Here is a 110,283-nt window from a genome sequence, read left to right as displayed (position 1 = left end):
CGTCGAGGTCGAGGCGCAGGACGGCGGTCGCGGCGAGCTCCTTGGCGTTGCCGGGGCGGGAGTCGGCGGCGCGGCCGGGGACGACCTGGTCGACGAGGGCGTCCAGGGCGGCGCGCAGCTCCTCCGGGTCGGTGACCTGGTGCGCGGTGCCGTGCACGACGACGGAGCGGTAGTTCATCGAGTGGTGGAACGCGGACTTGGCGAGCACCAGGCCGTCCACGTGGGTCACGGTGAGGCAGACCGGCAGGCCGGGGGCGGACTCGCCGCGCCCGGCCGTGCGCAGCGGGCGGGAGCCGGTCGAGCCGTGCACGTACAGGCGCTCGCCTATCCGGCCGTACAGGGTCGGCAGGACGACGGGGGCGCCGTCGCGGACGAAGCCGAGGTGGCAGACGTAGGCCTCGTCGAGGATCGAGTGCACCAGCGCGCGGTCGTAGGAGGCGCGCTGCGCGGAGCGTGTGGGGACGGTGCGGTCGGTGGGGGTGTAGGTGTCCGTCTCCTGCATTGCGCTCTCCATTGCATTAGTGCATAGTTGGGTTTGTGCTAGGAGAGTATCGGATCGAAGGCCGTCGCGCATCGGAGATCGCCGCCAGCGTCGAGCGGGGTGTGGGCGAAGGGGCCCTCGCGCCCGGACAACTGCTGCCTCCCATGCGGGAGTTGGCGGCTTCCCTGGGGGTGAATCCCAATACCGTCGCCGCCGCGTACCGGACGCTGCGCGAGCGCGGGGTGATCGAGACCGACGGGCGACGGGGCAGTCGGGTGCGGTCCGCGCCCGCGACGACCGCCCGCGGCTCGATCCGGGTCGAGGCCCCCGAGGGGGTGCGGGACGTGAGCGAGGGCAGCCCGGACCCGGCGCTGCTGCCCCGTCTCGACGAGGCCTTCGCCGCGGTCGCCCGGGGCTACGCCGAGCGGCCGCCGATGTACGGGGAGGCCCCGGTCGACGCCGGGTTCGCGCGGCTCGCGCGGGCCGCCTTCGACGCGGACGGGGTGCCCGCCGGGCCCGTCGGCGTGGCTTCCGGCTCCCTCGACGCGATCGAGCGGGTGCTCGCCGCGCACCTCCGGCCGGGCGACGCCGTCGCCGTGGAGGACCCCGGCTGGGGCAGCCTCCTCGACCTCGTACCGGCGCTCGGGCTGCGGCCCGTACCGGTCGCCGTGGACGACGAGGGGCCGCTGCCCGACGCCGTGGCCCGGGCGCTGCGCGGCGGCGCGCGGGCGGTCATCGTCACCGACCGGGCGCAGAACCCGACGGGCGGCTGCGTCAGCGAGGAGCGGGCCGCCGCACTGCGCGCCGTCCTCGCCGCCCACCCGGACGTGCTGCTGATCGAGGACGACCACGGGCACGGCATCGTCGCGGAGCCGCCGTCCCCGCTCGCCACCGGCGCCGGGCGCTGGGCCTTCGTCCGGTCGGTCGCCAAGGCCTACGGGCCGGACCTGCGGATCGCCGCGTTCACCGGGGACCCGGAGACCGTCGACCGGGTGCTCGGGCGGCAGCGGCTCGGCCCCGGCTGGGTCAGCAGGCTGCTCCAGCGCACGGTCGCGCACCTGTGGACCACGGGGGCCGTGGACCCCGTGGCCGTCTCGGCGGCGTACGGGGAGCGGCGCGACGGCCTCGTCCGCGCGCTCACCCGGCGCGGGATCGAGGCGCACGGGCGCGGCGGCATGAACGTCTGGGTGCCGGTCGCCGACGAGACCTGGGCCGTCTCCCGCATGCTCGCCGCGGGCTGGGCGGTCGCCCCCGGCGCCCGCTTCCGCATGGACACGGGCCCGGCCATCCGGCTGACCGTCTCCCGGCTCACCTCGGCCGACATCGAACCCCTCGCCGACGCCGTCGCGTACGCGGCGGGACCGGCGCCGGCCCGGAGTTACGGGTGAGCGGTGGGCGGTGGGGCCGGGGCCAGGGGCTGCGGTGACCGTGGCTCAGCCGGGGGCGGTCGGTGGCCGGGGATGACGGCCGGCCGGCCGGCGGCCGGACCGTGCCGGGAGCAGAGCTTCGGCCGACCGTCAGCCGCGGGCGACGGTGGCCCGGGCCTGGGGAGCCTCGGTCGGGGGAGCCGTGGCCGAGGGGGTTTCGGCCGGGGGCGCTGCGGCCCGGCCGCCCACAGCCCGGGCGCCGGCGACCACAGAAGTCGTGGCCGGGCCCGGGGTGCCCGCGGCCGTCGGACTCGTGGCCGGGCCCGAGGCTCGGGCGGCGCGGCGGCGGGGGCCCCGGGTCTGGGTGAGGGCCGCGCCCGCGAGGACTATCACCGCGCCCACCGGGGTGTTCCAGGTGAGGTGCTCGCCGAGCACGGCGACGCCGGCGGCCGTCGCGATGACCGGGATGAAGTACGTGACCATGGACGCCGTCGTCGGGCCGACCTCCGCCACCACGCCGTACTGGAGCAGCATCGCGCACCCCGTGCCCAGGGCGCCCAGCGCGATCACCGAGAGCAGCGGCAGGAGCTCGACGTGGGTCGGCAGGCTGGTGAACAGCGGGGTGACCACCGCGAGCTGGAGGGTGGCGAGGCCCACCTGGGAGCCCGCGAGGGCGAGGTTCGAGGCGCCGGTGCCGGACAGGGTGCGGCGGACGTAGATCCAGCCCACCGCGTAGCTGAACGAGGCCAGCAGGGCCAGCGCCGTGCCCGTGACGTCCAGGCCCGAGAAGCCCTGCCAGGCGCCGAGGACCGTCAGGACGCCGACGAAGCCTATGCCCAGGCCCGCCGCGCGGACGCGGGTCGGCCGGTCCTCGGAGAGCGCGACGAGCGACAGGAGCATGCCCCACAGCGGGGTCGTCGCGTTGCAGATGCCCGCGAGGGTCGACGGGATGGTCAGCTCGGCGTACGAGAAGAGCGAGAACGGCAGGGCGTTCAGGAGGAACGCCGCCACCGTGAGATGGCCCCACGTGCGGGCGCCGCGCGGCAGCCGGTCCCGCTTCACGACGAAGGCGACGGCCAGCACCGCCGTACCGAACAAGAGGCGGCCGAAGGTCACCTGGAAGGGGGCGAAGCCCTCCGTGCCGACCTTGATGAAGAGGAAGCTGAAACCCCAGATCAGGGCCAGCACGCCGAAACGGACGCGCCAGTCGAGGGAGGTCCGGGGGCGGGACGGGGACGGGAGGGCGGGGCTGCTCATGCCGTTCAGGGTGACCGACCCCATCTCTTAGTACAAGCGAGAATTCCTGGAGTCGTCGTCTTAGTATTGCTTACATGTTGAACCTGGAGCGCCTGCGCACCCTGGACGCCGTCGCCCGGCACGGCTCCGTCAGCGGTGCCGCCGAAGGGCTGCACGTCACCACGTCGGCCGTCTCGCAGCAGCTGTCGAAACTGGAGCGGGAGGTCGGCCAGCAGCTCCTCGCCAAGAACGGGCGCGGAGTGCGGCTCACCGACGCGGGGCTGCTGCTCGCCGAGCACGCCGGACGCATCCTCTCCCAGGTCCAGCTCGCCCAGGCGGACATCGAGGCGCAGCGGGGGCAGGCGGTCGGGGAGGTGCGCATCGCGGCCTTCCCGACGGCGATGCGCGGGCTGTTCCCCTCCGCGATCCGCGCCCTGCGCGCCGCCCACCCCGAACTGCGCGTCCACACCGCCGAGCTGGAGCCCGACCTCGGGGTGCGCGAGGTGCTGCGCGGGGACAGCGATCTCGCCGTGGTCCTGGACTGGAACAACAAGCGGGCCCCCGTCCCGGCCGGTCTCGAACGGGCCAGGCTCCTCGACGACTCCGCCGACGTGGCCCTGCCCGCCGACCACCCGCTCGCCGGGCGGGCGGCGGTGGACCTCGAGGACTTCGCCGACGAGGACTGGGTGTCCTGGCCCGCCGGTGAGTTCTGCCACGACTGGCTGATGTTCACGCTCCGCTCCAAGGGCGTCGAGCCCCGGATCGCCCACGTCGCCGGGGACCACCACACCCAGCTCGCCCTGGTCGCCGCCGGACTCGGCGTCTGCGTCGCGCCCCGGCTCGGCCGGCCCTCGGTCATGGACGGGGTCGCCTTCGTGCCGGTGCGCCAGCCCGTGCGGCGGCACATCTACGCGACCTGGCGCACCGACGCGGGGCGCCGGCCGTCCATCCGCGCGGTGGTCGAGGCGCTGCGGGAGGCGGCCGCCCCGCTGGGCGACTGAGCGTCCAAGCGTCGAGCTTCCCGGCGTCGAACTTCCCGGCGTCGGCCTTCCCGGCGGCGCCGGGGCTAGCCCATCTTGCGGAAGTCCCAGGACGCGATCGCCTCCGGCGTCAGCCGCATCCAGGCGTGCCGGCCGTCGTGCGGCATGGCGTCCAGGCCGAAGTTCTTCGCCGCGAAGAGGCGTTCCACGGCATCGAGCTCCGGGCACGGCTCACCCGTGCGCGGGGCCTCGCCCACGAACTCCACGGCGCCCGACAGCTCCACCCCGCGCAGCTCCCCGTACTCCTCGCCGTCGTCCACCACCACCGCGATCCGGGGCCGGGCGCGCAGCTCGGCCCAACGGCGGCTGCGGGTCAGGGAGTACAGCCACAGCGAGCTGCCGTCCCAGGCGAACCAGAGGGCGCTGACGTGCGGCCTCCCGTCGGCCGACACGGTCGCCACCCGGCAGGTGCGCTGTGCGGTGAGGAAGGTGTCGAGCTCGTCCGGGGTCATCATGATCCGGCGTCCACGGCGCTGTGCGACGGTCATCGTCCGCACCCTTCTGGATTTCTGATGGAGTGTCAGAAATCATGGGGGGTCCGTCGCCCGCTGGCAAGGAGTACGCGGGGGCGGGCGGACCGGAACGGCATCGGCAACCGAGGAGGAGACCGTGGGGCACGCGGAACAACTCAGGGAACAGCTGGCACCCGACGGCGCCGTGCTGCTCACCGTCGAATGCCAGCAGGGCGTCGTCGGCCGCGACAGCGCGCTGCCCGAACTCGCCGCCGTCGCACGCTCGTCGGGCGCCCTGCACAACGTGGCCCGGCTGGTCGCCGCCGCGCACGGGGCCGACGTCCAGGTGCTGCACGCCGTCGCCGAGCGGCGGCCCGACGGGCGCGGCGCCAACCACAACGCCCGGCTCTTCCGCGCCGCCGCCCGGCTCCCCGTACAGCAGCACTCTGGAAGCACCGCCGTACGGATCGCCGAACCGATCGAGGTCGCCGAACAGGACCTCGTCGTAAGCCGGTTGCACGGGCTCTCGCCCCTCGCCGGCACCGACGTCGACGCCCTGTTGCGCAACCTCGGCTGCCGCACCCTGGTCGTCACCGGCGTCTCCGCCAACGTGGCCATCCCCAACGCCGTGTTCGACGCCGTCAACCTCGGCTACACCGTCGTCGTGCCCGGCGACGCCATCGCGGGGGTGCCGGCCGACTACACCCCCGCGATGATCCGCAACACCCTCGCCCTGGTCGCCACCCTCGCGACCACCGACGAGGTGCTCGGCTGCTGGAAGGTCCCGCGCCGGGCCCCCGCGCCGCGCTGCTGACCGGGCGCGGCCGGCCGAGCCCGATCGCGTCGCGGTCAGCCGAGCCTGATCGCGTCGCCCGTCACCTCGATCGGGGTCGGCTCCAGCGGGCTGGGCGCGGGGCCCTGCTTGACGCTGCCGTCCGAGACGTCGAAACGGCTCTGGTGGCAGGGGCAGACGATGACCCCGTCGGCGACCCCGCCCACCGTGCAGCCCGCGTGGGTGCAGCGCGAGGAGAAGGCCTTGAACTCGCCCTTCTTGGGCTGCGTGACGACCACGCCCCGGTCGGCGATCACCTTCCCGCCGCCGACCGGGATGTCGCCGGTCCGCGCGAGCGGCGGGGTCTGCGAGGCGCCGCCCGATGCGTCCGTGCCGCCCGACGCGTCGGCGCCGCCGGACCCCGTGCCGCCGGCCCCCTCCGTGCCGCCGGTGGCACCGGAGTCGCCCTTGCCGCCCGTCGCGCCGTCGCCGTCCGCCGAGCCGCCGCCGCAGGCCGCGAGGGCCGCGACGAGACCCGCGCCGCCCGCCGCCGCGACGACTGTCCTGCGTCCCACACCGCTCATGCCAACACCCCTTGTGATCCGCTTCCGATCCGCCGCGACCCGGATTTCCCGGACGACCCGCGCCATGTTTCCCGAAGAACACCGCCACCCGCCACGGTCCGTGGTGTGTTCACAGGAGAACCGGCGAGACCGCACGCCGCGACCGGCAGCCCGCACGGGTCCGGCGCGCTCCTCACAGCAGGCCCGCGCACGCCTCCCGGGTCGCCCGGTGCACCGCGCGGGCCAGCCGGGCGCCCCAGAGCGAGCGGGGGCCGGCGAACGGCTCGGCCGCCGCGCCGGGTCCGGCGGCGGGGCAGGCGACGCAGACCGCGTCCGTGGGCGTGCCGGAGGCGTCGGCGCCCAGCTCCACCAGCGCCTGGACCTTCGCCTCGGTGGCCGTCGCGACGGCGTTGACCAGCGCCGCGTCCGTGAGCGGCACCGGGAGCGACACGATGATGTTGATGGTGCCGGGGCGCGGCGCGCCGATGGCCCCGGTCTCCGGGACGGCCGCCCAGCCCCGTACCCCGATGCCCGCCGTCACGACGGCCTCGGCGCCGCCGTCCGCCGCGAACCGGCGGTCCTCGACCGAGGCGGCCGTCATCAGCCCCACCCCGGCGCCGTCGAGCCCGGCCCGCGCGGCAAGCGAGCTCAGGTGGGCGACCGGGTCGCGGCGCGCGTACCCCGGTGGCACCTGGGCGTTGACCACCCAGTCGCGGGCGCCGATCCCGCCGCCGAGGACGGCGCTCGACACCATCCGGGTGCCCGGCCCGGGCGCCCACACCAGCAGGGGCCAGCGGCGCCCGTCCTCCTCGTGGCCGAGTAGGACGGCGTCGGCGAGCGCGGGCGTGGCGGGAGGGTTTCGCAGGAGCACCCCGCACCTTAACGCGGGGGCCCTGGGCGCGCCCTAGGCTGGGGGCGGAAGCCCCCAAGGGCTCCTGAAGAGATGGGACAGCCTCGGAACATGCTTACAGAGGTGACCGCGACCCGCTATGTCACGCCCTTGCGTGAGGGCGGGTCGCTCCCCGGGATCGTCGAGGCCGACGATCTCGGCACGTACGTCATGAAATTCACCGGCGCCGGACAGGGCCGCAAGACCCTGGTCGCCGAAGTGATCTGCGGGCAGCTCGCCCGGCGGCTCGGACTGCGGGTGCCGGAGCTGGCCGCCATCCAGCTCGACCCGGTCATCGGCCTCTCCGAGCCCGACCAGGAGGTGCAGGAGCTGCTCAAGGCGAGCGGCGGACTCAACCTCGGCATGGACTTCCTGCCCGGCTCGCTCGGCTTCGATCCGCTCGCCTACGAGGTGGATCCGAAGGAGGCCGGCAAGGTCGTCTGGTTCGACGCCGTGATCAACAACGTCGACCGGTCCTGGCGCAACCCCAACATGCTGGTCTGGCACGGCGACCTGTGGCTCATCGACCACGGCGCCACCATGATCTGGCACCACAACTGGCCCGGCGCGCAGGCTTCCGCCGCCAAGCCCTACGACGCCTCGGACCACGCCCTCGCCCCCTTCGGGCCCGACATCGCGGCCGCCGCGGCCGAGCTGGCGCCCCTGGTGACCCGCGAACTCCTCGACGAGGTCGCCGCCGACGTGCCCGACGAGTGGCTGGTCGACGAGCCCGGCTTCGCGAGCACCGACGCGCTGCGCGCGGCCTACGTGGAGGCGCTGCTGCCGCGGGCCGCGACGATCCACGAGCGCATCACCCTCGGCCCCCGCACCGAACGGCGGCCCCAGCAGGCCCCCGGCTGGCTCGCCGAACGCCTCGCCCCGCGCCCCACCCAGAAGGACAGCACCACGTGACCGATCGCGATGTATTCGAGTACGCGCTGCTGCGCGTCGTGCCCCGGGTGGAGCGCGGCGAGTGCTTCAACGCCGGCGTGGTCGTCTACTGCCGGGCCCGCTCCTTCGTGGCCGCCCGCACCCACCTGGACACGGCCAAGCTGTCCGTGCTCGACCCGGCCGCCGACGTCCCCGGCGTACGGGCCGCGCTGCGCGCGGTCGAGGGCGTCTGCCTCGGTGGCGCCGACGCCGGCCAGGCCGCCGGGGACGACGCGGGGCGGCGCTTCCGCTGGCTGATCGCGCCCCGCTCGACGGTGGTCCAGCCGGGGCCGGTGCACACCGGTCTGACGGCCGATCCCGAGGCCGAGGTGGAACGCCTGCTCGAACTGCTGGTGCGTTAGCGCGCGGCGGGCTCGAACGGGTCTCGAACGGGGCTGGTGCGAAGCTCCCACACGAGTGAGCCGGTGCACCCGGCGGGCCGTTGACACCGGGTGCCAGGGCTTCTAGCGTCTCGTCTGCGGACGATACTAAGCGGTCGCTCATGTGCGGGAGAGCGGGCGGCCGTCGGTACGGACCGTATCCAGGGATGATCCAAGGGCGAGGAGAACCAAGCATGTCCACCACCGAGCAGCGCGTAGCCGTCGTCACCGGAGCGGCTCGCGGCATCGGAGCCGCCACCGCCGTCCGGCTCGCCGCCGAGGGCCGCGCCGTCGCCGTACTCGACCTCGACGAGGCGGCCTGCAAGGACACCGTCGAGAAGATCACCGCCGCGGGCGGCACCGCGCTCGCCGTCGGCTGCGACGTCTCCGACAGCGCCCAGGTGGAGGCCGCCGTCGCGCGCGTCGCCGCCGAGCTCGGCGCGCCGACCATCCTCGTCAACAACGCGGGCGTGCTCCGCGACAACCTGCTCTTCAAGATGTCCGAGTCGGACTGGGACCTCGTGATGAACGTGCACCTCAAGGGCGCGTTCCTGATGGCCAAGGCCTGCCAGAAGCACATGGTGGACGCGGGCTTCGGCCGGATCGTCTCGCTCTCCTCCTCCTCGGCGCTGGGCAACCGCGGCCAGGCCAACTACTCCGCCGTCAAGGCCGGTCTCCAGGGCCTGACCAAGACGCTCGCCAAGGAGCTCGGCAAGTTCGGCGTCACCGCCAACGCCGTCGCCCCCGGCTTCATCGTCACCGAGATGACCGCGCAGACCGCCGAGCGGGTCGGCATGGGCTTCGAGGAGTTCCAGGCCGCGGCCGCCTCGATGATCCCGGTCCAGCGGGTCGGCCGCCCCGAGGACGTCGCCAACGCCATCGCCTTCTTCACGGGCGACGACGCCGGCTTCGTCTCCGGCCAGGTCATGTACGTGGCCGGCGGCCCGCTCAACTGACGTCCGGGCGCGGGAGGAGAACACGATGAGCGCGCAGGAACCGCCCGAGCTCTCGGGCAAGGTCGCCCTGGTCACCGGCGCGAGCCGGGGCATCGGCTACGGCGTCGCCGAGGCCCTGGTCGCCCGCGGCGACCGGGTCTGCATCACCGGGCGGGGCGAGGAGGCCCTCAAGGAGGCCGTGGAGCGGCTCGGCGCAGACCGGGTGATCGCCGTGCCCGGCAAGGCGCACGACGAGGCCCACCAGGCCGCCGCGGTCGCCGCCACCATGGAGGCCTTCGGCCGGGTGGACTTCCTGGTCAACAACGCCGGCACCAACCCGGTCTTCGGGCCGATCGCCGAGCTGGACCTGAACGTGGCCCGCAAGGTCTTCGAGACCAACGTGGTGTCCGCCCTCGGCTTCGCCCAGCAGACCTACCGGGCGTGGCAGAAGGAGCACGGCGGGGCGATCGTGAACATCGCCTCCATCGCCGGCCTCGCCCCGTCGCCGTTCATCGGCGCGTACGGGATGAGCAAGGCGGCCATGATCAACCTGACCCTCCAGCTGGCGCACGAGTTCGCGCCCTCGGTCCGGGTCAACGCCATCGCCCCGGCCGTCGTGAAGACGAAGTTCGCCGCGGCCCTCTACGAGGGACGGGAGGCCGAGGCGGCCGCCCCGTACCTCCTCGGCCGGCTCGGCGAGCCGCAGGACATCGGCGGCGCGGCGGCCTTCCTGACCTCGGCCCAGTCGGACTGGATCACCGGCCAGACGCTCGTCGTCGACGGCGGCCTTTTCCTGAACGCCGGTGTCGGGTGACCGATATCCGGACACTTTCCTGAATTCCTGACCGGTTTGGCCCCGGTTATACGCGGAATGCCTCAAGTGCCCCGCCAGGGTCGAACGTTGACCTGGTGGGGCGCTGCGGTATCGTTCGCCGACCCCAGGCTGAACGAGGAGCGTGCACGTGTTCAACCGGACCAGTCTGCAGGCCGCTGCAGCCCTTGCGTCCATATCCCTCCTGTCCGGATGCAGTGTGTTTTCGGACGGTGAATCCGCAGGGGATCAGAGAATCGTCATCGGTACGACGAGTTCTCCGTCCACGCTTGATCCGGCGGCCGCCTGGGACAATTCCTGGGAGCTTTTCCGGAATGTCTTCCAGACGCTCGTGAGTTACCCGACCGGCAGCACCACCCCGCAGTCGGACGCGGCGGACTGCAAGTTCAAGGAGGGGAGCTCGAGCCGGGTCTTCGAGTGCGTCCTCCATGACGGTCTGACCTTCTCCAACGGGCACAAGCTGGACGCCAAGGCCGTCCAGTACTCGATCGAGCGCATCCGCACGATCGACGTCCAGGGCGGCCCCAACGGCATGCTGGGCTCGCTCGACAAGGTCGAGGCGACCGACGACCGCACGGTGGTCTTCCGGCTGAACAAGTCGGACGCGACCTTCCCGTTCATCCTCGCCACCCCGGCCATGTCCCTCGTCGACCCGGCCGAGTACCCGGCGGACCAGCTCCGCAAGGACGGCAAGCTGGTCGGCTCCGGCCCGTACGTCCTCGACTCGTACACCGAGGGCCAGAAGGCCGAGCTGACCCGCAACCCCAGCTACAAGGGCTTCGCCGACCGCAAGAACGGCGGCGTGACCATTCGGTACTTCAAGGAGTCCGAGCCGATGGTCGCCGCCCTGAAGAAGAAGGAGATCGACGCAACCTACCGCGGCCTCACCGCCGAGGAGGTCGTCGCGCTCCAGGCCGACAAGCCGGAGAACAAGGGGCTCCAGCTCGTCGAGTCGACCGGCGCGGACATCCGCTACCTGGTCTTCAACACCCGTGACGACTCCGTCGCCCGGCTGCCCGTCCGCAAGGCCATCGCGCAGCTCGTCGACCGCGACGAGCTGGTGAACAAGGTCTACCAGGGCACCGCCGAGCCGCTGTACTCGATGGTCCCCAAGGGCATCTCGGGCCACACGACCAAGTTCTACGACCGCTTCGGCGGCCCGGACGCGTCCAAGGCCAAGTCCATCCTGCGCGACGCCGGCATCACCAAGCCGGTCAAGCTGGACTTCTGGTACACCACCGACCGGTACGGCTCCGCGACCATCGCCGAGTTCGCCGAGCTCAAGCGGCAGCTGGAGGAGAACGGCCTCTTCGAGGTCACCCTGCACGGCAAGCCGTGGAAGGAGTTCCAGGCGGGCTACCAGAAGGGCCAGTACCCCGTCTTCGGCCGCGGCTGGTTCCCCGACTTCCCGGACCCGGACAACTTCGTCGCCCCCTTCATGGGCAAGGAGAACGTCCTCGGCACCCCGTACGTCAGCCCGAAGATCACCGACGAGCTGATCCCGAAGTCCCGGCGCGAGAGCGACCGCGGAGCCGTCACGGACGAGTTCGCGCAGGCCCAGGAGATCATGGTCCAGGACGTCCGGCTGCTCCCGCTGTGGCAGGGCAAGCTGTACATCGCGGCCAGCGAGGACATCGGCGGCGGCGAGCGGGCCCTCGACCCGCAGACCGTCATGCAGCTGTGGGAGCTCAGCCGCCGCACCAGCTGGTAGCCGTCGGAGACCCCCGAACCGCCGTCCGCCGTCCGTTCCCCTGGGGAAGCGGACGGCGGACGGCGTTGGCGGCGTTGGCGGCGTTGGCGGTGTTGGCGGTGTTGTCAGTGGCTCCCGGTAGGTTTTCCTGAGTAAAGGCGAAACACCCACCGGAGGTTGTGGACGTGACCGACACCGACATGCTGCCCGAGTCCTGGCGCGGCGTCCTCGGCGACGAGCTGCAGAAGCCGTACTTCAAGCAGCTCACCGAGTTCGTCGAGGAGGAGCGGGCCAACGGGCCGGTCTACCCGCCGCGCGAGGAGGTCTTCGCGGCCCTCGCCGCGACCCCCTTCGACCAGGTGAAGGTCCTGGTCCTCGGCCAGGACCCGTACCACGGCGAGGGCCAGGGCCACGGGCTCTGCTTCTCCGTCCGCCCCGGCGTGAAGACCCCGCCCTCGCTGCGCAACATCTACAAGGAGATGCAGGCCGAGCTCGGGCACCCGGTCCCCGACAACGGCTATCTGATGCCGTGGGCCGAGCAGGGTGTCCTGCTGCTCAACGCGGTGCTCACCGTCCGGGCCGGCGAGGCGAACTCGCACAAGGGCAAGGGCTGGGAGAAGTTCACCGACGCGGTGATCACGGCGGTGGCCTCCCGGCCCGACCCGGCGGTCTTCGTGCTCTGGGGGAACTACGCGCAGAAGAAGCTGCCGCTCATCGACGAGGAGCGGCACGTCGTGGTGAAGGGCGCCCACCCCTCGCCTCTCTCGGCGAAGAAGTTCTTCGGCTCCCGCCCCTTCACCCAGATCGACGAGGCCGTCGCCGCCCAGGGGCACGAGCCGATCGACTGGCGCGTCCCCGACCTCGGCTGAGCCTCGGCCGGATCCGGCGCGGCTGCGGCTAGCGTCGGATCCGGCCCGTTACGTACCGGGGGCCGGATCGACAGCGTGTGGAGGTCGCAGTGACCGGGCAGCAGGTGTCGGACGACGGTGTCATGACCAGGATCGGGCAGGCCATGATGCTCCTCCACGGCGGGGACAGGGAAGAGGCCCGCAACCGCTTCGTCGAGATCTGGGCGCAGCTCGGACCGGACGGCGACCCGCTGCACCGCTGCACCCTCGCCCACTACATGGCCGACGCGCAGGACGACCCCGACACCGAGCTGGCCTGGGACCTGCGGGCCCTGACGGCCGCCGAGGGGCTCGACGAGGACCGGCTGGCCCGCCACGACTCGGCGGTGGCGCTGCGGGCCCTCTACCCCTCACTCCACCTCAACCTGGCCGCCGACTACGTGAAGCTGGCCCGCCCGGACGCGGCCCGCGTCCACCTGGACCGGGCCCGCGCCGCCTCCGTGGTCCTGGACGACGACGGGTACGGCAACGGGGTGCGGGCCGCGATCGAGCGCCTGGAGGTACGGCTGCGGGGTCAGTGCCCGTAGGTACGGCTGTGAGACCAGTGCCCGTAGGTACGGCAGCGGGGTCAGTGCCCGTAGGTGCCACGGCAGATCCTCGCCTGCGCGCTGTCCGGGCTCCAGCCGCCGTACCGCGAGCCCAGCGCGCAGAGCTCGGCGGCGGAGCGGGGCGGCCCGAGGAGTCCGGGCAGGTCGACGTCCGGGTGGCGGTGCCGCTGCCCTGGCGCGGGGGACGGGTGCGGCTGCTTCGCGTAGTGCCGCGGGGAGCCGGACGTGCCGCCGGGGCTTGCGCCCCGCTCGCCGCGCCCGTCGTCCGTGCCGCGCTGCCGCGCGACGGTCGCGCGGGGTTCGGGGGTCGGGGGATCGGGCATCGCCGCCTCCAGCGCCTCCCGGGCGGGGCCCTGGACGATCTGCGGCGCGACGTCCTGGCCGGGCCGCTCGCCCGCCGGACTCGGGACCGGCACGGGAGTCGCGGGCGGCGCTTCCACCGCGACACAGCCCGAAAGGGCGGCCATCGCGACCCCGGCCAGGATCCTCACTGTGGTTCTGGTTCCATGCACGCGCGCAACTCTGCTGGTCGGACCGGGTTTCTCACACCCCTACTCACGGGGAATGCCCCGCATGGGTGATCACCCCCACGCGGGCTGACCCGGATCGCCCGGGCGGGTCTCAGTCCCCGGTGACGCCGTCGATCCGCTCCCGGAGGAGGTCGGCGTGGCCGTTGTGGCGCGCGTACTCCTCGATCATGTGGAGGTAGATCCAGCGCAGGTTGAAGGTCCTGCCGGTGCGGTGGGTCCCGCTGCCCACGTCGTCGAGGTCACGGCCGGCGGCGTTGGCCCTGGCGACGGCGATCTCGCCCTGCCAGGTCGCGTAGGCCTCCTCCCAGGTGTCCTCGGCGCGGACGTGGAGGTCGGCGTCGTGGTCCTGGTGGGTGTAGATCCGGCCGGCCTCCTTCTCGCCGGCGAGGACGCGCCGGAACCAGCCGCGCTCGACCTCGGCCATGTGGCGGACCAGGCCCATCAGGCTGAGGTCCGAGGGCGGGGCGGAGGCGGTGCGCAGCTGGGCGTCGTCGAGGTCCTCGCACTTCGTCGCGAGGGTCGCGCGATGGAAGTCGAGCCACTGCTCCAGGGCTTCGCGTTCGCCGGTGAGGGTGTCGGGGTCGACACGGGCGCCGGTGTCGGTCTGTTCGGTGCTCATGCCCGGCATCGTCGCTCATGATCGCCCGGCTGGCCAGGGTTTTCCGGGTCTTCACGCGGTGCGGGCGTACCGGCCGTTCACCGGCCGAGCAGACCGCGCAGCAACTCGGCGAAGCCGGTGCGGAGTTCCGCGAGGCCGGGCACGGCGGCGTGGAAGGAGCCGGCGGCGCAGGAGAACATCAGCCCCTCGCACCAGGCGATGAGCGACAGCGCGTGCCGCTCGGGCGCGGGCGATCCGGCCTCGGCCATCATCGCGGTCACCGGAGCGTGGAAGACCGAGCCGGCGGTGTCGAAGAAGGTGCGCAGCTCGGGGCGGCGGGTGGCCTCCAGGGCCAGCTCGTAGCGGGAGACGAGCAGCGCCCGGTGGTCGGTGAGGTAGCGGTGCAGGGCGAGCGCGAGCGCGTCCACGAGCGCCTCGGGTCCGGCGTCGGCCGAGGGCAGCTCGTCGGGGGTGAGCACCGCCGCCTCACGCTGCACCTGGCGGCGGACGGCGGTCTCCAGGAGGGCCTGGCGGGTGCGCGCGTGGTTGGAGGTGGACCCCTGGGGGAGCCCGGCCCGCTCGTCGACGGCGCGGTGGGTGAGCCCGCGCATGCCGCGCTCGACGAGCAGGTCGAGGGCGGCGTCGCCGATGCGTTCGGCGCGGGTGGGCGGGGTGTCGGGGGTCCGTGCGGCGGTCATGGGGACAACTTAGCGAGCGCCCGGGGCAGTCCGGAACTACGTGTGTAGTGAAGGTGGGGCGAGGGGGTGTCGCGGCAACTACGGCTGTAGTAAGGTCCCTCGCGTCACTACATCTGTAGTCCCCCTGGCCGGTCCGGCGACGGGGGAGCCTCGGAGGGGGAGCCATGGAACAGCACCGGCACCGAGCCGTCGTCGTCGGAGCGGGCATCGGCGGCCTCACCGCCGCCCTCGCCCTGCGCGCCCGCGGCTGGGACGTCACCGTCCTGGAGCGCGCCGCCGGACTCACCCCGGTCGGCGCCGGGATCGGCCTCGCCCCCAACGCCCTGCGCGCCCTCGACGTGATCGGCCTGGGCGACCCGGTCCGCGACCTCGCCGCCTGGCAGGGCGACGGCGGGATGCGCCGCCCGGACGGCCGCTGGCTCGCCCGTACCGACGCCAGGGCCGCCGCCGCACGCTTCGGCGGACCGCTCGTCCTGCTGCACCGGTCCACCCTCGTCGACCTGCTCCTGTCCGCCCTGCCCGCGGACACCGTGCGTACCGGAACCGCCGCCGTCCTCGCCGACCCGGGCGGCGCCCACCGCCCCGCCCTCGTCACCACCCCGGACGGTCCGCACGAGGCCGAGCTCGTCGTCGCCGCCGACGGCATCCGCTCCGCGATCCGCGGCACCCTCTTCCCCGCCCACCCCGGCCCCCGCTACTCCGGCTTCACCACCTGGCGGGTCGTCGTCCCCGCCCCCGCCGCGCCCTTCGCCCCGCACGAGACCTGGGGCCCCGGACGCCTGTGGGGCAGCCAGCCCCTCAAGGACGGGCGGGTCTACGCGTACGCCATGGCCGCCGCACCCGCCGGGGCCCACGCGCCCGACGGCGAGAGGGCCGCGCTCCGGCGCCTGTTCGGTGACTGGCACCACCCCGTCCCCGCGATCCTGGCCGCCGCCGACGAGTCCGCCGTCCTGCGCCACGACGTCCACCACCTCATCGACCCGCTGCCCGCGTTCCACCGCGGGCGTACGGCCCTGCTGGGCGACGCCGCCCACGCCATGCAGCCCACCCTCGGGCAGGGCGGCAACCAGGCCATCGAGGACGCGATCGTCCTCGCCCACCACGCGGGACACGGCCGGCCCGTGCCGACCGCGCTCGCCGGCTACACCGCCGACCGGCTGCCGCGCACCAGCGCCCTCGTCCGCAAGGCCGCCCGCACCGGCCGCCTCGCGCTGCTCTCCGCCCGCCCCGCCGTCGCCCTGCGGAACACGGCCGTCAGCGCCGTCTCCCGCTTCGGCCCCGGACTCGTCCTGCGCGGCTTCGACGGCATCGCGGACTGGAGGCCGCCCGTCGACGCCGTACCGCCGCGCGTAAGCTGACCGGCGCGTACGGCCCTCCGGGCGCCGGAAGCGGACAAGCGCACAGCGACAGAGCGACACAGCGGCACAGCGACAAGGAGCACCCGTGAAGGTTGGCTGCATCGGACTCGGCGACATCGCGCAGAAGGCCTATCTGCCCGTCCTGTCCACCCTTCCCGGGGTCGAACTCCACGTGCAGACCCGGACCCCCGCCACCCTCGAACGGGTCGCCGACAGCTACCACCTGCCCGCCGCGCGCCGGCACACCGACCTCGACTCGCTCCTCTCCGCCGGCCTCGACGCCGCCTTCGTGCACGCCTCGACCGCCGTGCACGCCGAGATCGCCACCCGCCTCCTGGACGCCGGGGTGCCGACCTACGTCGACAAGCCCCTCGCCTACGAGTACGCCGACTCCGAGCGGCTCGTGGAACTCGCCGAGAAGCAGGCCGTCAGCCTCGCCGTCGGCTTCAACCGCCGGCTCGCCCCCGGCTACGCCCAGTGCGTGGAGCACCCGCGCGAGCTGATCCTGCTCCAGAAGAACCGCATCGGACTGCCCGAGGACCCGCGCACCTTCGTCCTCGACGACTTCATCCACGTCGTCGACACCCTTCGCTTCCTCGTACCCGGCGAGATCGACCACGTCGACGTGCGCGCCCGCGTCCGAGACGGGCTCATGCACCACGTCGTGCTCCAGCTCTCCGGCGACGGCTTCACCGCCATCGGCATGATGAACCGCCTGAACGGCTCCACCGAGGAGATCCTGGAGGTGTCCGGGCAGGACTCCAAGCGCCAGGTCCTCAACCTCGCCGAGATCGTCGACCACAAGGGGCAGCCGAGCCTGCGCCGCCGCGGCGACTGGGTGCCGGTGGCCCGGCAGCGCGGCATCGAGCAGGCGGTCCTGGCCTTCCTCGACTCCGTACGCGAAGGGCGGCTGCTCAGCGCACGGGACGCCCTGCTGACCCACGAGCTGTGCGAGCGGGTGGTACGGGAGTCCCTCGCCCAGGCCTCCTGAGCGTCCGCGTCCCCTCCGCCGCGCACAGCGCGCCGATCGCCAGGATCGCGGCGTACACCGGCCAGTCGCCGAACCGGTCGTAGACGGTGACCTTCCGCGCGAGGGGCAGCGTGTAGACGGCGGCGGCGCTGCGGTCGGTACCGAGCTCGGTACCCGCCCGCCGCCCGTCGGCGGCGTACGCGGCGCTGATCCCGGTCAGCGTCGCGTGCACCACCGGACGCCCCGACTCCGCGGCCCGCAGCGCCGCCAGCGAGGCGTGCTGCGCGGGCGCCCAGCTGTCCTGGAACGTGGAGGTCGCCGACTGCACGACCACCACGTCCGCGCCGTCCCTGACCAGGCGCCGGCTCATGTCGGGGAAGGCGGACTCGAAGCAGACCAGCGGCCCGATCCGCAGCGGCCGGCCGCCCTCGCGCGGGGCGGGGAGCGTCATCACGACCGGCTGGGTGCCCCGCCTTCGGTCCTCGCCCGCGGCCCCCTTGCCGACGGAGGTCGCCCAGCCGAGCAGGGCGCGCGCCGGGACGTACTCGCCGAACGGCACGAGGCGCATCTTGTCGTAGCGCTCGCCCGTCGGCCCCCGCGGACCGATCAGGACCGCGCTCTTGTAGATGCCCGGCCGGTCGGAGCGGCGCGCGTCCACGTTCACCAGGAGCGGCGCGCCGACGGTCCGGGACAGCGTGGCGAGCCGGGCCGCGAGGTCCGGCCGGGCCCCCAGGTCCGCGCCGACGCTGCTCTCGCCCCACACCACCAGGTCCGGCCGCTGCCCGGCGAGCGCCCTGGTCAGCGCCTCGGCGCGGGCGAAGCGCCGGTCCACGCCGCCCGCCCCGTCGAACACGCCCGGCTGGACCACCGCGACCCGCACCGTGCCGGTGGTACGGGGCGGGGACGTGCCCCACCAGGCCAGCCCCAGGACGAGCCCGCAGCCCACCAGCCCCACCAGCGCGGTACGGCGCACCGGCCGCACCGCCACCAGCAGGGCGACGGCCGTGTTCACCGCGACCACGAGCAGGCTCACCAGCCAGACCCCGCCGAGCGAGGCGAGCCGCAGCGCGGGCGGCACCTGCCACTGGCTCGCCCCGAGCAGCCCCCACGGCCCGCCCAGCCCCTCCCAGGAACGGGCCAGTTCGACCAGGAGCCAGCCGGACGGGACGACGACCAGGGCCGCGGCGGCCCGCCCGCCGGACGGCTCGCCGCCCAGCATCGCCCGCACCAGCCAGCCCCACGGCAGCCACAACAGGCCCAGGAGCGCGGCCAGGACGAGCAGGAAGACATGCAGGCTCGGCAGCAGCCACTGGTGCACGCCCAGCATGAAGCCGATGCCGCCGCACCAGCCGTCCAGGCCGGCCCGGCGCGCGCTCGGCGCCGTACGGATCAGCAGCATCCAGGGGACGAGGGCGAGGTACGCGAACCACCACAGCGACGGCGCGGGGAACGCGAGCGCGGGCAGGGCGCCCAGGAGCACGGCGAGCGCGGACCGGCCGAGCCCGGACCGGGGCCCCTGACCCGCGAACGGATTGCGCATGCCGTGCCTCCCGGTGTCGCTCCCCCGGACTTCGTCCGGGGGCACCCCCACCAGTGTGCGCGCGGCCCGGCCGCCGGACCTCACACGCGGCGCCACTTCTCCTCGACGACGACCGAACGCAGCAACCAGCCGCCGCCCGCCCGGCGCAGCGTGAACGTGTAGCGCCCGCCGCACACGAAGTCCTCGCCCGACGCGAAGCGCATGGGGTTCAGGTAGTCGGCGCGCACCGTCGCGGTGTCGCCCGGGTAGCCGCCCAGATCCTGGATGCGTACCCGCCGGTTGACGATGAGGTGCTGGCGTACGGGAAACAGGAGCATCGTTTCCGCGAGCCAGTCGGCGACCTCGGCGGCGGGGCCCTCGATCCCGCCGGAGCCGCTGTAGTCGGCGCGCCCGTCCGGGGTGAACAGGGCGCGGTACGCCGCCCAGTCGGAGTCGTCCACCGCCACCGCGTAGCCGGTGATCAGGTCGTCCACGGCGAGCCGGTCCATCACGGTCGCGAGATCCACGCGCTGCGTCATCGGTTCAGTGTCGGGCAGAGCGGGCCAGGGGCCAAGGGGCGTGCGGGCGGGGCTTGGTACGAGACACGTCATACTTTCGGCCATGCGCATGAACATCGATCCGGAGCGGACCGACCGGAACTCCTTCTACCGGCTGCTCACCGCCACCGTCGTGCCCCGGCCCATCGCCTGGGTGTCGACGACCGCCCCCGACGGGACGGACAACCTCGCCCCGCACTCCTTCTTCACCATCTCCTCGGTCGTGCCGCCCGTCGTGCAGTTCACCTCGGTGGGCCGCAAGGACTCGCTGCGCAACGTGGAGGAGACGGGGGAGTTCGTCGTGAACCTCGCCCCCGAGGGGCTCTTCGGCGCGATCAACGCGACGGCGACGAACTTCCCGCGCGGGACGAGCGAGTTCGACGTGTGCGACGTCGAGCGGGAACCGAGCCTGCGGGTGCGCCCGCCGCGGGTCGCCCAGTCGCCGGTGGCGCTGGAGTGCGAACTGCACAGCACGCTGCGGATCGGCGACTCGACGGTGGTCTTCGGCCGGGTCGTGCACGCGGCCGTGGACGAGTCGGTGCTCGTCGACGGACACCCGGAGATGACGCTGATGCGGCCGCTGTCCCGGCTCGGCAAGAACGAGTGGGGCACCCTCGGCGGCATCACGGAGCTGGCGCGCGTCCCGTACGAGGGCTGAGATACGAGAGCCGGCGGCCGGTCCGGCCGAGGCGGGTGCGGGGCGCGGTCCGGCCGGGCCCCGCACCGGGGGTCAGCCGGCGGACTCGCCCGCGTGGGGGCTGAGGACGTCCGAGCCGACCAGGAAGAAGAGCAGGATGCCGAGGGCGATCCGGTAGATCACGAACGGCATGAAGGACTTCGTGGTGATGAACTTCATGAACCACGCGATCACCGCGTAGCCCACACCGAAGGCGATGATCGTGGCGAAGATCGTCGGGCCCCAGGAGACGTGCCCCTCGCCCGCGTCCTTCAGCTCGAACACTCCGGAGGCGAGCACCGCCGGGATGGCGAGGAGGAACGAGTAGCGGGCGGCCGCTTCGCGGGTGTAGCCCATGAACAGGCCGCCGGAGATGGTGGCGCCGGAGCGGGAGACGCCCGGGATCAGGGCCATCGCCTGGCAGAAGCCGAAGATGAGGCCGTCCCGCACGCCGAGTTCCTTCAGCGACTTGCGCTCGCGTATCGCCCGGTGCCGCCCGCCGATCTCGTCGCGGGCCGCGAGCCGGTCTGCGATGCCGAGCACGATGCCCATCACGATGAGCGTGGTGGCGATCAGCCGCAGATCACGGAACGGGCCCTCGATCTGGTCCTTGAACGTGACGCCGAGGATGCCGATCGGGAGCGAGCCGACGATGACGAGCCAGCCCATCTGCGCGTCGTGGTCGGAGCGCATCGACTTGTCGAGGAGCGAGCGGAACCAGGCCGAGACGATCCGCGCGATGTCCTTGCGGAAGTAGATGAGCACGGCGGTCTCGGTGCCGATCTGGGTGATCGCCGTGAACGCGGCACCGGGGTCCTCCCAGCCGGCGAACGCGGCGGTGAGCCGCAGATGCGCGCTGGAGGAGATGGGAAGGAACTCCGTCAGCCCCTGGACGAGTCCGAGGATGAATGATTCGAACCAACTCATGGGGGCAGGGCCGTCCCGTTTGTACGCGTGCGGTCAGAAGGTCGCTGCGCAGCGTACCGTCCCAAGATGACGGGCCCGTTCGCAGGGCGGCCCCGTGCTCGCGGGGGGAGCGGCTCAGCTCTCCACGGGGCCCGCGGTCGTCCATCCCGGGGCCTGGACGAGGGCCTTGAGGCTCGCGGTGTCCGCCTCGTCGCCGCAGCTCGCGCAGATCACGCGCGGGCTCAGCACCTCGCCGCAGCTGTGCTCCAGGAGCGTCGGCCGCCGCTCCGGATTGAGGTGGCGGTCGCCCCAGGCCATCAGCGTGACCAGGACCGGTTGCAGCTCGTCCCCGGCCGGTGTCGCCCGGTACTCGTAGCGCTTGGGGCGCTCGCTGTACTCGACCTTCTCCAGGATCCCCGCTTCGACGAGCCGCTTGAGGCGGGCGGTGAGGATGTCGCGCGGCGCGCCCGTGTTGCGTGCGATCCGGTCGAAGCGATGGACGCCGAGCGAGACCTCGCGCAGGACGAGGAGGGAGTACTTCTCGCCGACGAGCGCCAGGGTGTCGGCGATGGAGCAGGGGCGGGGGGCGGCCTTCATGGGCCCAAGACTAAGGCAGACGCACGGGTAAGGGTTTGAAAATCAAACTCATGGGGTTATGTTACCGGCAGGTGTTGGTCCAGTTCTCCAACTCACACTCCTGGAGCCGTGTCATGCGCGACGCCGTCATCGTCGAAGCCGTCCGTACGCCGATAGGGAAGGGCAAGCCCGGCGGAGCCCTCGCCGACGTCCATCCCGTCGCCCTGCTCTCCCACACCCTGCGGGCCCTGATCGACCGCACCGGGATCGACCCCGCCCTCGTCGACGACGTCATCGGCGGAACCGTCGACCAGGTCGGCGAGCAGGCCATGAACACCACCCGTTACGCCTGGCTCGGCGCCGGACTGCCGGAGACCGTGCCCGCCACCACCGTCGACCGGCAGTGCGGCTCCTCGCAGCAGGCCGTGCACTTCGCCGCCCAGGGCGTACAGTCCGGCGCCTACGACATCGCGATCGCCTGCGGGGTCGAGTCCATGAGCCGGGTCCCCATGTGGTCCAACGTGCCGCCCGGCGCCGACCCCTTCGGGCCAGGAGTCGCCGAGCGCTACCCGGAGGGCCTGGTCCCGCAGGGGATCAGCGCGGAGCTCATCGCCGCCAAGTGGTCCCTCGGTCGCGCGGCCATGGACGAGTTCGCCGCCGCCTCGCACGCGAAGGCCGCCCGGAGCTGGGCGGCCGGACTGTTCGACGCCGAGGTCGTCCCGTACGGGGAGGTGCGCCGCGACGAGTCCGTGCGGCCCGCGACCACCCCCGAGATCCTCGCCGGCCTCCGGCCCGCCTTCGAGGACCCGGGCTTCGCGGAGCGCTTCCCACAGATCGACTGGTCGGTCACCGCGGGCAACAGCAGCCCGGTCAACGACGGCGCCTCCGCCGTCCTCGTCATGGAGGCCGGGACCGCGCGCCGCCTGGGCCTGCGCCCGCTCGCCCGGCTCCACTCCTTCGCCGTGACCGGCTCCGACCCGCTGCTCATGCTGACCGGGGTGATCCCGGCCACCGAGAAGGTGCTGCGCCGGGCCGGTCTCGGCCTCGCCGACATCGACCTCTTCGAGATCAACGAGGCCTTCGCGAGCGTCGTCCTCGCCTGGCGGCAGGAGACCGGCGCCGACCTGGACCGGGTCAACGTCCACGGCGGCGCCATCGCCCTCGGCCACCCCCTGGGCGCGAGCGGCACCCGCCTGACCACCACCCTGGTGCACGCCCTGCGGGCGCGGGGCGGCCGGTACGGGCTCCAGGCGATGTGCGAGGCGGGCGGACTGGCCAACGCGATGATCGTCGAAGCGATGTGAGGGGGAGAGGAGGGAGCGGGGAGGGCTGAGGGTGTGTGGGGGACGGGCTCCCGGTGGCCGAGGCGGAGGTCGGGGCGGTCAGGCCGAGACCGACTCCAGCTGGGGCTCCGTCTCCGCCGGCTTCTCCATGGGCGCGCGGAGCCCGTGCCGTTTGCGCCAGGCGACCACGGCGGCGCCCGCCACCGACAGGACGATGAAGCCCATGGAGATCAGGAAGGCGGGGGAGGTCGGCGAGGTGGCCTCGCTGCCCGCGACCACGTAGGCGGCCGTGTTCGGGATGGAGCCGAGGCCCGTCGCCAGGAGGAACGGCAGGTACTTCATACGGGAGATCGCGGCGCCGTAGTTGGCCACCGCGAACGGCATCCCAGGGAAGAGCCGGATCGCCAGCATCGACCGGAACCCGTGCCGGCTCAGCTGCCCGTCCGCCGCCAGCAGCCAGCGCCCGCGCACGTACGGGCGCAGGGCGTCCTGGCCCAGGGCCCTGCCCAGCGCGAACGAGACGCCCGCTCCCAGGACCGTGCCCCCGAGGGACGCGGCGAAGCCCGCCGAGGCGCCGAAGAGGGCACCGGCCGCCAGGTTCAGCAGCGGCCGCGGCACGAGGGCCGCCGTGCACACCCCGTACAGCAGGCCGAAGACCACGACCGCGCCCGCGCCGCTCAACTGGGGCGGCCAGCCCGCCGAGAGCAGCCGCTGCGGCTCGAAGAGCAGCGCCGACGACCCCGCGGCGAGCAGGATCACGGCGAGATACGCCAGCCGGGCCTTGGGCGCGAGCAGCACCCTGGAGCGGCGGACGGACACGGGCTCGAACATCCGGGGAGAGTAACCGAAGACCCCATGTGATCGCCGTAATGAGCGTCCTGTCCGGCGCCGTTCCCGGACCCGCCCTACAGTGAGGCGGTGACCTCCGCCGCCACCCCCGCCGTCCCCGACAGCGCCCTTGCCGACACCCTGCTCGCCCGGCTCACGGAGGCCTACCCCACGGGCGGCGACCCCTTCCGGGCGCAGGAGATGATCGCGTACATGAAGGGCGTCGCGCCCTTCCTCGGGCTGCGGACCCCGGAGCGCCGCGCCCTGTCCCGTACCGTCCTGGCCGGCACGCCCGTCCCCGACGAGGCCGACTGCACGGCCCTCGCGCTGCGCTGCTTCGCCCTGCCCGAGCGGGAGTACCACTACTTCGCCGTCGACTACCTGCGCCGCCACGTGAAGCGCTGCTCGTCCGGCTTCCTGCCGGTCGCCCACGCCCTCGTCACCACCGTCTCGTGGTGGGACACCGTCGACCACCTCGCCGCCCACGTCGTCGGCCCGCTCGTCGCCGCCGACCCCGCGCTCGCCGCCCGCATGGACGTCTGGGCCGCCGACGACGACCTGTGGGTGGCGCGCACCGCGATCCTGCACCAGCTGCGCTTCAAGGACGCCACCGACACCGAGCGCCTCTTCTCCTACTGCCTGCTCCGCTCCGGCCACCCGGACTTCTTCATCCGCAAGGCGATCGGCTGGAGCCTGCGCGAGTACGCCAAGACCGATCCGGCCGAGGTGCGCGCCTTCGTCGCCCACAACACCTCCCGGCTCTCCCCGCTCTCCGTGCGCGAGGCCCTCAAGAACCTCTGAGCACGCCGAAATTCGGTCGACCCGGACGCGCCGGGCGGCCATGATCGTGGCATGTCCCGGTACGCCTTCCCCGCAGCGCCGTCCGCAGTCGCGGACGCGCCGAAGGCTGCCGTGCCCGTCTCCGTGCGCGTCTCCGTTCTCGCACCGGTCCGTGTTCCCGCACCGGCCTGCGTCTCCGCACCCGTCGGCGTCTGCGTGCCGGCGCTCGGCGGCGACCGAAGCTGACCCTCCCCGGATCGTCCGGCGGACCCCACAGGGGGAGGGTCGGTCCGGCCCCGGGGTCCCCACACACGCTTCGAGCACCGAAACGAGCGATCCAGCCATGCCCAAGCAGGCCTACGCGCGCACCAAGCCCCACCTCAACATCGGCACCATGGGCCACGTCGACCACGGCAAGACCACCCTGACCGCCGCCCTCACCAAGGTCCTCAGCGAGCGGGCCACCGGCGACCCCACCTCGTACGTCCCCTTCGAGCGGATCGACCGCGCCCCCGAGGAGGCGCGCCGCGGCATCACGATCAACGTGGCGCACGTCGAGTACGAGACCGAGACCCGTCACTACGCCCATGTCGACATGCCCGGGCACGCCGACTACATCAAGAACATGGTCACGGGCGCGGCCCAGCTCGACGGGGCGATCCTCGTCGTCTCCGCGCTCGACGGGATCATGCCGCAGACCGCCGAGCACGTCCTGCTCGCCCGGCAGGTCGGCGTCGACCACATCGTCGTCGCGCTCAACAAGGCCGACGGCGCGGACGACGAACTGACCGACCTGGTCGAGCTGGAGGTGCGGGAGCTGCTGACCGCGCACGGCTACGGCGGCGACGGCGTGCCCGTGATCCGGGTCTCCGGCCTGCGGGCCCTGGAGGGCGACCCGCGCTGGACCGCGTCCATCGAGGCCCTGCTCGACGCCGTCGACACGTATGTGCCGGTACCGGTGCGGTACGTGGACGCGCCGTTCCTGCTGCCCGTCGAGAACGTGCTCACCATCACCGGCCGCGGCACCGTCGTCACCGGGGCCGTCGAGCGCGGCAGCGTCCGGGTCGGCGACCGCGTCCAGGTGCCCGGCACGGACACCGAGACCGTGGTGACCGGCGTCGAGACCTTCGGCAAGCCGATGGAGTCGGCCCAGGCGGGCGACAACGTGGCGCTCCTGCTGCGCGGTGTGCCGCGCGGCGCGGTGCGACGCGGCCAGGTCGTGGCGGAGCCCGGCAGTCTCGTGCCACGCCGTCGCTTCACGGCGCGGGTGTACGTGCTCGCCGCCCGCGAAGGCGGCCGCAGCACGCCCGTCACGACCGGCTACCGGCCCCAGTTCTACCTGCGCACGGCCGATGTCGTCGGCGCCGTCGACCTCGGCGAGCGGACCACCGCCCGACCCGGCGAGACGGTCACCATGACCGTCGAGCTCGGCCGTGACGTGCCCCTGGAGCCGGGGCTCGGCTTCGCGATCCGCGAGGGCGGACGGACGGTCGGCGCGGGGACGGTGACCGAGGTGCTCTGAGGCGCGGGCGCGGGGCACGGCCGTCCCTCGGGCGTCCCCGCGTTCCGCCCCCTGCGGGACGCGGGCCTCCGTTCCGCGTACGCGCCCGTCGGCGTCCGGGCGACTCCGCTCCGCGTACGCCCCCGTAGGCGTCCGGCTCGCCTCCGGAAGTCCCGTCGGGCGAGCCGTACGCGCGCGTCGGCGGGCCGCCCGGACGGCGAGCTTCCCGCCCACGCGCGGGCCGTCGCCGCCGGACCGGCACAATGAGGGCGTGAACGAGCAGATTCCCGTGATCCGAGATGTCGACTGGGGCACCGCGCGGCTCATGCCCGACGTGGACACCGAGCGGGGCTGGCTGCTCACGGTCGACGGCGCGCCCCAGTCGTACGTCGACCTCGACGACCCGACGCATCTTGAGTTCGAGTACGTGCAGCGGCTCGCCCACGTCGTCGACCACGCCGCCGAGGAGGGCGCCCCGCTCGACGTGCTGCACCTGGGCGGCGGGGCCCTCACCCTGCCCCGCTACGTCGCCGCCACCCGGCCCGGCTCCCGGCAGGACGTCGCCGAGGCGGACCGGGGGCTGCTCGCGCTGGTGGCCGAGCACCTGCCGCTGCCCGAGGGGGCGGGGATCGCGGTGCACGGGGCGGACGCCCGGGAGTGGCTGGAGGCCGCTCCCGACGCTTCGGCGGACCTGCTGGTCGCGGACGTGTTCGGTGGCTCGCGGGTGCCCGCCCACCTCACCTCGCTGGAGTACGCGCGGCAGGCCCGGCGGGTGCTGCGGCCCGGCGGGACCTACGTGGCGAACCTCGCGGACGGGGCGCCGTTCGCCTTCCTCCGCTCCCAGTTGGGCACCTTCGCGGCCGTCTTCCCCGAACTCGCGCTGATCGCCGAACCGGCGGTGCTGCGCGGCCGGCGCTTCGGCAACGCGGTGCTCGTCGCCTCCGACGGCCCGATCGACACCGCGCGCCTGGCCCGGCGCACGGCGGCCGACGCCTTCCCGGCGCGCGTGGAGTGGGGCGAGCCGCTGGCCCGCCTCACCGGCGACGCGCGACCGGTGCGGGACGCGGAGGCCGTGCCGTCACCCGTGCCCCCGGAGGGAGCCTTCGGCATCGGCTGAGGCCCCGGCGGCCTCGTGCGCCTCCGGCGTCGCGCCCGACACCCGCTTCGTACGCCGGGTCAGATGGCGTACGTCGGGCACGAGCAGCACCAGCGCGGTGACCACGACGATCAGCGCGGCCGAGCCCCACAGGGCGTTGCCCCGGCCGAAGACGCCCTCGGCCGGTCCGGCCAGCGCGGTGGAGAGCGGCAGCATCGCCGTCGAGCCGAACCAGTCGTAGGCGGAGACCCGGGACAGCTTGTCCTCGGGGATCTCCTGGTGCAGCGCCGTCATCCAGGAGACGCCGAACACCTCGATGGCCACGCCGCTGACGAACATCGCGGCCGACAGGCCGACCACGTCCAGCGGCACCGCGAGCGCCGCCGACGGCAGCGCGATGGGGAAGACGCACAGGGTGCCCACGAGCAGCATCCGGCGCGGTTTCCAGCGGATCATCAGGAGCGCGCCGGCCAGCGTGCCCACGCCGAACGCGGCGAGCGCGAGCCCCCACGGCCGGGCGCCGCCCAGCTCGTCCCGGGCGACCAGCGGCCCGTACACCGACTCGGCCGCCCCGACCAGCGCCACCACGATGGAGAACTGGGCGACGATCGCCCAGAGCCAGGGGCGGCTCGCGAACTCGTCCCAGCCCTCGCGCAGATCGGAGAGGAGTCCGCCGCCCGCCCCGCGCTCGGGGATGTGCTTGACGTCGAGGAAGGCGCGCAGCGCTCCGGCGAGGGCGAAGGCGACCGCGTCGACGGCGAGCACCCAGCCGGGACCGACGGCGGCGATCAGGGCGCCGCCGAGCGCGGCCCCGCCGATGCCGGCGCCGTGCATCGCCATCCGGAAGAGGGCGAAGGCGCGGCTGACCTGCTCGCCGCTGACGCTGGACATCAGCATGCCCTCGGCGGCGGGGTTGAAGAAGGCCTGTCCGGTGCCGCACAGGGCGGTCAGCAGCATCATGTGCCACAGCCGGGCCTCGCCGCTGAGGACGAGGACGGCGAACACGGCCTGGGAGACGCAGTTGAGGGCGTTGGCGGCGACCATCACCCGGTGCCGGGGGACCCGGTCGGCGACGGCGCCGCCGATGAGCAGGAAGAGCACCAGGGGCAGCGTGCGGGCCATCGCCACCAGGCCGACGTCCCCGCCGTCGCCGCCGGACTGGATGACGGCGAACGCCGCCGCGATCAGGGCACCATGGGTGCCCAGGTTGGTGATGATCGCGGCGGCGGTCAGCAGCAGGTAGTTCCGCCCGGCCCAGCCGGGCATGCGTGCGCGGTTCAGGACGACTCCGGGGACTCCGGGGCGAGGCGGACCGTGGCGAGGATCTGCTGCGCGGTCGCGTCCGGCAGCTCTTCCTTCACGCCGGCGGCGGCGTAGAGCACGAAGGACGAGAAGTCGCCCTTGGCGTTCTTGAAGGAGAAGGCGAGCGACTTGCCGTCCGACTCGCACTTGTTGCGCTTCTTGATGCCGGGGGCGGTGGCGGTGGACATGCTGCCCTTGAGGCCGGACTTGGTGGTGTACGGAACGGCCTTGGTGATCTTGATGGTGCCCTTGGGCATGTGCTGGGCGTAGCCGGCCCACACCCAGTTGCCGGCCTCGTTGTAGGCGGCCTCGTCGGTGTTCTTGGCGCCCTGGCCGCCCTTGGTGCCGGCGGTGCTCAGGCCCCAGGTCTCCTGGGTGCCGTTCTTGTCGGTGTCGTAGGCGCACCAGTTGCTCTTGAAGTGCGCGGGCGAGGACATGGTGACGACGGGGGAGCCGTCGCCCTTCTTCTCGTCCTCGAAGTAGGTGATCACGCCCTGCTTCGACACCTCCCACTCGGGCGGTACGTCGAACAGCGTGCCGTACTTGGGGTTGTAGACGACCTTCCAGCCGGGGATCACGGGCTGGTGGTCGGCGCCGTCGCGCGGGTTGTCGATCGGCGGTGCCGAGGAGGTGGCGGGCGCCGAGGACGACGTGACCGGCTTCGGGTCGTCCGCCTGGTTCTTCTTGTCGTCGTCCTTGCCGAGCACGAGGTAGCCGGCGACCCCGGCCGCGGCCAGCACGGCGACGGCGGCGACGATCGCCACGAGGGTGGTCTGTTTCTTCTTGCCGCCGTCGCCGCCGCCCGGCTGGACCGGGCCCGGCACGGTGTACTGCGGCACGGTCGGCTGCTGGTACGGGTTGGCCTGCGGCTGTTGCCCGTACGGCGGGTTCTGCTGCCCGTAACCGGGCTGCGTCGGCTGCTGACCGTACGGGCTGGGCTGCTGGTACCCCGGCTGGGCATAGGGGTTCGGCTGCCCGTAGCCGGGCTGGCCCGGTTGCGCGTACGGGTTCTGGTTCGGGTCCTGCGGGTTCTGCTCGCCCCCGGGCGGCTGCTGTCCTGGCCACATGGCGAGTAACGATAGAGGTGCGGCGGTGGCCAGGCTACGGCCGCCCCCGTGCGGGGATGGCGAAGACTGCTACCCGTGGGTAACATCACGGGTCATGAGCGCAGACCAGATGACCGTCGGCGAGATGCTCGCCGCCACGGTGCCCATGGCCAGGACCCTCAAGCTGGAGTTCCTGGAGACCACCGCCGAGCGCGCCGTCGTGCGCCTGCCGGACCAGGCCGACTACCACAACCACGTCGGCGGCCCGCACGCCGGCGCCATGTTCACGCTGGCCGAGTCGGCCAGCGGCGCGATCGTCATCGCCGCCTTCGGCGACCAGCTCGGCCGCGCCGTGCCGCTCGCCGTCAAGGCCGAGATCGGCTACAAGAAGCTGGCCATGGGCGTCGTCACCGCCACCGCCACCCTCGGCCGCCCGATCGCCGAGGTCGTCGCCGCACTCGACGCGGGGGAGCGCCCCGAGTTCCCCGTCCGCATCGACATCACGCGCGAGGACGGCGCCGTCACCGGCGAGATGACCGTCGTGTGGACGCTCCGGCCCAACTCCTGACGTTCCCAGGGCCCCTGGCGTCCTAGGGCCAGGGTCCCCCGGGGAGCCGCTCGTCCCAGGGCTCCCCGGCACGGCGGCGCGGAATCGGACGAACCGTCACGCATAGTGCGATCAGCGCATGATCGCAGGAATCATGCCGGTCCGAAGGAGCGCCGCCGTGCCCCACACTCCCCGTCAGGAACAGGGCGAGCCCGACTCCGCCCCGGCACCCCGTCACCTCTCCCGGCGCCGGCTCCTGCTCGCCCTCGCCGGAGCGGCGGCCCTCTCCGCCGTCACCGCCGGCGCGGGCCGCGCCCTCGCCGCACCGCCCCCGCCGGGCGCGCGGACCGGGCGCCCGGAGCCCGCGCGGCTGAGCGAGCGCGTCCGCACCCTCGTCGCGCAGCTCACCCTCGACGAGAAGACCACCCTCCTGCACGGCGCCACCGACCCCATGGGCCTCGGCCAGGCCGGATACGTGCCAGGCGTCCCCCGCCTCGGCATCCCGCCGCTCCGGCTCGCCGACGGACCCGCCGGCGTCCGGGTCGCCCGCCGCGCCACCGCGCTGCCCGCGCCCGTGATGCTCGCCGCCGCCTTCGATCCCGCGCTCGCCCGCGCGTACGGGCAGGTCATCGGCCACGAGGGCCGCGCACTCGGCCAGGACGTCCTGCTGTCGCCGATGGTCAACCTCATCCGCACCCCCTACGCGGGCCGCAACTTCGAGACCTTCTCCGAGGACCCGCTGCTCTCCGCCGACCTCGTCGCCGAGGAGATCCGCGGCATCCAGGCCGAGGGCCTCGTCGCCACCGTCAAGCACCTCGCGCTCAACAACCAGGAGCGCGACCGGATGTCCGTCGACGTCCGGGCCGGCGAACAGACCCTCCACGAGACCGAACTCCGCGGCTTCGAGGCCGCCGTCGCCGCCGGGGCGGGCGCCGTCATGGCCGCGTACAACAAGATCGACGGCGTCCACGCCACCGAGAACAGCACCCTGCTCACCGAGATCCTGCGCGAACGGTGGGGCTTCGAGGGCTGGGTCATGAGCGACTGGGGAGCCGTCCACTCCACCGTCGCCGCCTTCACCGCCGGCTGCGACATGGAGATGCCCGGCGGCGGCTACTACGGCGCCGCCCTGCGCCGGGCCGTCGACGACGGGCGGATCGCACGCGAGGCCGTCGACACCGCCGTCGCCCGGTTCCTCGCCGTACGCGAGCGCTTCGGCCTCCTCGACGAGGGCGCCGCCCGCCCCACGCGCGACGCCGCCGCCGGGGCCCGCCTGGCGTTCCGCGTCGCGACCGCCGGGGCCACCCTGCTGCGCAACGAGGCCGGGGCGCTGCCGCTGACCGGCCGGGCCGCCCGCTCCATCGCCGTCATCGGCCCCACCGGCGCCGTGCCCTTCGTCAGCGGCGGCGGCAGCGCCCACGTCGTCCCCGACACCGCCACCAGCCCGCTCGACGCCCTGCGCGCCCGCGCAGGGGACGGCGCCACCGTCACGTACGCCCTCGGCGAGGACCTCTACGGCAAGCCGCTGCCCCCCACCGTGCCCGCCCGGGACCTGGACGCCGTCGTCGTCGCCGCCGACGAGACCTGGCACCACGAGGGGACCCTCACGACCACCGAGGACGACGACTGGAGCTTCTTCGTCCACTACGGCGGCCGACGCCCGAGCGTCACCCTCGACGGCGTCGAGCTCTTCCCCCTCAAGCCGGGCGTCGCCGAGTTCTTCGCCGGCGGAATTGGCGGGCGCGCCGCCGACGGACTGAACCTGCGCCGCGCCGACCGCCGCCTCGCCGCCGGCCCCCACACGCTCACCGTCACCGCGCAGGGCGGCGCCAAGGGGCAGCTGTTCCGGCTGCGCGCCGCCACCGGCGCCACCCGGGCCGCCGACCGCGCCGAGGCCGTCGCCGCCGCCCGCGCCGCGCACAGCGTGGTGCTGTTCGCCTACGAGGACGCCACCGAGGGCCGCGACCGCACCGGGCTCGCCCTGCCGGGCCGCCAGGAGGACCTGATCACCGCGGTCACCGCCGCCAACCCCCGTACCACCGTGGTCCTCAACACCTCCTCCGCCGTCACCATGCCGTGGCTGGACGGCACGGCCGCGGTGCTCCAGATGTACTACCCGGGCCAGGAGGGCGCCGCCGCCACCGCCGCCGTGCTCTTCGGCGACGCCGACCCCGGCGGCCGGCTCACCCAGACCTTCCCCGCCTCCGAGGACCGCCACCCCACCGCGGGCGATCCCGTCCGCTACCCCGGGAAGGACGGGATCGAGGAGTACGGGGAGGGCGTCCACGTCGGACACCGCTGGTACGACGTCAACGACGTGACCCCGCTCTTCCCCTTCGGCCACGGCCTCTCGTACACCCGCTTCACCTACGCCGGCCTGCGGGTCACCCCCGTCGACGACGGCCTCGACGTCGGCTTCACCGTGATCAACACCGGCACCCGCAGCGGCGTCGAGGTCGCCCAGGTCTACCTCGGCCCCTCGCCGGACCTCGCCGCCCTCGGCGTCGACCAGCCCCGCCGCCTCCTCGCCGGATACCGGCGGCTGGAGCTCGCGCCCGGCGAGCCGCGCCGCGTCACCGTCCGGATCGCCGCCCGCACCCTCTCCTCCTGGGACCCGGCCCGGCACGGCTGGACCCTCGGCACCGGCCGCCGCGAACTGCGGGTCGGATCCTCCTCCCGGGCCTTCCGCCTGCGGACCGAGGCCCCGGTCGGCACACCGTGACCGGGTAGGCTGCCGGGGTTCGGTCGCCGATACGGAAGAGGAACCCGCGTGCACGTCCAGGAGTGGCTGGAGACGATCCCCGCGGTCGCCGTCTACGTGCTGGTCGGGGTGGTGATCGGGGTCGAGAGCCTGGGCATCCCGCTGCCCGGCGAGATCGTCCTCGTCAGCTCGGCGCTGCTCGCGTCGCAGCACGGCGAGATCGACGTGTACGTCCTCGGTGCCTGCGCCAGCGCCGGCGCCATCATCGGCGACTCGATCGGCTACGCGATCGGGCGCAAGGGCGGCCGGCCGCTGCTCGCCACGCTGGGCCGGAAGTTCCCCAAGCACTTCAGCGAGGCCAACATCGGCCTCGCGGAGCGCTCCTTCGAGAAGTGGGGCATGTGGGCGGTCTTCTTCGGCCGCTTCGTCGCCCTGCTGCGGATCTTCGCCGGGCCGCTCGCGGGCGTCCTGCGCATGCCGTACTGGAAGTTCCTCACCGCCAACGTCCTCGGCGGCATCCTCTGGGCCGGCGGCACCACCGCCGTCATCTACTCGGTGGGCGTCGTCGCCGAGGCCTGGCTCAAGCGCTTCTCCTGGCTCGGCCTGGTCCTCGCGGTCCTCATCGGCCTCGCCTCGATGCTCATCCTGAAGAACCGGGCCAAGAAGGCCGCGGCCGAGGCGACCGCCCGCGCCGAGGCGACGGCCGCCGCCGCGGAGTAGGCGGCGGGGAGCTTCCCCGAAGCCCCTCTCTTCACGTGAGCGCTTCGCTACCCTGAGTCAGGGTGATCCGCTCGGTTAGCTCGGTTAGCTCGGTTAGCTCGGTTAGCTCGGAAAGTCGGAAGTCGGAAGTCGGAAAGGAGCGTCGTGCTCGAGAACCTCGGCCGGTACGACGGCGCGCACGGCGACCACTGCCGGTCGCACCTGTGCTGCCGCTGCCAGCAGCGCTCCTGGTCGACGCGGATCGGCGACGAGCGCCTGTGCGGGATGTGCGCCGCGTGCTGCGTGAGCTGCGGACGGGCGCCCGCGCCCCACCTCGACGGGCTGGACAACGGGCTGTGCGCCGACTGCCGCGGCCTGTGCGGCCGCTGCGGCGGCCCCGTCCCGGCCGAGGGCACCTGCCGGTGCCGCACCTGGAAGCGGGGCCCGGGCACCGACCCGATCGGCTTCGTCATGCAGGGCTTCCCCCAGCCGCTGCTCCAGGCGCTCGGCCACCGGCTCCCGAGGAGCCTGCCCGACATCCTCGCCGACGAGCTCACCCACCGGACGCCCGCCCAGCTCCTCGACCGGGTCGAACGGCGCTGGCACACCCGCTGGTCGCACGCCATCCACGAGCGCGACGAGGACAACCGGCGCCGCTGGGCCCCGCAGGAGATCGCCGAGTTCCTCGTCGGTCGCGGACCCTGCCCGAACCCGGCCTGCGAGGACGGGCGGCTCATCCACGACGGTGGCCCCTGCCCGTACTGCAAGCAGCCGGAGCACCGCTTCGTCCCCGGCACCGCCGAGACGACCGCCACCAGCGAGTACGCGATCCGGACCGCCGCCGAGATCCGCCAGGCCCTCGTCGCGGGCCGGACCGACCGGAAGAAGCGCCCCGGGCGGGTGTGAGCGGGGGCGGGGGCAGCGCCCATCCGTCCGCCGCCCCCGCCCCCGCCGCCCGTTTGGCGGTCCTCAGCCCTCGAAGGCCTCGGCGTGGCCCTTGGCGAGGTGCAGGTACATCTCGGCGTTCAGGCGGATGCCCGCCTGCTCCTCCTCGGTCAGCGGGCGCCGCACCTTCGCCGGGACGCCCGCCACGAGCGAGCCGGGCGGCACCTCCATGCCCTGCGGGACCAGCGCCTGCGCGGCGACCAGCGAACCGGCGCCGATCCTGGCCCCGTTGAGGATCGTGGCACCCATGCCGACCAGCACGTCGTCCTCGATGACGCAGCCGTGGACGGTCGCGTTGTGGCCGATCGTCACCCGCGCGCCGATCGACACCGGGTAGCCCGGGTCGACGTGGACCGTGCAGTTGTCCTGCACGTTCGCGTCCTCGCCGATCTCGATGGGCCCGCAGTCCGCGCGCAGCACCGCGTGGTACCAGACGCTGGCCCGGGGCCCGAGGGTGACCTCGCCGAGGACCACCGAGGTCGGCGCGGTGAACGCCGTCGGGTCCACCTTCGGCTCCTTGCCGCCCACGGCCCTGATCAACGCCTCTGTCATGTCTCGCTCCTGCTCGTTCGCTCCGTCGGTCGCGCCTTGCGGCGAAGCGTAGCCGCGGCCCATGACGGACATCACAGCGCACCGCACTGATCAGCCACGATGCCGCCGACTACGGTGTCCGGGTGTCCCGGAACAGAAACACGTTCTCCTCGCTCAGCGCCTGGCGGCGCCGGGTCGTCGCCCGTGCCCTGCAAGGCGGTTGGCGCCGGATCCAGCAGGCGGGCGCCGTCACCGCCGAGCACCCCGGGCGGCTCCGGTTCCGCCGCATCGGCGAGGGCACCCGGCTGGCGTTCCCGCAGGGCACGGTCTTCGGCGAGCGGTGGATCGAGGTCGGGGCCTGCTGCATCATCGCCGAGCAGGTCACGCTGACCGCCGGGATGCTGCCGGACCTGGACCTCGGCGAGGACACCGTGCTGACCCTCGGCGACGGTGTCGTCCTCGGCCGGGGCAGCCATGTGATCGCCGAGGCGCCGATCAGCATCGGCTCCGACACCTACTGCGGCCCGTACGTCTACATCACCTCGACCAACCACAGTTACGACGACCCGGACGTGCCCGTCGGGCGCCAGTGGCCCCGCTCCGAGCCGGTCGTCATAGGACCCGGCTGCTGGCTGGGCACGGGCGCGGTGATCCTGCCCGGCGCCCGGATCGGCCGCAACGTCGTGGTGGCCGCCGGTGCGGTCGTACGGGGCGAGGTGCCCGACCACGCGGTGGTGGCGGGCGCGCCCGCGAAGGTCGTCCGCTCCTACGACCCGCAGAAGGGCTGGCAGCCACCGCTGCGCACGCCCGCCCCGCGCGCGATCCCGGCCGGCATGACGGCGGACCAACTGGCGGCCCTGGCCGCGCTCGACCCGGACGAGCTGAAGGACCTGGCGGACCTGGAGGGCTGAGGGCCCGGGCGGGAGCCGGGGCCCCTGGGGGTGCCCTGTCGGTCTGGCCGGGCGCGCGGTGTCTTCGACAGATACCCCCTAGCCCGTCGCGAGCAGCACCGTGCCCACCAGGGCGAGCCCCGCGCCCGCCGCCTGCACCGCCCGCAGGCGCTCCTTGAGGACCCCGCGCGCCGCGAGCGCCGTCACCACCGGGTAGAGGCTGGCGAGGACCGCGGCGACGGTGACCGGGCCGCGCTGCGCGGCCAGCGCGTACGTGCCGTTGGCGGCGACGTCGGCGAGGCCCACGAAGGCCAGTGCCGGGAGGACCGCCCACGCCGCCCGCAGTCCGCCGCCGCCTTCGGGGAGCGCCCGTCCGCCGCGCCGGACGGAGAGCCACAGGGCGCCGCCGCCGACGGCCACGTTGGTGACGCGCTGGACGAAGAGGGCGAGGAAGAGGCCGGTCAGGGTGGTGGACGCCTCGGAGATGAGGGCCATCACCGCGCCGAAGCCGAAGGCCGCGACGAGGGTCAGCAGCACCGCCTGCCGCTGGACCGGCGCCCCGCGCAGCTCGGGGCCGCCCGCGAGGACGACGCCGAGCACGGCCACCCCGATCCCGGCGAACTGCGCGAGCCCCGGCCGGTCGCCGACGAGCAGCCCGACGGAGACGGGGACGACGACGCCGAGCGAGCCGAGCGGGGAGACCACGCCCATCGGGCCGAGGGCGAGGGCCTTGTAGAAGGCGAGCATGGCCGCGGGGCCGACCACGCCGGCCCCGACCGCGTACCAGAGCAGGGGTCCGGCCTCGTGCCAGGCGCCGGTGGCGAGGACGACGGAGCCGAGCACGAGGACGGCGAGGCTCTGCGAGACCACCACGACCGTCAGGGCGGGGAAGCGGCGGGTGAGCAGTCCGCCGCCGAAGTCGGCGAGGCCCCAGAGTAGGCTGGTGGCCAGGGCGAAGACGGCCGTCAGGGCGGTCATGAGGGGTTCCTCGCAGTACAGTGCAGTGAACAATCGGGTGCATCACACGCTAGTGCAGTGTATTGAACTCTGTCATTCAAAATATTGGACGGAATGTGTCGGACCTCGACCAGCTCACGCAGTCGCTCGCCCGGAACCTGAAGCGCTGGCGCAACGAGCGCGGCTTCACCCTGGACGCGCTCGCCGCCCGGGCGGGGGTCAGTCGGGGCATGATCATCCAGATCGAGCAGGCCCGCACCAACCCCAGCGTCGGCACCACCGTGAAGCTGGCCGACGCCCTCGGCGTCTCCATCACGACGCTCCTCGACTACGAGCAGGGCCCTCAGGTCCGCCTCGTCCCGCCCGGCCAGGCCGTCCGCATGTGGTCGACCTCCACCGGCAGCCAGACCACCCTCCTGGTCGGCACCGAGGCCCGCGGCCCCCTGGAGCTGTGGTCCTACACCCTGATGCCGGGCGACGGCACCGCCTCCGACCCGCACCCCGACGGCACCACCGAGCTCCTGCACGTCACGGAGGGGACGCTCACCCTCGTCGTCGAGGGCGAGGAGCACACCCTCCCGGCCGGCACCTCCGCCACCTTCGAGGGCAACGTGCCGCACGCCTACCGCAACGACGGCGAGCAGACCGTCCAGATGACCCTGGCCGTGTCCATCCCGCCCGTACGCTGAGACGAACACGCCTCCAGACGCGCGGACTTGTTAGCGTGCCCGGCATGCGCGCACCCCTCGGAGACTTCGACGACGCCCGGCCCGCCCCCGACTGCCTGGAGCAGCTGACCGCGCCGGTCGCCGCCGCCGTACGCGCCTGGCAGGGCAGCGTCCCCGCGGGCCAGATCCTCTACGTCGACACCGACCCGGCCATCGCCGACACCGCCGCCTTCGTCGAGCACCACGGGCCCGAGCTCCTCGACGCCTCCGCCAACTGCGTGATCGTCGCCGGCAAGCGCGGCGAGACGACGACCCTGGCCGCGTGCGTGGTGCGCTCGGCGACCCGGGTCGACGTCAACGGCGTCGTGCGCCGACAGCTCGGCTCCCGCAAGGTCAGATTCGCGCCGATGGACACGGCGACCGGCGAGACCGGCATGGAGTACGGCGGGATCACCCCCGTCGGCCTGCCCGCCGCCTGGCCGGTCCTGGTCGACGCCGCCGTCGTGGACCTCCCCTGGGTGCTGGTCGGCAGCGGCCGGCGCCGCGGCAAGCTGCTCGTGCCGGGCAAGGCCTTCGCGGAGCTGCCCGGCGCGGTCGTCCTGGAGGGCCTCGGCCTGGAGGCCTGAGGCTCGGGGGGACTCGGGGTCTGGGGCCTCGGGAGTCCGAGGCCCGCAGGCCTGAGAAGCGGCGGTCAGCCGAGGCGGGGGATCTCGATGGCGGGGCAGCGGTCCATGACCATCTCCAGGCCCGCCTCCCGCGTCCGGTCGTACGCCTCGACGTCGACGACGTCGAGCTGGAACCACACCGCCTTGGCGCCGACCGCGACCGCCTGGTCCGCCACCGCGCCCGCCAGCTCGCTGTTCACGAAGACGTCCACCACGTCCACCGGGAACGGGATGTCGGCCAGTGACGCGTACCCCTGCTCCCCGTGGACCGTCTCCGCCTTCGGGTGGACCGGCACGACCCGCTTGCCGAAGCGCTGCAGCGTCTGGGCCACTCCGTAGGCGGCCCGCCCCCGGTTGCTGGACAGGCCGACGACCGCCCAGGTGTCGCCGCTCTCCGTGAGGATCCTGCGGATGGTCTCCGGGCTGCCGTACATGCTCCGCCTCCTGGCGCGTCGGGTCTGCTGCGTCTTCCACAGCCTGCAACCGAGGCGGCCGGGACGGTGTTCCCGGGCCGGGCGCTTAGGCTGGCGGGATGCAGGAGCAGTACCGCACGCTCGCCGGCGAGGGCGTCCACGAGTCCGAGATCAACCGATCGCGCTTCATCTGCGCGCTCGCGCCCGTCGCCACCGAGGGGGAGGCGCAGGAGTTCGTCGCGCGCATCCGCCGCGAGCACCCCACCGCCACCCACAACTGCTTCGCGTACGTCGTCGGCGCCGACGCCTCCGTCCAGAAGGCGTCCGACGACGGCGAACCCGGCGGCACCGCGGGCGTGCCCATGCTGCAGATGCTGCTGCGCCGCGAGATGCGGTACGTCGCCGCCGTCGTCACCCGCTACTACGGGGGCGTGAAGCTCGGCGCGGGCGGCCTCATCCGCGCGTACGGAGGGGTCGTCGGCGAGGCCCTGGACGAGCTCGGCACCGTCACCCGGCACCGCTACCGGCTCGCCACCGTCACCGTCGACCACCAGCGCGCGGGCAAGCTGCAGAACGACCTGCGCGCCACCGGGCGGTCCGTCCGCGAGGTGAGCTACGGCGCCGAGGTCACCATCGAGATCGGGCTGCCCGACGCCGATGTGACGCAGTTCACGGCCTGGCTCGCCGACGCGACGGCGGGCACCGCCGGGTTCGAGCTCGGGGGAGAGGCGTACGGCGATGCGTGAGACCCTGCCGCCGTCCGCGCGGGAGCGCCCCGCCGCCGGCGGTCCTGTCGTTGCCGCCGCCGCTGTCGTACCCCACCGATACGCTCAGGGATCATGAGGCTTCTGCACACGTCGGACTGGCACCTGGGGCGGTCGTTCCACCGGGTGGCCCTGCTCGACGCCCAGGCCGCGTTCCTCGACCACCTGGTGGCGACGGTGCGCGAGCGGGCCGTGGACGCCGTCCTGGTCGCGGGGGACGTCTACGACCGGGCCGTGCCCCCGCTCACCGCCGTCGAGCTCTTCGACACCGCGCTGCACCGGCTCGCCGACGCCGGGGTGCCCACCGTCATGATCTCCGGCAACCACGACTCGGCCCGCCGCCTCGGCGTCGGCGCCGGACTCATCGAGCGCGCCGGCATCCACCTGCGCACGGACCCGGCCGGCGCCGGCACCCCCGTCGTCCTCGCCGACGCCCACGGCGACGTCGCCCTCTACGGACTTCCCTACCTCGAACCGGCCCTGGTCCGCGAGCGGTTCGGCGCCGAGAAGGCCGGTCACGAGGCCGTGCTCTCCGCCGCCATGGACCGGGTCCGCGCCGACCTCGCGACCCGCCCCGAAGGCACCCGCTCGGTCGTCCTCGCGCACGCCTTCGTCGCGGGCGGGGAGGCCAGCGACAGCGAGCGCGACATCACCGTCGGCGGCGTCGACTCCGTCCCCGCCGGAGTCTTCGACGGCGTCGACTACGTGGCCCTCGGACACCTCCACGGCAGCCAGACCCTCACCCCCCGGGTCCGCTACTCCGGCTCGCCGCTCGCCTACTCCTTCTCCGAGGCCGACCACCGCAAGACCATGTGGCTGATCGACCTCGGCGCCGACGGCTCCGTCGAGACCGCCGAGCGCGTCGACTGCCCCGTGCCCCGGCCGCTCGCCCGGATCCGGGGACGGCTCGACGACCTGCTCGCCGACCCCGGACTCACCCGCCACGAGGAGTCCTGGGTCGAGGCCACCCTCACCGACCCGGTGCGCCCCGCCGAGCCCATGGCCCGGCTCGCCGAGCGCTTCCCGCACGCCCTCCACCTGGTCTTCGACCCCGAGCGCGCCGAAGGCGACCCGCTCGTCTCCTACGCCCGACGGCTCCAGGGCCGCGACGACCGGCAGATCGCGGAGGACTTCGTGGCCCACGTACGCGGCGGCACCGGCCCCGACGGCGCCGAACGAGCGGTCCTGTACGGCGCCTTCGACACCGTCCGGGTGGACGCGGCCGAGCGCGAGGTGAGCGACCGGTGAGACTGCACCGCCTGGCCATCACCGCCTTCGGGCCCTTCGGCACCACCCAGGAGATCGACTTCGACGCCCTGTCGACGGCCGGGCTCTTCCTCCTCCACGGGCCCACCGGCGCGGGCAAGACCTCCGTCCTCGACGCCGTGTGCTTCGCCCTGTACGGGGCCGTCCCCGGCGCCCGCCAGGCCCCCGGCACCAGCCTCCGCAGCGACCACGCCCCCCTCGGCACGTCCACCGAGGTCACCCTCGAACTCACCGTGGGCGAGCGGCGCCTGGAGATCACCCGGCGGCCCGCCCAGCAGCGCCCCAAGAAGCGCGGCGACGGCTTCACCACGGAGAAGGCCCAGAGCCGGCTCCGTCACTACGACGCCGAGACCGGCACCTGGGTGGGCCTCAGCCGCTCCCACCAGGAGATCGGCGAGGAGATCACCCAGCTCCTCGGCATGAGCCGCGAACAGTTCTGCCAGGTCGTCCTGCTGCCCCAGGGCGACTTCGCCCGCTTCCTGCGCTCCGACGCCGAGGCCCGCGGCCGGCTCCTCGGACGCCTCTTCGACACCCGCCGCTTCGCCGCCGTCGAGGAACGCCTCGCCGAGCTGCGCCGGTCCGCCGAGCACGAGGTGCGCGAGGGCGACGAGCGGCTGCTGGCCCTCGCCCACCGGATGGCCCAGGCCGCCGGCGACGGGGGCGCCGCCGTCGCCGAACGCCCCGGCGAACCCGGCCTCGCCGAGGCCGTCAGGACCCGGGCCGCCCTCGCCCGCACCGAGGCCCGCGAGCACCTCGACATCGCGACCCTGCGCCTCCACACCGCCGAGCGGCGCGAGACCAGCGCCCGCGCGGCGCTCGACGCGGCCCGGGAGCTCGCCGAGCGCCAGACCCGGTACGCCGACGCGGTCCGCCGCCGCGAGGAGCTGGCCGACCGGCGGCCCCGGCGCGACGCCTGGCAGGAGGACCTGGACCGCTCCCTCAAGGCCGACCGGGTCGCCCCCGCGCTCGACCTGCGCGACGACGCCGAGCGGGCGCACCGCGCGGCGAGCGCCGCCCTCGGCCGGGTCCGCTCCGGCCTCCCGGCGGAGCTCGCCGAGGCCGGCGCCGAGGAGCTGTCCGCCCGGGAGCGGCGGCTCCGCGAGGAGCGCGGCGGCCTGGAGTCCGCCCGCCGGGCCGAGCTCCGCAGCGCCGAGCTCGCCGCCGAGCGCGCCACCCTGGACCGGGAGGCCCGCGCCGACGAGGAGTTCCTCCAGGACGCCGCCGACTGGCTGGCCGGCTGGGAGCCGCACCGCGCCGCGCTCCAGCGGCGCGTGGAGGCCGCCCAGGACGCGACGGCCCGCGCCGAGCACCTCGCGGGCCGCCTCGACCCCGCCCGCCGCCGGCTCGCCGCGGCCCGCCGCCGCGACGACCTGACCCGCGAGCTCGCCGCCGCCCGCGACCGGCTCGCCACCGCCCGGGAGCGGCGCAACGAGGCCCACGAGAGCTGGCTGGACATCAAGTCCCGGCGCCTGCGCGGCATCGCGGCCGAGCTCGCCGCCGCCCTCGAACCCGGCGCCCCCTGCCAGGTCTGCGGCTCCGCCGCCCACCCGGACCCCGCCCGCACCACCGCCGACCACGTGGACCGCGCCGCCGAGGACGCCGCCTACGCCGTCTACACCCGCGCCGACGAGACCCGCACCACGGCCGAGACCGCCGTCGCCGCCACCGCCGAGGCCCGGGAGGCGGCGGCCCGGGAAGCCCTCGCCCCGGACACCGGTCCGGCCACCGGTCAGGACACCGACCCGGCGGCCGGTCAGGAGGCCGGGCCGAGCGTCGCCGAACTCGCCCAGCAGGTCGAGGCGTTGACCCGCGAGCACGCCCAGGCGCACGCCCTCGCCGCGCAGACCCACGCCGCCCGCGAGGCGCTGGCCCGCGCCGAGCGGGAGTACGAGGAGCGGGGCGCCGCCCAGCGCGAGGCCGAGCGCCGGGTCGCCGCCCGCACCTCGCGCCGCGAGGCGCTGGAGCAGCAGCACAGCGCCCTGGAGGCCGAACTCGACCGCACCAGGGGCGAGTCCGGCAGCGTCGCCGCGTACGCCACCGTCCTGGAGCGGCGCATCGCCCTGCTGATCGAGGCCACCGAGGCCGTACGGGCCGCGGAGCAGACCGCGAGCGCGCTGAAGCAGGCCGACGCCCGGCTCGCGGACGCCGCCTTCCGCAACGGCTTCGACACCCCGGCCGAGGCCGCCGCCGCGCTGCTCGACGAGACCGCCCGCCGCGGCCTCCAGCAGCGGGTCGACGCCTGGGACGCCGAGGCCGCCGCCGTCGCCGACCGGCTCGCCGAGCCCGCCACCGCGGCCGCCGCCGGACTCCCGCCCGCCGACCCGGGCACCGCCGGGACCGCACACGCCGCCGCCGAACGCGCCCTGCGCGAGGCCTCCGCCGCCCTCGCTGCCGTACGCGACCGGGACGCCGAACTGACCAGGCTCTCCCGGCAGGCCGACACCGAGTCCCGCCGCCTCGGGCCGCTGCGCGAGGAGTACGAGCGGGTGGCCGGGCTCGCCGCCCTCACCGCCGGCACCTCCGCCGACAACGAGCGCAAGATGCGCCTGGAGTCGTACGTGCTGGCCGCCCGCCTCGAACAGGTCGCCGCCGCGGCCACCGCCCGCCTCCAGCGCATGTCCTCCGGCCGCTACACCCTGGTCCACTCCGACGCCCGCAGCGGCGGCCGGCGCGCCGGGCTCGGCCTGCACGTCGTCGACGCCTGGACGGGCAACGAGCGCGACACCGCCACCCTCTCCGGCGGCGAGACCTTCTTCGCCTCCCTCGCGCTCGCCCTCGGCCTCGCCGACGTCGTGACCGACGAGGCGGGCGGGATCCGGCTCGACACCCTCTTCATCGACGAGGGCTTCGGCAGCCTCGACGACCAGACCCTCGACGAGGTCCTGGACGTCCTGGACTCGCTGCGCGAGCGGGACCGCAGCGTCGGCATCGTCAGCCACGTCGGCGACCTGCGCCGCCGGATCCCGGCCCAGCTGGAGGTCGTCAAGGACCGGCACGGCTCCGCGGTGCGGCTCCGTACCGGAGGGGACGCGCTCAGCGGCTGATCGCGCGCCGGGGGAGCGGCGAGGAGTACACCACGCTGGTGGTGACCGAGCCGAGCGTGCCCACCTTCCCGGAGATCTCCTCCAGGTGCTTCATGGACCGGGCGGCGACCTTGAGGACGAAGCAGTCGTCCCCCGTCACGTGGTGCGCCTCCAGGATCTCGGGCGTGGCCGCGACGAGGTCGTGGAAGGGCTTGTAGTTCCCGTTCGGGCAGCCGCACGAAGGCGAGGATCGGCAGGCCGAGCCGTTCCTGGTCGACGACCGCCGTGTACCCGGCGATCACCCCGGCCTCCTCCAGGCGCCGCACCCGCTCGGTCACCGCCGAGGCCGACATGGACACCGCGCGGGCGAGCTCGGCGAAGCTGGCCCGGCCCTGCTCCTGGAGGGCGTCGAGAATCCGCCAGTCCGTGGCGTCCGGGATGTATCCGCTGGTCATGGGCGTGACCTTGCAGGGAAATCCCCGGGAGCGCAAGCGAACCCCGGGGACTTCCCATGCTTCGGACCGCCCGGCCGGCGCATGCCGGTCAGAGCCGGGACAGCTCGTCCACCAGGTCGTCCAGGCCGAGCGGCCCCTGCGACAGGGCGGCCATGTGCCAGGCCTTCGCGTCGAAGGCGTCACCGTGCGCCGCCTGCGCGTTGGCCCGGCCCAGCAGCCAGGCCCGCTCGCCCAGCTTGTAGCCGATGGCCTGGCCCGGCATCGACAGGTAGCGGGTCATCTCGCTCTCCACGAAGGCCGGCGGGCGGCTGCTGTGCCGCTGGAAGAACTCCTGCGCCAGCTCCGGCGTCCAGCGCTCGCCCGGGTGGAACGGCGAGTCCGCCGGGATCTCCAGCTCCAGGTGCATGCCGATGTCGACGATCACCCGACAGGCCCGCATCATCTGCCCGTCCAGGTAGCCGAGCCGCCGCTCCGCGTCGCCGAGGAAGCCGAGCTCGTCCATCAGGCGCTCGGCGTACAGCGCCCAGCCCTCGGTGTTGGCGCTCACCTTGCCGATGGTGGCCTGGTAGCGGGAGAGCCGGTCGGCCACGTGCGCCCACTGCGCGATCTGCAGGTGGTGTCCGGGCACGCCCTCGTGGTACCAGGTCGACACCAGGTCGTACACGGGGAAGCGGGTCTGCCCGTCGACCGGCAGCCAGGTGCGGCCGGGGCGGGTGAAGTCCTCGGACGGGCCGGTGTAGTACGGGGCGGCGGCACCGCCGGGCGGGGCGATCCGGGACTCCACGCGGCGGACCCGCTCGGCGAGTTCGAAGTGGGTGCCGTCCAGCGACTTGATCGCCTCGTCCATGAGCTGCTGCAGCCAGGCCCGCACCTCGTCGACGCCCTCGATGTGGGTGCCGTGCTCGTCGAGGTGGGCGAGCGCCTCCCAGGGGCCCGCGCCGGGCAGGATCCGCTCGGCCTCGCCGCGCATCTCGCCGAGCAGCCGGTGGTACTCGGACCAGCCGTACGCGTAGGCCTGGTCGAGGTCCAGCTCGGTGCCGTTGAAGAAGCGCGACCAGCGGCGGTAGCGCTCGCGGCCCACGGTGTCCGGGGCGCCGGCCACGGCCGGGGAGTACACGTCGCGCATCCAGTCGCGCAGCTCCACGACGGCCCGGTCGGCGCCCGCGCCCGCCTCCACCAGCTCGGTCCGCAGCTCCTTGCCGACCGGCTCGTCGGCGGCCGAGGCGAACTCCTCGAACCAGCCGCGCGGTTCACCGTTCTCGCCGGTGCCGCCCGCGCCCGCCCACTCGGTGAGCTGGCCCACGAAGGTCGCCGTGGCCCGAGGGCCGCCGTACATCCCGCGCTCCAGACCGAGGGCGAGCGAGGCACGGTAGCCCGCCAGGGCCTCGGGCACCGCGCGCAGCCGCCGGCCGACCGCCGTCCAGTCCTCCTCGGTCTCGGTGGGGAGCATGGTGAAGGAGAGGCGCACACTGTGCGCGGGCGAGCGGAGGTTGCTCACCGCGCACAGGCCCTCGTCCCCGTCGTGCACGATGAGCTGCGCGTTCAGCCGCTCCCGCAGCAGCCGGCCACAGCGCCGCTCCGCCTCGTCCTCGGCACCTGGCCGGCGCTCGGCCTCGTCGAGGAGGGCGAGCGTGCGACGGGCGAGCTCGGCCATGGCCTCCTGGCCGGCGGGGGAGAAGTCGGGGAGGCGGCCCGAACTCTCCTTGACTCCCAGGTAGGTACCGGTGATCGGGTCGAGTTCGATGAGTGCGTCGACGTATTCGTCGGCGACCTGACGGGGAAGCACGATGCTGGAAGTCTCTGGCATGGGACTCATCCTCGCCCGAGCGAGCTCTCCGCGTCACCCTCGATCGATCTCAGTCGGCTGACAAATGAGCGCCCGGGACGGGGGGAAGGAGGGGCCCGCACTCCCACTGCTGGAAGATCAGCCGGGTCTCCACCCGGGCCACCTCGCGCCGCGAGGTGAACTCGTCCAGGACGAGACGCCGCAGGTCGGCGGGGTCGGCGACGGCCACGTGCGCCAAGTAGTCGTCGGGTCCGGTGAGAGGGAACAGGGCCCGCGACTCCGGCAGCGCCCGGACGCGTTCGACGAAGGGGCCGATGAGTTCGCGCCGGTGCGGGCGGACCTGGACCAGCAGCAGCGCTTCCAGACCCCGGCCGAGTTTGGCCGGATTCAGCTGTAGGCGGTGACCGAGGATCACTCCGGAGCGACGCAGTCGGGCCACCCCGTCGAGGCACGTGGAAGGCGCGACGCCGACCTCGGAGGCGAGCTCACGACAGGTGGTCAGGGCATCGTTCTGCAGCAGGCGAAGTATGTGCGGATGGACCGTGTCCAGTGCGACGGAATCGGCCATGGGGACACCCGGGCCGAGGCGGCCCGCACCGACGCCTTCACCGCCACCGGCGCCCGGCCCCACGGCCCGCCCGTCTACGCCCGCCTCGACAACCCGACCACCGCACGTTTCGAGACCGCGCCGGCCCGCCTGGAGGGCACCGGATCCGCCGTCGCCTTCGCCGGCGGCATGGCGGCCCTGAGCGCCGTCCTGCTGAGCCGGGCGAGCCTCGGGCTGCGCCATGTCGTGGCCGTCCGCCCGCTCTACGGGTGCAGCGGTCTCGAGGGCGTCGAGGGCCTGTGGCGGGACCTGTCCGCGGCGCTCAGCGCCCGGCCGGCCGCTGCTCCGGGCGCGGAGCCGGTTCCCGCCGGTCCGCGGACCGGTCGTCCAGCCGTGCGGTGATGACCAGGGTGCCCTCCTCGATCTGGTAGTCGAGCGGCAGGTTCAGGCCGCGCATGGCGGCGACCATCCCGGTGTTGGAGGACTGGGTCACCGCGTAGACGCTGTCGCAGCCGGCCTCCTCGGCCATCGCCACCAGGCGGCTGAGGAGTTCGGCGCCGATGCCGCGGCGCTGCCAGTCGTCCTCGACCATGAGGGCGACCTCGGTCTCGTCGCCGTCCCAGAGGAGATGGCCGAGGGCGACGATCCGGCCGGAGGCCGTCTGCACCGCGAGGGTGCGGCCGAAGCGCGGGCTGAGCAGGTGGTCGAGGTAGCGGTCGGCGTCGCCGACGGGGCCGTGGTAGCGCAGCCGCAGGGTCCGGTCGGAGCAGCGGTCGTGCAGGGCGCGCGCGGCGGCCAGGTCGCGCTGGTCGGCGCGCCGGACGGTGATCGCGTTGCCCTCGGGCAGGGTGAGCACGTCCTGGGCGCGCGGGACGCGCGGGCCGAGGCGGGCGTCGAGCTCGACGAGCGCGCGGGCGCGGGCGAACTCGGTCGGGGTGAACGGCAGATAGGGCCGCTCGATGACCAGCGTGCCGCCGTTCGGGTCGCGCAGCCGCATGCTGGTCTCCTCCAGGACGCCTTCCACTGGGGCGGTCTCGCCGTTGGGGCGGCCGCTGAGGGAGACGGCGGGAACCGAGTGGAGGGTGCACCGGCCGAGCAGCTGGCGCAGCGCCAGCGGGAGTTCGGCCGAGTCGAGGGCGGTGCGGGTGGCGAGGCCGAGCAGCCGGGTCGGGGTGTCGACGAGGTCGTGGGCGTCGGCCCGCTCGGTCCAGGTGTCGCTGCCGCCGGCCGTGGCGACGGCCCGGGTGAGCGTGGCGGTCTCCAGAGCGGCGGGCGCCCGCAGCAGGAACTCGTCGACGGTCCCGTCGGCGAGCGGGTGGGTCTGGAGGGTCAGGATGTCGACCCCGTGGCGGGCGAGCACCGCGCACAGGGCGGCGAGGCTGCCCGGGGTGTCGCGGACCGTGGTCCGCATGCGCCACAGGACCGTGCCCGCGGACTCCTCCACGGGACCGGTCCCGGCGTCGGCGGCCGGCGGCGGGTGTTCCCCGCTGCCGCCGGGATCGTCGGCGGGCGGCGCATGGCTGTGCCGCCGCGCCCACCAGGTGTGGAAGGCGGCGGTGGCGACCAGCGCGATCGCCGAGAACACCAGCAGGTAGGGGCCGTCGGGACCCTTGGCGATGGTCTTGGCGATCGAATCGGCCACCACCACGGCGGTGAACATCGCGGCCAGCTCGATCACGTCGTGCCGCCAGCGGTGGGTGGGCCGGGCGTTCTTCCGGGGGTTCATGGAGTCCATGACCTCACTGTGACCCAGCGGTGTTGCGTGATCACGAACGCTTTGTGACCGACGGGTTAAGTGCCGATCTGCTGGCTTTGTGGCCGATTTCGACAGGTTATGACGTGGTCTGATCGGCTCCTTGTTCGAGTGCGCTCAGCAGCCGCCGCGCCTGCGTCACCGCCTGCGAGGAGCCCGCCCGGGCCGCCGCCTCCGCGAGGCCCGGCAGCGAGCCCCCGGCCCCGCACCGCTCGACGCACTCCGCGGCCACCGCGAGCAGCTCCCCGAGCCCGCGCGGCGGCTTCGGCGCGGCGAGCAGTCCGGGCAGCAGCTCCGCGAGCACCGCCCAGACCGTCCCGTACGCCCCGGTCGCCGCCGCCGTACGGGTCGCGTCCGCGAGCCGGTTCGGCTTCACCGTCCCCTCGGCCATCAGCAGCGCGAGCCGCCCGCCCACCGCCGCGGCGTCCAACTCGCCCCGGGAGGCGAGCACCAGGAACGCGTCGACGGCGGTCAGCCGGTCCTCCGCGTGCCGGCCGCCGAGACCCACGGCGAGCGCGGCATGGACGGCGGGCCCCACCGGCCCCTCGCCCTCGGCGAGCGCGGTCAGCCCCTCGGCCGAGCCCCGGGTGTCCCACTCCGACCCGTTGCCCACCTCCGGCAGCAGCCACACCGCCAGCGTCTCCCGGTCCTGGGGCAGCACGCCCGGCCAGTGCGGACGCTGCGCCGACCAGTGGTGGCACCGGTGGGCCACCTCCGCGGACTCGCCGCTCAGCCACTGGAACGCGGGCGGGAACTCCTCCCGTATCGTCCGCCGCTCCCGGAACGCCACCACGATCCGGTCCGCCAGCCACCACCGCCCGGAACGGATGTCGGGCCCCCGGTCCAGGAAGCGCACCCCGGGCGCGAGCGAGACGTCCGCCGTCAGCCACGCCGCCAGCCGGTCGCCCGCCCGGGTGCCCAGCGCCGCCGCCCCCTCGGCGGCCCCGGACACCTCGGGACCGGACCTCCGCACCCGCAGCAGCGCCTGCGCGAGGTCCACGGGGGCGGGCTCGACCCCCGCGTCCCGGTACTCCCGCAACCGCTCGACCAGCACCGGGGCGTCGATCGCACCGGTGTGCAGGGTCGGCGTCGCAAGGAGGAACGGCACCGGCGCCGACGAGGCGACCAGCCACGCGGCCTCCCACAGCCGGGCCTCCACCACCCCGGTGGGCCCCGCGTGACCGCACGACGCCGTACCGCCCCGCCGCCCGTGGGTGATCCGCGACAGGCGCACCGCGCCCGTCAGCGCGGCCATCACCACCGTGATCCCCTGCGGCCCGTACGCGAAGGGGTTCCCGCCGTTCACCCCGTACACGTCGCCGAACGTCTCCCGCACCGCCGCCGTCAGCGCCGCCCGGTCCCCGTGCGCGTGCCGTACGAGACCGTCCAGGGCCCGTTCGAACTCCGCCGGCTCGCCGGGCCGTCGCACGACGGTGACCAGGTCCTCGATCAGCTCGGCGACACTCCCGGCCGTCGGCGCCACCGGGCGCGGCTCCGGCACCGGCGGCAGCACCTCCTCGTAGGGGAGGACGTCGCCGGCCGCCGCCGCCCCGAACAGCTCGACCGCCGCCGCCCGGTGCACCGGGCTCAGCAGCACCGCCGCACCGGCCAGCTCCTCGCGCACCCGCCCGTCCACAGCGGCCAGATGGCGGCCCACCAGCTTCAGGGCCCGCTCCTGGATCGCCGTGTCCTCGTGCCCGAACGCGTCCGTCACCACCGGCAGCAGCTCGGCCGCCGCCCCCGGCTCCCGACGCAGCACCTTGGCCAGCAGCGTCAACTGCGCCCGCACCAGCTTCTTCTCGGTGCGGAACAGCACCGAGCCGGACATCTCCGCCAGCTCCCGCACCGGCAGCGCACCGGCGAGGGCGAGCCCCGCGAGCACCTCCTGCGCGTACGCGGCCACCGGCGAGGGGCCGTCGGCCACCATGGCGAGCCAGTCCGGGACCCGCGCCCGTCGCTCCTCGTCCGTGGTCCCGACGGCCTGGAGCAGGGCGAGCGGCAGCCGCAGATCGCGCGGCCGGCCGCCCCGCAGCAGCCGGGCCGCACAGGTGTCGACCAGCTCCGCCCGGTCGAGCAGCCCCTCGCCCGCGAGGGCCGCGAGCGCGCTGGGCCAGTGGGAGCGCTGGTCGTCGGAACCGGCGGCGGTCTGCCAGGCGACCGCGTCCGGGGTCTCGGTCATGTCGAGGAGGCGGGGGACGAGAACCGGCGTCTGCGGGTCCTGCCGCAGACTCGCGACGAGGTTCCGGCGGTCCATGTCCGCGGTCCAGCCCCGGACGTAGGCGTCGGTGGCGGGCGCGGGGCAGCCCGTCAGCAGGACCAGCCCGTGCACGAGACCGTACTCCTCCTCCGCCAGGGCCGGCCGCTCCGCCAGCCGCCGGGTCAACTCTGTGAGCCACCCGTGGTCGCGGTGCGCGAGCACACCGAGCACCGCGGCACCCTCGTTCCCCCACTCCAGGAACTCGCGCCCGCCGATCCACTCCGCGGCGGCGGCCGCCCCCGTGATGCAGCCGGCACCCGCGAGCCGCAACGCGCTCCGCACCCGCCGCTGCTCCCGCCACCGCCCCCAGTCCCAGCCGCGGACCTCCTTGCGGAGCCGCTTCAGCTCGGGAACCGCCGCCTTGCGCCCGGCCGCGTCCAGCGGAGTGAGCAGCCCCGGCACATCGCCGTGCCGACCCTGCCGCACCGCGTCGAGCAGCTGCTCGACCTCGGCCGGGAGGTCCGTGGTCAGGTCGGTACCCCTATCCGTTCCGATGCCCGTACCGGTCTGCGTCATCGCGCACCTCCCGTGGTGGAGACCGTCGTACCGGCGGCCTCGGTGTCGCCCGTCGTGCCGACGGGCGCGCCCCGCCGGGCCATCCGCACGGCGAGCGCGTGCTTGCACGGGCCGCGCCGACCCCGGTACTCCGCCCACCAGGCGCAGGTGCAGTTCAGCCGCCCGCCGGCCGACTCCCGTACCTGGTAGCGCCGCTCGGCCGAGGCCACCGTGGCCAGCTCGCCGTCGAGGGTGACGGCGCCGTGGGCGAGGAGGGCGCGCGCGTCGACGAGACGCGGGTTGTGCCGCTCGGCGCGGTCGGCGTCGTACGGCAGCTCCCGGTGGAAGTAGGCCGCGTCGGCCACGTCGTACCCCACGCGCCCCGCCGTGCCGAGCCGGGTCAGCGCGGCCCGGACCCGGTCCACGGAGAGGCCCGCCTGCTCGGCCAGGTCGGCCGGGTCGATCCGCGGCTCCCAGGCGAGCAGCACCGAGACCAGCTCCGCGTCCCCGGCCGCCTCGTCGGTGGCCAGCGCCTCCAGGACACCGCCCTCGCCCGAGAAGCCGCGCGCCGAGTCCGGGGACAGGGTCAGGGTGAGCCGCATCCCGGGCAGCTCGACCTCCCAGGCGCTCGGCGCGGGCCCGCCGTCCGGCACCGGCCCGTACACCCGCAGCGCCGTCGCGTGCCGCAGCACCCGCTCCAGGGCGATCAGCCGGTCGGGTCCGGCCAGGCAGACCGCGCCCGGGACGGGCCGCGTGGTGGGCCGCAGCGTCCGGCCGGACGGCACCACCCACAGCGGGGCGGCGCCCCGGGCCCGCGAGCGCGGCAGCGAGCGCAGGAAGCGCACCGCCTCGGCGCCCGACAGCTCCGCGCGCAGGTCGAAGCCGGCGGAGGCGACCTGCGCCTCGGCGAAGCCGCGCAGCCAGCGGTCCGGCAGCGGCACCTTCTTCTCGACGACCGGGCCGTCGAGCGTGGTGACCGCCAACTCGTCCGGGCCGACCCGCAGATGCAGCGGGTCGTCGCCGGTGAGCCGCGAAAGGGCCTCGCGCAGCGGGTTGTTCACGTCCACGTTCGTCGTGCCGTGGCTGGTCTCCGCCCCGTCCAGGCCCGCGCTCAGCACGTCCAGGCGTGCGTACACCCCGCCGCAGCCCGAGAAGGACTCGAAGCGCAGCCGGTCGCCGTTGCCGGTCACCACCGGGTCCAGCGACGCCGGCCGCATCCGCTGGTAGTAGCGGGCCGCGGCCACGTCGGCGACCGCGAGCAGTCCGCGCGCGGCGATCTGCGGCGAGCTGAGGAAGCCCGCGAAGAACCGGGGACGGGCCTCGGCGCCGCGCGGCGTGAGGCCCCCCGAGGTCTCCAGTCCGAGCAGCCGGCCGGAGCCCAGGGACTCCAGGGCAGAAGGGCGTGCGTAGGCGAGCGCCTGTACGGATCGCGTCATGAGAACGACCGTAGGACCCGGCACTGACAATCGGCCGGGACCGCCCCTGGCCAGGCACTTCGAGGCCGCCCTGGTCACTGCCCGGGGCGGCCCCGGCCCTGCTCCGGGGCCGCCCCGACCTGCTGTCCGCTTCGGGGTTACTGCCCGACGCGGCCCGGCTGGAGCACCTTGCTGAACAGCACCGTGCCGCCCTCGGCGCGCAGGCGCACCGTCAGTTCCCCGCTGTCGCCGTCGATGTCGACCTCGCCGAAGTACTGCGGGGTCTCCATCGGTGACAGGTTGGCCCGCTCCGGCGCCCGTACGAAGACCCGGTCGGGGCCGAAGGTGGCGTCCAGCTTGTTGGCCGGGAAGCCGCCCGCCGCCAGCGGTCCGGACACGAACTCCCAGAAGGGCGCGAAGTCCTGGAAGGCGGCGCGCTCCGGCGCGTAGTGCTGCGCCGAGGTGTAGTGGACGTCCGCCGTGAGCCACAGCGTGCCGGTGATCCGCCGGTGCTTGATGAACCGGAGCAGCTCGGCGATCTGCAGCTCGCGGCCGAGCGGCGCGCCCGGGTCACCCTGGGCCACCGCCTCGAAGTCGGTGGCGCCGTCCGTGACCACGAGCCCCAGCGGCATGTCCGCGGCGAGCACCTTCCACACCGCGCGCGAGCGGCTCAGCTCCCGCTTCAGCCACTCCAGTTGCTCCGCGCCGAGGATGCCGGTGGTGTCGTCGGCCTGCCGGCCCGGCGAGTTGGCGTTGCGGTACGAGCGCATGTCGAGCACGAACACGTCGAGCAGCGGTCCGTACCGCACCACCCGGTTCATCCGGCGCTCGGCGCCGCGCGCGTGGAGCGTGGAGACGGGGAAGTACTCGCCGAACGCGCGCGAGGCGCGGGCCGCGAGGACGTCGACATTCTTCTCCGTGTAGCGCGGGTCGTCCAGGATCTGACCCGGGTACCAGTTGTTGCGGACCTCGTGGTCGTCCCACTGCACGATGGACGGCACCTGCGCGTTGAAGGCGCGCACGTTGTGGTCGAGGAGGTTGTAGCGGAAGTTGCCGCGGTACTCGTCCAGGGTCTCGGCGACCTTCGACTTCTCGGGCGTGGTGACGTTCCGCCAGACGCGTCCGTCGGGCAGCGTGACGCTGGGCTGGATGACGCCGTCCGCGTAGATGGTGTCGCCGCTGCACAGGAAGAAGTCCGGGTTGAGCCGGCGCATCTCCTCGTACGCGCGGAAGCCGCCGATGTCCGGGTTGATGCCCCAGCCCTGCCCCGCGATGTCGCCCGACCAGAGGAACCGCACCCCGTCGCGGCGCCGTTCGGGCGCCGTGCGGAAGGTGCCGGTGACGGGCTCGCCCGTACGGCGCGGGTCGTCCGGGTCCGCCAGGGTGACCCGGTAGTGGATCTGCTCGCCCGCCGGGAGCCCGCGCAGCGCGGTGGTGCCGGTGAAGTCGGTGCCGGGGCCCAGGAGCGGCCCGTAGTGGCGGTGGACGCGGCGGAACGACGCACCGGACGAGGTCTCGACGATCATGCGGGCCGGCCGGTCCGAACGGACCCACACCAGGCCGGAGTGCGCGGTCACGTCACCGGTCTGCACGCCCCACGCGGCCGAGGGGCGCCCGGAGAGCGCGAGCGCCGGGCTCGCGAACGCGCCGCCGCCGACGCTGAGGGCGGCGGCCGAAGCGGCGAGCGAGCCGCGCAGGACCGTGCGGCGGGCGGGGGACGAAGCGGGCGTGCGGTGGGACATCGAAGCGCCTCCGGGGACTGGGCGGGATGGGCCGCCCCCATGCCTAGCGCCCGGGGGAGGCGCGAAGCCGAACCCCGCGTGAACAACGGGGCGGGGCGAGCGGCGTCCGTCGCCCGGAGGGCTTCACCCCTGGCCCCGCCCCGCCAGCAACCCCACCCCCAGCGCGATCTCCCCCGGCGTCAGATGCGCGTACCCGAGGACCAGACGGACCGCCCCGTCCGTCGGCCGGGTCGTGCCGTACTCCTCCAAGGGGCGCAGGGCCACGCCCACCGCCCGGGCATGGTCCAGGAGGCGTGGTGTCGGGCCGTGTTCCGGCGGGAGGCGGGCGATGACGTGGAGGCCCGCCGCGATGCCGCTCACGGTGCTGCCCGGGAAGTGCCGGTCCAGCGCGGCCACCAGGGCGTCCCTGCGCTCGCGGTAGGCGCGCTGGCAGCGGCGCAGCTGACGGTCGTAGCCGCCGCTCGTCACGAAGCGGGCGAGGACGGCCTGGTCGACGGCCGGATTGCCCAGGTCCATGGTGCGCTTGCGCTCGACCACCTCGTCGAGCAGGGACTCCGGCACCAGCATCCAGCCCAGGCGCAGCCCCGGCGCGAGCGACTTGCTCACCGAGCCCGCGTACGCCACCCGCTCCGGATCGAGCCCCTGGAGCGCACCGACGGGGGCCCGGTCGTAGCGGAAGTCGCCGTCGTAGTCGTCCTCCAGGACGAAGCCGTCCACCGACCGCGCCCAGTCGAGGAGTTCGGCCCGCCGCCGCGCCGAGTAGGAGATCCCGGACGGGAACTGGTGCGAGGGCGTCACCACCACCGCCCGCACCCCGGACGCGGCCAGCGGCCCCGGTTCCAGGCCCTCCTCGTCGACCGGCAGCCACACCGTGTCCACGCCCGTCGCGGCGAACAGGCGGGCGTGCTCCGGGCTCCCCGGATCCTCCACCCCCACCGTGCGCAGCCCGCGCGCCCGCAGGACGAAGCCCAGCAGCGTCGCGGCCTGCGCCACCCCCGAGCACACCACCAGGCGCTCGGGATCGGCCACCACCCCGCGCCTGCGCGCGAGGAGCGCGGCGAGCGCGGCGCGCAGCTCCGGCAGCCCGCGCGGATCGGGGTAGCCGAGCTGCCGGTGGGCGAGCCGGGACAGGACCGCCCGCTGGGCGGCGCCCCACGCGGCGCGCGGGAAGAGCGCCAGGTCGGGCGTGCCGGAACGGAAGTCCACCCGCACACCCGGCGCGCGCGGCGCCAGGTCCCGTACCCCCGGCGCGGCAGAACGCGCCGCCCCGCCCACCCAGGTGCCCGACCCCCGGTCGCTGCGCAGATAGCCCTCCGCCGTGAGCTGCTCGTACACCTCGGTCACCAGGCCCCGCGAGACGCCGAGGTCGGCGGCGAGGGCCCGGCTCGACGGCAGCCGGGTGCCCGGGCCGAGCCGGCCCGCGCGCACCGCCTCCCGCAGCGCCTCCTGGAGCGCCCGCCCGCGCCCCCGCGCGGGAGCGCCCGCCGCCGGGAGCAGCAACTCCCAGGCGGGCTGCGCGACACCCGCGGAGGGGGCGGTCCCGGAGGCCTCCCCCCGGCCCGCGCCCCAAGTGGTCCCCGATGACGTCATGGAAGTGGACCTTAATGCGGAGAGCGCCGCTTCCTAGCGTCGGGACCATGAACGCGAACTCCCTGCGCGGCGCCCTCCTGGTGACCGTCGCCTACGCCCTCGTCGGGGCGTCCTTCACCGCCAACAGCCTGCTCGGCGCCTACCCGTACGCGGGCGGGCAGGCGCTGCGCTACGCCGCCGCCTGTCTGCTCCTGCTGCCCCTCCTCGGCCGCGGCGCCCTCGGCCCGCTGCGGGCCCTCACCGCGCGGCAGTGGCTGCGCGTGGCCCTGGTCGCGGCCGTCGGCATGGTCGGCTTCAACCTCGCCGTGCTCGCCGCCGAGCGGACCGCCGAGCCCGCCGTGCCCGGCGTCCTGGTCGGCTGCGCACCGGTCGTGGTCGCCGTCCTGGTCCCGCTGACGGAGGGCCGCAGGCCCGCCCGGCCGGTACTGTACGGCGCCCTGCTCGTCGCCGCCGGCGCCTTCACCGTCCAGGGCTGGGGCCGCACCGACCTCGCGGGCCTCGGCTGGTCGGTGGCGGCCCTCGCGGGCGAGGTCGGCTTCACGGTCCTGGCGGTGCCGGTGCTGCGCCCGCTGGGGCCGAAGCTGCTGACGGCGGTGGTGTGCGCGGTGGCGGCGGTGGAGTCGGCGCTGATCGGCCTGGCCGTCGACGGCGGCGACGCCCTGCGGCTGCCGACGGCGGTCGAGACCGGCGCCCTGGTGTGGCAGGCGGCGCTGGCGACGGTCGTCGGCTTCGTCCTCTTCTACATGGGCGTCCAGCGCATCGGCATGGAGAGGGCCACTCTCTATACCGGCGCCATCCCGGTGGCCGCCGCACTGACGGCCGCCGCCGTCGCGCACGGCTCCTTCGGCCTGCCGCAGGCCACCGGAAGCCTCCTCGTGGGGGCCGGGGCGGCCCTGGGCACGGGCCTCTTCTCCCGTACGCGATCAGGCGACGGCGCGGCTGCCGTCGAGGATCACCCGGGAGACGAGGGCCGGGTCGTCGTTCATGGGGACGTGGCCGCAGCCCGGCAGCCGGACCAGGCGCGCGCCGGGGATGACCCGCTTGGCGCGGACGCCCTGGCGACGCAGGAGGAGCCGGTCGCGGGTGCCCCAGGCGACGGTGACCGGCACGGCGGGGACGTCGTCGGTGAAGAGCACGCTCCCGCCGGTCGCCAGGGTCTGGTGGAAGCCGGTCGCCTCCCGCAGGGCGAGCGTCTCGGCGACGGCCGCCTCGGGTGAACGGCGCCCGGGGCGCGCGTAGATGGTGCTGGTGAGCGCGGTGCGGCCGGCCGCGCTGCGGGAGAGCCGCTCGATCAGCGGGACGGGCAGCGCGAGCGCCGCGCCCCGCATGGCGCGCAGGGTCGTGAACGCGTAGCGCCGTTCGGCCTCCGACCAGAACCCGGCGGGAGAGAGCGCCGTCACCGAACGCACCAGCTTCTCGCGGCCGAGCTCCAGGGCGAGCAGCCCGCCGAGCGAGTTGCCCGCCACGTGCGGCCGCTCGACGCCGAGCGCCGCGCAGAAGGCGCCGAGCACCGGCACCACCGTGCCGAGGTCGTACCCGTACCCCTCGGGCAGGGCGGGGGAGGAGCCGAAGCCGGGCAGGTCGACCGCGATGACGTCCCGCTCGGTCGCGAGGACGTCGAGCACCGGCTCCCAGGCCTGCCAGTGGTGGCCGATCCCGTGGAGGAGCAGCAGCGGTTCGCCCCGGCCCCTGCGCTCGTACGCGACGGTCACCGTGCGCGGCCCGCCGGGGGACTCCACCGGGAACGAGATCTGTGCGGACATCGGCTGCTCCTGTCGTGGGAAACCCCTTAGACACCCTGTCAGCAACAATTACCGGTGAGTAGAGTCGAGTTCAAGACCAAGGCCCGAAACTGGACAGGGACCGCGGCGTGAGCTGGGATGGAACCGTGCCGACCGACACCCTGACCGACCCCACCGACCTGTTCGAAGCGCACCGCCCGATGCTCATCGGCGTCGCCTACCGGATGCTCGGCCGCGCCGCCGACGCCGAGGACGTGGTGCAGGAGGCCTGGCTGCGCTGGGCCGCCGACGACCGCTCCGAGGTCCGCGAGCCCCGCGCCTTCCTCGTCCGCATCACCACCCGGCTCGCCATCGACCGGCTCCGCCAGGTCCAGTCCCGCCGCGAGTCCTACGTCGGCCCCTGGCTGCCCGAGCCGATCATCACCGACTTCGGGCCGTCCGTGCCCGACACCGCCGAGCGCGCGCTGCTCGCCGACTCCGTCTCCCTCGCGCTCCTCGTCGTCCTGGAGTCCCTCTCCCCGCTCGAACGCGCCGTCTTCGTCCTGCGCGAGGCCTTCGGCTTCCCCTACGCCGAGATCGCCACCGCCCTCGACCGCGGCGAGGCCGCCGTCCGCCAACTCGCCGGACGAGCCCGCCGCCACGTCGACGAGGGCCGGCCGCGCTACGACGTCGACCCGGCCCAACGGCGCGACCTCACCGAGCGGTTCCTCACCGCCGCCGCGAGCGGCGACCTCGAAGGGCTGCTCGCCCTCCTCGCCCCCGACGTCCGGCTCGTCGGCGACAGCGGCGGCAAGTCCAAGGCCCCGCTGCGGATCATGGAGAGCGCCGACAAGATCGGACGCTTCCTCGTCGCCGTCTCCCAGGGCACGGCGGAGACGTTCGGGATCCGCTACGCCGAGGTCAACGGCGGTCCGGCGCTGGTCGCCCTGGTCGACGGCACGGTCGACTCCGTCTTCCAGATCGACATCCGCGACGGACGGATCGCCTGCGTCTACATCCTGCGCAACCCCGACAAGCTGCGCGGCCTCGCCCTCGACTGAGCTCACGGCCGCCCCGGCCGCCCCGCCCAGGACCCGATCGCGGTCCGGGCGGGGTCTTTTGCTGCGCGGGGTTCTCCAGGACGCGAACGTCCTGTGAACGATCTAGGTCAGAGGGTCACATTCGGGGGCGTTCGGCGGAGGATTGGTCTTGACCAAGGGTGTGCCGCGCCTTATGGTCGCAGAGTTAGTGCAGGAACCTTTAATAAACAAGGGCGCGGAAAACCGCCGCGGGACACGGCGAATGTGCGGAGGATCAGGGTGGGGACCACGCAGCTGGAATCAGTGCCGGAGCCGAAGTACTGGCACCTCAAGACCGTGATCGGCGAAGCCCTCGACTCGGACTTCGCGGTCGGGGAGATCCTGCCCAACGAGCGTGAACTGGCCGCTCGTTTCGGCGTCGCGCGCGCCACGCTCCGGCAGGCCCTGGAGCAGCTGGAGCTGGAGGGCCGCCTGCAGCGCCGCCGCGGCGTCGGCACCACCGTCGCCCCGCCCCGGGTCGGCGTGGACGTCTCCACCACCCAGCACACCTGGCCCGGCGTCGGCGAGGACACCTGGCAGTCCGTGGACTCCGCCTCCGGCACGGCGCCCGCCGCCGTCGCCCGCGTCCTGGAGATCACCCCCGACGAGCCCGTGCACGTGGTGCGCCGCCTGCGCGTCACCGAGGGCCAGCCGGTCGCCGCCGAACTGCTCTATGTACCCGCCGGCTCCGTCCCCGGCCTCGGTGCCGTCGACGTCCCCGGCGGCGTCGACCACGCCCGCTCCGTGCTGCGCGAGCTCCAGCGCCTCGTCCTCGACGGGCAGGACCGCTCCGTCGAGCTCGGCTCCGCGCGCGCCGACGACGCCCGCGAACTGGACCGCCTGCCGGGCGCGCCCGTCCTCGTCGTCACCACCCGCTACCTCTCCGAGGGCGGCACCGCGGCCGTGTCGGTGGCCACGTACCGGGCCGACACCTGCAAGCTCACCTTCGGCGACTCCGGAGACCTGGTCATGGCCTCCTGACCTCCTCGCGCGACAGACCGGGCCCGTGGTCCGGACGCCGTCGGTACGGCGCCCGGACCACGGGCCCGGTCTGTCGCGCGGCCCTTCACCCGCGCGCGCGGGTGAAGGGGCGAGTGTGGCCTCGGGGGCATCCCACGGCCCCCCGCGCGCGGGCGCGGGCGCCTCAGCGGCGGGCCGACACCGTGCCGTCCACCGCGAACAGCTGCTCCTCGACATGGTCGAGCGCCAGCCGCAGCGCGCCCGTGCCCACCGCCGCCTCGCCCAGCAGCGACAGGACCACCCGAGGCGGCCGCAGGCAGAAGCGCGCGAGCTCGTCGCGGAGCGGCTGCAGCACCCCGTCGAGACCGGCCGCCCAGCCGCCGATCACCACCAGCTCGGGGTCCAGCGCGAGCACCAGCGCCGCCACGTCGTGCACCAGGCGCTGGATGAACCGCTCCACGGCCGCCCCGGCCCGCGCGTCGCCCTGGCGGGCCAGCGCGAACACCTCGGCCACTGCCTGCTCGTCCAGCGGGTGCAGCGGCTCGTCCGTGGTCGACAGCAGATGCTCGGGGGTGACGCCCCGGCCCAACAGGTGCAGCGCCCCGATCTCGCCGGCCGCCCCGCCGTAGCCGCGGTGCAGCCGGCCGCCGATCAGCGAACCGGCGCCGGGGCTCAGTCCGGCGAGGACGAAGACGATGTCGTCGGAGTCTGACGCGGCACCCTTCCAATGCTCGGCGACCGCCGCCGCGTTGGCGTCGTTCTCCACGATGACCGGGCAGCGGAAGGAGCGCCGCAGCCGCTCGCCGAGCGCGAGGCCGGTCCAGCCGGGCAGCGCGGTGCCGAGACGGACGGTGCCGTCGGCTTCCACGATCCCCGGCGTGCCCACCCCGACGGCCCGCAGATTCGACCGGGGCACCCCGGTCCTGCGCAGCACGTCGGCCACCACCGTCCGTACGCGGTCCAGGCGCTCGTCCTCGGGGGCCGTCTCGGCCACCTCGCGGGAACCCGCGCCGATGATCCGCCCGTCCAGTCCGGAGATCAGGGCCGCCACGCGGTGCGGGCCGATCTCGATGCCGAGCAGGTGCCCCGCCTCCGCCCGGAAGCGGAACCTCCGGGCCGGCCGGCCCTGCCGTCGGGCCTCGCCCTCCTCGGGCGCCGACTCGACGACCAGACCGCCCTCGATGAGCCCTTCGGTCACCCCCTCGACCGTCGGCCGCGAAAGGCCGGTGACCCGGGTCAGGTCCGTGAGTGTGAGCGCGTCGGAGCCCCGCAGCGCATGGAGTACCACCGCGGAATTGATCCGCCGCAGCAGCGACGGATCCCCGCCGGTCAGCCGCCCCACCGTGTGCCTCCCAGCTTGTGCGCCTCTTTGCCCGGATGTTACTCAATGGGCGCAGGTGGGGCGAGTGCCGCCCGGTGCGGAACCGGAGCGGCCGGCCGGCTGACGGGCCGCCAGCTGTCGGTGCCTGCCGCTTTACTGGACCCATGACCCTGGAACGGCACCTCGCCGCCCTCGACCTGCTGCGCGCCCGCCCCTTCGGCGAGCGCGCCCACCACCTGGCCGAGTTAGCCCCCGCGGACCCCGCCGCGGCGGGGCAGACGGAGGCGGAGCGGACCGCGCTCGCCGGGCTGCTCACCGCCCGCTGGGGCCCGCCCGACCGCTACGGGCTCGGCTCCCTCCTCCTGCGCGCCGAGCGCGGGGAGCGGATACCGGAGCCCTGGTCCCTGCTGAGCTGCTCCGTGCCCGACGTCGAGCTCTGGCGTGCGGAGGGGCGGTGGATCGCGCTCGGCCTGCTGGGCGCCGCCGAGGACACGCACCGGCTGCTCGTGTGCGTGACCGAGGTCGACCCGCCATGAGCCGGCCGACCCACGTGGCCGCCGCGCTCACCCCGTCCCCCCCGGATCAGCCCTCGCGCCGGTCCGGCAGCCCGGCCGCCTCGCGCAGGCGGGCGAACTCCTCCGCCATCGACTGCGCCGTCCAGTGCGCGTTCAGGCCGCTCGGATTGGGCAGCACCCAGATCCGGGTCGTGCCGATCGTCCGCTCCTGCGGACCGACCGCCGCCTTCTTCTCGCCGAAGGCCGTGCGGTACGCGGTCACCCCGACGACCGCCAGCCAGCGCGGCGCGAGCCGCTCCACCTTCTCGGTCAGGATCCGGCCGCCCTCCCGGTACTCCTCGGCGCTCAGCTCGTCCGCCCGCGCGGTCGCCCGCGCCACCACGTTGGTGATGCCCAGGCCGTACGCGAGGAGTTCGTCCTGCTGCGCGGGCGCGAGCTGCCGTGGCGTGAGGCCGGACAGGTGCAGCACCGGCCAGAAGCGGTTGCCCGGGCGGGCGAAGTGGTGGCCCGTCGCGGCGGTCATCAGCCCCGGGTTGATCCCGCACAGGAGGACCGAAAGGCCGCCCGCGGCCACGTCGGGGACGACGCGGTCACGGGCGGCCTGGAGCTCCTCGGCGGAGAACCGGGGGGTTCGGGTCAGAGGATCGACCCGGGGGTGTAGGCGGCGGCCTCCGGGTACTGCTTGGCGATCTCCTCGATCCGGGAGACGACGACGGCGACCTGGTCGGCGGCGGCACCGGTGAAGGACAGCTTGTCGGCCATCAGCGCGTCGAGCTGCGCCCGGTCCAGCGGGATCCGGTCGTCGGCGGCGAGCTTGTCCAGGAGCTCGTTGCGCTCGGCGCCCTGCTCGCGCATGGCGAGGGCGGAGGCGACGGCGTTCTCCTTGATGGCCTCGTGGGCGACCTCGCGGCCCACGCCGGCGCGGACGGCGCCCATGAGGACCTTGGTGGTGGCCAGGAACGGGAGGTAGCGGTCCAGCTCGCGGGCGACGACCGCGGGGAAGGCGCCGAACTCGTCCAGGACGGTGAGGAAGGTCTCCAGGAGGCCGTCGAAGGCGAAGAACGCGTCCGGCAGGGCCACCCGGCGCACCACCGAGCAGGAGACGTCGCCCTCGTTCCACTGGTCGCCCGCCAGCTCGCCGGTCATCGACGCGTAGCCGCGCAGGATGACCATCAGGCCGTTGACGCGCTCGCAGGAGCGGGTGTTCATCTTGTGCGGCATCGCCGAGGAGCCGACCTGGCCGGGCTTGAAGCCCTCCGTCACGAGCTCGTGGCCCGCCATCAGCCGGATCGTCTTGGCGATCGAGGACGGGGCGGCGGCCAGCTGCACCAGGGTGGTGACCACGTCGTAGTCGAGCGAGCGCGGGTAGACCTGGCCGACCGAGGTGAAGGCGTGCGCGAAGCCGAGGTGACCGGCGATCCGCTGCTCCAGGTCGGCCAGCTTCGAGGCGTCGCCGCCGAGCAGGTCGAGCATGTCCTGGGCGGTGCCGACCGGGCCCTTGATGCCGCGCAGCGGGTAGCGGCCGAGGAGGTCCTCCAGGCGCGCGTAGGCCGCGAGCAGCTCGTCGGCGGCGGTCGCGAAACGCTTGCCGAGGGTGGTGGCCTGGGCGGCGACGTTGTGCGAGCGGCCCGCCATGACCAGCTCCGCGTACTCGGCGGACAGCTTGCCGAGGCGGGCGAGGACGGCCACGGTGCGGTCGCGCATCAGCTCCAGGGAGAGCCGGATCTGGAGCTGCTCGACGTTCTCCGTGAGGTCACGGGAGGTCATGCCCTTGTGGACGTGCTCGTGGCCGGCGAGGGCGTTGAACTCCTCGATGCGGGCCTTCACGTCGTGCCGGGTGACCTTCTCGCGCTCGGCGATGGAGGCGAGGTCGACCTGGTCGAGGACGCGCTCGTAGTCGGTGAGCGCCGCGTCCGGAACCTCGATCCCGAGGTCCTTCTGGGCACGCAGCACGGCCAGCCACAGCTGGCGCTCCAGCTTCACCTTCTGCTCGGGGGACCAGAGGACGGCGAGCTCCGCGGAGGCGTAGCGGCCGGCCAGGACGTTGGGGATGCGGGGCTTCGCAGTCACAGCTGTCACGTGGACCGATTCTACTGGCGGTTTCTGCAGGCCAGCGCCACGGTCCGGGCTGGAGCTTGCTACGAGACGGGCGTCACGTCGTACGGCAGCAGCTCGGGGCGCTTGGGCGCGCGCCCGTCGCCGGAGGAGCGGCCGGTGAGGCGGCGCCCGATCCACGGGGCCAGGTGCTGCCGGGCGAAGCGGGCGTCGGCGATCCGGCGGGCGGCCCAGCCGGGCGGGACGGCCGCCGGGAGCGGGGCCCGCCAGTCCTCCTCGGGCGCCAGGCCCAGGGTCTGCCAGACCGCCTCGGCGACCCGGCGGTGCCCGTCGGCCGTGAGGTGGAGCCGGTCCACGTCCCACATCCGGGGGTCGCCCAGGGCCGGGGCGCCGTAGAGGTCGACCACCAGGGCGCCGTGCCGGGCGGCGAGCTCGTCCACGTACCCGAAGAGCTCCTCCATGCGCGGGCGGAAGCGCTCCATGACCGGGCCGTTGCGGCCGGGGCTGCGCATCAGGACCAGCTGTCCGCAGGACGGGGCCAGCCGCTCCACGGCCTCGCCGAGCAGGCCGCGCACCCGGCCCATGTCGCACTTGGGCCGCAGGGTGTCGTTGAGCCCGCCGACGAGGGTGACGACGTCGGCCTTCATCGCGGCCGCCGTGGCGACCTGCTCGTCGACGATCTGACCGATCAGCTTGCCGCGCACGGCCAGGTTCGCGTAGCGGAAGCCGGGCGTGCGGGCGGCCAGCCGGCCGGCCAGGACGTCGGCCCAGCCGCGGTAGGAACCGTCGGGCGTCCGGTCCGACATACCCTCGGTGAAGCTGTCGCCCACGGCGACAAGACTGGTGTACGTGGCATTGATCTCCATGGCCCAGCGATCGTACCGCGCGGTATGGCCGCGGTGGCCCGGAGGAGCTGGGAGGGGAAACCCCAATGAGTGAGGCGCTGCTGAGCGCGCTGGCCGAGGCCGTGGCCGACCTGGCCACGGCGAACGACCCCGACGCGGGCGGGCAGGGGCTCGCGGGCACCGCGCGGCTCCTGGACGCGCTTCCCGCCGCCGACCGGCGGACCCTGGACCGCCTGTTCCGCGACGCCGCCCTGCGGCAGCCGCCCGGACCGCGCCGCGAGCGGCTCCTGAAGGTCCCGGCGGGCCTCGGCCTCCCGGGCGACGCGCACGCCGTCCGCTGCGATCTCGTCGCCTCGTACGTCGAGAGCTTCGTCACGCTCGTCCGCGACGCCGACCCCGCCACGCCCGTGCCGAGCTGCCCCGGCTGGAGCCTCGCCGATCTCGTGCGGCACCACGGCACCACCCATCGCTGGGCGGAGCACCTGGTGCGCACCCGGGCGACCGCCCGGGTCCGGTCCCGGGACGTGCCGCTCGACCTGCCGGCGGACCCGGCCGGCTACCCGGACTGGCTCGCCGCGAGCGCCGAGAGCGCCCTGCGGGTGCTGCGGGAGGCCGAGCCGGAGGCCCCGGTGTGGACGCACGGCGGCGACCCGCACGTACGGTTCTTCCCGCGCCGGCTGCTCTTCGAGGCCGTCGTCCATCGCGCCGACGCCGAACTGGCCCTCGGCCGGGAGCCCGCGCCGGCCGATCCGGCGACGGCCGCCGACGGCATCGAGGAGTTCCTGGAGAACCTGCCGTACTTCTCCTGGGTCGCCGAGCCCGTCGCCCAGCTCGACCGGGACGGCGCGCGCCTGCGGCTGACCGCCACCGACACCGGCGCCGCCTGGACGGTCACCCTCGGCGGCGGCGGCTTCGCCTGGCGGCGCCGCGCCGAGGGCGAACCCACCGCGGGCGTCGAGGGCACCGCCGCCGACCTCCTGCTCCTCCTCCACGGGCGGTACGCGGCCGACGACACCCGCTTCACCCGCTCCGGCGACCCCACCCTCCTCGACGCCTGGATCGCGGCGACCTCGCTCTGATCGCTCCCGCGGGCGTGGACGCCGGAAGGGCCCGGGACGGCGTGCGTCCCGGGCCCTTCCTCCTGTGCTCCACATGTGCTCCGCGCGGAGGTGCGTCACGCCCCCGAAGGGCGTCCCACCAGTTCGCGCAGCACGTCCTCCATCGTCACCAGACCGGCCGGCCGGCCGTCCTCGTCGACGACCGCCGCCAGGTGGGTGCGGCTGCGCCGCATCGCCGTCAGGACGTCGTCCAGCGGCGTCGCCGCCCGCACCCGGGCGATCGGGCGCAGCGCCGTCACCGGGAAGGGCAGGTCGCGCGGGGTGATGTCCAGGGCGTCCTTCACGTGCAGGTAGCCCAGGATCCGGCGGTCCGGGTCGACCACCGGGAAGCGGGAGTACCCGGACCGCGCCGACAGTGCCTCCAGCTCCTCCGGGGTGGTGCCCACCTGCGCGTACACGACCTTCTCCACCGGCATCACGACGTCCTGGACCGGGCGCCGGCCCAGTTCGAGGGCGTCGTGCAGGCGCTCGGCGGCGCGGTCGTCGAGCAGGCCGGCGTCACCGGCGTCGGTGACCATCCGGGCCAGCTCGTCGTCGGAGAACGTGGCCGAGACCTCGTTCTTCGTCTCCACCCGCAGCAGCTTCAGGATCGCGTTGGCGAAGGCGTTGATCGCGAAGATCACCGGGCGCAGCGCCCGCGCCAGGGTGACCAGCGGCGGGCCGAGGACCAGCGCGGTGCGGGTCGGTTCGGCCAGCGCGATGTTCTTCGGGACCATCTCGCCCAGCAGCATGTGCAGGTAGGTGGCGACCGAGAGCGCGATCACGAACGAGATCGGGTGCACGAGGCCGTGCGGGACGCCGACGGCGTCGAAGACCGGCTCCAGGAGGTGGGCGATGGCCGGTTCGGCCACGATGCCGAGCACCAGGGTGCACAGCGTGATGCCGAGCTGGGCCGCCGCGAGCAGCGCGGAGACGTGCTCCAGGCCCCACATGACGCTGCGGGCCCGGCGGTCCCCGGCCTCCGCGAGCGGTTCGATCTGACTGCGGCGCACGGAGATCAGGGCGAACTCGGCGCCGACGAAGAAGGCGTTGACGACCAGGGTCGCGAAGCCGATCAGCAACTGGATCGCGATCATCGGCCCGCCTCCTCGTACGTGTCCTCACCGGTGCCGGGGAGCGGGGCGTGCAGGAGCACGCGGGCCGCCCGCCGCCCGGAGGCGTCCACCACGTCGAGCCGCCAGCCGGCGAGCTCCACGGTGTCCCCGACGGCCGGGATGCGGCCGAGCTCGGTGGCCAGGACGCCGGCCAGGGTCTCGTACGGACCCTCCGGCGCCTTCAGGCCGATGGCCTCCAGCTGGTCGGTGCGGGCCGCGCCGTCCGCGGACCACAGCGCGCGGCCGTCGGCGTCCTCGCCCGCCGGTGCCAGGTCGGAGGTCTCGTGCGGATCGTGCTCGTCGCGCACCTCGCCGACGACCTCCTCGACGATGTCCTCCAGGGTCGCGACGCCGGCCGTGCCGCCGTACTCGTCGATGACGACGGCCATCGTCTGCTTGCCGGAGAGACGGTCGAGCAGCCGGTCCACGGTCAGGCTCTCGGGCACCAGGAGCGGCTCGCGCAGCATGTCGCCGATGCGGCGGCGCGGGCGCTCGGCGGCCGGTATCGCCAGGACGTCCTTGATGTGCGCGATGCCGACGACCGAGTCGAGGCTGCCCCGGTAGACGGGGAAGCGGCTGAGACCGGTCGCGCGGGTCGCGTTGGCGACGTCCTCGGCCGTGGCCTGCACGTCCAGGGCGGTGACCTGGACGCGCGGGGTCATGACGTTCTCCGCGGTCAGCTCGGCCAGGTTGAGGGTGCGGACGAACAGCTCCGCGGTGTCCGCCTCCAGGGCGCCCTCCTTGGCGGAGTGGCGCGCCAGGGCCACCAGCTCCTGCGGGGAGCGGGCGGAGGCCAGCTCCTCGGTCGGCTCCATGCCGAGCCGGCGCAGAATGCGGTTGGCGGTGTTGTTGAGATGGCTGATCAGCGGCTTGAACGCGGCGGTGAAGATCCGCTGCGGGGTGGCCACCACCTTGGCGACCGCGAGCGGCGAGGAGATCGCCCAGTTCTTGGGGACCAGCTCGCCGACGACCATCAGGACGACGGTCGACAGGGCGGTGCCGAGGACCAGGGCCACCGAGGAGGCGACCGAGGGGGAGAGGCCGAGGGCTTCGACCGGGCCTTGGAGCAGCTTGGCGATCGACGGCTCGGAGAGCATGCCGACGACCAGGTTGGTCACGGTGATGCCTAGCTGCGCGCCGGAGAGCTGGAAGGTCAGCGACTTCACGGCCTTGAGGGCGCCGGCGGCGCCCCGCTCGCCGCGCTCGACGGCTGCTTCGAGCTCGCCGCGCTCGACGGTCGTCAGCGAGAACTCCGCCGCCACGAAGGCACCACAGGCCAGCGCGAGCAGCAGAGCCACGAAGAGGAGCAGTACCTCGGTCATCGGTTCACCTCCGTCCCTCGACGAGTCCCATGATCAGTCAGGGGAGGGAGGACCGCGCGATGTCGGCTTCGGGAACGGCTACTGGGAGGCTCGCCCATGGGCGGACGCTCACACCTTTCGATAGTGCGGGGCAGCGCTGTGGCTGATCGGATGACCGAATTCTGACCACCCATGGTAAAGGATGGGCAAAGCGGGTGCGATCAGTCGCCGGAGGCGGTCGTGAGCGGCTTCACCCAGCGGGTCCACTGCTCCTGGGGTCCGTACTCCGCGGCCCGCCACGCGGCCTGCCCCCGCTCGTTCCGGTCCAGCACCATCGCGTCCGCGCGCCGGCCGCCGAGCCGTACGAAACGCTCCTCGGCCGCGGCGAGCAGCGCGCCGCCGATGCCCCGGCGCCGCTGGTCCGGGTGGACGGCGAGCCGGTAGAGATGACACCGCCACCCGTCGAAACCGGCGATCACCGTCCCGGCCAGCTCCCCGTCCCGCTCGGCGAGCAGCAGCGCCTCGGGGTCCCGCTCGACGAGCCGCTCCACGCCCGCGCGGTCGTCGCTGATGCTCGTGCCCTCCGCGGCGGCCTTCCAGAAGGCGAGCACGGCGTCGAGGTCGGCCGCCACGGCGGCCCGTATCCGAAGATCATCCATGCCCGCATCCCACCACCGGCCCGGCCCGCCCGTCGACCGTGTTTCACGGGTCAGGACGGGCAGGGTGGGGCAAGGCGGGGTGGGCGGGGCGCCGCGGGTTGCCGGGGCGGGCAGGGGGCCACGGCGCGGTCGTGCGGGAGCCCGGGGTGGGTCGTGCGCGGCCGTACGGGGTCAGGCGGAGGGAGACTCCCGCAGCAGCGTGATCACCGGGCCGAACGCCTCCATCGCGTGGTCGAGCACCGTCAGGTACGAGAAGCCGAATCGCTCCCGGAGCGCGCGCACCCGGTCGGCGATCTCCCGCACCGTGCCGATCAGGAGGATCGGCAGGTCGAGGACCTGCTCCTCGGTGAGGTACGGCGCCCGCGGCAGGAACTCGGCCGCCGCGGCGGCCCGGTCCTCCGTCACGATCACCCGCTGGATCAGCAGGTTGAGCTCGGCGGGCGTCTCGCGGCCCGCCTCCCGCTCGAAGCCCCGGTACGCCTCCACCCGCGCGGCGACCTCCGACGCGGTGAGCACCGTCACCGCGTCGCCGGTGAAGCGGCCCCCGCTGAAGGCCGTCACGTCGGCGTGCCGGGCGGCGAGCCGCAGCACCCGGTTCCCGTTGCCGCCGATGAGCAGCGGGGTGCGCGGGTTCCCCTCCTCTCCCTTCAGGGTCCCGGCCAACTCCTCGACGGTACGGGCGAGATGGTCGACCCGCTCGCCCGGCGGCAGGAACGGGATGCCGGCCTGCTCGTGCTCGGCCCGCACATAGCCGGTGCCCAGGCCGAGTTCGAGCCGCCCGTCGGTGAGCGCCGCCGTCGTCGCGACCTCGCGGGCGAGCAACGCCGGGTTCCAGAAACCCGTGTTGAGCACGAAGGTGCCGAGCCGGGGCCGGGTCGTCGCCTCGGCCGCCGCCACCAGGGAGGGGAACGGGGCGGGCATGCCGAGGTGGTCCGCGACCAGGATCAGGTCGTACCCCAGCTCCTCGGCCCGGCGGCAGCGCGCCCGCCACTCGGCCCCCGTGCCGGGCGTGAGCATGTTGACGGCGAAGCGGAAGGGCGGGACCACGGCGGTACCTCCAGGTCGACGAGGGGCGGCGGGCGGTGGGCAAGGTGACGGGCTCTCAGCCTGCCATGTTCCGCGGGGGATCGGCGCGGCGCAGGCCGCGGATCGCCGGGATCGCGAGCAGCGCCGCGCAGCCCGCCAGGCAGGTGCCCGCCGAGACCAGCAGCAGCCGCCCGGGGGAGGCCAGCGCGGTGGCGGGACCCGCGAGGATCTGGCCGAGCGCGATCCCCGACACCGATCCGGCCAGCTCGTACGCGCTGACCCGGTTGAGCACCGCGGGCGGCGTGTGGGTCTGCACGCTGGTCGCCCACATCACCGACCAGAACGCCAGGGCGCCACCGCCGACGGCGTGGCCCGCGAACAGCAGCGGCAGTCCGGCGTCCAGGGCCACGCAGAGCGGCAGCGCGGTGTACAGCGCCATCGCCCCCGCGCCGGCGGCCAGCGGCCGGGCCGGACGCAGCCGCAGCGCGAGCAGCCCGCCGAGCACCGTGCCGACGCCCAGGAAGGAGACCGCCAGACCGTACGCGTTGGGGCCGAGCCGGGCGCCGACCAGCGCCGAACTCAGCGGCACCAGCGGGCCGAAGATGAGGACGCCGTACACCACCCAGATCAGGATCACCGCCCACATCCAGGTGCGGGAGCGGAACTCGTGCCAGCCCTGCCGCAGATCGCGGCGGAGCGAACGCGCGGGGGCCGCGGACTCCTCGGGCGCCGGGCCGGCCGGGGCGAACCGGATCAGCGCCAGGCACAGGGCGCTGAGCAGGAAGGTGCCCGCGTCGATCGCGTACACGGTCCCGGCGCCGGTCAGGGTGATGAGGAGCCCCGCGAGGGCCGGGCCGAGCAGGTGGGCGAGGGCGTCGGCCACCTTGAGGGTGGCGTTGGCCCGCTGCGGTTCGGCGGCGACCAGCGGGACCATCCCGTTCACCCCCGGCAGGAACATCGCGACCGCCGCGCCCGCCAGCGCCGCCATGGCGACCAGCAGCCAGAACGGCGGCCGCCCGGCGAAGAACGCGACCGCGAGCACGCCCTGGGTGAGCACCCGGGCGAGGTCCGCGCCGATCATCATCCGGCGGGCGCCGAAGCGGTCGGCGAACACGCCGCCGAACAGGACCAGGACGACGAACGTGCCGGTCCAGGTGCCGAGGACGAGACCGGCCCCGGAGATCCCGTAGAGCGCGCCGACCGCGAGCGCGGCGGCCACCGGCATCATCGCGTCACCGAACAGCGAGACGGTACGGGCGGCGAAGTAGAGGGTGAAGCGCCGGTCCCACAAGGGGAGTCGGGCGGGCGGTACGGGCGAGGGGCACGGGTGGTCCCGGGTCTGCGTGGTGGTCACAGCAGGGATCATGGTCTGGACCAATTCTCCGTTCCCAGTGTCCTGACCGACATGAAGGGGTACTTTCGCGCCATGACGCCGTCCCGCCCGTCACCCAAGTCCCGCGCGCCGCACCGGGTGGTGGCCCTGCTGCAGCCCCGGCAGTCGGCCTTCCCTCTCTCCTGCGCCGCCGAGGTGTTCGGCGACCACGGCCCGGCGATCCCCGCCCGTTACACCTTCGAGGTGTGCGCCGAACGCCCCGGCCCCGTGCCCACCCAGACCGGCTACGACCTGCTGGTCACCCAGGGCCTGGAGGCGCTGGAACACGCCGACACGGTGCTCGTGCCCGGCCGCGAGCACGCGGACGACGCCGAGGTGCCGCCCGCCGTGATCGCGGCGGTCCGCCGGGCGCACCGGCGCGGCGCGCGGATCGTCGGGCTCTGCTCCGGCGCCTTCGTGCTCGCCGCCGCCGGGCTCCTCGACGACCGGCGGGCCGCCACCCACTGGGCCCGGGCCACCGCCCTCGCGGCCCGGTTCCCCCGCGTCCGGGTCGACCCCGGGGTGCTGTACGTCGACCACGGCGACGTCGCCACCAGCGCGGGATCCGCGGCCGGCGTGGACCTCTGCCTGCACCTCGTACGCAGCGACCACGGCGCCGCGTACGCCATGCGGATCGCCCGGCAGATGGTCATGCCGCCGCACCGGGAGGGCTGCCAGCTCCAGTACGCCGAACTCCCCACCTCCGGGCCGGTCGCCGACTCGCTGGCCCCGCTCCTCGAATGGCTCGCCGGGCGGCTCGACCGGCCGACCAGCGTGGCCGAGATGGCCGCGTACGCGCAGCTCTCCGCCCGCACACTGACCCGCCGCTTCACCGAGCAACTGGGCATCAGCCCCGGCCGCTGGCTGCTCGACCGGCGGCTCGCGGCCACCCGCGCGCTCCTGGAGGAGACCGACCTGCCGGTCGAGACCATCGCGCACCGGGTCGGCCTCTCCTCGGCGGTCAACCTGCGGCGCCGCTTCCACGAGGCGCTGCGCACCACACCGGCGGCGTACCGGCGCACCTTCCGCGCGGACGCCTGACGCCGGGCTCGGGCCGGGCTCAGCCCCGGCCCGTCCTCAGCCCCGGCCCGTCCTCAGCCCGGCCCCGTCCTCAGCCGTGCCTCAGCCCGTCACGAAGCAGAACTCGTTCCCCTCCGGGTCGCGCATCACCTGGAACGTGCCCTGCTCGTCCGTCACCGGACCGCCCGAGCGGCGCGCGCCCCACGGCAGCACCTCGTCGGCCGCCGCCACCGGGTCGGCCACCTCCACGTCCAGGTGCAGGCGGTTCTTCACCGCCTTGCCCTCCGGCACCCGCTGGAACGCGATCCGCACGAACCCCGGCGGATCGACGTACGACCAGTCCGGGCTCCGGTCCACCGGAGCCCCGCCGAGGAGGGCCGACCAGAACCGGGCGAGAGCGGCCGGGTCGGCACAGTCGAACACGATCTCCTGAACATGAGCACGCATGCGGGCCAGCGTACGGAGCTCAGGCCTCCGGCGCCGCCGTGAACGGCTCGGCGAACCGCGCGGTGAACCCCTCCGCGTCCCAGCGCCCGCCCAGCGCGGCGGCCAGCCAACCGGGCGCCGCCGCCCGGAACTCCGCCGCGTCGAGGGCGCCGGCGCCCGCGGGAACCGCGCCGAGCAGCGGCGCGTCCGCCACCCGCGGCAGGTCCGCCAGATTGCACCGCGCCGCCAGGTCCGGCGCCTCGGGCCAGCTGCCGACCACCACGCCCAACTGCTCGATCCCGCGCGCCCGGAGCGCCTCCCCGGTCAGCGCCACGGAGTTGAGGGTGCCGAGCCCCGCCGGGGCGACGACGAGCACCGGCGCGTCGAGCAGGCGGGCCGCGTCGGCGAGCGTCCCGCCCTGCTCGTCGAAGCGGACGAGGAGACCGCCGGCGCCCTCCACCAGGACCAGGTCGTGCTCCTCCGCCAGCTTCCTGGCCGCCTCCGCGACCTCCGCCGGGGTGACCGGCGCCATCCCCGCGCGGCGCGCCGCCGTGTTCGGCGCCAACGGCTCGGGGAAGCGCGCGAGTTCCGCCCCCACCACCGCCCCCGCCAACCGGCCCACTTCGTCCACGTCCCCCGCCTCGCCCTTCCCGACGCCCGTCTGAGCGGGCTTCAGCACGGCGACGGAGCGGCCGGAGGCATGAGCGGTGGCGGCGAGGGCGGCGGTGACGATGGTCTTGCCGATCTCGGTGCCGGTGCCGGTGACGACGATGACGGTCATGGGGGTCCTTTCGGGGGTGGTCCGGATGCGGGGGCTCGGGCTGGTCAGCCCGCTCGCGCCGCTTCGCGTACCGCGTGCGCGATGCGGGACACGTCCTCGTCGCTCGTCACGAACGGCGGCATCGTGTAGATCAGGTCGCGGAAGGGCCGGAGCCACACGCCCGCCCGGACCGCCGCCCGCGTCGCCGCCGCCATGTCGACCTCGTGGTCGAGCTGGACGACGCCGATCGCGCCGAGGACGCGGACGTCCCGTACGCCCGGGATGCCGGCCGCGTCCGCGAGGCCCGCGCGGAGGCCCGCCTCGACGCGTTTCACCTCGACCTGCCAGTCCTGGGAGAGGAGCAGGTCGATCGAGGCGAGGGCGACGGCCGAGGCCAGCGGGTTGCCCATGAAGGTGGGGCCGTGGGCCAGCACGGGGACCTCGCCGCGCGAGATGCCCTCGGCGACCCGGCTCGTGCAGAGCGTCGCGGCCATCGACAGATAGCCGCCGGTCAGCGCCTTGCCGACGCACATGACGTCCGGCGAGACCCCGGCGTGGTCGGCGGCGAACAAGGCCCCCGTCCGCCCGAACCCGGTCGCGATCTCGTCGAGGACGAGGAGGACACCGTGCTCGTCGCAGGCCTCCCGCAGCACCCGCAGGTACGCGGGGGAGTGGAAGCGCATGCCGCCCGCACCCTGCACCACCGGCTCCACGATCACCGCGGCCAGTTCGTCCGCGTGCCGCCCGATCGCCTCGCGGAGGAGATCCGCGTACGACTCCTCGTACGTGGCCGGCGGCGCGTCGACGAACACCTGCCGCTGCAGGACGCCGGACCACAGCTCGTGCATCCCGCCCTGCGGGTCGCACACCGACATGGGCTGCCAGGTGTCGCCGTGGTAGCCGCCGCGCCAGGTGAGCAGCCGCTGCTTGCCGGGGCGGCCGACGGAGCGCCAGTACTGGAGGCACATCTTGGCCGCGACCTCGACGGAGACCGAGCCGGAGTCGCTGAGGAAGACGTGCCGCAGGGGCTCGGGCGTGATCTCCACGAGGCGTGCGGCGAGCCGGACGGCGGGCTCGTGGGTGAGCCCGCCGAACATGACGTGGCTCATCCGGTCGAGCTGGCCGCGCACCGCCTCGTTCAGGACGGGGTGGTTGTAGCCGTGGATGGCCGACCACCAGGACGACATGCCGTCGATCAACTCGTCCTGGCCCTCGGCCGGTTCGGCGAGCCGGAGCCGTACCCCGGACGCGGAGTCCACGACCAGCGGCTCCGCGCGGCCCGGCATGGGGCCGTACGGGTGCCAGACGTGCGCCCGGTCCAGGGCCAGCAGTTCGTCGTTACGCATTCGGCGCGAGGTCCGTACCGGCACCCCGGCGGCGCACCGCCACCAGGTCGGTCCTGGCCTCGGAGACGGCCGGGGCCGCCTCCTCGGCCGCCGCGCCGCCGCACGGACCGCAGCCGCCACCGGCCGAGCCGTGCGACCCGCAGCCGCCGCCGGCCGCCTCCGCGTGCGACCCGCATCCGCCGCCCGCCGCGGCGGCAGCGGCCGCCACCGCGTCCGCGCGGTGCGCGGGGAGCGTCGTCGTGCCCGCGCCCTCCACCTCGAAGCCGGCGTCCGCGATCATGTCGAGGTCGGCCTGGCCGGCCTGGCCCTCGCTGGTCAGGTAGTCGCCGAGGAAGATCGAGTTGGCGATGTTCAGCGCCAGCGGCTGCATCGAGCGCAGATGGACCTCGCGGCCGCCCGCGATCCGTACCTCGACGTCCGGGCAGACGAACCGGACCATCGCGAGGATGCGCAGGCAGCGCTGCGGGGTGAGGTTCCACTCCTTGGCGAGCGGGGTGCCCTCGAAGGGGATGAGGAAGTTGACCGGCACCGAGTCCGAGTCGAGCTCGCGCAGCGCGAACACCACGTCGACCAGGTCCTCGTCGCTCTCGCCCATGCCCGCGATGAGGCCCGAGCAGGCGGACAGGCCCGCCGCGTGCGCCTTCTGCACGGTGTCCACGCGGTCCGCGTAGGTGTGGGTGGAGGTGATCTCCCCGTACGTCGCCTCGGACGTGTTCAGGTTGTGGTTGTACGCGTCGGCGCCGGCCTCCCGCAGCCGCTCCGCCTGGCCGTCCGAGAGCAGTCCGAGGCAGGCGCAGACCTCCACGCCCTCGTTTTCCTCCTTGATGGCCTCGATGGTCCTGCCGACCCGCTCGACGTCACGGTCCGTCGGGCCGCGTCCGCTCGCCACCAGGCAGACCCGCTTCGCGCCGCCCGCGACTCCGGCGGCGGCCGCCGCGGAGGCCTCGTCGGGCTTCAGCCACGTGTACTTGAGGATCCCCGCCGTGGAGCCGAGCCGCTGCGAACAGTACGAGCAGTCCTCGGGGCACAGGCCGGACTTCAGATTGACCAGATAGTTGAGCTTCACCCGCCGCCCGAACCACTGTCGGCGCACCTTGCCCGCGGCGGCCACCACATCCAGCAGGTCGTCGTCGGAGGTCGCCAGTACGGCGAGCGCTTCTTCACGGCTCGGCGACTCGCGCCGCAGCCCCTTGTCCACCAGCGTGTTCAGCAGGTCCATAAGCGCTGATCCTGGCGTACCGCACGCCCCTCGGCCAAGGAGGAACTGAACAAACGACCCCGTTTGAGGTGTGTGTATGGCCACACCCTGACCTCGGCCCGCGACCGTTAGGGTCTGTGCGCTGCCTACAAAAGGATCCGCCATGCCGTCGTACGCCGAGGACCCGCAGGACCCGAGCGCGGGACGGGACCCGCGCACGGCCGCCTTCGCCTGGACGGACACCGCGGCACGGCAGCGGGAGCGGGCGGGGCTGGTCCGTACGCTGCGCCCCCGGGCCGCCGAGTCCGAACTGCTCGACCTGGCGGGCAACGACTACCTGGGGCTGACCCGGCGGCCGGAGATCACCGAGGCGGCGGCCGACGCGGCCCGCCGCTGGGGCGCGGGCGCCACCGGCTCACGCCTCGTCACCGGCTCCACCCGGCTGCACGCGCGCCTGGAGCGCGAACTCGCCGAGTTCAGCGGCTTCGAGGCCGCCCTCGTCTTCTCCTCCGGCTACACCGCGAACCTGGCCGCGCTGACCGCGCTCTCCGTCCGGGACGGGCTGATCGTCTCCGACGCCGGCAACCACGCGTCGATCGTGGACGGCTGCCGCCTGGCGCGCGCCGAGACGGCCGTGGTCCCGCACGCCGACCCCGAGGCCGTCGCCAAGACCCTGGGCGCCCACCCGGGGCGCCCGGCGCTCGCCGTCAGCGACTCCGTCTTCTCCGTGGACGGCGACCGGGCGCCGCTCGCCGAGCTGGCCGCGGCCTGCCGGGCGCACGGCGCGGGCCTGGTCGTCGACGACGCCCACGGCTTCGGCGTCCTGGGCGAGGGCGGGCGCGGCGCGCTCCACGAGGCGGGGCTCGCGGGCGACCCGGACGTCGTCGCCACCCTCACCCTCTCCAAGTCCCTCGGCAGCCAGGGCGGCGCGGTCCTCGGACCGGCCCGGGTCATCGAGCACCTGGTCAACGCGGCCCGTACCTTCATCTTCGACACCGGGCTCGCCCCGGCCGCCGCGGGCGGCGCCCTCGCGAGCCTGCGGCTGATCGCCGCCGAGCCGGGGCTCGCCGCCCGCGCCCGCGGCGTGGCGACGAGCCTGTACACGCTGCTCACCGGGGCGGGGCTGACCGCGGCCCGCCCGGACGCGGCCGTGGTGTCGGTGCGTGCCCCGGGGCCGCAGGAGGCGCTGCGGTGGGCCGCGGACTGCCGGGAACTGGGTCTCGGGGTGGGCTGCTTCCGGCCGCCGTCGGTTCCGGACGGCATCTCGCGGCTGCGGCTGACCGCGCGCGCGGACCTCACGGACGGGCAGATCGAGCGGGCCGTCGGGACGATCCTGCGGACGGCACCGGCCGGGGCGGTGGACGCGGGGCGGGACGCGGTCTGACCGCGGGTCACGCACGCCTGTCCGGTCGCCCGTCGCGGCGTTCACCGCATCGAGCGACAGATATCCGCATATCTTGGTCGATCGCCACCCAGCGCGGCACGATCGGTGGCAGTGTGGCGCGCAGCGCAATCCGGGGCCGGGCCCGGTGGGAAAGGGACAGCGTCGCCATGGCAGATCAGCAGGAAGCAACCGTCACGCTGCCGAGTGATCCCGCGTCGGTGTCGGCCGCCCGGCGGTACGTCGCCGAGGTCCTCGGGTCCTGGGGGCTCGACGACGCGGACGACATCGCGGACACGGTGCGGCTGATCGTCTCCGAGCTGGCGACCAACGCCGTGCAGCACACCTTCGGCCAGTCGCCGACCTTCACGGTCGACGTCCGCCTGGAGCGCGACGAGCAGTTGCGCATCGGGGTGACCGACAGTCATCCGCGCTGGCCGCGGCGGCTGCCCGCCGCGGTGCAGCAGGACAACGGGCGCGGCATGGTGATCATCCGCTATCTGGCCGCCGAGGCGGGCGGGCGGCTCACGGTGACACCCACGCGGGAGGGCGGCAAGACGGTCTGGATCAGGCTGCCCTGGCCGGCGGCGCACGCCGCGTAGGGAGAGTGCCGGGCGGGAGGAGGGGCCGGCGGCGCCACCGGGCGCTCCTCCCGCACCGTCGTGCGGCGCGTTCCGCGTGTACGCGGTCCACGCGCATGCTCGCGGCGCGTTCCTCGTACGGGGTCACGCACCGCGTGCGGCGCGTCGGCTGATCAGACCGATGCGCGGGTACGGCGGGGTCCGCCCGTCAGCGGACGCGGCCGTAGAGGACCTTGGAGCTCCAGATCTTGTCCAGCTTCACCCATGAGCCGGTCTTCGGCGAGTGCCAGATCTTGTTGTTACCCGCGTAGATTCCGACGTGGTACACCCTTCCGCCGGAATGGAAGAAGACCAGGTCCCCCTTCTGCCGGCCGGCCGCCGAGATGTGCCGGGTCTTGTTGTACTGCTGCTGCGCGGTGCGGGGCAGCGTCTTGCCCGCCTTCTTGTACGAGTAGAGCGTGAGGCCCGAGCAGTCGAAACGGCCGGGTCCCGAGGCTCCGTACCTGTACGGCGATCCCTTCTTCGAGGCGGCGACGTTCAAGGCCTTGTCGGCGTAGGACGTCGCTGCCTGGGCCTCCGGCGCCGCTCCTGGGGCGAGCAGCGTGCCGCCGACGGCGGCGAGGGTGAGAGCCGAGACGGCTCCGGCCCGGGACAGCAGGGACGGGACATGCATCTGCGCAGTCATGCGCAACCCTTCGTCAGCCGCCTGTGAAGGATGACCTGTCGGGTTCGGGCAGGCGAAGATGCCCGGCCGCGGCTGCGGCTTCACCCCAAGGAACGTCCGCACACTGCGCGAACGCCCCGTACTGCTCGGGTCCTCCACTCCTGCCGATCCACTCCTGTCGACCAGACGTCCGGGACAGCGGCAGGACTCGGCGTCCGCCCGGACCGCCCCGCCGTGGGTGGCGGGGGCTTGTCGTCGTCGAGGATCTTGACCCACATCCAGGGCGAAATCCGAGCTGAAACGGCGATATGTGAGGCTCCTCACGACTGATCCATACGGGTGGACAGTCAGGTTTCTCGATCGTCGGGAGGGTGGCCGATGAGCCCCGCACCTGCGACGGAACGCCCGATTCGGCCAGATGTGTACTCCTGTTGCGCAACTTGCCTGAGCTACATATCGATGCGGCGACTACGCCGAACGGAGGAGGGTTTCTGCGGTTCCCGTGCCCCGGGCGGCCCTCGACACGACACGCGGGAGTGTCAACTCGCTGGCTCCTCGGGGACGGTGACCCGGCCGGCCCGTCGCTCCCCGTCCAACACCCGTAACGCGCGCGCCAATGTGTCGGCGTGGACCTCGCTCTCGCCCCGCATATGCATGAGTGTCAGGGCGTCACGGAGGGCCGTCGCGCGCCCCACCAGCGCCTGAGCCGCGCGAAGTGCCCCATAGGTATGCGTGGATCTGGATGGATTGATCCTGCCGAGGAGGTCGACGACCTCCAGATAGGTGTCGACGAGGTCGCCCTCGGCGCGCGTCAGGGCGGGGAGCGGCGGCAGCTCCGGGACCATGGCGGGCTCACCGCTCCCCGGCGCCGGCGGAGTGGCCCCGGCTCTGCACCACGTGGTCCACCAGGCCGTAGGCGCGGGCGGCCGGCGCGTCGAGCACGGTGGTCCGGTCGAGGTCGGCGGTGGTCCGCTCGCGGCTCTGTCCGGTGTTCTCGGCGAGGAGGGCGACGACCAGGTCGCGCTGGCGCAGCAATTCCCGCGCGTGGAGGTCCAGATCGCTGGGCTGTCCGCGCAACGGTTCGTCCAGGGCGGGCTGCTGGAGGACGATCCGGGCCCCCGGCAGCGCCAGCCGGCGTCCCGGGGCGCCGGCGGCGAGCAGGACGGCGGCGGGGCCGACGGCCTGGCCGAGGCAGGTGGTCCCCACCTCGCAGGAGAGCGTCCGCATCGTGTCGTGGATCGCGGTCATGGCGCTGACCGAGCCGCCGGGGGAGTTGATGTAGAGGGAGACCGCCTGGCCGGGGGCCGCGTAGTCGAGGTGCAGGAACTGGGCGATGACGTCGTTGGCCGAGGTCTCGTCGACCGGCGTGCCGAGGAAGACGATCCGGCCCTCCAGCAGCTTCGAGTAGGGGTCGAGCGTGCGGCTGCCGTAGGAGGTGCGCTCGGTGAACTCGGGAAGGACATGGCGGGCGTGGGGCATGGCGTACTCCTCTGTCTGTAAAAAATGTACAGGACGTACAGGCCGTAAGATGAGGAGCATGGCCTATGAGATTCCGGTGACGCAAGCGCGGGCAGAGCTCGCCGATCTGATCAACCGCGTCGTCTACGGCAACGAGCGCGTGGTCGTCACCCGCCACGGCAAGCCGCTCGTCGCCCTGGTGTCCGCCGCTGACCTGGAACTCCTCGAAGCGGCCGAACAGCCGATCGAGGAGCGGGCGGTCAGCTCGGTCTCCGGCGTCAGCTCGCTCGCGTCCGCTCCGGGTGAACAGCGCCGCTTCGGTATCGCCGCCCACCACCGCGACCCGGGCGCTCCCGCGGGCTGATCTCCATGGCGTCGCAAAGCCCGAGTTAACGAGCAGGAAAAACTTCCGCCCTAACGTGCAATGTCTGACGCGGCGGCCCTTCTCACGTCGTCAACAGAGTGTTGAGGATCGTTAGGGTCCCCTGCGTCCGGGAGTCATGCCCGGTGGACGACAGTGAGGTGGAAGCGTGCAACTCAGCCCCCATGAGCAGGAACGACTGCTCATTCATGTCGCGGCGGACGTGGCAGAGAAGCGCCGGGCGCGCGGTGTGCTCCTCAACCACCCCGAGGCCGTCGCCCTCATCACCTCCCACGTCCTCGAAGGCGCCCGGGACGGGCGCACCGTCGCCGAGCTGATGGCCTCCGGGCGCAAGGTCCTCGGCCGCGAGCAGGTCATGGACGGCATCGCCGAGATGATCCACGACGTCCAGGTCGAGGCGACCTTCCCCGACGGCACCAAACTGGTGACCGTCCACGAGCCGATCATCTGACGGGGGACGGCGATGATCCCCGGAGAGATCCTGTACGCGGACGGGCCCGTGGTCCTCAACGAGGGCCGCCCCGTCAGCCGCCTCACCGTCCTGAACGCCGCCGACCGGCCCGTCCAGGTCGGCTCCCACTACCACTTCGCCGAGGCCAACCCGGGTCTCGACTTCGACCGCACCGCCGCGCGCGGACTGCGGCTGAACATCGCCGCCGGCACCGCCGTGCGCTTCGAGCCCGGCATCCCCGTCGAGGTCGAACTGGTGCCGATAGCCGGCCGCCGGATCGTCCCCGGACTGCGCGGCGAGACCGCCGGACTCCTCGACAGCACCGAGCCGAACGGAGGCGACCGTGCCTGAGCTGCACCGCGCCGTCTACGCCGACCTGTTCGGCCCCACCACCGGCGACCGGATCCGGCTCGCCGACACCGACCTGCTCGTCGAGATCGAGGAGGACCGCTCCGGCGGCCCGGGCCGCGCCGGCGAGGAGGCCGTGTTCGGCGGTGGCAAGGTCATCCGCGAGTCCATGGGCCAGTCCCGCACCACCCGCGCCGAAGGCGCCCCCGACACGGTGATCACCGGTGTCGTGGTCATCGACCACTGGGGCATCGTCAAGGCCGACATCGGCATCCGCGACGGCCGGATCACCGCCCTCGGCAAGGCCGGCAACCCCGACACCATGGACGGGGTCCACCCCGAGCTGGTCATCGGCCCCGAGACCGAGGTCATCGTCGGCAACGGGCGGATCGTCACCGCCGGCGCCGTCGACACCCATGTCCACTTCATCTCGCCGACCGTCGTCGAACAGGCCCTCGCCACGGGCGTGACCACCCTCGTCGGCGGCGGCACCGGCCCGGCCGAGGGCACCAAGGCCACCACGATCACCCCCGGCCCCTGGCACATGGCCCGGATGTTCGAGGCCCTGGACACCTTCCCCGTCAACATCGGTCTGCTCGGCAAGGGCAACACGATGTCCCGGGAGGCCATGCACTCCCAGCTGCGCGGCGGCGCCCTCGGCTTCAAGATCCACGAGGACTGGGGCGCCACCCCGGCCGTCATCGACGCCTGTCTGGGCGTCTGCGAGGAGACCGGCGCCCAGCTGGCCATCCACACCGACACCCTCAACGAGGCCGGTTTCGTCGGCGACACCCTCGCCGCCATCGGCGGGCGCACCATCCACGCGTACCACACCGAGGGCGCGGGCGGCGGGCACGCCCCCGACATCATCACCGTGGTCTCCGAGCCGCACGTGCTGCCCAGCTCGACCAACCCGACCCGGCCGCACACCGTCAACACCATCGAGGAACACCTCGACATGCTGATGGTCTGCCACCACCTCAACCCGGCCGTCCCCGAGGACCTCGCCTTCGCCGAGTCCCGGATCCGGCCCTCGACCATCGCGGCCGAGGACGTCCTGCACGACCTCGGGGCCATCTCGATCATCTCCTCCGACTCCCAGGCCATGGGCCGGATCGGCGAGGTGATCATGCGCACCTGGCAGACCGCGCACGTGATGAAGAAGCGGCGCGGTGCGCTCCCCGGCGACGGGGCCGCCGACAACCACCGGGCCCGGCGCTATGTCGCCAAGTACACGATCAACCCGGCCGTCGCCCAGGGCATGGGGCACCTCATCGGCTCCGTCGAACCCGGCAAGCTGGCCGACCTGGTGCTCTGGGAGCCCGCCTTCTTCGGCGTCAAGCCGCTCGTCGTGATCAAGGGCGGACAGATCGCCTACGCGCAGATGGGCGACGCCAACGCCTCCATCCCGACCCCCCAACCGGTGCTGCCCCGGCCGATGTTCGGAGCGCTCGGGCGGGCGGCGGCGGCCGGCTCGGTCAACTTCGTCGCCGAGGCGGCGATCGAGGACGACCTGCCGCAACGGCTCGGTCTGCACAAGGAGTTCACCGCGATCGGCTCCACCCGGCGGGTCACCAAGGCCGACATGCGGGAGAACGACGCCCTGCCCCGGGTCGAGGTCGACGCCGACACCTTCACGGTGACCATCGACGGCGAACCGGTCGTACCGGCCCCCGCCGTCGAACTGCCCATGGCCCAGCGCTACTTCCTCTTCTGACGGGCCCCGCACCACCATGAGATCCGCACTGCTCGTGCTCGCCGACGGGCGTTTCCCCGCCGGTGGGCACGCCCACTCGGGCGGCGCCGAGGCCGCGGTCAAGGCCGGCCGCCTCAAGGACGCCGCCGGCCTGGAGGCGTTCTGCCGCGGCCGGCTGCACACCACCGGGCTCACCTCGGCCGCGCTCGCGGCCGCGGCGGCCCTCGGCGCCGACCCGCACGAACTCGACGCCGCCGCCGACGCCCGCACCCCCTCGCCGGCCCTGCGGGCCACCGCCCGCAAGCTGGGCCGGCAGATGATGCGGGCCGCCCGCGCGGCCTGGCCGAGCCCCGAACTCGACCGGCTGGCCGCCGCGTTCCCGCGCGGCGCCCACCAGCCGGTCGTCCTCGGCACGGCGGCGCGCGCCGCCCGACTCGGCCCCGAGGACGCGGCCCACTGCGTCGGCTACGAGACCGTCAGCGGGCCCGCCACCGCCGTCGTCCGCCTGCTCGGCCTGGACCCCTTCCAGGCCACCGCCGTCCTCGCCCGGCTCGCCCCCGACCTGGACGAGATCGCCACCCGCGCCGCCGCCGCGGCCCGCGAGGGCGACGTCCACGCCCTGCCCGCCGCCTCGGCCCCGCTGCTCGACCTCGCCGCCGAACAGCACGCGACCTGGCCGGTCCGCCTGTTCGCCTCCTGAGCCGCCACCCCGAGCAACCGAGAACCCTGGAGCCCCCATGCACCTCGACCACGGCCACGACCACGGCCAGGCGGTCTCCGCCGACGCCCACCGCCCCGACGGCACCCGCCGCGCCCTGCGCATCGGCCTCGGCGGCCCCGTCGGCTCCGGCAAGACCGCCACCGTCGCCGCCCTCTGCCGCGAGCTGCGCGACACCCTCTCCCTCGCCGTCGTCACCAACGACATCTACACCCGCGAGGACGCCGAGTTCCTGCTCCGCGAGGCCGTGCTGCCGCCCGAGCGGATCCAGGCCGTCGAGACCGGCGCCTGCCCGCACACCGCGATCCGCGACGACATCTCCGCCAACCTCGAAGCCGTCGAGGACCTGGAGGACTCGGTCGGCCCGCTCGACCTCGTCCTCGTCGAGTCGGGCGGCGACAACCTCACCGCCACCTTCTCCAAGGGCCTCGTCGACGCGCAGATCTTCGTCATCGACGTCGCCGGCGGCGACGACATCCCGCGCAAGGGCGGCCCCGGCGTCACCACCGCCGACCTCCTCGTCGTCAACAAGACCGACCTCGCCCCCTACGTCGGCTCCGACCTGGACCGGATGGCGAGCGACGCCGCCGCCCAACGCGGCGAACTGCCCGTCGCCTTCACCTCGCTCCGCTCCGCCGAGGGCGTCGCCCCGGTCGCCGACTGGGTCCGCGCCCGCCTCACCGCATGGACCGCATGAGCCTGCGCGCCACCGCCCGGATCGCCGCCGAGGCGGACGGCTCGCTCCCCGTCCTGGAGAGCGACGGGCCGCTCGCCCTGCGCCGCACCCGCGCGCCCGGCCCGTACACCCGCGTCACCGTCGTCGGCGCCATGAGCGCCCCGCTCGGCGGCGACCGGCTCCTCCTGGAGACCGAGGTGCGGGACGGGGCGCGGCTCCTGGTCGACTCCGCCGCCGCGACCGTCGCCCTGCCCGGCGCGGACGGTGCCCCCGCCACGTACGATCTCGCGCTCACCGTCGGCGCGGGCGCGGAGCTGCGCTGGCTGCCGGAGCAGCTGGTCTCGGCCGCGGGCTCCGAGCTCCGCATGCGGACCACGGTCGAACTCGCCGCCGACGCACGGCTGGTGCTCCGCGAGGAGCAGATCCTCGGGCGGCACGGCGAGGAGCCCGGCACCCTCACCACCCGGCTCACCGTGCGCCGCGCCGGGCGCCCGCTGCTCGACCAGGAGCTGGCGTACGGCCCCGGCGCCCCCGGCGGCTGGGACGGCCCCGCCGTCCTCGGCGGGCACCGCGCCACCGGGCAACTCCTCGTCGTCGACCCGGACTTCGTGACGGAAGCGGGCAAGGGGAACAAACCACCCGAAGCGCGACTGCTCGGTGAGCACGCCGTCCTCGTCCCCCTCGCCGGTCCCGCGGCCCTCGTCACCGCCGTCGCCCCGGATGCCCTCGCACTCCGCCGGGCCCTGGACGAAGGGCTCGCGCTGCTCACCTCGAAGTGAACTCCGCTCAGCGGTACACCGCTCTCCGGTTATTGGTTCGGCAAAGAAACATGTGTACGCCCTTTTGTCGGAGGCCCCAAGGACGAAAGGATCCCCCGGATGGCCCACCACGGCGCTGCCACGGGGGCGGCGCCCACCTAGGGGGAGGAACCACTTGAGACGGACAGCAGTGCTCGGCTCCGCCGGCACTCTGATAGCGGGCACGCTCATGGCGACCGCGCTCGCGGCACCCACGGCCGGTGCCGTCACCGGCCACGACCGTGATGACGAGGCGCGCGGCGCGACCATCGCCGCCGCCCAGGCCGCGAAGGCCGGCATCGACTGGCAGGACTGCCCGGCCGACTGGGGCTTCGCCAAGCCCATCCAGTGCGGCTGGGTCACCGTCCCGGTCGACTACGCCAAGCCCAACGGCAAGAAGATCAAGCTCGCCGTGGACCGCGCCGTGTCCACCGGCACCGCCGCCGAGCGCCAGGGCGCGCTGCTCTACAACCCGGGCGGCCCCGGCGGTTCCGGCCTTCGCTTCCCGAGGCGGGTCACCACCAAGAGCCCGCTCTGGGTGAACACCGCGAAGGCGTACGACTTCGTGGGCTTCGACCCGCGTGGTGTCGGCCACTCGGCGCCCATCTCCTGCGTCGACCCGACCGAGTTCGTCAAGGGCCCCAAGGCGGACCCGGTCCCGGACAGCGAGGCGGACAAGCTGGCCCAGCGCAAGCTGGCCGCCGAGTACGCCAAGGGCTGCGCCGAGAAGAGCGGCGACATGCTGCCCTACATGACGACGCGCAACACCGCCCGTGACCTCGATGTCATCCGGGCCGCGCTCGGTGAGAAGAAGCTCAACTTCATCGGCGTCTCCTACGGCACCTACCTGGGCGCCGTCTACGGCACGCTCTACCCGAACCACGTGCGCCGCATGATCGTCGACAGCGTGGTCAACCCGGCGAAGAGCAACATCTGGTACCAGGCCAACCTGGAACAGGACATCGCCTTCGAGGGGCGTCTCAAGGACTGGATGACCTGGGTCGCCCAGCACGACGACACCTACCACCTCGGCAAGACCTACGCCGAGGTCCAGCAGCAGTGGGTGACCCTGCGCGCCGCCGCCAAGAAGAACCCCCTCGGCGGCAAGGTCGGCCCGGCCGAGCTCATCGGCTTCTTCCAGAGCGCGCCGTACTACGACTCCTCGTGGGTCCCGGTCGCGGAGGCCTGGAGCGCCTACGCCGCGGGTGACCCGCAGCCGCTGATCGACGGCGCCGCGGCGGACCTCACGGACACCGCCGGCAACATCGCGTCGGAGAACGGGAACGCCGTCTACACCGCCGTCGAGTGTGCCGACGCCGCGTGGCCGACCAGCTGGAACAGGTGGGACCGGGACAACTCCCGCCTCCACGAGCAGTACCCGTTCATGACCTGGGCGAACGCCTGGATGAACCTGCCGTGCGCCACCTGGTCCGCGCCGCAGCAGAAGCCGACCCAGGTCAAGACGGGCAAGGGCCTGCCGCCGGTGCTCATCGTCCAGTCCGAGCGTGACGCGGCGACGCCGTACGCCGGCGCGGTCGAGCTGCACAAGCGCTTCAAGGGCTCGCGCCTCATCACCGAGAAGAACGCGGGCTCGCACGGCGTCACCGGCCTGGTGAACTCCTGCATCAACCCGCGGGTCGAGACGTACCTGCTCACCGGCAAGGTGGACAGCCAGGACGTGACGTGCGACCCGCACGCCACGCCCCAGCCGTAACACCCGCAGCACAGTAGAGGGGCGGTCGCCGTACGGCGGCCGCCCCTCCGCGGCTCAGCGCGCGGCCAGCCAGGCGTCCTCCGCCGCGTAGTCGAAGAAGTCCACCCCGTACTTCGCCAGACCGGGGAACGCCTCCCGCCAGTCCCGCTCCGCCACCGCCGCGGCCAGGAACTCGATCGTGCCGGGCAGCGACTCCGCGTACCCCACCACCGGCCGGTAGCCCAGCTCCCGCTCCGCCGCCGCCATGTCGCAGATCATCGGACGGGGCGTGGTCCACGGGGTGTAGCCCACCATGTCCTTCGCCGGCGCTCCCTCGAACAGGACCGTCTCGCTGGTCACGCCCATCGCCGCGTCGACCGCCGCGCCGATCTCGGCCACCGTCGGCGCCTCGGGGTCGGCGCCGTTGAGCACCCGGGTCCCCGGCTTCGCGGCGGCCAGCCGGACCAGCTCCGCCAGGTTGTCCACGTGCACCGGGTGGAAGACGGACCGTCCGCCCTCGGCGAGGATCCGCACCGGGCGCCCGTCCAGGGCCCGCTTCACGAACCACAGCTCGCGCGGCCCCGGACTGTACGGGCCGTGCACGGCCGCCGCCCGCAGCAGGGTGGTCGGCAGCGTCCCGCCCGCCGCGAGCAGCTCCCGCTCCAGCGCCACCTTCCGGGTGCCGTACGAACTCTCGCCCGGCGCTACCGTCCCCAGCGTCTCCGGGATCGGCAGCGGATAGTCGGGGAAGCCGTCCGGCTCGTCCTGCGTGTCGAAGTTGCGGCCCTGCGCGTCCTGGTAGACCGCGGCGCTGGAGATCACCACCGCCGAACCGATCCGGTCCGCGAGCCCCGTCAGCTGCCGCCCGTGCGAGGCGTCGTAGGCCACGACGTCCACCAGGACGTCGGTGCCCTCGCCGAGCGCCGCCGCCAGCGCCCCTTCCTCGGTGCGGTCCACGACCGCCGACCGGACCTCCGCCGGCCACTTCTCGTCCCGGCCGCCGCGGCGCGAGCCGGCCGTCACCTCCCAGCCGTCCTCGACGAGCGCCCGCACGGCCGCCCGTCCGATCTGTCCTGTCGCTCCCAGCACGAACGCGTTTCCCTTGGTCATGCGGGGGACGCTACGTGTCGCGGGTCACGCCGCCCAGGCCATTTCGCCGTGCGCGGATCCGCTGTGGGCGTCACGCCGGCGGGAACTTCCCGGGCTCCTCGGCCGCGTCGCCCGCCGCCTTCACGTCGGCCGCGTAGGCGTCCACGTACTCCTGCCCGGACAGCGCGAGGATCGCGGACATGATCTCGTCCGTGACCGCCCGGACCACCTCCCGCTGCCCCGCCATCCCCGCGTGGCGGGAGAAGTCCAGCGGCTCCCCGAAGCGGATGGTGACCCGCCGGATCCTCGGCAGGACCCGCCCGGGCGGCTGGATCTCGAAGGTCCCCACCATCGCGCAGGGGACCACCTTCACCCCGGCGGTCAGCGCCATCACGGCCACCCCGACCTTGCCCTTGTAGAGCCGCCCGTCGGGCGAGCGGGTCCCCTCGGGGTAGATGCCGAGCAGCTCGCCGCGGTCCAGCACCCCGAGCCCCTCCCGGATCGCGGCCCGGCCCGCCTCCTTGCCGGAGCGGTCCACCGGGATCTGCCCGACGCCGCGGAAGAACGCCGCCGTCAGCCGGCCCTTGAGGCCCGGGCCCGTGAAGTACTCCTGTTTGGCCAGGAAGGTGATCCTGCGGTCCAGCATCACCGGCATCAGGAAGTGGTCCGAGAAGGACAGGTGATTGCCGGCGACGATCGCCGCGCCCTCCTCCGGCACGTGCTCCAGGCCCTCCACACGGGGCCGGAACAGCAGCTTCAGGATCGGACCGAAGAGCAGGTGCTTGAGGACGTGATAGATCACCGATACCCCCGTCGGACGTCGGACAAGCCTTGCGCGGACCCGTCAGGGCTGCGGCTTCGGACGCGGACGTGGCCGCCCGGCCTGGGACTCGCCGCTGTCCGCGGCGGCCATCCCGATCGTGACCACGCCGAGTATCACCCAGCCGAACCAGAGCCAGCCGCTGCTGCCGAGCGCCACCGTGTACGCGGTGGTCAGCACCAGGGCGGCGGCGGTGACCGCCGCCATCGTCTTCGTGGGACCGGACATCATCGCTCAGCCCTCCTCGAAGCCATCGTGACTCCTGGGACGGGTCGGGCGCCAGCCCTGCGAGAGCGGGGAAACCGTGCTACTGCGAGGCGCGACCCTGGAGCGAGGCCAGGTACGCGTTGTACGCCTCCAGCTCCTTGTCGCCGTCCCGGTCCGCCGCCCGGTCCTTGCGTACCGCCTGCCGCTGCTCGGAGTGGTACCACTGGTAGACCAGCGCGATCAGCACCAGCACGGACGGGATCTCGCTGAACGCCCAGGCGATGCCGCCCGCCGCGTTCTGGTCGGCCAGCGCGTCGATCCCGAGCGAGGCCGGCGGGTTCTTGTACACCTCGACCAGCGGCTCGGTCGCCATCATCATCGCGATGCCGAAGAACGCGTGGAACGGCATGCCCGCGAAGAGCTCCAGCATCCGCATCACATAGCCGGGCCGGTGCGGGCCCGGGTCGACGCCCATGATCGGCCAGAAGAACACCACGCCCACCATGAGGAAGTGGACCATCATCCCGACGTGGCCCGCCTTGGAGCTCATGAGCGTGTCGAACAGCGAGGTGAAGTACAGCGCGTACAGGCTCGCGATGAACATCGAGATCGTGAACGCCGGGTGCGTGATGATCCGCATGTACCGGCTGTGCAGCAGCTTCAGCAGCAGCTCGCGCGGGCCGAGCGAGCCCCGGGCCGCCACCGGCAGCGCCCGCAGCGCCAGCGTCACCGGCGCGCCGAGCAGCAGCAGGATCGGCGACAGCATGGAGATCACCATGTGCTGCACCATGTGCACGCTGAACATGACCATGCCGTAGTCGTTCAGCTTGGTGCACATCACCAGGGCGATGGTCAGCACACCCACCGTGAAGAACACCGTCCGGCTCAACGGCCACGCGTCCCCGCGCTTCCGCAGCCGCGCCACACCCCAGCCGTACAGACCGAGCCCGGCGACACAGCCGATCAGGAAGAACAGGTCGGGGGAGAACTCCAGGGCCCGCCCCAGCGTGAACGGCGGCAGATCCATGGTCATGCCGTGCCCGCTGTGATCCATCGATGTACTCCTGGAGCCCGATTCGCGCTTGTTGTCCGCACCAGACTAGAACCGCCCCCGGCCGCGACTGCGACCGGGGGCGGTTCTGGTGTGGCGGCGGGCGTCAGAGCACGCACTCGGCCTCGGCGTAGCGGTCCGCCGGGACCGTCTTCAGGGTCTCCACGGCCTGCGCGAGCGGCACCAGCTCGATGTCCGTGCCGCGCAGCGCCGTCAGCATGCCGAAGTCGCCGCGGTGCGCCGCCTCCACCGCGTGCCAGCCGAAGCGGGTCGCGAGGACGCGGTCGTACGCGGTCGGGGTGCCGCCGCGCTGGACGTGGCCGAGGATGACCGGGCGGGCCTCCTTGCCGAGGCGCCGCTCCAGCTCGGCGGAGAGCTGGTTGGCCACGCCGGTGAAGCGCTCGTGGCCGTAGATGTCGGTGCCGGCGGTCTTGAAGTCCATCGAGCCCTCGCGGGGCTTGGCGCCCTCGGCGACCACGACGATCGCGAAGCGCTTGCCGTCCTCGAAGCGGGCGCCGACCCGGGCGGTCAGCTCGTCGATGTCGAAGGGGCGCTCGGGCACGACGATCGCGTGCGCGCCGGCCGCCATGCCGGAGTGCAGGGCGATCCAGCCGGTGTGGCGGCCCATGACCTCGACGATCAGCACGCGCTGGTGGGACTCGGCGGTGGTCTTCAGCCGGTCCAGGGCCTCGGTCGCCACGGTGACGGCGGTGTCGAAGCCGAAGGTGACATCGGTCGAGGCGATGTCGTTGTCGATGGTCTTGGGTACGCCGACGATCGGCAGTCCGGCCTCGGAGAGCAGGTTCGCGGCCTTCAGCGTGCCCTCGCCGCCGATCGGGATGATCGCGTCGATGCCGAGGTCCGCGACATGGCCCTTGGCGCGTTCGACGCCGCCGACCAGGTGCGCGGGCTGCACCCGCGAGGAACCCAGCATGGTGCCGCCGCGGGCGAGTATGCCCGCCACCGAGTCCAGGTCCAGCTTGCGGTAGTCGCACTCCAGGAGGCCCCGCCACCCGTCGTGGAAGCCGATGACCTCGTCACCGTGGTCGACGACGGCGCGGTGCACGACGGACCGGATGACGGCGTTCAGACCGGGGCAGTCTCCGCCGGAAGTGAGCACACCAATGCGCATAGCCCAAAAACCTTTGCAACGTGGGCAGACTCCCGGACCACGTCGTCCGGCTGGATCCCCGCCACCCTATCGGTGCAGGGTGGCGGGGCCGAACCGGATGTCCGCACAGTGGACAACGTACTTTCGTACGAGACATGTACGGACCGGGGTGATACGGACCGTCAGGCGGGCTGCGTGGCCGCCGCGATGCGCTCGGCGCGCAGCGCCTCGTACCAGCGGTCGTCCGTCGGCGGCAGCGCGTTCACGTCCAGCGCCAGCTTCAGGAGCAGGTCCGCGATCTGCGGGTTCCGCGCCATGACGGGGCCGTGCATGTACGTGCCGAAGACGGTGTCGTTGTACGCGCCCTCGGTGCCGTCGCCGGTGCCGTTGCCGTTGCCGAACACGGTCCGGGCGAACGCGCGGGCGGTCGGGCCGAGGTGGGTGACGCCCTGGTGGTTCTCGAACCCGGTGAGCTGGGGCAGGCCCAGGTGCGGGTCGATGTCCCCGAGCACGTCGCCGACGCACCGGGCGCCCTCGCCGCGGACCGTCGTCACGTCGAGCAGGCCGAGGCCGGCCTGGCGCTCGCCGACGTCGTTGACGAACTCGTGGCCCAGGATCTGGTAGCCGGCGCAGACCGAGAAGATGATCGCGCCGTTGGCCGCCGCCCGGCTGAGACCGCCGTCGCGGAGCAGCCGCTCGGCCGCGAGCCGCTGCGGCCGGTCCTCGCCGCCGCCGATGAGGTAGATGTCACCGGAGGTCGGGACCGGCTGGTCGCTGCGCACGTCGACGCGCTCGACGCTGAGGCCGCGCTGGCGGGCGCGGCGCTCGACGACCAGGACGTTGCCCTGGTCGCCGTAGGTGCTGAGCAGGTCCGGGTAGACCCAGACCAGACGCAGGCTGCTGTCAGTCATGCTGCTTGTCCTTCTGCGGGGTCGAGCCGGGTCAGTTGCCGACACGGCGGCGGACGTCCTGGAACGCGGTGTAGTTGCCGATCAGCTCGATCTGGCCGGGCGGTGCCACCGTCACGGCCTCGTCGATCGTCTCGCACACGCGGAAGTCCACGCCCGCGACCTCCAGGCGGACCGCGAGGTCCAGCTTGCGGTCGCCGATCACCATGATCGGGTGGCCGGCCAGGCGGCCGTAGTCCACGTCCCACAGCCAGGAGGTGTCCGTGCCGTCGGCGCCGCGGGCGTTGACGGCGAGGATCACCGGGGTCGGCGGCGGGTCGATCAGGGAGAACGTCTCGAGCCAGCCGGCCGGGTTCTTGGCCAGCAGGAGGCGCAGCTCGCGGCCCTGGAAGGAGACCACGTCGTAGCGGCCGGCGACGGCCTGCACCTGGTACATGCGCTCCAGGGCGACCTGCGGCGGCACCCCGAAGACCGCGGCGACCGCGGCGGAGGTGGCGGCGTTGGCCTTGTTCGCGCGGCCGGGCAGCTGGAGGTGGATCGGCCAGGCCGAACCGTGCGGGTCCAGCACGTGGTCGCCGCTGAGCGCCCAGCTCGGCGCGGGGCGGCGGAAGCCGCACTCGCCGCAGAACCAGTCGTCGCCGGGGCGCTGCATCACACCGCCGCAGGCGGGGCAGGACCAGGCGTCGTCCTTCCACTCCTGGCCCGCGGCCACCCAGACCACGTTGGGGGAGGAGGAGGCGGCCCAGACGATCAGCGGGTCGTCGGCGTTGGCGATGACGACGGCCTTGGTGCCGTTGAGGCCCTCGCGCCACTTCTCGGCCAGCATGCGGGTCTCCGCGGCGCGGTCGAGCTGGTCGCGCGAGAGGTTCAGCAGGGCGATCGCCTTCGGGGTGGTGTCCCGTGCGACGCCCGCCAGGTACTTCTCGTCGACCTCGATCACGCCGTACTTGGCGTCCGAGCCGCCGGCCAGGGCCGAGGTGATGCCCGCGGGCATGTTGGCGCCCAGGGCGTTCGAGACGACCGGGCCGCTGGCGCGCAGCGCCTCGGCGATCAGTCGCGTCGTGGTGGTCTTTCCGTTGGTCGCCGACACGAGGACGACGTCCAGGTGCTGCGCGAGCCGGCCCAGCAGATCCGGGTCCAGCTTGAGCGCGACCCGGCCGCCGATCACCGATCCGCTGCCGCGTCCTGCTGCCCGCGACACCGCGGCGGCGGCCTTGCCCGCCGTCACGGCCAGCTTCGCGCGCGGCGACAGCGGCTCCGAGTTGCTGCCTGACATCGTCCTTGTTCCTCCTTGCGTCGGTCCGGCCTCAGCCTATCGAGATCCGGCCACCAGCCCGAACCGCGGCTCCGTGGCGCGGGTGGCTGCCCCCTGAACGTACCCTTGCGCCCATGCGAAACCGCTTGATCCCCGGCAGTTCCGGCCACGTCCGAGCGCTGACCCTGCTCGGCGACCCGGTGCTGCACACGCCCTGCGAACCCGTCACCGACTTCGGACCGGAGCTCTCCCGGCTCGTCGAGGACATGTTCGCGACCATGTACGCGGCGAACGGCGTGGGCCTCGCCGCCAACCAGGTCGGCGTGGGGCTGCGGGTCTTCGTCTACGACTGCCCCGACGACGAGGACGTCCGGCACCTGGGACATCTGGTCAACCCGCGCCTGGTCGAGGCCGACGGCGACGTGATCCGCGGCCCCGAGGGCTGTCTGTCCCTGCCGGGCCTGGAGGCCCCGACGCCCCGTTTCGACCGTGCCGTGGTCGAGGGCGTCCGGGTGGACGGCGCCCCGGTCCGCGTCGAGGGTACGGGTTTCTTCGCCCGCTGCCTCCAGCACGAGGCCGACCACCTGGAGGGCGGCGTCTACGCGGACCACGTGACCGGGTGGCGGCGGGGCAGACTGCTCCGCCAGATCCGGAAGGAGCCGTGGGGGAGCGGGGCGGCGGCGCTGTAGCCGGCGGGGGGCGGGGTGCGGTCGGGGACTCAGAACCCCGGCCCGTCCGGGCGGTTGCCGGCCGCGGCCAGCCGGCCCCACAGCAGGTCCGCGAGGCTGCGTACCAACTCCTCGCGGGGGCACGGGCGTTCCCCGAGCCACCAGTCGCCCGCGGCGTGCATCATGCCGACGATGCCGTGGCCCCAGATGCGGGCCAGCGCCTCGCTGCCGGGGCCGAGGTCGACCCGCTCCGCGATGACCTGGCCCAGCTCCTCGCCCATGCGCCGCAGCAGCGGCGCCGAGTGGCGGCCCACGTCGAAGCCCTGCTCGGCCTGCTGGGACTCCTCGGCGGGGTGCATGAGGAAGCGGTAGACCTGGGGCATCGCCTCGATGGAGGCGAGATACGTGTCCAGGGTGGACTCGACCCGGCGGCGGCGGTCGGCGGGCGCGTCCAGCGCGGCGCGGAGCGCCGACAACAGGGCGTCGGTGTGCCGGGTGGCGAGGGCGCGGTAGAGGCCGCCCTTGTCGCCGAAGTGGCGGTAGAGGATCGGCTTGGTGATCCCCGCCTCGGCGGCGATCGCGTTCATGGAGGCCTTGGGGCCGTCCCGGAGCACCACGCGGTCCGCCGCCTCCAGCAGTTCCCGCCGCCGTTGGTCGGCCGGCTTCTGCTGGTCGGTGGTGGTCCGGTGTGTGGTGTCCATAAGCGTGTCTCCCCGCCCGTACGAATTCCTGAGGCTGTCGCAACGTAACACCCGGACGGCACTCGGTGCCGATCGGGCGGAATTGCTCCGTTGCTGGTTGACAGCCCCTACCCGTCGGTAACACACTGCTGTTACCGCAAGTAACATACCGCTGGGAGGGACCATGGCAGAGTTCACGCTCGAACTCAACGAGGACCAGAAGCAGGTGCGCGACTGGTTGCACGGGTTCGCCGCCGATGTGATGCGCCCGGCGGCCGCCGAGTGGGACGAGCGTGAGGAGACGCCCTGGCCGATCATCCAGGAAGCGGCCAAGATCGGCATCTATTCCCTCGACTTCTACGCCCAGCAGTTCTTCGACCCCACCGGCCTCGGCATCCCGATGGCCATGGAGGAGCTCTTCTGGGGCGACGCCGGCATCGCGCTCTCCATCGTCGGCACCGGCCTCGCCGCCGTGGGCGTGATGGCCAACGGCACCGAGGAGCAGATCGGCACCTGGATCCCGCAGATGTACGGCGACGCCGCCGACGTGAAGGTCGCCGCCTTCTGCTCCTCCGAGCCCGACGCCGGCTCCGACGTGGCCTCCCTGCGCACCCGCGCCGTCTACGACGAGGCCAAGGACGAGTGGGTGATCAACGGCACGAAGACCTGGGCGACCAACGGCGGCATCGCCAACGTCCACGTCGTCGTCGCCGCCGTCGACCCCGAGCTCGGCTCCAAGGGCCACGCCTCGTTCATCGTGCCGCCGAACACCCCCGGCCTCTCACAGGGCCAGAAGTTCCAGAAGCACGGCATCCGCGCCTCGCACACCGCCGAGGTCGTCCTGGAGGACGTCCGGGTCCCCGGCAGCTGCCTGCTCGGCGGCAAGGAGAAGCTGGACGAGCGCCTCGCCCGCGCCCGGGAGAAGGCGAAGTCGGGCGGCGGCGAGCGCGTGAAGAACGCCGCGATGGCCACCTTCGAGGCCTCCCGCCCCGCCGTCGGCGCCATGGCCGTCGGCACCGCCCGCGCCGCGTACGAGGTCGCCCTCGACTACGCGAAGACCCGCGAGCAGTTCGGCCGCCCCATCATCGACAACCAGGGCGTCGCCTTCCAGCTCGCCGACATGCGCACCCAGATCGACGCGGCCCGCCTGCTCGTCTGGCGCGCCTCCTGGATGGCGACCGCGGGCAAGCCCTTCACCTCCGCCGAGGGCTCGATGTCCAAGCTCTACGCGAGCGAGGTCGCCAAGAAGGTCACCGCCCAGGCCATCCAGATCCTCGGCGGCAACGGCTACACCCGCGAGTACCCGGTCGAGCGGATGCACCGCGACGCGGCCATCTACACGATCTTCGAGGGCACCAGCGAGATCCAGCGCCTGGTCATCGCCCGCACCCTGTCGGGGATGCCGATCCGCTGACGCCGCACCGCGGCCCGGAGGGGCGGACGGCGCCGGCCGGCGCCGTACGGGGGGCGTCACACCACGCAGAACTCGTTCCCCTCCGGGTCCCGGAGCACCACCGCGTAGTACGCCATGCCGTCCGGCTCGTCCATCGTGTACAGGATCGAGGCGCCCAGAGCGGTCAGCCGGGCGACCTCGGCGTCCACGCGCTCGCGGCGCCGGGCGAGCGGGACCGTGCGGCCGCCGCCGACCTTCAGGTCCAGGTGGAGGCGGTTCTTGGCGGTCTTCGGCTCGGGGACCGCCTGGAACCAGACGCGCGGGCCGACGCCCTTCGGGTCCACGATCGACTCGGGCAGCTCGCCCGCGCCGTCCGTCAGCTCGTCCTCCGGGACGCCGATCGCCCGCCAGTACGCCTGCCAGCTCGGGTGGCCCTCCGGCGGCGGTTCCGGCACGTAGCGCAGGGCCTCCGCCCAGAAGACCACGAGCCGCCGGGGGTCGGCGCAGTCGATCGTGAGCTGCAGGGTCATCTCCGTCGTATCCATGCCGGAAGCGTCCCAGACGCCACTGACAGCGACCCGCGGTGGAGGCTGCCGGAGACCCCTCCCGTACGGCAGAATCGAACGAACCGGCGAACAGCACGGGACGTCAGACGGAACGTCACACGGGGGGACGCACGATGGCGACGACCACCACCGCACAGGAGATTCCCGAACTCACGGGAGTCCCGCTGCTCGGCTCACTGCTCGACCTCAAGAACGACTCGCTCGGCACCTTCCTCAAGGCCCGCCGCGACCACGGCGACGTCGTCCGGATCACGGCGGGACCACCCGGCGCCCGGGCCACCGTCCACTGCGTCTTCTCCGCCGAGGGCGCCCAGCGCGTCCTCGCCACCGACGCCGCCAACTTCCGCAAGGACAACGCCTTCTACCAGGAGATCCGCGAGTCCTTCGGCAACGGCCTGCTCACCAGCCAGGACACCGACTACCTGCGCCAGCGCCGCCTCGTCCAGCCGCTCTTCACCCGGCGCAGCGTCGACGGCTACGCCTCCGCCGTCGCCACCGAGGTCACCCGGCTCACCGACGGCTGGCGCGCCGAGGGGCACGACTCCGTGGACGTCGTCCACGAGATGACCGGGCTCGCCCTGCGCGCCGTCGCCCGCATCCTGTTCGGCACCGACGTCGAGGCCGCCGTCGGCATCGTCGAGCGCTGCTTCCCCGTGCTCGGGGCGTACGTCTCGCGGCGCGGCTACTCGCCCCGCAAGGTGCCGCGCTCCTGGCCCACGCCCGGCAACCGGCGCGCGACCACGGCCCACGAGGAGCTGTACGCCGTCTGCGACCGGATCATCGCCGAGCGGCGGGCGGCCGGCACCGGCGGCGCGGGGGAGGACCTGCTGAGCCGGCTCGTCGAGGCGAGCAGCGACGAGGACGGCGGCTTCGACGCGACCGAACTGCGCGAACAGGTCCTGGTGTTCCTGCTCGCCGGGCACGAGACCACCGCCACCTCGCTCGGCTTCGCCCTCCACCTGCTCGCCCGCCACCCCGAGGAGCAGCGCCGGGCCCACGAGGAGATCGACACGGTGCTCGGCGGGCGCGCCCCCGGCGCGGACGACCTCGACGCCCTGCCGTACCTCACCCGTGTCCTGAAGGAGACGATGCGGCTTTTCCCGGCCGCCCCGGCCATCGGGCGGCGGGCCGTCGAGGCCACCGAGATCGGCGGGTACGCGATCCCCGCCGGGGCCGACGTGATCGTCTCGCCCTGGGTCACCCACCGCCACCCGGGCTACTGGGAGGACCCGGAGCGCTTCGACCCCGAGCGCTTCACCCCGGAGCGGGAGGCCGAGCGGCCCCGCTACGCCTGGTTCCCCTTCGGCGGCGGCCCGCGCGCCTGCATCGGGCAGCACTTCTCGATGCTGGAGTCGGTGATCGCCCTGGCGATGATCCTCCGGGAGTACGAGCTGGAGGCGATCGACACCCAGGTGCCGCTCGCCTCCGCGATCACCCTCCAGGCCCTCGGCCCGGCCCGCTGCCGCCTGAAGCCCCGTACCCGAGCACAGGACGGCCGGGGAGCCGGGGGCGAGGTGCGCGAGGGCGTCTAGGGGCGCGTCGCCAGCAGCACTGTGGCGTACAGCTCCTCGTCCTCCAGGATCCGGGCCGACAGGCCGTGCGCGGTGACCGCCGCCACGGCCCGGTCGGCCTGGCGCTCGCTCGTCTCCACCAGCAGATGTCCGCCCGGGGCCAGCCACCCGGCCGCCCCGGCCGCGACCCGGCGCAGCACCTCCAGGCCGTCCGCGCCACCGTCCAGCGCCACGAGCGGCTCGTGGTCGCGGGCCTCGGGCGGCAGCAGGGCCACGTCCTCGCTCGGCACGTACGGCACATTGGCGACGAGGACCTCGATCCGGCCGCGCAAGGCCTCGGGCAGCGGCTCGAAGAGGTCGCCCTCGTACACCCGGCCGCCGCGCGGCTCCACGTTCCGCCGGGCGCAGCGCACCGCCGCCGGCTCGATGTCGGAGGCGTACACCTCGGCGCCCGGCACGGAGGCGAGCAGCACCGCGCCCGCCGCGCCCGAGCCGCAGCACAGGTCGACGCAGACGGCGCCCGGCCGGGCGAGCGACACGGCCCGTCCGACGAGGAACTCCGTACGCCGGCGCGGCACGAACACGCCCGGATCGACCTCGATCCGCAGCCCCCCGAACTCGGCCCAGCCCACCACGTGCTCCAGCGGCAGGCCCGCGGCCCGCCGCTCGACCATCGCGTCGAGCTCGGCCGGACCGGCCGCGGCCGCGGTCAGCAGCTCCGCCTCCTCCTCGGCGAAGACGCAGCCCGCGGCCCGCAGCCGCTCCACCACCCCGGCCTCAGACAAGCTGCGCCTCGATCGCCGCGACGACCTCCGGGGCCTCCGGCTCGGTGCGCGGGCGGAAGCGGGTGACCGCCCCGTCGCGGCCGATCAGGAACTTCTCGAAGTTCCACTGCACGTCCCCGGCCTCGCCCTCGGCGTCCGCGACCTTGGTCAGCTCCGCGTACAGCGGGTGCCGTCCGGCGCCGTTGACGTCGGTCTTCTCCAGGAGCGGGAAGGTCACGCCGTACGTCGCCGAGCAGAAGGTGCCGATCTCCTCGGCGCTGCCCGGCTCCTGGCCCGCGAACTGGTTGCAGGGCACACCGACCACGGTGAAGCCGCGGTCCCCGTACTCCTTCTGCAGCCGCTCCAGCCCGGCGTACTGCGGGGTCAGGCCGCACTGGGAGGCCACGTTGACGACCAGAACGGCCCGGTCGCGGAAGTCGGCCAGGGAGAGCGGGTCCCCGGCGAGGGTCTTCAGCGGAATCTCGTACAGGCTCATGGACAGCTCCTCCGGTAAATGAGGTTTGATCTCAGCATGGGAGACGAACCACTGGCAATCGAGATCGATTCCGCCGAGGACCGGCCGGCGCCGGGCCGGGTGTGGTGCCGCCTGTGCGGGCGCCCGCTGACCGGCGCCGAATCCCGCCGCACCGGTCTCGGCCCCGCCTGCGACGCCAAGCTGCACCCGCCGGGCCCGGACATCCGCACCCGCCGCCACGAGGTCGACCAGGACACCCTGCCCGGGATCTAGGCCGCGTCCCGCCGCCGGCAGCTCGTGGGCCGCGCTCGTGCGACTACCATGTCCGGGTCCCGCCGGGCCCGCGTGAAGGAGTCACACCATGCCAACTCCCGTCGCCGGCCGTGGACTCGGGGCGTTCCTGCGGGCCCACCGCGCCCTGCTGAAGCCCGAGGACGTCGGCCTGCCCGCGACGTCCCGCCGCCGGACCCCCGGGCTGCGCCGCGAGGAGGTCGCCTCCCTCTCCGGCGTGAGCATCGCCTGGTACACGTGGCTGGAGCAGGGCCGTGTCGCCGCCTCTCGGCAGGTGCTGGAGTCCGTCGCCCGGGTGCTGCGGCTCGACGAGGGGGAACTGCGCCACGCGCTGCGCCTCGGCGGCTACCACGAGCCCGAGACCGCCCGCGCCCCCGAGCAGTGGGGCGCATCCCTCCAGCCCGTGCTCGACTCCTGGCCCACCAGCCCCGCCGTCCTGCTCGACCGCGCCTTCGACATAGTCGCCTGGAACGCGGCCTGGGCGGCGCTCTGGGGCGAACCCACGGCCCTCCCGGCCGGCCGGCGCAACCTGATGTGGCTCGTCGCGGCCGACGAGCGGCTGCGCGCCGTGCTGGGGGACAGCGACTGGGAGCCCCTCGCCATGAGCGTCTTCCGGCACTTCCGCGCCCAGGCCGGCGCCGGACCGGCCGACGAGCGCGTCGACGAGCTGTACCGCCGGCTCGCCGCCGACGTGCCCGAGCTGAGCCACTGGTGGAACTGCCACTCCGTGGGCGGGCTCACCACCCGGGTCGTCACCGCCACCCCCGCGGGCGGCGCCCCCATCCGGCTGTCCCTGTCGTCGCTGCGGCCGGTCGACGCCCCCGGCTCGCTGATCGTGCTGTTCACGCCGAAGAGCCGACAGGACGGCACGGCGGTCGCCGATCTCGTCGACCGCCCGCTGCGTCGTGTCGGCTCTCCGGCGTGGAAAGCGGGCTGAAGACGCGACCGAGGGGAACGGCAACCGGGCCGTCGTGCCCTGGCCCCGCCCCAGCTCAGGCGCTCTCCGCCGCGCCCACCGCACCGGCCGGCTCCGCGCCCCGGCGCAGCCGCGCGCTGACCAGCAGGCCACCGAGCGCCGCGACCACCGCGAGCCCCACCCCGATCACCGCCGTGCCCAGCGTCAGATCGGCGAAGAGGCCCACCGCCCAGGCGCCGAGGCCCGTACCGGCGTACATCGTCGAGGTGAGCCACGCGCTGGACGTGGCACGCAGCTCGGGAGCTGCCGTGCCCGCGAGGGTCTGCTGGTCGGTGACGAAGCCGCCGCTGGCCACGAACCAGACGCCGACGCCGAGCAGCGCCAGGACCGGACCCGGGCCCCACACCGTCAGCGCGATGCCCACGGCGAGCAGCAGCCCCCACACGGCCAGCAGGGGCTGGTCCGTACGTCCCTGGGCGCGGGCCCTGTCGCCCAGCCGGCCGCCCAGGGTCGAGCCGACGATGCTGCCGGCGCCGACGAGGACGCCGATCAGGCCGAGCGCCGTCACGGACAGGTCGAAATGGTCCGCGAGCACCACGCCCATGAAGGTGTAGGCACCGAGGTTCGCCGCGTTGAACGCGGTGTTGACCAGCAGCGACCGGCGCAGCGCGCCGTGGCCCCAGGCCGCGAACACCGCACGGGCGCCCATGCCGACGGCGGGCCGGGCCGCCTTGGCCGCCGGAATCCGCGCGAGCAGCATCGGGACGACGACCAGCGTGCCGACGGCCATGGCCCAGAACGCCGCCCGCCAGCCCGCCGCGCCCGCCAGGAAGCCGCCCAGCGGCACGCCGAGCACCTGGCCGCAGGAGAAGAACGCCATGCCGAGGCCCAGGGCCCGGCCGCGCACCGTGTCCTCGGTGGTCTCCGCGAGGTGCGCCCAGATCGCCGGACCGGCCGCCGCGGCCGCGAGGCCGGCCAGCGCACGCGACACCACGAGCAGGGTGAGGCCGTCGGAGAGCGCGGCGGCCACGTTCGAGAGCAGGAAGAGGACCGAACCGGCCAGCAGGGTGCGGCGGCGGCCGACGTGGTCGCTCACCAGACCGAGGAACGGCGCGCAGACCGCGTACACGAGCACGTACGCCGTGACGCCGTACGCCGCCGCCGACTCCGCGATCCGCAGGTCCGTGGCGATCGTCGGGAGCAGTGGCGACACCAGGAAGGTCTCGGTGCCGAAGAGGAAGAGCAGGCCGAACACGGAGGCGTAGGGGCCCCACCGGAAGCGGGCCGGGGCTGAGGTCGGGGCGGCGGGCGCGGCGGGCGAGGCGGTCGGGGCGGGAGGACTGTCCATGGCGGCGGGTCTGCCTTTCGGGCGAGGCTCATGCGTGCCCGGCACGTCGGTGCCGGCCCGCTCACCCTGGTCCGCCCGCCGAAGGCCGACCAGTCAGGCGTTGGTCCTGTGAGTACGTGTCACAGGACCGGCGGCCCGGACGGTCGCCGCCCGGGCCGCCCCCGCGCTCACAGCTTGCGGAACAGGCCCTCCTGCACCACCGACACGAGGAGTCGGCCCTCGCGGTCGTAGATCCGGCCCCGGGCCAGCCCCCGCCCGCCGTGCGCGATCGGCGACTCCTGGTCGTACAGGAACCACTCGTCGGCCCGGAACGGGCGGTGGAACCACATCGCGTGGTCGAGCGAGGCCATGTCGAAGCCGCGTGGGCCCCACAGCGGCTCGACCGGGATGCGCACCGCGTCGAGCAGCGTCATGTCCGAGGCGTAGGTCAGCGCGCAGGTGTGCACGAGCGGGTCGTCGCCGAGCGGCCCCACCGCCCGCATCCACACCGCACTGCGCGGATCGGCGCCCTGGACCTCTTCCTTCGACCAGCGCAGCCGGTCCACGTACCGGATGTCGAAGGGCTGGCGGCGGGCCATCCGCTCCAGCGCCTCCGGCAGCGTCCCCAGGTGGTCGCGGATCTCGTCGGCGAGGTTCGGCAGGCTCTCCGGGTCGCCCAGGTGCCGGGGCGGCAGCTGGTGTTCGAAGGAGGACTCCTCCGGCCGGTGGAAGGAGGCCGTGAGGTTGAAGATCGTCCGGCCCTCCTGGACGGCCGTGACGCGCCGGGTGGTGAAGGAGCGCCCGTCCCGCACCCGCTCCACCTGGTAGACGATCGGCACGCCCGGCCGGCCCGGCCGCAGGAAGTACGCGTGCAGCGAGTGCACCGGCCGCTCGCCGTCCGTGGTGCGCCCGGCCGCCACCAGGGCCTGGCCGGCGACCTGCCCGCCGAAGACCCGCTGCAGCGACTCCTGCGGGCTGCGGCCGCGGAAGATGTTCACCTCGATCTGCTCCAGGTCGAGCAGGTCCACGAGCCTCTCGGCGGGGTTGGTCACCTCATGCTCCTTCGGGAGTGTCTACAGCTGTCCGACCGAGGTCACCCGCACGACCGCCCGGCCCTCCTCGTCCGAGGCCGCCAGGTCCACCTCCGCGCTGATGCCCCAGTCATGGTCGCCGTTCGGGTCGGCGAAGGTCTGGCGGACGCGCCACAGGCCGTGCTCCGCGTCCTCCTCGATGGCGAGCAGCTTCGGGCCGCGCGCGTCCGGGCCGGTGCCCAGGTCCTCGTACTCGTCCCAGTACCCGTCCATCGCCTCGCCCCACGCGTCGGCGTCCCAGCCGGACTCGCCGTCCAGCTCGCCGAGCGCGTTCACGTTGTCCAGGGCCGCCAGCTCCACCCGGCGGAACATCGCGTTGCGCACCAGGACCCGGAAGGCGCGGGCGTTCGCCGTGACCGGCTTGACCTGGTCGGCCTTCTCCTGCGCCTGCTCGGCGGTCTCGACCTCCGGGTTGGCCAGCTGCTCCCACTCGTCGAGGAGCGAGGAGTCCACCTGGCGCACCATCTCGCCGAGCCACTCGATCAGGTCCTGGAGGTCCTCGGTCTTCAGGTCGTCCGGGATCGTGTGGTCCAGGGCCTTGTACGCGCTCGCGAGGTAGCGCAGCACGATGCCCTCGGTCCGCGCCAACTCGTACCAGGAGGTGAACTCGGTGAAGGACATCGCCCGTTCGTACATGTCACGGATGACGGACTTCGGCGAGACCGGGTGGTCGCCGACCCACGGGTGCGACTTCCGGTAGACGTCGTACGCGTGCCAGAGCAGCTCCTCCAGCGGCTTCGGGTACGAGATGTCCTGGAGCCGCTCCATGCGCTCCTCGTACTCGACGCCGTCCGCCTTCATCTGCCCGACCGCCTCGCCGCGCGCCTTGTTCTGCATGGCGGCGAGGATCTGGCGCGGGTCGTCGAGGGTCGACTCGACCACCGAGACCATGTCCAGGGCGTACGAGGGGGATTCCGGGTCCAGCAGGTCGAACGCGGCCAGCGCGAAGGTCGACAGCGGCTGGTTCAGCGCGAAGTCCTGCTGGAGGTCGACCGTGAGCCGGATCCGGCGGCCCTCGGCGTCCGGGGTGTCCAGCTGCTCCACCACGCCGCCGTCGAGCAGCGAGCGGTAGATCGCGATGGCCCGGCGGATGTGCCGCAGCTGGTTGCGGCGCGGCTCGTGGTTGTCCTCCAGCAGCTTGCGCATCGCCTGGAAGGCGTCGCCCGGCCGGGCGATCACGGACAGCAGCATGATGTTGGTGACCTTGAACCGGGAGGTCAGCGGCTCCGGCTCGGAGTCGATCAGCTTCTCGAAGGTGGTGTCGCTCCAGGCGACGAAGCCCTCGGGGGCCTTCTTGCGGACCACCTTGCGGCGCTTCTTCGGGTCGTCGCCCGCCTTGGCGAGCGCCTTCTCGTTCTCGATGACGTGCTCGGGCGCCTGCGCGACCACGAAGCCCGCCGTGTCGAAGCCCGCCCGCCCGGCCCGGCCCGCGATCTGGTGGAACTCCCGCGCGCGCAGCGTCCGCACCCGGTTGCCGTCGTACTTCGTCAGCGCCGTGAACAGCACCGTGCGGATGGGCACGTTGACGCCCACGCCGAGGGTGTCCGTCCCGCAGATCACCTTCAGCAGACCGGCCTGCGCCAGCTTCTCGACCAGCCGCCGGTACTTGGGCAGCATGCCCGCGTGGTGCACGCCGATGCCGTGCCGCACGTAGCGCGAGAGGTTCTGGCCGAACTTGGTGGTGAAGCGGAAGTTGCCGATCAGCTCGGCGATCTTGTCCTTCTCCTCGCGCGAGCACATGTTGATGCTCATCAGCGACTGCGCCCGCTCCACCGCCTGCGCCTGGGTGAAGTGCACGATGTAGACGGGCGCCTGCCTGGTCTCCAGGAGCTCGGTGATCGTGTCGGTGATGGGGGTCAGCCGGTACTCGTACGACAGCGGCACGGGCCGCGTCGCCGAGCGGACCACCGAGGTCGGCCGCCCGGTCCGCCGGGTCAGGTCCTTCTCGAACATCGACATGTCGCCGAGGGTCGCGGACATCAGGATGAACTGGGCCTGCGGCAGTTCGAGGATCGGGATCTGCCAGGCCCAGCCGCGGTCCTGCTCGGCGTAGAAGTGGAACTCGTCCATCACGACCTGGCCGATGTCCGCGTCCTTGCCGTCGCGCAGCGCGATCGAGGCGAGCACCTCGGCCGTGCAGCAGATGACGGGGGCGTCGGCGTTCACGGAGGCGTCGCCGGTCAGCATGCCGACGTTCTCGGTGCCGAAGATCTTGCACAGGTCGAAGAACTTCTCCGACACCAGCGCCTTGATCGGCGCCGTGTAGAACGTCACCTGGTCATTGGCGAGGGCCGTGAAGTGCGCACCCGCCGCGACCAGCGACTTTCCCGAGCCGGTCGGGGTGGAGAGGATCACGTTCGCCCCGGAGACCACCTCGATCAGCGCCTCCTCCTGAGCCGGGTAGAGCGTGATGCCCTGGCCCTCCGCCCATGAGGAGAAAGCCTCGAAAAGGGCGTCGGGGTCGGCGGTCGGCGGGAGCTGATCGATAAGGGTCACGCCCCCATCTTGCCTGGATTCCGCCCGGATGAGGGAACCGGCCACCGGTACGAAGATCACGGAGGATAGGCTGGCCCGTCGACCGGTCGCGCGACCGGTCGTCCGACCGTGCGTCAACTGGGCGCCGGCGTACGCGGAAACGGGGCGGGTACGACCATGATGGGACCGGCGCACTCGCTGTCCGGAGCAGCGGCCTGGCTGGGGGTCGGGGCGGCCGCGGCGGCGTTCGGCCACCCGATGCCGTGGCCTGTTCTCGTCGTCGGCGCGCTCATCTGCGCGGGCGCGGCCCTCGCCCCCGACCTGGACCACAAGTCGGCCACCATCTCGCGCGCCTTCGGCCCCGTCTCCCGGGGCCTCTGCGAGATCGTCGACAAGCTGTCGTACGCCGTCTACAAGGCCACCCGCTCCACCGCCGACCCGCGCAGGTCCGGCGGCCACCGCACCCTCACCCACACCTGGCTGTGGGCGGTCCTGATAGGGGCGGGCTGCTCCGTGGCCGCGGTCACCGGCGGCCGCTGGGCGGTCCTGGCGATCCTCTTCGTGCACCTGGTGCTCGCGGTCGAGGGCCTGCTGTGGCGGGCCGCCCGGATGTCCAGCGACATCCTGGTGTGGCTGCTCGGCGCCACCAGCGCCTGGATCCTCGCCGGCGTCCTCGACCAGCCCGGGAACGGTGCCGGCTGGCTGTTCACCGAGCCCGGCCAGGAGTACCTGTGGCTCGGCCTGCCGATCGTCCTCGGCGCCCTCGTCCACGACATCGGCGACGCCCTGACCGTCTCCGGCTGCCCGATCCTGTGGCCGATCCCGGTGGGCCGCAAGCGCTGGTACCCCATCGGCCCGCCGAAGGCCCTGCGCTTCCGCGCGGGCAGCTGGGTCGAGCTGAAGGTCCTCATGCCGGCCTTCATGGTGCTCGGTGGCGTCGGCGGGGCCTCGGCGCTCGGCTTCCTGTAGCCGTTCCGCTCGCTGGAGCCGTTCGCCGGCCGTTCCGCTTGCCGGAGCCGTTCCGCCGGCCGTTCCCCGGACCGGTGTCGTACGAGGAAGGGGCCGCCCCGGTCCGACCGGGGCGGCCCCTTCCTCGTATCCGCGTGACCGCCTACCCGTGCCAGGAGCGCCACAGGGCCGCGTACGCCCCGTCCGCCGCCACCAGCTCGTCATGGCTGCCCAGCTCGCTGATCCGGCCGCCCTCGACCACCGCGATCAGGTCGGCGTCGTGCGCCGTGTGCAGCCGGTGCGCGATGGCGACGACCGTTCGGCCCTCCAGGACCTTGGCCAGCGAGCGCTCCAGGTGGCGAGCCGCCCGCGGGTCGAGCAGCGAGGTCGCCTCGTCCAGGACCAGCGTGTGCGGGTCGGCGAGGACGAGCCGGGCCAGCGCCACCTGCTGGGCCTGGGACGGGGTGAGGGCCAGACCGCCCGAGCCGACCTCGGTGTCGAGGCCCGCGTCGAGGGCCCGCGCCCAGCCGTCGGCGTCCACCGCGCCGAGCGCCTCCCACAGCTCGGCGTCCCCGGCGCCCGCCCGCGCGAGCAGCAGGTTGTCGCGGAGCGAGCCGACGAAGACGTGGTGCTCCTGGTTGACCAGGGCCACATGCTCGCGGACCCGCTCGGCGGGCATCCGGGCCAGCTCGGCCGAGCCGAGGGTGACCGAGCCGGACCGCGGGGCGTAGATACCCGCGAGCAGCCGCCCGAGCGTCGACTTGCCCGCCCCCGACGGCCCGACCAGGGCGAGCCGGGTGCCCGGGGCGACGTCCATCGACACCTGGTGCAGCACGTCCACACCCTCGCGATAGCCGAACCGCACCTCGTCGGCGCGGACCGTCCGCCCCTCGGGGCGCACCGACCCGTCGCCCGCCTCCGGCTCGATCTCCCGGACGCCCACGAGCCGGCCCAGCGACACCTGGGCGACCTGGAGCTCGTCGTACCAGCGCAGGATGATCCCGATCGGGTCGACCAGCATCTGCGCGAGCAGCGCCCCGGTCGTCAGTTGGCCCACGTCCATCCAGCCCTGGAGGACGCACACCCCGCCGATCAGCAGCACGGCGGCGATCACCACGGTGTGCGTCAGGTCGACGACCGGGAAGAGCACCGAGCGCAGATAAAGGGTGTACCGCTCCCATCGGGTCCATGCGCCGATCCGCCGGTCCGACAGCTCGATCCGGCGCCCGCCGAGCCGGTGCGCCTCGACCGTGCGGCCCGCGTCCACGGTCTCCGCGAGCGCCGCGGCCACCGCCGCGTACCCGGCGGCCTCCGAGCGGTACGCCGCGGGGGCCCGGCGGAAGTACCAGCGGCAGCCCACGATCAGCAGCGGCGCCGCGCACACCAGCGCGAGCGCCAGCGGCGGGGCGGTCACCGCGAGGCCGCCGATCAGCAGCCCCGCCCACACCACGCCGACGACGAGCTGCGGCACCGCCTCGCGCATCGCGTTGGCGAGCCGGTCGACGTCGGTGGTGATCCGGGAGAGCAGATCGCCCGTCCCGGCCCGCTCCAGGACGCCCGGCGGCAGAGCGACCGAACGCACCAGGAAGTCCTCGCGCAGATCGGCCAGCATCTCCTCGCCGAGCATCGCCCCGCGCAGCCGCACCAGCCGGGTGAACACCGTCTGGATCAGCAACGCGACGGCGAACAGGGCCGCCGTACGCTCCAGATGCAGCTCACGGGCGCCGTCCGTCAGCCGCTCGACGACCGAGCCGAGCAGATAGGGACCGGCCATCGAGGCGAGCACCGCGACCGTGTTCACACCGACGAGCAGGGCGAAGGCCCCGCGGTGGCGGCGCAGCAGGTCCCGGACGTACGCCCGCACCGTCGCGCCGCCGCCCACCGGCAGCGTCGTCGCCGAGCGGGGTGCCGCCGGGTCGTACTCCGGGGGAGCCAGGCCGATCATGCCGACTCTCCTTCCAGCTCATCTCGCAGCTCTTCTTGCAGCTCTTCGTCCAGCTTGGCGAGCGGGCCCGGCTCGTCGTCCCCGTCGCGCCCGGCCTGCCCGGCGTGCCCGGCGGGTTCGTCGGGTTCGCGTGTGACGACGGCCCGGTAGCGGGGCTCGGTCGCGAGCAGCTCACGGTGGGTGCCGACCGCGACCGCCGCGCCCTCGTGGACCAGGACCACCCGGTCGGCGAGGTCGAGCAGCAGCGGCGAGGAGGCCAGCACCACCGTCGTACGGCCCGTGCGCAGCCGCTTGATCCCGGCGGCCACCCGGGACTCGGTGTGGGAGTCCACCGCCGAGGTCGGCTCGTCCAGGACCAGCACCTCCGGGTCGGTGACCAGGGAGCGGGCCAGGGCCAGCCGCTGGCGCTGGCCGCCGGAGAGCGACCGGCCGCGCTCGGTGATCCGGGTGCGCATCGGGTCGCCCCCGGTGTCGACGGAGGCCTGGGCGAGGGCGTCGAGGACGTCCCCGCACTGGGCCGCGTCCAGCGCCGCCCGCGCCGCGACCGCCCCGGAGGACGGCACGTCGAGCAGCTCCCGCAGGGTGCCCGACAGCAGCACCGGGTCCTTGTCCTGGACGAGGACGGCCGTACGGGCGGCGTCGAGCGTCAGCTCGTCCAGGGCGACGCCGCCGAGCAGCACCGAGGCGTGGTCCTCGCCCGGCTCCGGCGGGTGTCCGCCGAGCCGGTCCGCGAGCCGTCCGGCCGCGTCCGGGTCGCCGCACACCACGGCCGTGAACCGGCCGGTGGGGGCGAGCACCCCGGTGACCGGGTCGTACAGGTCGCCGGCGGGCAGCTCCCGGCCGGGTTCGGCGCCGTCGGCCTCGGGGCGGCCGGGCGTCGTGCGGGCGAGGGAGAGCACCCGGGCGGCGCGCTTGGCGGAGGGGCGGGAGAAGGAGTACGCCATCGCGATCTCCTCGAAGTTGCGCAACGGATGGTGGGTGAGCGCCACCGCGCCGTAGACGGTGACCAGTTCGCCCACCGAGACGCGCCCGTCGAGCGCCAGCCGCGCGCCGTACACCACGACGGTGAGCAGCAGCAGTCCGGGCAGCAGCACCTGGACGGCGGCGATCAGCGCCCACATCCGGGCGCTGTGCACGGCGGCCTCGCGCACCTCCTGGGAGGCGGCCCGGTAGCGGCCGAGGAACAGCTCCTCGCCGCCGATGCCGCGCAGCACCCGCAGTCCGGCGACGGTGTCGGAGGCCAGCTCGGTGGCCCGGCCCGCCTTCTCGCGCTGCGCGTCCGCCCGGCGGGTGGCGCGGGGGAGCAGCGGCAGCGCGGCGAGCGCGAGGACGGGGATGCCCAGGGCCACGACCGCGCCGAGGTCCGGCTGGTAGAGCACGAGCCCGACGCAGACCACGACCAGCGTGACGGCGGCGGCCGCGAAGCGGGAGGCGGCCTCGACGAACCAGCCGATCTTCTCGACGTCGCCGGTGGACACGGCCACGACCTCGCCGGCCGCGACCCGCCGGGTGAGCACGGCGCCGAGCTCGGCGGTCTTGCGGGAGAGCAGCTGCTGGACGCGGGCGGCGGCGGTGATCCAGTTGGTGACGGCGACCCGGTGGGCCATCGTGTCACCGGCGGCGATCGCCACGCCGAGTAGGACGAGGAGCCCCACACCCAGCGCCAGTCGGCCGCCGTCGCGGTCCACGACCGCCTGCACGGCGACGCCCACGCCGATCGGCAGACCGGCGATGCCGAGCTGGAACAGCAGCCCCCACAGCAGGCATTTCACCTGCGCGCCGAGCTGTCTGCGGCCGAGCCAGAGGAGGAACCTGCCGCCTGAGCGGATGTCCGGGACCCCTGGGTCGGCGTACGGTAGATCGCGAATCTGCATGATGTCCCAGGGCTTTCGACCAGTCGACCGGACCGGTCCCGTGATGTCTCGAACCGATCCAGGCTCACTCGGCGGGGCCTCTCCCGGCAATCGATTTTCTGGCAACCGGACACAGATCCGGCCAAGCCGGGCCCACGCCCTCTGGACCCCGTCCGGAAGCACACGCTTCACTCACGACCCATGAGACAACGGAAGATCATGAGCATGATCGGCGGCCTCACCCTGGCCGCCGGACTGCTGCTCGCCGCCCCCACGGCGCACGCGGACCAGGCCCCGACCCCGCCGGCCGAGTTCACCACGGACTGGCACGACCCGCTCACCGCCGCGCCGCCGGTCGCCACCCCCGGCACCCGCAGCTGCGAAGTGACCCTCGCCGAGGCCCAGTTCCGCGACTTCACCCCGTACCAGGGGAGTTACACCCCGCCCAAGGAGTGCGGCACCCGCTGGAACAAGGTGGTCCTGCGTCTCGAAGGCAAGGTGAAGGGGCGCCAGTACGACCGGCTCGGGCACCTGTCCGTCGGCGGCGTCGAGATCCTCCGCACCTCCACCCCCGAGCCCTCGCCCGACGGCATCACCTGGGCGGTCGAGAAGGACGTCACCCGCTACCGCGACACCCTCAGCCGCCCCCAGCCGGTCGAGATGCTCATCGGCAACGTCGTCAACGACACCTACACCGGCGTCATCGACGTCCGCGTCACGCTCACCTTCCACACCGCCCAGGGCAAGGTGAGGCCCGCCGCCGGCACCCCCGACCGGGTCCTGCCGCTCACCGGCGCCACGCTCACCACCCCGCGCAACACCGAGCGGATCCTGGCCGAGGTGTACGCCACCGGCTCGGGCGGCGGCTGCGAGGAGTTCTGGTACCTCACCGTCCCCGACGCCGCGCCCTACTCCTGCAAGG

107 protein-coding genes, 3 pseudogenes and 1 riboswitch (2 of these 111 running past the window's edge) are annotated in these 110,283 nt (G+C 73.8%); of the genes and pseudogenes, 51 read left to right on the top strand and 59 right to left on the bottom strand.

Going from position 1 to position 110,283, the window contains the following annotated elements; genetic code table 11:
• On the bottom strand, positions 1-502 hold the 5' portion of the coding sequence (locus ACZ3ZE_RS14795) for a pyridoxamine 5'-phosphate oxidase family protein (protein ID WP_442305943.1). Its footprint begins 167 nt before the window's first position; the window shows 502 of its 669 coding nt (coding positions 1-502); the start codon lies at positions 500-502; its stop codon lies beyond the left edge, outside the window.
• Positions 503-537: 35 nt separating this feature from the next.
• On the opposite strand from ACZ3ZE_RS14795, the gene ACZ3ZE_RS14790 reads away from it, so the two are divergent.
• Positions 538-1,869, top strand: a complete 1,332-nt coding sequence (locus tag ACZ3ZE_RS14790) for an aminotransferase class I/II-fold pyridoxal phosphate-dependent enzyme (RefSeq protein ID WP_361626755.1) — start codon at positions 538-540, stop codon at positions 1,867-1,869.
• Positions 1,870-1,998: 129 nt separating this feature from the next.
• Here the strand turns inward: ACZ3ZE_RS14790 and ACZ3ZE_RS14785 are convergent, their stop codons facing one another.
• Positions 1,999-3,129 carry a DMT family transporter gene (locus ACZ3ZE_RS14785; RefSeq protein WP_467259258.1) on the bottom strand — a complete coding sequence of 377 codons (1,131 nt, stop codon included), beginning with the start codon at positions 3,127-3,129 and terminating at the stop codon, positions 1,999-2,001.
• A 50-nt stretch (positions 3,130-3,179) separates the two neighbouring features.
• On the opposite strand from ACZ3ZE_RS14785, the gene ACZ3ZE_RS14780 reads away from it, so the two are divergent.
• Positions 3,180-4,085: a LysR family transcriptional regulator gene (locus tag ACZ3ZE_RS14780; RefSeq protein ID WP_361626749.1), complete on the top strand. Its 906-nt coding sequence runs from the start codon at positions 3,180-3,182 to the stop codon at positions 4,083-4,085.
• A gap of 65 nt (positions 4,086-4,150) precedes the next feature.
• Here ACZ3ZE_RS14780 and ACZ3ZE_RS14775 read toward each other — a convergent pair whose 3' ends face one another.
• Positions 4,151-4,612, bottom strand: coding sequence for a pyridoxamine 5'-phosphate oxidase family protein (locus ACZ3ZE_RS14775; RefSeq protein WP_361178093.1), 462 nt, complete (start codon positions 4,610-4,612; stop codon positions 4,151-4,153).
• Positions 4,613-4,733: 121 nt separating this feature from the next.
• Here ACZ3ZE_RS14775 and ACZ3ZE_RS14770 point away from each other — a divergent pair, with 121 nt between their 5' ends.
• Complete coding sequence (locus ACZ3ZE_RS14770; RefSeq protein WP_467259255.1) at positions 4,734-5,390, top strand: cysteine hydrolase family protein; 657 nt, start codon at positions 4,734-4,736, stop codon at positions 5,388-5,390.
• Positions 5,391-5,425: 35 nt separating this feature from the next.
• On the opposite strand, the gene ACZ3ZE_RS14765 is transcribed toward ACZ3ZE_RS14770, so the two are convergent.
• Positions 5,426-5,932 (bottom strand): Rieske (2Fe-2S) protein, encoded by a 507-nt coding sequence (locus tag ACZ3ZE_RS14765; protein WP_467259252.1) that lies wholly within the window; start codon positions 5,930-5,932, stop codon positions 5,426-5,428.
• Between the two features lie 172 nt (positions 5,933-6,104).
• A complete protein-coding gene (locus tag ACZ3ZE_RS14760) occupies positions 6,105-6,776 on the bottom strand; it encodes an adenosylcobinamide amidohydrolase (RefSeq protein WP_361178151.1) in 672 nt (223 codons plus the stop codon).
• A 96-nt stretch (positions 6,777-6,872) separates the two neighbouring features.
• On the opposite strand from ACZ3ZE_RS14760, the gene ACZ3ZE_RS14755 reads away from it, so the two are divergent.
• The 7 genes from ACZ3ZE_RS14755 to ACZ3ZE_RS14725 all read left to right on the top strand — a co-directional run bounded on the left by ACZ3ZE_RS14755 (position 6,873) and on the right by ACZ3ZE_RS14725 (position 13,002).
• Positions 6,873-7,712, top strand: a complete 840-nt coding sequence (locus tag ACZ3ZE_RS14755; RefSeq protein ID WP_361178085.1) for a HipA family kinase — start codon at positions 6,873-6,875, stop codon at positions 7,710-7,712.
• Positions 7,709-8,092: a DUF3037 domain-containing protein gene (locus ACZ3ZE_RS14750; protein ID WP_361178081.1), complete on the top strand. Its 384-nt coding sequence runs from the start codon at positions 7,709-7,711 to the stop codon at positions 8,090-8,092. Before ACZ3ZE_RS14755 ends, ACZ3ZE_RS14750 begins: the two co-directional genes overlap by 4 nt.
• 212 nt (positions 8,093-8,304) lie before the next feature.
• Complete coding sequence (fabG, locus tag ACZ3ZE_RS14745; RefSeq protein WP_329418790.1) at positions 8,305-9,066, top strand: 3-oxoacyl-ACP reductase FabG; 762 nt, start codon at positions 8,305-8,307, stop codon at positions 9,064-9,066.
• A gap of 25 nt (positions 9,067-9,091) precedes the next feature.
• A complete protein-coding gene (locus tag ACZ3ZE_RS14740; RefSeq protein ID WP_361178078.1) occupies positions 9,092-9,859 on the top strand; it encodes an SDR family oxidoreductase in 768 nt (255 codons plus the stop codon).
• 148 nt (positions 9,860-10,007) lie between these two features.
• Positions 10,008-11,588: an ABC transporter substrate-binding protein gene (locus ACZ3ZE_RS14735; RefSeq protein ID WP_361178076.1), complete on the top strand. Its 1,581-nt coding sequence runs from the start codon at positions 10,008-10,010 to the stop codon at positions 11,586-11,588.
• A gap of 164 nt (positions 11,589-11,752) precedes the next feature.
• Entirely contained in the window at positions 11,753-12,436 is a 684-nt protein-coding gene (ung, locus tag ACZ3ZE_RS14730; protein WP_361178073.1) for a uracil-DNA glycosylase, read from the top strand.
• A 122-nt stretch (positions 12,437-12,558) separates the two neighbouring features.
• Complete coding sequence (locus ACZ3ZE_RS14725; RefSeq protein WP_361178148.1) at positions 12,559-13,002, top strand: hypothetical protein; 444 nt, start codon at positions 12,559-12,561, stop codon at positions 13,000-13,002.
• A 41-nt stretch (positions 13,003-13,043) separates the two neighbouring features.
• On the opposite strand, the gene ACZ3ZE_RS14720 is transcribed toward ACZ3ZE_RS14725, so the two are convergent.
• From ACZ3ZE_RS14720 to ACZ3ZE_RS14710, 3 genes are all read right to left on the bottom strand, one after another.
• Positions 13,044-13,535, bottom strand: a complete 492-nt coding sequence (locus ACZ3ZE_RS14720) for a hypothetical protein (protein ID WP_467259250.1) — start codon at positions 13,533-13,535, stop codon at positions 13,044-13,046.
• A 109-nt stretch (positions 13,536-13,644) separates the two neighbouring features.
• The gene (locus ACZ3ZE_RS14715) at positions 13,645-14,181 is read right to left on the bottom strand and encodes a DinB family protein (protein WP_442306127.1); all 537 of its coding nucleotides are present in this window, start codon (positions 14,179-14,181) and stop codon (positions 13,645-13,647) included.
• 68 nt (positions 14,182-14,249) lie between these two features.
• Positions 14,250-14,849: a TetR/AcrR family transcriptional regulator gene (locus ACZ3ZE_RS14710; protein ID WP_361178066.1), complete on the bottom strand. Its 600-nt coding sequence runs from the start codon at positions 14,847-14,849 to the stop codon at positions 14,250-14,252.
• A gap of 164 nt (positions 14,850-15,013) precedes the next feature.
• Here ACZ3ZE_RS14710 and ACZ3ZE_RS14705 point away from each other — a divergent pair, with 164 nt between their 5' ends.
• On the top strand, positions 15,014-16,207 hold the full coding sequence (locus tag ACZ3ZE_RS14705) for an FAD-dependent monooxygenase (protein WP_363292248.1): 1,194 nt from the start codon (positions 15,014-15,016) through the stop codon (positions 16,205-16,207).
• Between the two features lie 85 nt (positions 16,208-16,292).
• The gene (locus ACZ3ZE_RS14700) at positions 16,293-17,198 is read left to right on the top strand and encodes a Gfo/Idh/MocA family protein (RefSeq protein WP_467259247.1); all 906 of its coding nucleotides are present in this window, start codon (positions 16,293-16,295) and stop codon (positions 17,196-17,198) included.
• Here the strand turns inward: ACZ3ZE_RS14700 and lnt are convergent.
• Positions 17,122-18,717 (bottom strand): apolipoprotein N-acyltransferase, encoded by a 1,596-nt coding sequence (lnt, locus tag ACZ3ZE_RS14695; RefSeq protein ID WP_363292246.1) that lies wholly within the window; start codon positions 18,715-18,717, stop codon positions 17,122-17,124. The genes ACZ3ZE_RS14700 and lnt overlap by 77 nt on opposite strands.
• A gap of 80 nt (positions 18,718-18,797) precedes the next feature.
• Positions 18,798-19,235, bottom strand: coding sequence for a nuclear transport factor 2 family protein (locus tag ACZ3ZE_RS14690; RefSeq protein WP_361178056.1), 438 nt, complete (start codon positions 19,233-19,235; stop codon positions 18,798-18,800).
• A gap of 82 nt (positions 19,236-19,317) precedes the next feature.
• Between ACZ3ZE_RS14690 and ACZ3ZE_RS14685 the strand changes: the two genes are divergently transcribed.
• On the top strand, positions 19,318-19,911 hold the full coding sequence (locus tag ACZ3ZE_RS14685) for a flavin reductase family protein (protein WP_361626733.1): 594 nt from the start codon (positions 19,318-19,320) through the stop codon (positions 19,909-19,911).
• A gap of 72 nt (positions 19,912-19,983) precedes the next feature.
• Here the strand turns inward: ACZ3ZE_RS14685 and ACZ3ZE_RS14680 are convergent, their stop codons facing one another.
• Positions 19,984-20,856 carry an undecaprenyl-diphosphate phosphatase gene (locus ACZ3ZE_RS14680; protein WP_361626730.1) on the bottom strand — a complete coding sequence of 291 codons (873 nt, stop codon included), beginning with the start codon at positions 20,854-20,856 and terminating at the stop codon, positions 19,984-19,986.
• Between the two features lie 114 nt (positions 20,857-20,970).
• Positions 20,971-21,432, bottom strand: coding sequence for a winged helix-turn-helix transcriptional regulator (locus ACZ3ZE_RS14675; RefSeq protein WP_361178050.1), 462 nt, complete (start codon positions 21,430-21,432; stop codon positions 20,971-20,973).
• A gap of 113 nt (positions 21,433-21,545) precedes the next feature.
• Between ACZ3ZE_RS14675 and ACZ3ZE_RS14670 the strand changes: the two genes are divergently transcribed.
• Positions 21,546-22,715 (top strand): thiolase family protein, encoded by a 1,170-nt coding sequence (locus ACZ3ZE_RS14670; RefSeq protein ID WP_361178048.1) that lies wholly within the window; start codon positions 21,546-21,548, stop codon positions 22,713-22,715.
• 78 nt (positions 22,716-22,793) lie between these two features.
• Here the strand turns inward: ACZ3ZE_RS14670 and ACZ3ZE_RS14665 are convergent, their stop codons facing one another.
• Entirely contained in the window at positions 22,794-23,525 is a 732-nt protein-coding gene (locus ACZ3ZE_RS14665) for a TVP38/TMEM64 family protein (RefSeq protein WP_361626724.1), read from the bottom strand.
• Between the two features lie 87 nt (positions 23,526-23,612).
• On the opposite strand from ACZ3ZE_RS14665, the gene ACZ3ZE_RS14660 reads away from it, so the two are divergent.
• The 3 genes from ACZ3ZE_RS14660 to ACZ3ZE_RS14650 all read left to right on the top strand — a co-directional run bounded on the left by ACZ3ZE_RS14660 (position 23,613) and on the right by ACZ3ZE_RS14650 (position 26,920).
• Entirely contained in the window at positions 23,613-24,323 is a 711-nt protein-coding gene (locus tag ACZ3ZE_RS14660; RefSeq protein ID WP_361178044.1) for a DNA alkylation repair protein, read from the top strand.
• Between the two features lie 322 nt (positions 24,324-24,645).
• The gene (gene tuf / locus ACZ3ZE_RS14655) at positions 24,646-25,824 is read left to right on the top strand and encodes an elongation factor Tu (protein WP_361178041.1); all 1,179 of its coding nucleotides are present in this window, start codon (positions 24,646-24,648) and stop codon (positions 25,822-25,824) included.
• Positions 25,825-26,074: 250 nt separating this feature from the next.
• Positions 26,075-26,920 (top strand): spermidine synthase, encoded by an 846-nt coding sequence (locus ACZ3ZE_RS14650; protein ID WP_363292244.1) that lies wholly within the window; start codon positions 26,075-26,077, stop codon positions 26,918-26,920.
• On the opposite strand, the gene ACZ3ZE_RS14645 is transcribed toward ACZ3ZE_RS14650, so the two are convergent.
• The gene (locus tag ACZ3ZE_RS14645) at positions 26,882-28,165 is read right to left on the bottom strand and encodes an MFS transporter (RefSeq protein WP_361178036.1); all 1,284 of its coding nucleotides are present in this window, start codon (positions 28,163-28,165) and stop codon (positions 26,882-26,884) included. The two genes, ACZ3ZE_RS14650 and ACZ3ZE_RS14645, sit on opposite strands and share 39 nt — an antisense overlap.
• An 11-nt stretch (positions 28,166-28,176) precedes the next feature.
• On the bottom strand, positions 28,177-29,268 hold the full coding sequence (locus ACZ3ZE_RS14640) for a DUF8017 domain-containing protein (protein ID WP_361178034.1): 1,092 nt from the start codon (positions 29,266-29,268) through the stop codon (positions 28,177-28,179).
• Positions 29,269-29,377: 109 nt separating this feature from the next.
• Between ACZ3ZE_RS14640 and ACZ3ZE_RS14635 the strand changes: the two genes are divergently transcribed.
• The 4 genes from ACZ3ZE_RS14635 to ACZ3ZE_RS14620 all read left to right on the top strand — a co-directional run bounded on the left by ACZ3ZE_RS14635 (position 29,378) and on the right by ACZ3ZE_RS14620 (position 34,100).
• Positions 29,378-29,815 (top strand): DUF4442 domain-containing protein, encoded by a 438-nt coding sequence (locus ACZ3ZE_RS14635; protein WP_361178147.1) that lies wholly within the window; start codon positions 29,378-29,380, stop codon positions 29,813-29,815.
• Between the two features lie 157 nt (positions 29,816-29,972).
• Positions 29,973-32,516, top strand: coding sequence for a glycoside hydrolase family 3 C-terminal domain-containing protein (locus tag ACZ3ZE_RS14630; protein ID WP_467259244.1), 2,544 nt, complete (start codon positions 29,973-29,975; stop codon positions 32,514-32,516).
• Positions 32,517-32,564: 48 nt separating this feature from the next.
• Entirely contained in the window at positions 32,565-33,215 is a 651-nt protein-coding gene (locus tag ACZ3ZE_RS14625) for a DedA family protein (protein ID WP_361178030.1), read from the top strand.
• Between the two features lie 144 nt (positions 33,216-33,359).
• Positions 33,360-34,100 (top strand): hypothetical protein, encoded by a 741-nt coding sequence (locus tag ACZ3ZE_RS14620; RefSeq protein WP_361178028.1) that lies wholly within the window; start codon positions 33,360-33,362, stop codon positions 34,098-34,100.
• A 63-nt stretch (positions 34,101-34,163) separates the two neighbouring features.
• Here ACZ3ZE_RS14620 and ACZ3ZE_RS14615 read toward each other — a convergent pair whose 3' ends face one another.
• Complete coding sequence (locus ACZ3ZE_RS14615; RefSeq protein ID WP_361178026.1) at positions 34,164-34,691, bottom strand: gamma carbonic anhydrase family protein; 528 nt, start codon at positions 34,689-34,691, stop codon at positions 34,164-34,166.
• Between the two features lie 122 nt (positions 34,692-34,813).
• Between ACZ3ZE_RS14615 and ACZ3ZE_RS14610 the strand changes: the two genes are divergently transcribed.
• Positions 34,814-35,581, top strand: coding sequence for an acyltransferase (locus ACZ3ZE_RS14610; protein WP_361178024.1), 768 nt, complete (start codon positions 34,814-34,816; stop codon positions 35,579-35,581).
• 78 nt (positions 35,582-35,659) lie between these two features.
• Here ACZ3ZE_RS14610 and ACZ3ZE_RS14605 read toward each other — a convergent pair whose 3' ends face one another.
• Positions 35,660-36,529 carry a DMT family transporter gene (locus tag ACZ3ZE_RS14605; protein ID WP_361626791.1) on the bottom strand — a complete coding sequence of 290 codons (870 nt, stop codon included), beginning with the start codon at positions 36,527-36,529 and terminating at the stop codon, positions 35,660-35,662.
• Between the two features lie 104 nt (positions 36,530-36,633).
• Here ACZ3ZE_RS14605 and ACZ3ZE_RS14600 point away from each other — a divergent pair, with 104 nt between their 5' ends.
• Positions 36,634-37,206 (top strand): helix-turn-helix domain-containing protein, encoded by a 573-nt coding sequence (locus ACZ3ZE_RS14600; RefSeq protein ID WP_361178021.1) that lies wholly within the window; start codon positions 36,634-36,636, stop codon positions 37,204-37,206.
• Positions 37,207-37,250: 44 nt separating this feature from the next.
• Positions 37,251-37,811 (top strand): YbaK/EbsC family protein, encoded by a 561-nt coding sequence (locus ACZ3ZE_RS14595; RefSeq protein ID WP_467259241.1) that lies wholly within the window; start codon positions 37,251-37,253, stop codon positions 37,809-37,811.
• 65 nt (positions 37,812-37,876) lie between these two features.
• Here ACZ3ZE_RS14595 and ACZ3ZE_RS14590 read toward each other — a convergent pair whose 3' ends face one another.
• On the bottom strand, positions 37,877-38,284 hold the full coding sequence (locus ACZ3ZE_RS14590) for a CoA-binding protein (RefSeq protein WP_361178015.1): 408 nt from the start codon (positions 38,282-38,284) through the stop codon (positions 37,877-37,879).
• 98 nt (positions 38,285-38,382) lie between these two features.
• Between ACZ3ZE_RS14590 and ACZ3ZE_RS14585 the strand changes: the two genes are divergently transcribed.
• The 3 genes from ACZ3ZE_RS14585 to ACZ3ZE_RS14575 all read left to right on the top strand — a co-directional run bounded on the left by ACZ3ZE_RS14585 (position 38,383) and on the right by ACZ3ZE_RS14575 (position 43,337).
• Positions 38,383-39,009 (top strand): YigZ family protein, encoded by a 627-nt coding sequence (locus ACZ3ZE_RS14585; RefSeq protein ID WP_361178012.1) that lies wholly within the window; start codon positions 38,383-38,385, stop codon positions 39,007-39,009.
• 93 nt (positions 39,010-39,102) lie between these two features.
• Positions 39,103-40,275 carry an exonuclease SbcCD subunit D gene (locus tag ACZ3ZE_RS14580; protein WP_361178011.1) on the top strand — a complete coding sequence of 391 codons (1,173 nt, stop codon included), beginning with the start codon at positions 39,103-39,105 and terminating at the stop codon, positions 40,273-40,275.
• Positions 40,272-43,337, top strand: coding sequence for an AAA family ATPase (locus tag ACZ3ZE_RS14575; RefSeq protein ID WP_467259238.1), 3,066 nt, complete (start codon positions 40,272-40,274; stop codon positions 43,335-43,337). The genes ACZ3ZE_RS14580 and ACZ3ZE_RS14575 overlap by 4 nt, the downstream gene beginning before the upstream one ends.
• Here ACZ3ZE_RS14575 and ACZ3ZE_RS14570 read toward each other — a convergent pair.
• The 3 genes and pseudogenes from ACZ3ZE_RS14570 to ACZ3ZE_RS14560 form a co-directional block, all read right to left on the bottom strand.
• Positions 43,327-43,771 (bottom strand): annotated as a pseudogene (locus ACZ3ZE_RS14570) (Lrp/AsnC family transcriptional regulator). The gene ACZ3ZE_RS14575 and the pseudogene ACZ3ZE_RS14570 sit on opposite strands and share 11 nt — an antisense overlap.
• A gap of 88 nt (positions 43,772-43,859) precedes the next feature.
• Complete coding sequence (locus ACZ3ZE_RS14565; protein WP_467259236.1) at positions 43,860-45,578, bottom strand: DUF885 domain-containing protein; 1,719 nt, start codon at positions 45,576-45,578, stop codon at positions 43,860-43,862.
• 49 nt (positions 45,579-45,627) lie between these two features.
• Complete coding sequence (locus tag ACZ3ZE_RS14560; RefSeq protein WP_467259233.1) at positions 45,628-46,125, bottom strand: Lrp/AsnC family transcriptional regulator; 498 nt, start codon at positions 46,123-46,125, stop codon at positions 45,628-45,630.
• 3 nt (positions 46,126-46,128) lie between these two features.
• Between ACZ3ZE_RS14560 and ACZ3ZE_RS14555 the strand changes: the two are divergent.
• Positions 46,129-46,408 (top strand): annotated as a pseudogene (locus tag ACZ3ZE_RS14555) (PLP-dependent transferase); the annotation flags it as partial.
• An 18-nt stretch (positions 46,409-46,426) separates the two neighbouring features.
• Here the strand turns inward: ACZ3ZE_RS14555 and ACZ3ZE_RS14550 are convergent.
• The 5 genes from ACZ3ZE_RS14550 to pdxR form a co-directional block, all read right to left on the bottom strand.
• Complete coding sequence (locus ACZ3ZE_RS14550; RefSeq protein ID WP_467259292.1) at positions 46,427-47,830, bottom strand: GNAT family N-acetyltransferase; 1,404 nt, start codon at positions 47,828-47,830, stop codon at positions 46,427-46,429.
• A 106-nt stretch (positions 47,831-47,936) separates the two neighbouring features.
• Positions 47,937-50,630, bottom strand: coding sequence for a DUF7824 domain-containing protein (locus ACZ3ZE_RS14545; protein ID WP_467259230.1), 2,694 nt, complete (start codon positions 50,628-50,630; stop codon positions 47,937-47,939).
• The gene (locus tag ACZ3ZE_RS14540) at positions 50,627-52,045 is read right to left on the bottom strand and encodes an SWIM zinc finger family protein (RefSeq protein WP_467259228.1); all 1,419 of its coding nucleotides are present in this window, start codon (positions 52,043-52,045) and stop codon (positions 50,627-50,629) included. Before ACZ3ZE_RS14540 ends, ACZ3ZE_RS14545 begins: the two co-directional genes overlap by 4 nt.
• A 137-nt stretch (positions 52,046-52,182) precedes the next feature.
• Entirely contained in the window at positions 52,183-53,766 is a 1,584-nt protein-coding gene (locus tag ACZ3ZE_RS14535) for an alkaline phosphatase D family protein (protein ID WP_361177995.1), read from the bottom strand.
• A 123-nt stretch (positions 53,767-53,889) separates the two neighbouring features.
• On the bottom strand, positions 53,890-55,356 hold the full coding sequence (pdxR, locus tag ACZ3ZE_RS14530; RefSeq protein ID WP_361177993.1) for a MocR-like pyridoxine biosynthesis transcription factor PdxR: 1,467 nt from the start codon (positions 55,354-55,356) through the stop codon (positions 53,890-53,892).
• On the opposite strand from pdxR, the pseudogene ACZ3ZE_RS14525 reads away from it, so the two are divergent.
• Positions 55,347-56,240, top strand: a pseudogene (locus tag ACZ3ZE_RS14525) (EamA family transporter); the annotation flags it as partial. The gene pdxR and the pseudogene ACZ3ZE_RS14525 overlap by 10 nt on opposite strands.
• A gap of 39 nt (positions 56,241-56,279) precedes the next feature.
• Here ACZ3ZE_RS14525 and ACZ3ZE_RS14520 read toward each other — a convergent pair.
• Positions 56,280-57,119 (bottom strand): alpha/beta fold hydrolase, encoded by an 840-nt coding sequence (locus ACZ3ZE_RS14520; protein ID WP_361177991.1) that lies wholly within the window; start codon positions 57,117-57,119, stop codon positions 56,280-56,282.
• 125 nt (positions 57,120-57,244) lie between these two features.
• Between ACZ3ZE_RS14520 and ACZ3ZE_RS14515 the strand changes: the two genes are divergently transcribed.
• Both ACZ3ZE_RS14515 and ACZ3ZE_RS14510 read left to right on the top strand, forming a co-directional pair.
• On the top strand, positions 57,245-58,138 hold the full coding sequence (locus ACZ3ZE_RS14515; protein WP_363292258.1) for an RNA polymerase sigma-70 factor: 894 nt from the start codon (positions 57,245-57,247) through the stop codon (positions 58,136-58,138).
• A 258-nt stretch (positions 58,139-58,396) separates the two neighbouring features.
• Complete coding sequence (locus tag ACZ3ZE_RS14510) at positions 58,397-59,137, top strand: GntR family transcriptional regulator (protein WP_361177986.1); 741 nt, start codon at positions 58,397-58,399, stop codon at positions 59,135-59,137.
• A 163-nt stretch (positions 59,138-59,300) separates the two neighbouring features.
• Here the strand turns inward: ACZ3ZE_RS14510 and ACZ3ZE_RS14505 are convergent, their stop codons facing one another.
• Complete coding sequence (locus tag ACZ3ZE_RS14505) at positions 59,301-60,458, bottom strand: ROK family transcriptional regulator (RefSeq protein ID WP_361177984.1); 1,158 nt, start codon at positions 60,456-60,458, stop codon at positions 59,301-59,303.
• 143 nt (positions 60,459-60,601) lie between these two features.
• Here ACZ3ZE_RS14505 and ACZ3ZE_RS14500 point away from each other — a divergent pair, with 143 nt between their 5' ends.
• Positions 60,602-60,973: a hypothetical protein gene (locus tag ACZ3ZE_RS14500; RefSeq protein WP_361177982.1), complete on the top strand. Its 372-nt coding sequence runs from the start codon at positions 60,602-60,604 to the stop codon at positions 60,971-60,973.
• A gap of 46 nt (positions 60,974-61,019) precedes the next feature.
• Here the strand turns inward: ACZ3ZE_RS14500 and mug are convergent, their stop codons facing one another.
• From mug to ACZ3ZE_RS14485, 3 genes are read right to left on the bottom strand one after another with little or no spacing between them, the layout of a single operon-like run.
• Positions 61,020-61,592 carry a G/U mismatch-specific DNA glycosylase gene (mug, locus tag ACZ3ZE_RS14495; RefSeq protein WP_467259289.1) on the bottom strand — a complete coding sequence of 191 codons (573 nt, stop codon included), beginning with the start codon at positions 61,590-61,592 and terminating at the stop codon, positions 61,020-61,022.
• Positions 61,589-63,031: an adenylosuccinate lyase gene (gene purB / locus ACZ3ZE_RS14490; RefSeq protein WP_361177979.1), complete on the bottom strand. Its 1,443-nt coding sequence runs from the start codon at positions 63,029-63,031 to the stop codon at positions 61,589-61,591. The genes mug and purB overlap by 4 nt, the downstream gene beginning before the upstream one ends.
• Before the next feature lie 59 nt (positions 63,032-63,090).
• Positions 63,091-63,873, bottom strand: coding sequence for an SGNH/GDSL hydrolase family protein (locus tag ACZ3ZE_RS14485; protein ID WP_361177977.1), 783 nt, complete (start codon positions 63,871-63,873; stop codon positions 63,091-63,093).
• A 65-nt stretch (positions 63,874-63,938) separates the two neighbouring features.
• Here ACZ3ZE_RS14485 and ACZ3ZE_RS14480 point away from each other — a divergent pair, with 65 nt between their 5' ends.
• The gene (locus ACZ3ZE_RS14480; RefSeq protein WP_361177975.1) at positions 63,939-64,931 is read left to right on the top strand and encodes a maleylpyruvate isomerase family mycothiol-dependent enzyme; all 993 of its coding nucleotides are present in this window, start codon (positions 63,939-63,941) and stop codon (positions 64,929-64,931) included.
• 95 nt (positions 64,932-65,026) lie between these two features.
• On the opposite strand, the gene ACZ3ZE_RS14475 is transcribed toward ACZ3ZE_RS14480, so the two are convergent.
• The 5 genes from ACZ3ZE_RS14475 to ACZ3ZE_RS14455 form a co-directional block, all read right to left on the bottom strand.
• Entirely contained in the window at positions 65,027-66,046 is a 1,020-nt protein-coding gene (locus tag ACZ3ZE_RS14475; protein ID WP_467259225.1) for a hemolysin family protein, read from the bottom strand.
• Positions 66,043-67,386: a hemolysin family protein gene (locus ACZ3ZE_RS14470; RefSeq protein ID WP_361177971.1), complete on the bottom strand. Its 1,344-nt coding sequence runs from the start codon at positions 67,384-67,386 to the stop codon at positions 66,043-66,045. The genes ACZ3ZE_RS14475 and ACZ3ZE_RS14470 overlap by 4 nt, the downstream gene beginning before the upstream one ends.
• Positions 67,387-67,586: 200 nt before the next feature.
• Positions 67,587-68,024 (bottom strand): GNAT family N-acetyltransferase, encoded by a 438-nt coding sequence (locus ACZ3ZE_RS14465; protein ID WP_467259222.1) that lies wholly within the window; start codon positions 68,022-68,024, stop codon positions 67,587-67,589.
• A 171-nt stretch (positions 68,025-68,195) separates the two neighbouring features.
• Positions 68,196-69,071, bottom strand: coding sequence for a TIGR03621 family F420-dependent LLM class oxidoreductase (locus ACZ3ZE_RS14460; RefSeq protein ID WP_467259219.1), 876 nt, complete (start codon positions 69,069-69,071; stop codon positions 68,196-68,198).
• 55 nt (positions 69,072-69,126) lie between these two features.
• Positions 69,127-70,404, bottom strand: a complete 1,278-nt coding sequence (locus ACZ3ZE_RS14455) for an MFS transporter (protein WP_467259216.1) — start codon at positions 70,402-70,404, stop codon at positions 69,127-69,129.
• Between the two features lie 72 nt (positions 70,405-70,476).
• Between ACZ3ZE_RS14455 and ACZ3ZE_RS14450 the strand changes: the two genes are divergently transcribed.
• Positions 70,477-71,463, top strand: coding sequence for a GlxA family transcriptional regulator (locus tag ACZ3ZE_RS14450; RefSeq protein WP_363292233.1), 987 nt, complete (start codon positions 70,477-70,479; stop codon positions 71,461-71,463).
• Positions 71,464-71,544: 81 nt separating this feature from the next.
• On the opposite strand, the gene ACZ3ZE_RS14445 is transcribed toward ACZ3ZE_RS14450, so the two are convergent.
• From ACZ3ZE_RS14445 to bioB, 4 genes are read right to left on the bottom strand one after another with little or no spacing between them, the layout of a single operon-like run.
• Entirely contained in the window at positions 71,545-71,889 is a 345-nt protein-coding gene (locus ACZ3ZE_RS14445; protein WP_361177961.1) for a VOC family protein, read from the bottom strand.
• 19 nt (positions 71,890-71,908) lie between these two features.
• Positions 71,909-72,649, bottom strand: coding sequence for a dethiobiotin synthase (bioD, locus tag ACZ3ZE_RS14440; RefSeq protein ID WP_467259213.1), 741 nt, complete (start codon positions 72,647-72,649; stop codon positions 71,909-71,911).
• Between the two features lie 44 nt (positions 72,650-72,693).
• Positions 72,694-73,974, bottom strand: a complete 1,281-nt coding sequence (locus ACZ3ZE_RS14435) for an adenosylmethionine--8-amino-7-oxononanoate transaminase (RefSeq protein ID WP_361177955.1) — start codon at positions 73,972-73,974, stop codon at positions 72,694-72,696.
• A complete protein-coding gene (gene bioB / locus ACZ3ZE_RS14430) occupies positions 73,967-75,193 on the bottom strand; it encodes a biotin synthase BioB (protein WP_467259211.1) in 1,227 nt (408 codons plus the stop codon). Before bioB ends, ACZ3ZE_RS14435 begins: the two co-directional genes overlap by 8 nt.
• A gap of 142 nt (positions 75,194-75,335) precedes the next feature.
• On the opposite strand from bioB, the gene ACZ3ZE_RS14425 reads away from it, so the two are divergent.
• Entirely contained in the window at positions 75,336-76,556 is a 1,221-nt protein-coding gene (locus ACZ3ZE_RS14425) for an 8-amino-7-oxononanoate synthase (protein WP_467259208.1), read from the top strand.
• Positions 76,557-76,723: 167 nt separating this feature from the next.
• Positions 76,724-77,155, top strand: coding sequence for an ATP-binding protein (locus ACZ3ZE_RS14420; protein WP_361177946.1), 432 nt, complete (start codon positions 76,724-76,726; stop codon positions 77,153-77,155).
• Positions 77,156-77,342: 187 nt separating this feature from the next.
• Here ACZ3ZE_RS14420 and ACZ3ZE_RS14415 read toward each other — a convergent pair whose 3' ends face one another.
• The 3 genes from ACZ3ZE_RS14415 to ACZ3ZE_RS14405 form a co-directional block, all read right to left on the bottom strand.
• On the bottom strand, positions 77,343-77,819 hold the full coding sequence (locus ACZ3ZE_RS14415) for a C40 family peptidase (RefSeq protein WP_361177944.1): 477 nt from the start codon (positions 77,817-77,819) through the stop codon (positions 77,343-77,345).
• 3 nt (positions 77,820-77,822) lie between these two features.
• A riboswitch (cyclic di-AMP (ydaO/yuaA leader) is annotated at positions 77,823-77,997 on the bottom strand.
• Between the two features lie 340 nt (positions 77,998-78,337).
• On the bottom strand, positions 78,338-78,643 hold the full coding sequence (locus tag ACZ3ZE_RS14410) for a hypothetical protein (protein WP_361626683.1): 306 nt from the start codon (positions 78,641-78,643) through the stop codon (positions 78,338-78,340).
• A 7-nt stretch (positions 78,644-78,650) separates the two neighbouring features.
• A complete protein-coding gene (locus ACZ3ZE_RS14405; protein ID WP_467259207.1) occupies positions 78,651-79,277 on the bottom strand; it encodes an ATP-dependent Clp protease proteolytic subunit in 627 nt (208 codons plus the stop codon).
• A 58-nt stretch (positions 79,278-79,335) separates the two neighbouring features.
• Between ACZ3ZE_RS14405 and ACZ3ZE_RS14400 the strand changes: the two genes are divergently transcribed.
• The 8 genes from ACZ3ZE_RS14400 (at position 79,336) to ACZ3ZE_RS14365 (ending at position 86,038) form a co-directional block, all read left to right on the top strand.
• Positions 79,336-79,620: a type II toxin-antitoxin system Phd/YefM family antitoxin gene (locus ACZ3ZE_RS14400; protein ID WP_361177938.1), complete on the top strand. Its 285-nt coding sequence runs from the start codon at positions 79,336-79,338 to the stop codon at positions 79,618-79,620.
• Positions 79,621-79,786: 166 nt separating this feature from the next.
• On the top strand, positions 79,787-80,089 hold the full coding sequence (locus tag ACZ3ZE_RS14395; RefSeq protein WP_329418691.1) for an urease subunit gamma: 303 nt from the start codon (positions 79,787-79,789) through the stop codon (positions 80,087-80,089).
• Between the two features lie 12 nt (positions 80,090-80,101).
• On the top strand, positions 80,102-80,440 hold the full coding sequence (locus ACZ3ZE_RS14390) for an urease subunit beta (protein ID WP_361177936.1): 339 nt from the start codon (positions 80,102-80,104) through the stop codon (positions 80,438-80,440).
• The gene (locus ACZ3ZE_RS14385) at positions 80,433-82,154 is read left to right on the top strand and encodes an urease subunit alpha (protein ID WP_361177933.1); all 1,722 of its coding nucleotides are present in this window, start codon (positions 80,433-80,435) and stop codon (positions 82,152-82,154) included. Before ACZ3ZE_RS14390 ends, ACZ3ZE_RS14385 begins: the two co-directional genes overlap by 8 nt.
• A gap of 16 nt (positions 82,155-82,170) precedes the next feature.
• Entirely contained in the window at positions 82,171-82,833 is a 663-nt protein-coding gene (locus tag ACZ3ZE_RS14380) for an urease accessory protein UreF (RefSeq protein WP_361626677.1), read from the top strand.
• 37 nt (positions 82,834-82,870) lie between these two features.
• Positions 82,871-83,548 carry an urease accessory protein UreG gene (ureG, locus tag ACZ3ZE_RS14375; protein ID WP_361626674.1) on the top strand — a complete coding sequence of 226 codons (678 nt, stop codon included), beginning with the start codon at positions 82,871-82,873 and terminating at the stop codon, positions 83,546-83,548.
• The gene (locus ACZ3ZE_RS14370; RefSeq protein WP_361178141.1) at positions 83,545-84,306 is read left to right on the top strand and encodes an urease accessory protein UreD; all 762 of its coding nucleotides are present in this window, start codon (positions 83,545-83,547) and stop codon (positions 84,304-84,306) included. Before ureG ends, ACZ3ZE_RS14370 begins: the two co-directional genes overlap by 4 nt.
• Positions 84,307-84,460: 154 nt before the next feature.
• Positions 84,461-86,038, top strand: coding sequence for an alpha/beta hydrolase (locus ACZ3ZE_RS14365; RefSeq protein ID WP_361177927.1), 1,578 nt, complete (start codon positions 84,461-84,463; stop codon positions 86,036-86,038).
• Between the two features lie 54 nt (positions 86,039-86,092).
• Here the strand turns inward: ACZ3ZE_RS14365 and ACZ3ZE_RS14360 are convergent, their stop codons facing one another.
• The 7 genes from ACZ3ZE_RS14360 to ACZ3ZE_RS14330 form a co-directional block, all read right to left on the bottom strand.
• Positions 86,093-87,127: an NAD-dependent epimerase/dehydratase family protein gene (locus ACZ3ZE_RS14360; RefSeq protein WP_361177925.1), complete on the bottom strand. Its 1,035-nt coding sequence runs from the start codon at positions 87,125-87,127 to the stop codon at positions 86,093-86,095.
• A gap of 70 nt (positions 87,128-87,197) precedes the next feature.
• Entirely contained in the window at positions 87,198-87,908 is a 711-nt protein-coding gene (locus ACZ3ZE_RS14355; protein WP_361626671.1) for a lysophospholipid acyltransferase family protein, read from the bottom strand.
• Between the two features lie 42 nt (positions 87,909-87,950).
• Entirely contained in the window at positions 87,951-88,157 is a 207-nt protein-coding gene (locus tag ACZ3ZE_RS14350) for a hypothetical protein (RefSeq protein ID WP_467259295.1), read from the bottom strand.
• A 76-nt stretch (positions 88,158-88,233) separates the two neighbouring features.
• On the bottom strand, positions 88,234-89,187 hold the full coding sequence (locus ACZ3ZE_RS14345) for a cytochrome c oxidase assembly protein (RefSeq protein WP_467259204.1): 954 nt from the start codon (positions 89,185-89,187) through the stop codon (positions 88,234-88,236).
• Between the two features lie 103 nt (positions 89,188-89,290).
• The gene (locus tag ACZ3ZE_RS14340; RefSeq protein ID WP_361177919.1) at positions 89,291-90,316 is read right to left on the bottom strand and encodes a 6-phosphofructokinase; all 1,026 of its coding nucleotides are present in this window, start codon (positions 90,314-90,316) and stop codon (positions 89,291-89,293) included.
• Positions 90,317-90,477: 161 nt separating this feature from the next.
• Complete coding sequence (locus ACZ3ZE_RS14335) at positions 90,478-91,206, bottom strand: type 1 glutamine amidotransferase (protein WP_361177917.1); 729 nt, start codon at positions 91,204-91,206, stop codon at positions 90,478-90,480.
• 31 nt (positions 91,207-91,237) lie between these two features.
• Positions 91,238-92,479, bottom strand: a complete 1,242-nt coding sequence (locus ACZ3ZE_RS14330) for a Mur ligase family protein (protein ID WP_329418676.1) — start codon at positions 92,477-92,479, stop codon at positions 91,238-91,240.
• A gap of 113 nt (positions 92,480-92,592) precedes the next feature.
• On the opposite strand from ACZ3ZE_RS14330, the gene def reads away from it, so the two are divergent.
• Positions 92,593-93,147 (top strand): peptide deformylase, encoded by a 555-nt coding sequence (gene def / locus ACZ3ZE_RS14325; protein ID WP_467259201.1) that lies wholly within the window; start codon positions 92,593-92,595, stop codon positions 93,145-93,147.
• A 29-nt stretch (positions 93,148-93,176) separates the two neighbouring features.
• Here def and ACZ3ZE_RS14320 read toward each other — a convergent pair whose 3' ends face one another.
• Complete coding sequence (locus ACZ3ZE_RS14320; RefSeq protein WP_361626668.1) at positions 93,177-93,827, bottom strand: TetR/AcrR family transcriptional regulator; 651 nt, start codon at positions 93,825-93,827, stop codon at positions 93,177-93,179.
• 163 nt (positions 93,828-93,990) lie between these two features.
• On the opposite strand from ACZ3ZE_RS14320, the gene ACZ3ZE_RS14315 reads away from it, so the two are divergent.
• A complete protein-coding gene (locus ACZ3ZE_RS14315; RefSeq protein WP_361177911.1) occupies positions 93,991-95,220 on the top strand; it encodes an acyl-CoA dehydrogenase family protein in 1,230 nt (409 codons plus the stop codon).
• 56 nt (positions 95,221-95,276) lie between these two features.
• Here the strand turns inward: ACZ3ZE_RS14315 and ACZ3ZE_RS14310 are convergent, their stop codons facing one another.
• A complete protein-coding gene (locus ACZ3ZE_RS14310; protein ID WP_361177909.1) occupies positions 95,277-95,744 on the bottom strand; it encodes a VOC family protein in 468 nt (155 codons plus the stop codon).
• Between the two features lie 134 nt (positions 95,745-95,878).
• On the opposite strand from ACZ3ZE_RS14310, the gene ACZ3ZE_RS14305 reads away from it, so the two are divergent.
• Positions 95,879-97,297 carry a cytochrome P450 gene (locus ACZ3ZE_RS14305; protein WP_467259198.1) on the top strand — a complete coding sequence of 473 codons (1,419 nt, stop codon included), beginning with the start codon at positions 95,879-95,881 and terminating at the stop codon, positions 97,295-97,297.
• On the opposite strand, the gene ACZ3ZE_RS14300 is transcribed toward ACZ3ZE_RS14305, so the two are convergent.
• Complete coding sequence (locus ACZ3ZE_RS14300) at positions 97,294-98,061, bottom strand: putative protein N(5)-glutamine methyltransferase (protein WP_467259195.1); 768 nt, start codon at positions 98,059-98,061, stop codon at positions 97,294-97,296. The genes ACZ3ZE_RS14305 and ACZ3ZE_RS14300 overlap by 4 nt on opposite strands.
• Complete coding sequence (locus tag ACZ3ZE_RS14295) at positions 98,054-98,536, bottom strand: glutathione peroxidase (protein WP_363292228.1); 483 nt, start codon at positions 98,534-98,536, stop codon at positions 98,054-98,056. Before ACZ3ZE_RS14295 ends, ACZ3ZE_RS14300 begins: the two co-directional genes overlap by 8 nt.
• A 36-nt stretch (positions 98,537-98,572) precedes the next feature.
• On the opposite strand from ACZ3ZE_RS14295, the gene ACZ3ZE_RS14290 reads away from it, so the two are divergent.
• Positions 98,573-98,788, top strand: coding sequence for a DUF6011 domain-containing protein (locus tag ACZ3ZE_RS14290; protein ID WP_361177901.1), 216 nt, complete (start codon positions 98,573-98,575; stop codon positions 98,786-98,788).
• Positions 98,789-98,876: 88 nt separating this feature from the next.
• On the top strand, positions 98,877-99,743 hold the full coding sequence (locus ACZ3ZE_RS14285; RefSeq protein WP_467259192.1) for a helix-turn-helix domain-containing protein: 867 nt from the start codon (positions 98,877-98,879) through the stop codon (positions 99,741-99,743).
• A 55-nt stretch (positions 99,744-99,798) separates the two neighbouring features.
• On the opposite strand, the gene ACZ3ZE_RS14280 is transcribed toward ACZ3ZE_RS14285, so the two are convergent.
• The 3 genes from ACZ3ZE_RS14280 to ACZ3ZE_RS14270 form a co-directional block, all read right to left on the bottom strand.
• Positions 99,799-101,070, bottom strand: coding sequence for an MFS transporter (locus ACZ3ZE_RS14280; RefSeq protein WP_467259189.1), 1,272 nt, complete (start codon positions 101,068-101,070; stop codon positions 99,799-99,801).
• A 167-nt stretch (positions 101,071-101,237) separates the two neighbouring features.
• Positions 101,238-102,101 carry an acyl-CoA thioesterase gene (locus ACZ3ZE_RS14275; RefSeq protein WP_361179116.1) on the bottom strand — a complete coding sequence of 288 codons (864 nt, stop codon included), beginning with the start codon at positions 102,099-102,101 and terminating at the stop codon, positions 101,238-101,240.
• Between the two features lie 21 nt (positions 102,102-102,122).
• Positions 102,123-104,696, bottom strand: a complete 2,574-nt coding sequence (locus tag ACZ3ZE_RS14270; protein WP_361179114.1) for a DEAD/DEAH box helicase — start codon at positions 104,694-104,696, stop codon at positions 102,123-102,125.
• 96 nt (positions 104,697-104,792) lie between these two features.
• On the opposite strand from ACZ3ZE_RS14270, the gene ACZ3ZE_RS14265 reads away from it, so the two are divergent.
• Entirely contained in the window at positions 104,793-105,584 is a 792-nt protein-coding gene (locus tag ACZ3ZE_RS14265; protein ID WP_361179112.1) for a metal-dependent hydrolase, read from the top strand.
• Between the two features lie 142 nt (positions 105,585-105,726).
• On the opposite strand, the gene ACZ3ZE_RS14260 is transcribed toward ACZ3ZE_RS14265, so the two are convergent.
• Positions 105,727-107,508, bottom strand: coding sequence for an ABC transporter ATP-binding protein (locus ACZ3ZE_RS14260; protein WP_467259187.1), 1,782 nt, complete (start codon positions 107,506-107,508; stop codon positions 105,727-105,729).
• A complete protein-coding gene (locus ACZ3ZE_RS14255; protein WP_363292473.1) occupies positions 107,505-109,382 on the bottom strand; it encodes an ABC transporter ATP-binding protein in 1,878 nt (625 codons plus the stop codon). Before ACZ3ZE_RS14255 ends, ACZ3ZE_RS14260 begins: the two co-directional genes overlap by 4 nt.
• Before the next feature lie 180 nt (positions 109,383-109,562).
• On the opposite strand from ACZ3ZE_RS14255, the gene ACZ3ZE_RS14250 reads away from it, so the two are divergent.
• Positions 109,563-110,283 carry the beginning of a peptide-N4-asparagine amidase gene (locus ACZ3ZE_RS14250; protein ID WP_361627561.1) on the top strand. Its footprint extends 881 nt past the window's final position, so 721 of the gene's 1,602 nt are visible here — the first part of the coding sequence; it begins with the start codon at positions 109,563-109,565; the stop codon falls past the right edge of the window.

It is taken from the genome of Streptomyces sp. NPDC023157, from assembly GCF_055560575.1.
The sequence above is the reverse complement of the archived record's forward strand: the minus strand, read 5'-3'. Positions and strand labels throughout refer to the sequence as shown.

Coding starts and splice junctions, on each gene's coding strand:
- ACZ3ZE_RS14565 (WP_467259236.1), bottom strand. CDS start 45,578: ATGCCAGAGACTTCCAGCATCGTGCTTCCCCGTCAGGTCGCCGACGAA.
- pdxR (WP_361177993.1), bottom strand. CDS start 55,356: ATGACGTCATCGGGGACCACTTGGGGCGCGGGCCGGGGGGAGGCCTCC.
- ACZ3ZE_RS14380 (WP_361626677.1), top strand. CDS start 82,171: ATGAGATCCGCACTGCTCGTGCTCGCCGACGGGCGTTTCCCCGCCGGT.
- ACZ3ZE_RS14585 (WP_361178012.1), top strand. CDS start 38,383: ATGCAGGAGCAGTACCGCACGCTCGCCGGCGAGGGCGTCCACGAGTCC.
- ACZ3ZE_RS14560 (WP_467259233.1), bottom strand. CDS start 46,125: ATGGCCGATTCCGTCGCACTGGACACGGTCCATCCGCACATACTTCGC.
- ACZ3ZE_RS14785 (WP_467259258.1), bottom strand. CDS start 3,129: ATGGGGTCGGTCACCCTGAACGGCATGAGCAGCCCCGCCCTCCCGTCC.
- ACZ3ZE_RS14710 (WP_361178066.1), bottom strand. CDS start 14,849: ATGACCGCCGCACGGACCCCCGACACCCCGCCCACCCGCGCCGAACGC.
- def (WP_467259201.1), top strand. CDS start 92,593: ATGCGAAACCGCTTGATCCCCGGCAGTTCCGGCCACGTCCGAGCGCTG.
- lnt (WP_363292246.1), bottom strand. CDS start 18,717: ATGCGCAATCCGTTCGCGGGTCAGGGGCCCCGGTCCGGGCTCGGCCGG.
- ACZ3ZE_RS14595 (WP_467259241.1), top strand. CDS start 37,251: ATGCGCGCACCCCTCGGAGACTTCGACGACGCCCGGCCCGCCCCCGAC.
- ACZ3ZE_RS14715 (WP_442306127.1), bottom strand. CDS start 14,181: ATGCCGGGCATGAGCACCGAACAGACCGACACCGGCGCCCGTGTCGAC.
- ACZ3ZE_RS14295 (WP_363292228.1), bottom strand. CDS start 98,536: ATGAGCCTGTACGAGATTCCGCTGAAGACCCTCGCCGGGGACCCGCTC.
- ACZ3ZE_RS14470 (WP_361177971.1), bottom strand. CDS start 67,386: ATGACCGAGGTACTGCTCCTCTTCGTGGCTCTGCTGCTCGCGCTGGCC.
- ACZ3ZE_RS14645 (WP_361178036.1), bottom strand. CDS start 28,165: ATGCCCGGCTGGGCCGGGCGGAACTACCTGCTGCTGACCGCCGCCGCG.
- ACZ3ZE_RS14415 (WP_361177944.1), bottom strand. CDS start 77,819: ATGACTGCGCAGATGCATGTCCCGTCCCTGCTGTCCCGGGCCGGAGCC.
- ACZ3ZE_RS14345 (WP_467259204.1), bottom strand. CDS start 89,187: ATGGATCACAGCGGGCACGGCATGACCATGGATCTGCCGCCGTTCACG.
- ACZ3ZE_RS14260 (WP_467259187.1), bottom strand. CDS start 107,508: ATGATCGGCCTGGCTCCCCCGGAGTACGACCCGGCGGCACCCCGCTCG.
- ACZ3ZE_RS14520 (WP_361177991.1), bottom strand. CDS start 57,119: ATGTCCGCACAGATCTCGTTCCCGGTGGAGTCCCCCGGCGGGCCGCGC.
- ACZ3ZE_RS14320 (WP_361626668.1), bottom strand. CDS start 93,827: ATGGACACCACACACCGGACCACCACCGACCAGCAGAAGCCGGCCGAC.
- ACZ3ZE_RS14615 (WP_361178026.1), bottom strand. CDS start 34,691: ATGACAGAGGCGTTGATCAGGGCCGTGGGCGGCAAGGAGCCGAAGGTG.
- ACZ3ZE_RS14280 (WP_467259189.1), bottom strand. CDS start 101,070: ATGGACAGTCCTCCCGCCCCGACCGCCTCGCCCGCCGCGCCCGCCGCC.
- ACZ3ZE_RS14290 (WP_361177901.1), top strand. CDS start 98,573: ATGGGAGACGAACCACTGGCAATCGAGATCGATTCCGCCGAGGACCGG.
- ACZ3ZE_RS14675 (WP_361178050.1), bottom strand. CDS start 21,432: ATGAAGGCCGCCCCCCGCCCCTGCTCCATCGCCGACACCCTGGCGCTC.
- ACZ3ZE_RS14690 (WP_361178056.1), bottom strand. CDS start 19,235: ATGACGCAGCGCGTGGATCTCGCGACCGTGATGGACCGGCTCGCCGTG.
- ACZ3ZE_RS14315 (WP_361177911.1), top strand. CDS start 93,991: ATGGCAGAGTTCACGCTCGAACTCAACGAGGACCAGAAGCAGGTGCGC.
- ACZ3ZE_RS14340 (WP_361177919.1), bottom strand. CDS start 90,316: ATGCGCATTGGTGTGCTCACTTCCGGCGGAGACTGCCCCGGTCTGAAC.
- ACZ3ZE_RS14705 (WP_363292248.1), top strand. CDS start 15,014: ATGGAACAGCACCGGCACCGAGCCGTCGTCGTCGGAGCGGGCATCGGC.
- ACZ3ZE_RS14305 (WP_467259198.1), top strand. CDS start 95,879: ATGGCGACGACCACCACCGCACAGGAGATTCCCGAACTCACGGGAGTC.
- ACZ3ZE_RS14310 (WP_361177909.1), bottom strand. CDS start 95,744: ATGGATACGACGGAGATGACCCTGCAGCTCACGATCGACTGCGCCGAC.
- ACZ3ZE_RS14580 (WP_361178011.1), top strand. CDS start 39,103: ATGAGGCTTCTGCACACGTCGGACTGGCACCTGGGGCGGTCGTTCCAC.
- fabG (WP_329418790.1), top strand. CDS start 8,305: ATGTCCACCACCGAGCAGCGCGTAGCCGTCGTCACCGGAGCGGCTCGC.
- bioB (WP_467259211.1), bottom strand. CDS start 75,193: ATGGACCTGCTGAACACGCTGGTGGACAAGGGGCTGCGGCGCGAGTCG.
- ACZ3ZE_RS14465 (WP_467259222.1), bottom strand. CDS start 68,024: ATGGATGATCTTCGGATACGGGCCGCCGTGGCGGCCGACCTCGACGCC.
- ACZ3ZE_RS14360 (WP_361177925.1), bottom strand. CDS start 87,127: ATGACCAAGGGAAACGCGTTCGTGCTGGGAGCGACAGGACAGATCGGA.
- ACZ3ZE_RS14640 (WP_361178034.1), bottom strand. CDS start 29,268: ATGTGGCCAGGACAGCAGCCGCCCGGGGGCGAGCAGAACCCGCAGGAC.
- ACZ3ZE_RS14405 (WP_467259207.1), bottom strand. CDS start 79,277: ATGCCCCACGCCCGCCATGTCCTTCCCGAGTTCACCGAGCGCACCTCC.
- tuf (WP_361178041.1), top strand. CDS start 24,646: ATGCCCAAGCAGGCCTACGCGCGCACCAAGCCCCACCTCAACATCGGC.
- ACZ3ZE_RS14480 (WP_361177975.1), top strand. CDS start 63,939: ATGAGTGAGGCGCTGCTGAGCGCGCTGGCCGAGGCCGTGGCCGACCTG.
- ACZ3ZE_RS14330 (WP_329418676.1), bottom strand. CDS start 92,479: ATGTCAGGCAGCAACTCGGAGCCGCTGTCGCCGCGCGCGAAGCTGGCC.
- ACZ3ZE_RS14425 (WP_467259208.1), top strand. CDS start 75,336: ATGCCGTCGTACGCCGAGGACCCGCAGGACCCGAGCGCGGGACGGGAC.
- ACZ3ZE_RS14740 (WP_361178078.1), top strand. CDS start 9,092: ATGAGCGCGCAGGAACCGCCCGAGCTCTCGGGCAAGGTCGCCCTGGTC.
- ACZ3ZE_RS14475 (WP_467259225.1), bottom strand. CDS start 66,046: ATGATCGCGATCCAGTTGCTGATCGGCTTCGCGACCCTGGTCGTCAAC.
- ACZ3ZE_RS14780 (WP_361626749.1), top strand. CDS start 3,180: ATGTTGAACCTGGAGCGCCTGCGCACCCTGGACGCCGTCGCCCGGCAC.
- ACZ3ZE_RS14285 (WP_467259192.1), top strand. CDS start 98,877: ATGCCAACTCCCGTCGCCGGCCGTGGACTCGGGGCGTTCCTGCGGGCC.
- ACZ3ZE_RS14435 (WP_361177955.1), bottom strand. CDS start 73,974: ATGCGTAACGACGAACTGCTGGCCCTGGACCGGGCGCACGTCTGGCAC.
- ACZ3ZE_RS14450 (WP_363292233.1), top strand. CDS start 70,477: ATGACGCCGTCCCGCCCGTCACCCAAGTCCCGCGCGCCGCACCGGGTG.
- ACZ3ZE_RS14255 (WP_363292473.1), bottom strand. CDS start 109,382: ATGCAGATTCGCGATCTACCGTACGCCGACCCAGGGGTCCCGGACATC.
- bioD (WP_467259213.1), bottom strand. CDS start 72,649: ATGACCGTCATCGTCGTCACCGGCACCGGCACCGAGATCGGCAAGACC.
- ACZ3ZE_RS14370 (WP_361178141.1), top strand. CDS start 83,545: ATGAGCCTGCGCGCCACCGCCCGGATCGCCGCCGAGGCGGACGGCTCG.
- ACZ3ZE_RS14445 (WP_361177961.1), bottom strand. CDS start 71,889: ATGCGTGCTCATGTTCAGGAGATCGTGTTCGACTGTGCCGACCCGGCC.
- ACZ3ZE_RS14500 (WP_361177982.1), top strand. CDS start 60,602: ATGACCCTGGAACGGCACCTCGCCGCCCTCGACCTGCTGCGCGCCCGC.
- ACZ3ZE_RS14335 (WP_361177917.1), bottom strand. CDS start 91,206: ATGACTGACAGCAGCCTGCGTCTGGTCTGGGTCTACCCGGACCTGCTC.
- ACZ3ZE_RS14550 (WP_467259292.1), bottom strand. CDS start 47,830: ATGAACCCCCGGAAGAACGCCCGGCCCACCCACCGCTGGCGGCACGAC.
- ACZ3ZE_RS14540 (WP_467259228.1), bottom strand. CDS start 52,045: ATGACGCGATCCGTACAGGCGCTCGCCTACGCACGCCCTTCTGCCCTG.
- ACZ3ZE_RS14590 (WP_361178015.1), bottom strand. CDS start 38,284: ATGTACGGCAGCCCGGAGACCATCCGCAGGATCCTCACGGAGAGCGGC.
- ACZ3ZE_RS14680 (WP_361626730.1), bottom strand. CDS start 20,856: ATGAGTTGGTTCGAATCATTCATCCTCGGACTCGTCCAGGGGCTGACG.
- ACZ3ZE_RS14775 (WP_361178093.1), bottom strand. CDS start 4,612: ATGACCGTCGCACAGCGCCGTGGACGCCGGATCATGATGACCCCGGAC.
- ACZ3ZE_RS14635 (WP_361178147.1), top strand. CDS start 29,378: ATGACCGTCGGCGAGATGCTCGCCGCCACGGTGCCCATGGCCAGGACC.
- ACZ3ZE_RS14535 (WP_361177995.1), bottom strand. CDS start 53,766: ATGTCCCACCGCACGCCCGCTTCGTCCCCCGCCCGCCGCACGGTCCTG.
- ACZ3ZE_RS14685 (WP_361626733.1), top strand. CDS start 19,318: ATGCGCATGAACATCGATCCGGAGCGGACCGACCGGAACTCCTTCTAC.
- ACZ3ZE_RS14350 (WP_467259295.1), bottom strand. CDS start 88,157: ATGATGTCCGGTCCCACGAAGACGATGGCGGCGGTCACCGCCGCCGCC.
- ACZ3ZE_RS14420 (WP_361177946.1), top strand. CDS start 76,724: ATGGCAGATCAGCAGGAAGCAACCGTCACGCTGCCGAGTGATCCCGCG.
- ACZ3ZE_RS14665 (WP_361626724.1), bottom strand. CDS start 23,525: ATGTTCGAGCCCGTGTCCGTCCGCCGCTCCAGGGTGCTGCTCGCGCCC.
- ACZ3ZE_RS14755 (WP_361178085.1), top strand. CDS start 6,873: ATGCTTACAGAGGTGACCGCGACCCGCTATGTCACGCCCTTGCGTGAG.
- ACZ3ZE_RS14400 (WP_361177938.1), top strand. CDS start 79,336: ATGGCCTATGAGATTCCGGTGACGCAAGCGCGGGCAGAGCTCGCCGAT.
- ACZ3ZE_RS14545 (WP_467259230.1), bottom strand. CDS start 50,630: ATGACGCAGACCGGTACGGGCATCGGAACGGATAGGGGTACCGACCTG.
- ACZ3ZE_RS14390 (WP_361177936.1), top strand. CDS start 80,102: ATGATCCCCGGAGAGATCCTGTACGCGGACGGGCCCGTGGTCCTCAAC.
- ACZ3ZE_RS14410 (WP_361626683.1), bottom strand. CDS start 78,643: ATGGTCCCGGAGCTGCCGCCGCTCCCCGCCCTGACGCGCGCCGAGGGC.
- ACZ3ZE_RS14485 (WP_361177977.1), bottom strand. CDS start 63,873: ATGGAGATCAATGCCACGTACACCAGTCTTGTCGCCGTGGGCGACAGC.
- ACZ3ZE_RS14670 (WP_361178048.1), top strand. CDS start 21,546: ATGCGCGACGCCGTCATCGTCGAAGCCGTCCGTACGCCGATAGGGAAG.
- ACZ3ZE_RS14765 (WP_467259252.1), bottom strand. CDS start 5,932: ATGAGCGGTGTGGGACGCAGGACAGTCGTCGCGGCGGCGGGCGGCGCG.
- ureG (WP_361626674.1), top strand. CDS start 82,871: ATGCACCTCGACCACGGCCACGACCACGGCCAGGCGGTCTCCGCCGAC.
- ACZ3ZE_RS14725 (WP_361178148.1), top strand. CDS start 12,559: ATGACCAGGATCGGGCAGGCCATGATGCTCCTCCACGGCGGGGACAGG.
- ACZ3ZE_RS14265 (WP_361179112.1), top strand. CDS start 104,793: ATGATGGGACCGGCGCACTCGCTGTCCGGAGCAGCGGCCTGGCTGGGG.